Raw genomic sequence first — 115,343 nt, 5'->3', positions numbered from 1 at the left:
TCAAATTAATTAGCATTCTGATAAAAGCGATAAACAATCCAGGCAAAGCCCCAAATAGAAAAGTTCCAATCGTCACAATAACATCTGAAAAATCAAATTTCAAAAAGCTGGCAACCGGCAACGGAAAAGCAATTTCCATTAAAATGAATGCAATTGTACCGATTAGAGCGTATGCAATAATATTGGCTAAATTACTAGTATTTTTCCTTTTCAATATGTTTTCCTCCAAAAAACAACAGGTCTGTTGCTCCTAGCAACAGACCCGCTTAAATGGAATGAACCCATATATCATATATCATTCACAGCTTAAGTTTAGTCTGTCTTCTTTCATCTAGACTTTAACTATCGGTATCATAACTGATTCCACCACTTGCGTGGGTCGTGGACTCTCACCACCGGTCGGGATTTTCACCCTGCCCTGAAGACAACAAACTTATATTCAATTACAAACATATATTAGTTCACATGCTTTAGCCTGTCAACTTCAGCATGAGATAATTCACGATACTTTCCTGAAACAAGAGATTCTAAAGTTAAAAACGAATAGCGCTCACGTGACAGTTTAATAACCTGATGCCCAACTGCTTTAAACATTCGTTTAACTTGATGGTAATGTCCTTCGTGGATAGTAAGCTGCACAATTTGGAATTTTTTCTTTTTATCAGTGCGAACAACTTTAACCTTGGCACGTGAGCTTTTACGATGATCAATTTCTACACCAGAAGATAATTTTTTAATTTCTTCCGGCGTTAATTGACCTTCAATTTTAGCCACATAAACTTTGGCTACCTTGTTACGTGGATGCATCATCAAGTTAGCTAATTCACCATCGTTTGTCATTAATAACAAGCCTGAGGTATCATAGTCCAAACGACCAATTGGATATAACCGATAAGGTACATCTTTAAAGAAGTCAACCACAGTCTTACGTCCCTTATCATCCTTAACGGTTGAAACAACGCCTCGCGGTTTGTAGAAAAGATATGTATGCAGACTCTCACGCTCAATTGGCTCACCATCGACGGTAATATTACTGAAAGTATCAACTTTTGTGCCAAGCTTAGTAACGACATTACCATCAACCGTTACCCTACCTTCTTGAATTATTTTTTCAGCGCCTCGACGTGAAGCAATGCCTGCTTCCGCAATAACTTTTTGTAATCGTTGTAAGACCATTATTTTTCTCCCTTTTGTGCCTTGGCAATATTTTCATCAGCTTTTCCTCTTGCAGAGAATAAATCAATTTCTCCCTCAGAGTTAATGCTCTCATCTTCAAAATCTTCTATTAAAGGTAAATCAGCCAAACTTTGATAGCCAAAATATTGTAAAAAGTACGTTGTAGTTACATATAAATTTGGATGTCCTGGAACATCTTTTTTTCCTTCAGTTTTAATCAAACCGCGCCAAACCAAGGTTTGCAAAGCACCTGAGGAATTAACTCCCCTAATTTCATCTATTTCAACTCTAGTAATTGGCTGTTTATAAGCAACTATCGACAGAATTTCAAGTGCCGATTGACTGAGTGTTTTTGTAACATCTTTTTGGAAAAAGTTCGAGACTAACTCACTTACTTCAGGCCTTGTAGTTAATTTATAGCTGTGATTTATATACAATACCTGGAGGCCAGAATCAGGGTTTTTGCTTAGTTTGTCAGCTAACTGCTTGGCTAGTTCTCGCAATGCAGAATGCTCCACTCGCATCAGATCACACAAGTTATTGGTTGGTATGCCGCTATCTCCTGCCACATATAGTAGAGCCTCTAATTGAGCTATTTTACTTATCATTTTGGTCTATTCTTTCTAGTTCTAAGTCACCGAAGGTATGTGCCTGCTGCACTCTGATTTCCTGCTTTTTACAAAGCTCAAGTAATGCTAAGAACAAGCCGATTACATCAGATAAATTCTTCATTTTATCCGTACAAGAAAAAAAGCTAATTTTTCGTTGTGTAGCCAATTTTTGGTGTAAGTAATCAATCATTTCGGTAATTGGGGTTTCCTTGACGTCAACCGAGACAGCGTCAGGCTGTCTAATTTTTAACCGCTGCAGAACTACAATAAATGTATTTGCCAATTCTGAAGAGGTAATTTGTCCTAATGGTAGCGGCTGAACTTTTTTAGTTTGCGGAACACTTTCTTCTTTAGCAGCAGTAATCGGAACCTCCTCATTTCGTTCTTTAAAATAAGCAGAAATCTTTTTAAAAACTGAGTACTGCACTAATTGTTGAACAAGTTCATCCCTTGGGTCTTCTTCAGGCCCCTCATCTTCCGTAAAATCGTTTTTGGGTAATAAAGACTGTGACTTAATTCGTAACAACATTGAGGACATCACAAAATACTCACCAGCAATTTTTAAATTTAATCTTTGCATTTCATGCAAATAGGATAAATATTGACTAGTGATTTGTGCAATCGGAATATCATAAATATCAATTTTTTGCGATTTGATTAAATGAAGGAGCAAATCTAATGGTCCCTCAAAGTTTGGTAATTCTAAAGTTAAATTACTGTTCATCTTTTAATTATCTTTAGTTAAATATTTTACTAAATAAATGTACTCTGGTACGGCGGTAATCTTTTTGGTCGGATTACTGCTTGCCAATTCTTGCATTATTTTACTCTCTGTTTTGGCTTGACGATAATCTGGCGCCAGTGAGAGATAACGTACAACAATAAACTCATTATCCCATTGAGTTCCCATTACACCAACAAAGTTAGGATCATCATCCCGATACAAAAACAGCCGAAATTCTTCACTATTTTTATTGAGTTCAATTTCGTCTCTTAAATTATCCAAATTTTTAAAATCTGGCAAGTAGGACAATAAGCCCATTGCCACTTTTTCTTTATCTTTTTTGCATTGAATCAGCATTCAATCACCTAGGTTCGTGGATGTGTTTTAGCATACACTTGCAAAATATGCTGCTGCGATAAATTAGTATAAATCTGCGTCGTACTGATATCTGAGTGCCCTAATATTTCTTGCACCACTCTTAAATCAGCACCATTTTCAAGCAAGTGAGTTGCAAAAGTATGGCGTAATGTATGTGGAGTAACATTTTTCTTGATTCCAGCCATTTGACAATAACGCTTAATAATTTGCCAAACAGCCTGTCTAGTCAATGCACCACCACGATTATTCAGGAAAATGGTGTCGGTGTATTTGCCAGATTTTAAAAGAAGCGGATCTCTTACTTTCTCCTGATAACTCTTAATCCAAGAAATTGCCACATCACTAATTGGTATCAGACGTTCTTTTGATCCTTTGCCCAATACTTTCAGCAGCTTTAGTTCTTCGTGCAGATCACTAAATTTCAAATTAATTAGTTCACTCACCCTAATTCCTGTTGCATATAAAGTTTCTAACAGGGCTCGATCTCGTATGCCCAATTTCTTAGTTACATCGGGTTGATCGAGCAACTTTGTTACTTCATCAACACTTAATGCTACAGGTAAACGGTGTTCTTTTTTGGGTGAATCAATTTCAAGCATAGGATTTATTTTTTGAATGTTTTGCCTAACCAGCCATTGATAAAATTTTCTTAGACTTGAAATCATCCTACTAATCGAACTTGTTGCTTTATTTAAATCACGCTGTTCGGCTAAAAAAGCATCTATATCCACCGCTTTTGTTGGCCAAGAATCGAGTCCTTCTTTTTTCAAAAAGGCCAAGAAATCCATTAGATCTTGTCGATAAGCAAAAATTGTATTATCACTTAATCCACGTTCAATTTGACTATAGCGCAGATAATCTTCAACATCTTCTTGCAGCTTATTCATTTTCTTCAGCTTCAGGATCATTAATTAAAGTAATTGATCCTGCTTCCTTATCTTCTGAAATGTATCTGTTTTTAAGTAAATGGCCCAAAGCACGTTTAAAAGCTGACTTAGAAATGCCAAAGTAGTTTTTAATTTCCTGAGCATCTGACTTGTCATAAAAAGGCAAGGTCTTATCTCTTTTACGACGTAAGCTCATCAGAATCATTTGAGCGTCATCATCAATTTCTTCAAAAGCACGAGGTAAGCTACTTAAGTTTAAGCGTCCATATTGACTAATGCCCACTACACGACCTTTAAATTGCTCACCAACACGTAATGGCTGCGCCATTTGTGAAGCATGAACGAAAGCCAAATAATAGTCACTAGTAATGACAAAAGCACCTACATCGCGACTAGAATACACTGTTCCAAAGACATCTTTATTTTTCATATCAGTTGGAAAGTGAGCCGAAAGTTGGTCAAAAATATCTTCATCTGCCAGCTTGGCCCAGATACGGTCTTTATCATCTGTTTCAAGATGAACTAAAAGCTGATCATCTTTTCTTGGCCACACATCTTTGTTAAAAGGTAAATCATCGACTGATAAAACAACATCTTTATCAGGCAACCCGATATCAACAAAGACTCCTAAGTCAAACCTTACGTCTGTCACTTTACTCCAGCCATACTGATCCGCTTGAGCAAAAGGTAAAAACTGGGTCATTTGGCGATTATGCTGCTTATCGTCATACAGAAAGCCTTTTACTTCATCACCAAGTTTAGGTGGTTCTTCTTGGGTTATTTCTTTACGTTTCAGCTCATAAGTAATACCCTCAATTTGAACATAATAGGCATCATCATTTTGATCGATGACCTTTCCTTTTGCAATTGTGCCAAGCATAAAATTCTCCCTTTAATTTTACATATTCTATTCACTAAGTATAACATTTTACCACGTAATATTTTTCTTAAGAAGCAATTTAATTTATTTACAAGGTGATAAGAAAAAAGCAAAACAAAAAAGCCAGCTAACTAAGCTGACTTTTTCGTTTAAAGTTATCAATTAAAGGTTTGAAACTTCACCTTGGTAAATTGCACCACGACGAGCATCAACAGTAACAGTAGTACCACCAGCAATCTTTTCAGTTGCATCAGTTACACCTACAACTACTGGAATACCAAGTGATAAACCAACAACTGCAGCATGTGAAGTTAAGCCTGAAGCTTCAACAACTAAACCTGAAGCCTTCTTGATAGCAGGCATGTAATCAGGATCAGTGTTCTTAGCAACAAGGATGTCACCTTCATTAGTCTTGCTAATTGCTTCTTCAGCACTGTTTACAACAACTGTTTTACCAACAACTGAACCGTTACCAACGCCTAAACCTTGAGCTAATTTGCTACCAATGATTTGAAGCTTCATTAAGTTAGTTGTACCTGAATCACCAACTGGAACACCAGCTACGATGATTACTAAGTCGCCATCCTTAACGTAACCTTGTTCTTTAGCAACTTTAGCAGCTACATCAAACATGTCGTCAGTTGAAGCAGGTTTTTCAGTAAGTAATGGTTGAACACCCCAGCAAATGCCAAGTGAGTGTTGAATCTTTTCGTCAAAAGTCAAAGCTAAGATGTTAGCATTTGGACGGTATTTAGAAATCATTCTTGCAGTGTAACCAGAGTTGGTTGCAGTAATGATAGTCTTAACACCTAATTCTTGAGCAGTACGGACAACTGATTCACCAATAGCTTCAGTAACGTTTGAACCCTTGTATTCTTCAAATCTTTGAAGAGCTAAAGTGTTACGCTTAAGAAGTTCTTGTTCAGTTCTTTCATCAATTTCAGCCATTGCTGAAACAGCTTTAACTGGGTAAAGACCATTTGCTGATTCACCTGAAAGCATAGTTGCGTCAGTACCGTCAAGTACTGCATTAGCTACGTCAGAAACTTCAGCACGGGTTGGACGAGGATTTTCTTGCATTGAGTCAAGCATTTGGGTTGCAGTGATAACTGGCTTACCAAGTGCATTAGCTCTCTTGATTAAGTCCTTTTGAACAAATGGTACATCGATAAATGGAATTTCAACACCCATGTCACCACGAGCAACCATCAAACCATCTGAAACTTGTAAAATTTCGTCTGCGTTATCGATACCTTCTTGTGATTCAATCTTAGGATAGATCTTAACGTAATCACAACCAGCATCTTCACAAAGCTTACGAATATCAAGAATATCTTGAGCTTTACGTGCAAATGAGGCAAAGATAAAGTTAATACCGTGCTCTAAACCAAACTTGATGTCATCAGCGTCTTTATCAGTAATTCCTGGGAGGCGGATTTCAACACCAGGTGCGTTAACACCCTTCTTAGAACCAATAACTCCAGTATTTTGAGCTTCACAAACTAATTCTTTCTTAGCGTCGTCTTTTTCTTTAATTAATAAATCAACTAAACCATCATCAATTAAAACGTGACCACCAACGTGAGTATCACCATATAGACCTTCATAAGTAACATGAATCATGTCCTTGTTACCAGGTTTTGAAGCATCCATTGAAACGCGGATTTCGTCACCAGTATTAATAGTGAACTTGCCACCTTCTTGATCAGTGGTTCTAATTTCAGCACCTTTAGTATCCAAAGCAATACCAAGAAGTATTCCAGTTTCTTTTTCAACTTGGCGAACCATCTTCATACGTGATAAATGCTCAGCATGATCACCATGTGAAAAGTTGAAACGAAATACGTTTACGCCTGACTTAGCCAAAGCTGTAATAGTTTCAATATCGTTTGAAGCTGGCCCTAAAGTACTAACAATTTTAGTTTTCTTCATTATGTAAAATTCTCCCCAAAATCGACTAAATTATTTAGTCATTTCATCATTTATATCTAATAACGTCTCATCACTGCGATGAGTATCATCAAACAGGTCTAAGATATCGTGCGTTTCAAGTTGACCGTTCTCCATACCGACAGCCAAACCGCCTTTACCATCGAGAAGCAACTTAACGGCATAATTACCCATCTTAGTTGCATTAACTCTATCCAGAACTGTTGGTGATCCACCACGTTGCATATGACCTAAGATATTAGCTCTAGCGTCAAAGTCACCGTATTTTAGAAGTTCAGTTCTAAATTCTTCGGCATCCATTACGCCTTCAGCTAATACGATAATACCATGATCCTTGCCTGCTGCAAAGCCTCGCTTAAGTGTCTCAGCAATTTCTTTAACATCGTATGGACGTTCAGGAACAACAATTGCATCGGCACCACTTGCTAAACCAACACGCATAGCAATATCACCACAACCACGGCCCATTACGTTAACAATGAACACACGGTGGTGGCTACTTGCAGTATCACGAATCTTGTCAATTGCTTCTAACGCAGTATTGCAGGCAGTATCTAAACCGATTGTGTAGTCAGTACATGGGATATCATTATCAATTGTACCTGGTAAACCGATTGAGTTAATGCCAAGACGAGTTAAGGCTAAGGCACCATGATAAGAACCATCACCGCCGATTACGATAACAGTGTCAATATCATGCTTCTTTAGTTGTTCAACACCCTTTTTTTGCACCTCTGGTTGTGCAAATTCTGGGAAACGTGCACTATATAAAAATGTGCCACCTAAACTTATCATGTGGTCAACGTTTTCAGCAGTAAGCGTAACAAAGTCACCAGCAACTAACCCGGCAAAGCCATAACGAATACCAACGACACCAAGCCCGTTATGAATTGCAGTCTTAGTAACAGCTCTAATAGCTGCATTCATGCCGGGAGCATCGCCGCCGCTCGTTAAAATACCAATTCGCTTCATGAATTCACCTCATTAATATTTATTGTGTAATTTCTCACATCCACTAAATTCTAACATTCTTTGCCAAAAAAATCTCAAAAAAATGACTTATTTTACCGTTTTATCGGTCTTTTTGCTTGTTAGCGCTAACAGTCATTACTCACCAAAAATTGTTAGAAAAAACGCTTTATCCCTTAAAGTTCACCACTTTTATGTTCAGTAAAACGTATTGTTTTTTACTTGAATCAAAGCGGTCATTTTGAACTTTAACATTCAGAAGGTAAATATCACCTTCCTTTAAAATAGACTGAGCTTTTTCATAAACATTTGGAAAAATAACAATATCTTCTCTACTTGAAGAATCAACAAAATTAGCAAATGCCATCGTTGTATTTTTCTTAGTTTTGACAAGTTTTAATGTCATCAGTTTTCCTACTGCGACACCAACTTCGTTAATTTCAAACTCATTAAGTGCTTTTGCATGAAACTTTTCGGCATATTTTTGTACCGCAACTATTGGTGATGTCATGGTCGAAAAGCCTAGTGCTTCTTGCTCCATATCAGCTTTTTCTGTATTAGTTGGTGCTGCAGCTGGTTTTATTGGTACGCCACCCAAGCTTTCAGATAGAGCCAAATTGTTGCCAGTCAATTCAATATTTTCAATAATCTCTGGGCTATTTTTGAGTAATTCATTCCGATTATTATTTAAACTATCAAAACAACCTGCCTTAATTAACGGCTGAATTAACTTAACTTTTAAAAACTTGGAGTCAATTCGACGCAGAAAATTAGTAAACGAGGTAAAAGGTTTATTTCCACGTGCTTTTAAAATTTCCCTAAGTGCATCAATTCTTATTCCCTTGATTGCGCGAAGACCAACCAGAATTCGACCATCAACCATCTGATAATTCAAATCACTCTTATTGATATCAGGTGGCAAAATTTTCACTCCAGCTCCTTGAGCACGCATAATGTAATCACTAATTTTAAAATGATTACCACTATTAGAATTTAGCATTGCGCCATAAAATTCTGCTGGATAGTGAACCTTTAAGTATGCGAGCCAAAATGCCATTTTGGTATAGGCAACTGCATGGGAACGATTAAAACCATAGTTAGCAAACTGCTCAATATAGCTGTATACACGTTCTCCTACTTCACGAGGGTGTCCATTTTTTACTGTGCCCTCAATAAATTTATCTTTTTCTTGATCAATGACTTGCTGGTTCTTTTTGGACATTGCCCGGCGTAAGATGTCAGCTTCACCTAAAGAAAAGCCAGCTAAAATCTGAGCTGTTTGCATAACTTGTTCCTGGTAAACCAAGATGCCATACGTTGGTGCCAAAATTTCCTTAAGGCTTGGATCCGGATAAGTAACTTTTTCCTTTCCTCTTTTCCGAGCAATAAAAGAATGGATATTTTGCATTGGACCCGGACGATATAAAGCATTAACCGCAACGAGATCTTCAAAGTTATCCGGATGAAGCTCACGAAGAACATTCTTAATCCCACCAGATTCAAATTGAAAGACTAAATCCGTATCCCCTTTCTGGAAAGCTTCCATTGTCTTTTGATCATCAAGCGGTATTTGATTTACATCAATTGTCTTACCTTGACTCTGAATCATATCTACAGTGTCACCCAGAATTGTTAGATTACGGAGTCCTAAAAAATCAATTTTTAATAAGCCCAGGCTTTCAACATACTTTTTAGTTTGTTGTGTAATCGGTATACCGAGCTGACCGGCTTGCAATCCAGAAATCGCTGCAATTGAGTTATCGCTTAAAACCAACCCAGCAGCATGGATTGAGTAATGCCGTGGCAGACCTTCAAGTCCCTTTGCCGTTTCAAAAAGGAGCTTATTCTTCGAACTAGCGTCAACCAATAAGCGCATCTTATTAGAACTTTGATAAGACTCTTCAAGTGAAATTTTTGTTTTAGAAAACGGCACACTTTGCGACCACTTACTCATTTCAGCTTCACTTAAACCAAATGTACGCCCAGTATCACGTAAAACTTGTTTAGCCGCCAAAGTACCAAAGGTTAAAATTTGCGCTGCATGATCCATCCCATACTTTTCAAACATATACTTGATAACATCATCTCGGCGATTGTCAGGAATATCTAGATCAATATCAGGCATTTCGTGTCTTGAAGGATTCAAAAAACGCTCAAACAGAAGATGATATTCAATTGGATCAACTTCGGTAATCCGCAATGAATATGAAACAAGTGATCCACAAGCCGAACCACGTCCCGGACCTGTGACAATTTTAGCACGATGGCAGGAATTAATTACGTCCCAAACGATTAGGAAATAATCGTTAAAGCCCATTTCATCAATTATGCCTAATTCATAATCAAGTTGGTTTTGGTAATTAGCAGGAATTTCTTGATTTTTAAAACGAGACTGCAAACCTGTTTGCGCCAAATAAGTAAGATATTCCTTTGAAGTCGGGAATTTGTTTTGTTTATATTTTGGTAAAACAGGTTCTTGAAAAACAATGTTAGCATTACATTGCTCAGCAATTTTCCAAGTATTCTCTAGTGCTTCATCAAGGTCCAAATCATGGTACCTGATGCTTAATTCTTGCGTACTTGGTAAATAATGCGAGCCTTCTTGCTTAGCTAGTGATTCGATGTCTTCCATGACAAGACCATTTTTTACAGCCTGTAATGTTTTCTTTAAAAATTGATCATGTGGTTTCAGGTAGTTGGTATCTTCCAGGCTAACAATTGGTAGTTTAAACTGTTTAGCCAGTTCTTTAACATATGTAAGATAAACTTCCTGTTTTTTCGAGCCATATACTCCCAAGTATAGAGAGCTTGTTTCTGGCACCAATTTAAGCAGCTTTCGTACAAAATCGTTACCGAGCTGGTCATCCTGCTTTTGTAAATTAAGCAACTCGCTATATGAATTTGCCGGAACAATTAAAACTAGATCACCAAGATCTTTAGCCAATTTGTCTAAAGTTAGTATTTTCTTATTAGCCCCATTCTCAGTTAATAAGTTAATCCTACTAGATAAGCGTAGAATGTTTCGATAGCCCTCATCAGTTTTTGCCAGTGCAATTATGTCATATTGGTGCGAATTATCAATTAGACCGTTTAATCTGAGCTGCATCCCTAAAATAGGTTTAATGCCAACATCTTGAGCCACTTCAAAAAAGTTAACTAGACCATAGGTAACATTTATGTCAGTTAGACTAACTGCCTCATAACCTTCACTTTTAGCGGCAATTAAAAGATCTTTAATTTTAATTGGACTTTCAAGAAGTGTGAAAGAACTTGTATTTTGTAAAGCAGCAATTTTCATTTGGCATCTTCCCTTCTATTAAAATTAGTATACCAAAAACTACTCTTTTAGTTTGAAAACCTGCCCAAACTTTGCTAAAATTCTCCTATGAAAGAGGGCAACACTATGGGACGTTATATTGTAACCATTTGTTGGAGCGTTGTTTATATGTTAATTGTGGGTTTTATTGCAGCTCCTTTAACGCAAAACGTCTTCAACCTAGGTGAAGCTGCTATTATTGGTGTGATTTTTGGTGTTCTATTTGCCGCTATTATCCCAACAATTACAGCTCATTCTGTTAAAGATAAAAGTCAATACACTAAGCTAAAATAGATCTTAAAAAGCCGTTAGCATAGACTGCTAGCGGCTTTTTGTTTTAATAAAATTTATAATTTTTTCTTGGATCAACTGGTATCTTTGCTTGAGTTAAAAATTCTTGAAACATTTGGACATAATCTTTATCAAGTGTTTCCTCAATTTTATCCTGACTATAACATGGATAAAAGCCGCCACCCATTGCCCGATAATTGTTAACTGCTAAGTAGTAGCTCTTTTCTGGCTCAATTGCTCTGCCTTTTAGCTCAAATTTGGTTAAGCGCTGGCCTACTTCTCTACTAAGATCAGCTTCATAGTCAATTGGATAAAAAACGTCAAAGTTAAATAATAAATCTTGATATTCAGGTGCAAAACTAATTTTTCCTAGATCATCTTTTTTTAAAAAAGATAAACTATGTTCAACAATTGCTCGTAGTTCAGAGCCTAAAATTTTTACTTTGCATAACAAATTGGAATACGGATAGTTTAGCAAAATGTCACGCATTGTTACTTCTTGTTTAAAGCCTTTCGCCGTTTCACTCATCACTGCAGTGGCTGAAACATCTGCTCCAGTAAAATAAAGTTGCATTTGCTGTAACAAGTTAACAAACGGTGATCCCTCAATCCGCGCTTTATTTGCATCTTCAATTGGTGCTGACTGGCTTAACTTTGCTATCGGCTGATCCAGCCATTTTTGTGTATTTTTGTTTAAATCCGTAGAAAGATTAATAATTTCTGAATCAGGAGTGGCTTCTGCAGTATCAATCAACATTGCCTTTTTAGAGATGATTTTTTTAGTCTGTTCGTCAATCTCTAATACCACTTTTCCGACGGCTTCACCGCGATATCCTGGCTGTACAATTGCTGTGTTATTAACTACCGCACTCATCTTTTTGTGCTGATGTCCTGTCAGGAAAACATCAATTTCTGGAATTTCAGCCAGCATTTTGTAGCCTTCGTTTTCCCCTGTTGCTGGTTCAGTTTGCATACCACTTTCGGGATCAGCTTCAAAGCCACCATGATAAATTACGGCTAAAACATCTACTTGTGGGCGTAGAATTTGCGCATAATACTTTGTTTGAGCAAATGCAGAGGCAAATCTAAGCCCCGCGACATGTTCCGCAGGTTCCCATGAAGGAACTTTTTTAGTGGTAGCACCAATTAATCCTACCCTTATCCCATTTTTATTGACGATTAAATAGTCTTTTCCAAAAGCAGGTTGACCGGTTTTTTCATCCAAAACATTGTCATTTACAAATGGCGCTCTACTGTTATTAATGCAATCGTTTAAGTAATCAAGTCCGTAATTGAAGTCGTGGTTGCCCAAGCACCGTGCATCATAATCGATTGCATTATACAAAGAAAGAAATTCTTTTACCTGCTCAATATTTTTAGTTGACTGGGCAAATGAGGCTAATGGCGAGCCCTGCAGGAAATCGCCGGAATCAGTGATGACAACATTATCCTTTCCATACGTCTCTTGCTCACGCTTGATGACGCTACTAACCCTACTTAATCCAAAAGGTGCATTGCAATCTTTGGGACTTTGATAGTCTGTCGGTAATATATAACCATGTAAATCACTTGAACTTAAGAAAACTAGTTCCATCTTGTCTAATCCTATCTACGTGAACAAATTTTAGGTAAAAAAAAGACACCCTTAATTGAGGTGTCTTTAAATTAGTTGTTGTCGCTTGCGTTAGTTTCACTAACAACTTGACGACCCTTGTAATAACCTTTAGGTGAAACGCGGTGGCTCAAACGGTATTCACCAGTAGTTGCATCATAATGCATTGCTGGAACAGCTAACTTGATATGGCCACGACGTGAACGTTTCTTTTGCTTAGAAGTATGTCTCTTAGGAACTGCCATTTTATTTGATCTCCTTTATTGTAGAATTACGTTTTTAGGTCACTAATAAAACAGTGCCTAAAACACTTCACGTTTGTTAATGATACTATTGTATCTTAAATAAATCAAGATATATTAGTTATTCTTGTCCCTTTTATGCCCATTTGCTCCAAAAAACCAGCCAATTAAGACACCTATAATAATCATTAGCACCAAAATAATAATCAGTGGTACCTTAACATTAAACAAGCCGAAATTAATTGCAACATTTTTGGTATTAAGTACGACAAAAATCACTGCTAAAAGAGTAAGGATCAAGATTAAGATCAATTTTATTTGTCTTGTCTTATTTTTCATTTATCGCACTACTTTCTTGAGGCAAACTTGAGGGATAATTTATCCCCAATTGATGGAAATAGATTATAAAGCTTAGCTAAAGTGGCCAAACTAAGCGGAATATTTAATTCACGCTTATTGCTACCAAAGAAGTGAACCACTTGCCAAGCAACATCATCAGGATCAAGAATGTATCTTTCAACGTTTTTAACATATTCACCACTTTTATCAGCAATATTAAAGAAATTCGTGTAAACGGGTCCTGGATTGACCGTCATTACTTTAACACCGAATGGCTTTAGTTCTAGACGCAAGACATTTGAAAATTGAATTACTGCAGCTTTTGAGGCACTATAAGCAGCTGATTTTACAGTTGGAACCTTACCAGCCATTGAACCAAAATTAATGATTTGACCGGTCTTTTGGTCCATCATTAGTCTTCCGATTAGTCTAGTAAAGTACATCAAGCCCAAAACGTTAACTTGGAACATTGCAGTAACTTCACGGCGATCCATTTCAACAAAATTTTCAAATTTACCAAAGCCGGCACAGTTAACTAAGTAATCAACATGTTTAGTTACTTTAACAATGTCCTTGAAAGTAGCATCAATTTGCTCACTTTCACTCATGTCAGTAACAAAGCTGTACGTTGGTGCACCAGATAGTTCATGTGCCTCAGCCGCCACCTTTTCCAGCTTTTCCTTGTTTCGTGCTATCAAAATTACGGTCGCACCGCGTCCCGCACTTTCTAAAGCAATTGAATGGCCAATGCCACTGGATGCTCCAGTAACAACCACGACCTTATTTCTTAATGAGTCACTCATTCTGCTCACCCTCCATTGGAATTATTACCCGGTCAAAATCATTCGCTAATTTAGTATTAGGGAAAATTTTTTCGGCTTGGTTTACTAATTTTCTGGCTTTTGCCCCTAAATATCTGGCTGAAATATGATCCAAATATAAGCTTTTTACTCCATTATCGCGCGCAATTTTAGCTGCTTCAACCGCCGTTGAATGAAAATATGAGTGCGCTAAGTCGGCTTCATGACCAGCAAAAGTTGATTCATGGACCAATACATCAGCATCCTTAGCAAGCTTTGCAATTGTCGGCGTAGAACGAGTATCGTAAATAATTGTAATTATTCTACCTGGCTTACTTGGTCCTAAGAAATCATTTCCATCCAATATTGTACCATCGTCTAAGGTCACTTTTTCACCATTTTTAAGTTTACCAAGTAATGGTCCATTAGGAATATTATATTGCGTTAACTTACTCATTAGCAACTCACCTTGATGGTTATCTTCGACTACACGGTACCCAAAGCTTGGAACACGATGCGCAAGTTTTTCTGCATATACTTTAAATCCTTGGCCTTGGAATATTAGACCACCCTCTTCAAGTTGAACAAACTTGATTGGATAGGATATTTTTGTACGCGAAATTTTAAGTGCAGTGCGAACAAACTGTTCTAGTCCTGGAGGACCATAAATAGTTATCGGACCAACATCCCCTTGAAACGATCTGGTTGCAAGCAAGCCAGGTAACCCAAAAATATGATCACCATGATTATGAGAAATAAAAATTTTGGTCACTTTTCGTAATCTAATATTTGTACGTAAAATTTGATGCTGTGTTGCTTCTCCAACATCAAATAACCAAATTTCGTTAATTTCATCTAACATTTTAAGTGCAATACTCGAAACATTGCGCTGCTTAGATGGCTGCCCTGCACCCGTTCCTAAAAATTCTAATTCCATATGTCCCTCGTTCTAATATTTGGCGTTTTTTGTGATCGTTTTGACGATTAAAGCACTGTAGTACTTTGATCCTATTGGTGTTGGATGAGTCAAATCTTCGTAAAACCAGTCGGTTTTATTTTTAGAAAAATCATACCAGTCAATAATTGTAAGATTGTGATAACGTTTCGCCGCATGTGCCAGTAATTTATTTACTTGATTCTGCCATGGTTTATTTGGTACGTGCGTATTTATCCAAAAAACATGTCGCTTTGGACCAACTTCTTTCATCAACTGCTCTAAATCAGACATGGCAAATGGCCCATTTGTACCTAAGCCAATTAGCACATTGTCAGCAAGTGCATGTTGGGCTTTATATTGACTAACCAATCCAAAAGCAACATTTAGCTGACGTGAAATAGCCGCATCAATAATTGCCTTAGGCATTAACTTGGTTAAGTCATTACTCGAACCGGCCATGACCGAATCACCTATTGCAGTAAGGCGCACTTTTTGTCCCAGCTGTAGGTCAACTTGGCTAATCCCATATTTTGTATAGGAGCGATTTACAGGATGTTTTTTAGCGCTTCGCTTCGCTTGAGCTATCAGCTTGCTCTTTTTTTCATCCTTCTTTTTTGCCTTTTTCATTTTTGCAATCAAAGCTTTATTATCTTTGTTTTGTTGCTTTCGATTTGCACTGATTCTTAAGGCAAGTTGGGATTTATTAAAGTCTTCCGCCTTAACCGTTGGCGAAACAAGCATTGCAATACTACCAACGATAAAAACTAAGCCAATTAAAGCTGTTCTTATTCTAAGAAAATTATTTTTGGCATCCAAATCACGTAATCTGGAGAAAAAAGCTTTGCATTTAGCCCAAGTAATCTTCCCCAGTGGCTTTTCAATAATACGATATGAAGCTTCACTGAATACTAAAATTAATAATAGCTCAATTAGTCGGTATAACACCACATGATCGGCCATATTAGTGACCTTATCTTCAAAAAAGATCATAATTGGAAATTGATACAGGTAAATACCATAACTCCTAGAGCCCAACCAATTAAAAATTGGATTAGTCAGCCAGCTATTCCAATGGCTTCCCGGATGAGCAATGACGCCAACCAAAATAACAGTAAAAATAGTGAACAGTAGCATGCCGCCATAATATGGGAAGCCCTTTTCTGGATTCATTGTTGGACCAAAGAAAAGAAAGAGCATCGTAACTAGCGATATCGCACCTACAATATCAAGCAAAGTTGTATCTATTTGCTCAATTTGAGATTTCATCCTATCCATCGGCCAAATAACTGCAAACGCGGCACCTAGACCAAGTGAAAAGAAACGTGTATCAGTTCCATAATATATCCGATTAAGATCAACACCGGTTTTATACATTATTGCCATTTTCAGGGCGGAAAGGATAGAAATGCCAAAAAGAATTTCAAAAATTCTCTTTCTTTTTTTACCGTATTTTACGAGTAAAAAAATCACTAGTGGCCATAAAATATAGAACTGTCCGTTAATTGACATTGTCCATAAATGCGTGAAGGGAGATTCATTTGTTGCAAAACGCTCAAAATAACTCTGCCCGTTAAAAATTTGCCAGAAATTATAGATATTTAATAAGTTAGCAATAACAATTTGATTTAATTTCGCTAATAAATTTCGTTGAAATAAAATAATATAAGCAGCAGCTAGCCATAAAACAGCAATTAAAGATGGATATAGCTTCTTTAACCTACCTAGATAGAATTTCTTAACGTCAAAGTATCCTTCATCATCATAAGATTTAAGTATCTGACATGTAACTAAATAGCCTGTTAAAACGAAAAAAATCGGCACTCCAAGATAGCCTCCAATAAAAGTATTAGGATCCAGGTGATATAAAATCACACCGATAACTGCTAACGCTCTGAGTCCAGAATATCCAGTAATAAACCGATTTTTTGCCATTTTTCTACTTTTCTATTTTTAATTATTGCACAAATTCAAAATTAAATGTGCCAATTATTACATCGTCGCCGTCAACGGCTCCTTTTTCACGTAATGCTTCATCCACACCAAGGTTTTTCAATTTACGAGCTAAACGGACAACACCGTCTTGATAATCAAGATTTGTACGTTTAACTAAATTCTCTAAACTTTCACCCTTAATTTCAAAAACATGATCTTCAAGTTTGATAACTGTAAATTCATTCTTTTTAGGTGAACTATAACGATATTCCTTAACTTTTTGAACAGCTTTTGGTTCTTCTTGGGCTTTTTCTTTTTCAACTTTTTCAACTAATGAAGCTGTATCCTGCATTAGGACATCAACTCCCTGATGCGTAACGCTAGATATTGCATATACCGGCTCCGTAATGCCTGCCTCTTTCAAGTTTTCCTTAAATTCAGCCAGTTTTTCTTCAGAACCAGGAATATCCGATTGTGTTGCTACAATTAGCTCTTTTTTGTTTTTAAGTTCTTCGTCATAGAGCAACAATTCCTTACGGATTTTTCGATAATCTTCAAGTGCATCACGACCATTTTCAGGATCCATTGATACTAAGTGTAAAATAACTTTTGTTCGTTCTATGTGTCGTAAAAACTGAATTCCCAATCCAACACCTTGACTTGCACCTTCAATTAATCCAGGCAAGTCGGCCATTGAAAAGTCTCGACCATCTGGTAAGATGACCATCCCTAAATTAGGAGTTAATGTGGTAAATGAATATGAAGCAATCTTTGGTTTGGCTTTGGTAACAACAGAAAGTAAAGTTGATTTACCAACTGATGGAAAGCCAACTAAGCCAACGTCTGCTAGAACCTTTAGCTCTAATCGCAAGACACGGTCTTCACCAGGCTCACCATTTTCGGCAATCTCAGGTGCAGTGTTGACACTTGTAGCAAAGTGAATATTTCCACGGCCTCCACGGCCTCCACGTGCAACAACTAATTCCTGTTTGTTTTCAGTTAAATCGCCAATTTCTTCATTAGTATCAAAATCATATACTGTTGTTCCAATCGGAACGCGCAAATATAAGTCCTTTGCACCGCGACCGTATTGTGATTTGATACGTCCATTTTCACCGCTTTCGGCTTTAAATTTGCGCCGGTAACGAAAATCCATCAAAGTTCTTAAGCCGCTGTCTGCAACAAAAATAATGCTTCCACCACGGCCACCGTCTCCACCAGCGGGTCCGCCATTAGGAACGTATTTTTCATGGCGGAAAGCAACCATACCATCCCCGCCTTTACCGGCTTGAACTTCTATCTTAGTCTGATCGACAAATGTAGGCATGCTAATTCTCCTTCCGTCTTCTCTAACTTTACTACTATACCACAAAAAAGCAGCTCTTTCGTGGTAATTTAATTGCTATAGCGTTAATTTTACTGTTTGCGCTTGCGGAAGTGTCAAACCTACTTCGCGCAATTCATCAATTGATGCTTCTTTAATTTTCTTAATTGAGCCAAAATGACGCAATAGCTTGTTTCTACTCTTCGGACCAATTCCTTTAATTGAGTCTAATTTACTCGATAAGGCATTTTTCGCATGTGTCCGCCGATGGAATGTAATTGCAAAGCGGTGAACTTCATCCTGAATCCTGGTCATCAAATAAAATCCTTGTGATTTTGGATCTAGTGGAATCAGTTTCATTGGCACGCCGTTAATCGGATCACCATACAATAGATGATTGGTTCTATGCTTATCATCTTTAACCATTCCTGCTACAGGGATATTAAGGTTCAGCTCATTACGTAAAACGTCTTGACAAGCATCTACTTGAATTTGACCACCATCCATTAAAATTAAGTCAGGCATCGCTTTATGCTCACGTAAAAGCCTTCCATATCTTCGACGCACAACTTCTCTGGTATTGCGAACTTCATCGCCACCATTTTGATGTTCAACTTCTCCCTTCAACTTATACTTTCGGTAAGAATTTTTGTCTGGTTCGCCGTCTTTAAAAACGACCAAAGCAGAAACAGGATCTGTTCCTTGAATATGAGAGTGGTCAAAACTTTCAATTACATGGCCATACGGTAAGCCAAGTGCATCAAAAATTTCTTTTTGCGCACCTTTAGTTTTTCTATTTCCTAGTTCCAGCAAACGAAATTTATCATCGAGTTTCAGCTTAGCATTCTCTTTAGCCATCTTTAAGAGTGCTCGTTTTTGCCCTCTTTTTGGTGTTCTTACAGGGACTTTTAATACTTCGCTTAAGGCTTCATTATCAATTCCTTCAGGTACAAGAACTTCCTTAGGAAGAACTCGATTTTTTTGACCATAAAACTGAACAATAACTGATGCAAAAGCGTCTTCAGGATCACCAGTATCCGTCAAAGGATACATTCTTGTTTCTCTTCTAAGCAATTTTGCCTGGCGTAAGAAAAACACTTGAACTGAAATCCATGATTTATCAACGTAAAAATTAAAAATATCGCGTTGAGTATTATCGTTAGAAATGATTTTCTGCTTTTCGACTGTTTCTTCAATATATTTGAGTTGATCACGAATATCAGCTGCTCGCTCAAACTCAAGGTTTTGCGACGCCTCTTCCATTCTTTGATTTAACTCTTGTTTCACTGAAGCAATATCCCCGTTCAAAAAGCTTTTGATTTTTTTGATTTGGGCATCATATTCTGCTTTAGGAACTGTCTTAAAACATGCTCCCAGGCACTGACCCATGTGATAGTACAAGCAAGGTCGCTTTTGCTTACCCTTACATCTTCTTAGAGGAAAAACTTTTTGAATAAATTTTAGAGTTGCCTGAGCAGCATAAACATTGGGATATGGGCCAAAATAATAGCCGCCATCTTTTCTAACGATACTAGTTAGTTTTGTCTGCGGATCCCGTTCATTGGTAATTTCAATGTAGGGATAACCTGTACCCTGCTTCAACTGAACGTTATAGTACGGTTGATACTTTTTAATTAAAGTTACTTCTAGAAGAAAGGCTTCTTTATCAGTTGAAACGGTAATAATATCATAATCCCTAATTTCATTAACCAATTCAGCCCTTCGACCAACTTGGGTGCTCTTAAAATAAGAACGTACTCGATTCTTAAGATTTTTTGACTTACCAACATAAATTACTTTCCCGTTAATATCCTTCATCAAATAGCAACCAGGTTTAGCAGGAAGAAGTTTTAACTTGTTTTCAATTAATTCGGACGCCAAAAAACCACCCCTTCTCTAAATTTGCTTTATCAATTTTAACACAAAATACGAACTAGTGATTCTGTCAGCTTTTATTCTTACTACCTATTTTTACTCTTAAACTTACCCATGCTATTTTTTATACTAGCTTGTCACAGCTTTTTCAATTATAATTATCAAAAATGAAAGGAAAAAAGCCATGGGCCTAACATATAAAAAACAGGATGAACTGGAAAAGTTATTTGATAAATTTGCAACAGTTCCAAAAGACAAAAAGAAAAAGCTTACTAAAGATAAAGACGATAAGAAGAAGAAAAAATGACTCTCAAGATGAGAGTCATTTTTTTAAAGCTTTTCTTCTATCCAGTCCCATACTTCTTTGACATGCGTTTTCTTAACTGAACTATATGTTAGAACAGTAACATTGTCATGTGCCAAATCAAGGTGCTTCTTTAAATTGGATAGTACTTTATTTTCTTGGTTTTTCTTTACCTTATCAATTTTGGTACAAATAACCAAAATTGGCAAATTAAGATAGAGCGAATAATTATACATCGCAATATCATCTTTAGTCGGCTCATGGCGTGAGTCAGTTAATAGGATTAAGCCTTTTAAATTTTCTCTAGTTTCAAGATAATCTTGAATCATTTCACCAAATTGTTGCCGTTTTACTTGAGAAACCTTCGCATAACCATAGCCAGGAACATCGACTAAATAAAATTCTTCATTAATAATATAAAAATTTAATGTCTGCGTCTTACCAGGTTGCGATGAAGTTCTAGCAAGGTTTTTTCTTCCTAATAATGAGTTAATCAAACTTGATTTACCCACATTTGATCTACCTGCCAAAGCTATTTCAGGAAATTGATCCTTAGGATATTGTTCTTCTTTTACAGCACTGATTGCATAGTCGCTCGTTTTAATTATCATTTGCGGCCTTAATTTCTTCACTATCTTCATCAGCATTTCGCCGAATTACATTTGGCTTTGCTTGATCAGTAATAACTTCTTTAGTAACTTCAACCTTTTCAATATCAGGTTCACTTGGTGTTTTGTACATTATGCCCATCATTGCATTTTCAATGATTGTTCTCAAACCACGTGCACCCATGTTACGTTCGATTGCTAAATCTGCAATTGCTTTAAGCGCACTATCAGTGAATTCCAAATCAACTTGATCAAGCGAAAGCAATTTCTTGTATTGTTTTACCAGCGCATTCTTGGGCTCAGTTAAAATTCTTACCAAGTCTTTACTGCTAAGCTTATCAAGCGTTGCAATGATTGGAATACGACCGATAAATTCTGGAATCATACCGAATTTAACCAAATCACCTGTAGTTAAATGCTGTGTCCATGAATCATCTTTTGTTTTGTTCAATTCATTTTCTGCACTAAACCCGATAATTTTCTTACCCATACGGTTTTTAACGATTTGTTCAATTCCATCAAACGCACCACCAACGATAAACAAAATATTGGTGGTATCAATTTGAATCAACTCTTGTTGTGGGTGCTTTCTTCCCCCTTGAGGTGGAACTGAAGCAATGGTACCCTCAAGAATTTTTAGTAATGATTGCTGTACTCCTTCGCCGGAAACATCACGAGTAATTGAGACATTTTCAGATTTTTTGGAAATCTTGTCTATCTCATCGATATAAACAATTCCTCGTTCAGCACGTTCAATGTCGTAATCAGCGTTTTGTAAAAGCTTTAATAAAATATTCTCGACATCTTCTCCGACATAACCAGCTTCAGTTAAAGTTGTTGCATCAGCAATTGCAAATGGAACGTCGAGAATACGAGCTAAAGTTTGTGCCAAATACGTTTTCCCTGACCCAGTTGGTCCAATTAAAGCAATATTTGATTTTTGTAATTCAGTCGAAGAATCAATATTCATTTGACTTATTCGTTTGTAATGGTTATAAACCGCCACTGACAATACCTTTTTTGCCTGATCTTGACCAATAACATATTGATCAAGTTGTTGCTTAATCTCCATTGGCTTAGGTAAATCTTTGGCTTTCTTGAGCGAATCTGATTTTAATTCATCATCAATAATCTTTTTGGATAAATCAACACACTCATTACAGATATAAACTCCATTGCCAGCAATCATTTTCTTAACTTGATCTTGTGTTTTATCACAAAAAGAACATCTAATTTCATCCTGATCAGTAAACTGTGATGCCATTCTATTCCTCCTAATATCTACAAACTTAAGAGTATCATAAATCAAGAAAATTGCATAAAAAATTTGCTTGTAGGAAAAATAAAAAGGCAGTCTTAACAACTACCTTTTTATTTCGAAATTAAATCCGACTATTTTTCAGATTTAGTTTCTTCTTTCTTATTCTTAGAATTAGCAACTTGCTTTGCATTATCAGTTACTAAGTTGATTGCTTTACGAACATCAATATCATGTGAAAGCATGTCATCAGTTAAAGTACTGCGGACTGTCTTTTCATCCATGTTATATTCACCAGCAAGATCTTTGATTTCTTTATCAATTTCTTCCTTGGATGCCTTGATGTCTTCAGCCTTAACAATAGCTTCAAGAACTAAGTTAGTCTTCACTCTTTCAGCAGCGTCCTTACTAAACTGAGCACGTAATTGATCTTCAGTAGTATTAGTCAACTTGTAATAGGTTTCTGGGCTGATGCCTTGACGTTGCATATTACCAAGGTATTGATTCATTTGTGAATTAACGTCTTCTTGAATCATTGCATCTGGAATTTCATCGATTGTGGCGTTCTTAACGGCACCTTCGATAGCTGCTTGCTCAATTGCATCATTTGCAGCTTCTTCTTTCTTAGCCTTTAAGTCCTTCTTGATCTTTTCTTTTAATTCATCAAGAGTTTCAACTGAATCATCAACGTCTTTTGCAAATTCATCATCAAGTTTAGGTAGTTGTTTTGACTTAACTTCGTGTATCTTAGTTGCAAAGTGAGCTTCTTTACCAGCCAAATCTTTAGCACCGTAGTCTTCTGGGAAAGTAACTACAACATCAACTTCGTCACCAGCTTTGTGGCCAATTAATTGATCTTCAAAGCCAGGAATAAAGGTATTTGAGCCTAATTCTAGTGCATAGTCGTCTGCAGAACCGCCATCAAATGCCTTATCATCAACAGTACCCTTGTAATCAATAGTTACTGTATCGCCCTTAGCAGCAGCACTCTTCTTAAGTACAAGTTCTGCGTTCTTTTCACGTTCTGCATCAAGTTGAGCGTCAACATCCTTAGCATAAACACGAGTGTTTTGCTTAGGTACTTCAATGCCTTTGTAATCACCTAATTTAACTTCAGGCTCAACAGTTACAGTGGCTTTCATTGTCCAGTCTTTGCCCTTTTCCATTGAATCTGGAACAACTTGAGGTTGACCTACTGCAGAAATACCAGCTTCTTTAATAGCAGCAGCATATGCATTAGGTAAAACCAGGTTTAATGCTTCTTCATATAAAGCTTCTTCACCATAGTATTGATTAAAGATTACCCGCGAAACGTGACCTTTTCTAAAGCCGGGAACACGCAAATTCTTTTTTATTCTTCTGAATGCTTGATCTAACCCAAGCTTTACTTCAGCTTGAGAAATATCAAAAGTAAGTTCACCGGTAGTTTTACCAGTTTTATTCCATTTTACAGACATTAATTAAATACCTCCAATGTCAAGTTTACTTGCATCTTGCATACTAAATTATCTTACATTAAACGCACGCAAAAAACAAATTTAGGCAAAAAAAGATGCACTTCTATGAAGAAGTACATCTTTTTAAACTGTTTTATTACGAACTAGTCGAGGATATCAGTAACCTGACCAGCACCAACAGTACGACCACCTTCACGGATAGTGAACTTAGTACCCTTTTCAATGGCAGCTGGTTTGATTAACTTAACAGTAAATTCTGTATTATCACCAGGCATAACCATTTCAGTACCCTCTGGCAATTCAATTTCACCAGTAATATCAGTAGTGTGGAAATAGAATTGTGGACGGTAGTCTGAGAAGAATGGAGTGTGACGTCCGCCTTCTTCCTTCTTCAAGACATAAACTTGACCCTTGAATTCGCGGTGAGTTTGAATTGAGCCAGGTGCGGCTAAAACTTGTCCACGAACGATTTGGTCACGGTCGACACCACGAAGCAATACACCAACGTTATCGCCGGCTTCACCTGAGTCCAAAGTCTTGTGGAACATTTCCAAACCAGTAACAACTGATTTAAGAACTTCTTGAACTAAACCAACGATTTCAACTTCGTCGCCGACTTTAACGGTACCACGATCAATACGACCTGAAGCAACAGTACCACGACCAGTGATAGTGAAGACATCTTCAACAGGCATCAAGAAAGGCTTATCAGTTTGACGTTCTGGAGTTGGGATGTATTCATCAACAGTGTCCATTAACTTCATGATAACTTCTTCTTGTTCCTTGTCGCCTTGTAAAGCTTTCAAAGCTGAACCACGGATAACTGGAATATCATCACCAGGGTAATCGTATTCAGTTAACAAGTCACGAACTTCCATTTCAACTAAGTCAACCAATTCTGGATCGTCAACTAAATCAGTCTTGTTTAAGAAAACAACGATGTAGTTAACACCAACTTGACGAGCAAGCAAAATGTGTTCACGAGTTTGAGGCATAGGACCATCAGTTGCAGCAACAACTAAGATGGCACCATCCATTTGTGCGGCACCAGTGATCATGTTCTTGATGTAGTCAGCGTGACCTGGAGCATCCATGTGAGCGTAGTGACGTTTTTCAGTTTCGTACTCTACGTGAGCGGTATTAATAGTAATACCACGTTCTTTTTCTTCTGGAGCTGCATCGATGTCTGAATAGTCTTCAGCCTTTGCTAAGCCCTTTTCTGATAAAACTTTAGTAATAGCCGCTGTCAAAGTGGTCTTACCATGGTCAACGTGACCGATAGTACCAATGTTTACGTGTGGCTTTGTTCTAACGTAATGTTCTTTTTCTGCCATTAAAATGACCCTCCTGTAAATTTGCAAGAAGTCCGTTGAGTAAGTAACGGATAGTTCTCTGTTGAATATTGTACTACTTTCATTGGCAAATGCCTAGTATTTTAATGCATAGAGCCATGCCTAATGAAAACGTCCTTTGATATTATACTAAATAGGAAAAAAATGTAAAGACCTTTTATCTAAATTATTTTGGCAAATTATGGTCAATTTGTCTGAATAAATCATGGTGATTTCGACCATCTTGAAAATCAATGTATGAAGCAATGTCACTCGCAAAACTATCTGGTTCTTCGACGTATTTAGATAGTTTTGGATACAAGCTACCTAAGATCAAATTAACTTCGCCTAAGACAGCTGGAAGCTGACTCGGGCGGTGATAATATCTTGATCCGATTGCCGAAACTACTTCACGATAAATCGGATCCTTCTCTAGCAAATTAATCTGCTTAGGAATAAACTTTTCTCTTTTACCTAGCACCAAAACATCAAAAGATTTATTAATCCCCAAGCGAAAGAGATCTTCACATAATACTAGACGCACAGCAAAACTTAAGCTGGGGTCTAATAAAAGACTCTGTGCAAAATTCGTGAAGTTAATTAAATCCAATGTAAAAAGTTGGTCATATTCATACTTAGTTGGATTTTTACTAAGACGAAATTTCTCCATTGTTGCTTGCTGCTCAGAAATCGAAGCTGGTAAGACTTCAACTTCTTTTTCGCCCTTACTCAAATTTTTAATCTCGAGTGCTTCAATTAAAAAGTGATTGGCTTGCAAAACCCTAGAATAAGCAAAAAAGATCTCATCATCTGAAAAGAGATCTTTTTCCTCTTTGATTAAGCTATACGCAGAATAGGCTTGATCGGCTTTTAAATATAAGTCGCATAAGCGAAGAACAATTTCCTTGTTATTGCCAATTCGCAGAGCTTCTTCAACATTTTGAATTGCTAAATCTAATTTACCGTTTGCTTCATTTTCTTGTGCTAAAGTTAGTAAATTTTTTTGGCTTAAAGTTGTCATACTAGTCTTTCTTAACTATTTTCTTACCAGATTTTTTCACGTCAACGGAATGATGCTCATTATTTTTTCCAGTAGCCGCATCCTTGCTCGAACGCTTTTGCATCGCACGATGTCTATTCTGGTTTACTTCCATGACCACTGGTAACACTACAGGACGACGATTAGTTTTCTTATATAAGAACTTCTCTAAATCGTTTCTAACATCCTGCTTTATTTCAGTCCAATCAAACTTCTTATGTTCAAAGTTATTATTTATAGTCTTTTTAATTAATTCAATACAATCATTCATCAATTGATGATTGGCCTTGATGTAAACGAAGCCACGACTAGTAACTTGTGGTTGGGCAATAATCTTTTTCTTACGACGATCAATTGTAACAACGGCAATAAAAATTCCATCATCTGACAAAATTTCTCGGTCACGCAAGACAATATTGCCGACATCACCGATGCCTGAACCATCAATCATTATATCTTCGCCTGGAACAGGATCAGTTAAATTAAACTTCTTTTGTTTAAAATCGTAGTCCAAGCAATCACCATTTCTGGTAATCAAAACATTTTCTTTCTTAATTCCTGCTCTTATTGCAAGGTCGCGATGAACTTCCAATAAGCGATATTCACCGATTACCGGAATAACAAATTGTGGTTTTAGAATATCAATTAGCATTTGCAAGTCGCGTCCAGTTGCATGACCGCTTGTGTGCTTAGCCCTACCAAGCTCAATTACGGTTCCGCCTGCTCGATAAACAAGATCACTAGTCTGCGCAACTACTGTTTCAACAGAATGAGATGGTGTTGTTGCGATGAAAACTAGGTCATTTTCATGAATCGTAATCATACTGTGACGTTTTTTAGCCATTTTTTGCAAAGAATTTAATGGCTCACCCATTTGCCCAGTTTCAAGAATTACCACTTTGTTATCTGGTGTAGTGCTCAAATCTTTGACACGCATTAACAGATTTTTAGGAACATAAAGATAACCTAAGTCCATTGCTGTACGAACTATTTTTGCTACATCACGTCCAGTTAATAGTACCTTCCGGCCTGTTTCATGCGCAGCATTTAAAACTTCTTGAATTCTGATTAAATTAGAAGCTTTAGCGGCTACAATTACTCGACCAGTGGCATTACGAAAAACATTGGTCACATATTCACCTATTTCTTGTTCAGAAACGTTAGGTAGTGATGCTTCTGCATTAGAAGAATCACTTAAAAGTGCCAAAACTTTCTTCTGTGAAATTTCTGCCAACCGATCTAAATCAGTTCGATATTTTGGCGCTGCAGAAGGATCAAACTTAAAGTCACCAGTATAAACTACTTCTCCAGCTGGAGTGTGCACATCAATTCCGAGCGAGTCAGGAATTGAGTGAGTCGTGTGGAAGAATGAAATATTCGCGTTTTTAAATTCAATTTCAGTTTCAGCGTCTATTACATGGAACAAACTGTTTTTAATTCGCTTATTCTCTCTTTTAACTGTAATTTTAGCCAGTTCAATCGTTAACCGAGAACCAAATACAGGTATATCATATTGACGCAAAATATATGGCAAGGCCCCAATTGAATCAGCGTGTCCATGAGTTAGAAAAATACCAACAACTTGGTCACCATATTTTTCAAAGAAGTCGAGATCTGGAATAACCAAATCAATTCCATATAAAGAACTATCAGGGTATTTCAATCCAGCATCAAGAACAAAAATTTCATCATTAACTTGAACAGCAAACATGTCCTTTCCTTGTTCACGAACACCGCTCAAAATCATTATCTTAACTTGATCAGCCATTTTATTTCCTTTTCTATAATAATTGTTATTAAGTTGTTTATTTATGGATCGTAAGATCACAACGTAAAAAGTATCTTTTTTTATTCTAGCATAAAAAGCACTTATGGCAAAAACAAAAAGCCAGTTCTTTAATAGAACTGACTTTTTTAAATCTAAGTTTAGAAATTAACGACGTAAACCTAACTTCTTGATTAATTCACGGTAACGATTAATGTCGTTATCTTGTAAGTAACGAAGCAAGTTACGACGGTGACCAATCTTCTTAAGTAAACCAACATATGAGTGGTGGTCATGAGAATGTTGTCTCATGTGTTCAGTCAAGTTGTTGATGTCTTTAGTTAAAATAGCAACTTGTACTTCAGTTGAACCTGTGTCACCTTCATGAGTAGCAAATTGCTTAATGATTTCATCTTTTTCTGCTTTTGAAATTGCCATAATTATTCACCTTTCAATAAAAAAATTGCCGTTAACAACGTTAACCGTCAGGTGTGAGCGAGCAAACAGCGTTAACGGTTCACAACAATAGTATAATACAGATTATTTTTTTAAAAAGCAAGTATAAATTGTCTTGCATCTACAACTATTCTTCAGTATAATTTACTAAAGTAAAATTACGATCAATGGAGGTGAATGTTATGCCACAAATCAAATCAGCTATTAAGCGTGTTAAAACTCAAGATGCTGCTAGAAAGCGCAGAGCCGCTCAAATGACAGAATTAAGAACTGCTGTTAAGAAGTTCAAGACTGCCCAAGCTGCTGGTGCTGAAAACGCCTCCGAATTACATGTTGCTGCTGCCCGCGCATTGGACAAGGCCGCTTCTAAGGGTCTTATTCATAAAAACAAGGCTAGCCGTGATAAGAGTCGCTTAGCTAAGTTAGCTAAATAATTTGAATTCAAAAACTAAAAAGCAAGGATTGAATAATCCTTGCTTTTTTCTTTGCTCAATTTATTACCTCATACGCTCAAAACAAATAACTTTAAGAAATTGTTTTCCCGATATTGCCCATTTTTATAGTTATAATCTAGCTTGATTGCCTGCTCTAACAAGCTCGCCAGTTTATTAGTCGAAATTTTATTATTAAGAGCTAGCTTTACTCGATACGGGTGAACCCCTAGTTCTTTAACAATTTCAGTTTCATTTCTGCCGCGCTCGTGCAATGTCTTTGCAACTAAAATTAATTCTAACTGGTTTTCAAAGACTGCAAGTAATTGAATCGTATTACTACCCTCTCTCAATTGGTTATCTAATCTTGCAATCGCTTCTCGATAATTATGCTTTAAAGCTGCTTCTAAAACTGCAAAAACATTTTGGGCAAATGATAAGTCAACGTTTTTACGAACTAGTGTCTCATCAATTTTATTCTCAGTGGCAGCCATCTTTAATTTATTAAAATTGCTCAGTACAGTATCAAGAACCTGATCGCTTCTTTCAAGTAAAAGCTGCAAAGCCATCTCTGTAATCTGATATCCTTCAGCACTAATTAATGCCTTAGTTACCTTTTTAACTTCATAACTTTTAACTTCAGTATCTACGACATTAAACTTCTTCAAAATTGTTTTTGTCAGCTTCTTTCGCCGATCAAGCTTTTCATACGATGCTACTATTACTAGTTTGTTGTCGAGCTGATCAACATGATCAAAAATTTGCTGCAACTGATCAAGTTGCTTTTTTGCTTTTTGCGGAACTTTAGCAGTTAAAAAGAACGGATTTTTGATAGTTATTATCTTTTGCTGGCTAAAAAGACTTGATTCTGTTAATTCAGCAATCAAATCATCTAGACTATCGCTTTCACAATCAACGGATACTTTCTCTAGTTCTTGAAATGATTCTTCATATATGCATGAGCGCGCAATATAATCATTCAAAAAGCTATCTGAACCCAAAATTAAGGTTTGCGCATTGCTATTATTTGAATTTTTAAACAAAGAAAGTAAAGTCATTTTTGATTCACCACTACAAAACGTTTGAATTTTGGCTTAGAAAAATAGCCATATGTCCAAGTAATCATACCACAGTCCTGCGTCGAAGCCCATGGAATGTGTTGATTGCTTAAAGTATCAAGCGTTTCCTTATGTGGGTGCCCAAAACGATTATTTCGACCAGCTGAAATAAAAACCAATTTTGGCCTTAAAGTTTTTAAAAAATCAGGATTTGAAGAAGTGCGACTACCATGGTGTCCTAGTTTGAAATAATCAGCTTGAATATTAAACTTGTTCATTATTTCTTTTTCACCTTCTTGACCTAAATCACCAGTAAAAAGCCATCTTTTGCTCTTCACAACAAATGTCAAAGATAGTGAATCTTCATTTTTACCTAGGCCAGGTTTAAAAGGATAAACAACATTAAATGTAATTTGTGGCTCAGCTACTTTCTGACCAGCTAATAGTTCTACAACTTGATCTCGCTTAATTTGTCCCACTATTCTTTTTATAAAAGACGGATTACGAATTAATCCTGCTGCCGTATACAATTTTTGAACGTGAACTTGTTCGAGCAAGGGTCTTAAATCTCCAACGTGATCAAAATCTTTATGCGTTACAAAAACCCCATTAAGTTTACTGATTCCCAGTGCTTTCAAAAAAGGAATAGTAATTTTATTAACTTGAGGCGTCGTTTTTTGGCCACTAAAATTTAATTTCCCGCCAACATCAATTAAATAAACACGCCTTGGAAAAGGTGTAGAAATCAAAATACTATCGCCCTGACCTACATCAATCAATGTAACCTGACCTGTTAAGGGAAAGTGAATCGAGGAAAAGATCATCACGTACAAAACCGCAATGCCAACAATTGCTTTTAACCTGCTTTTTTTCGTCAATTTTTGCTCATTTACAAAAACCAGCAAAATAGCCGTAAATATAGTTAACATCACACATTGCCACCAGTTGATCTTACCAAATGTTAATAGTCCCAATTTAGAAGCGGATACTTGAGCTATTAACTTTTCACATGTCTTTAAAACATTCTCAAAGCACCAAGAAATTTCCGGACACAATTTAAAAGTAATCAAGTTCAAAAAGACAATTGGCATAACTAGCCAATTAAAATATGGTACTACTACCAAATTGAAAAAAACGGTCAACAAATTAAATTGAAAAAAATGAAAAAGTAGTAATGGCGTTAGTAAACAATTTAAGGCAAATGACTGTTTAAATGAGGTTAATTTAGTTGTTAATTCTAAACCTAGAGCCAAGACATAACTTAAAATGGCTCCCACATTAAGCATCAAACACGGATTAATTATTAAGTGAATAATATAAGTGAGACCTAATAAATCAAAATGAGTAATTTTTTGCTTCTGGAATTTAAAAATCTGATCAAGTATATAAGTTAGACTGGCTCGAATAAAGCCAGCTTGACCATTACTTAAGAAAATACCAATTAATAGAATGAATAAACAAATTGCAAATGTTTCTTGTTCGGTTAATTTCAGATAATAACAAATTGTACTAATTACTAAGGTATAGATGCCAACGTGAAGACCGGAAATACTTAACAAGTGAATTACGCCAAGGTCACGGTAATTAGATAAAATCGATTGGTCCGCTTGGCTTGGACTTTCGCCAAGAACTAATTCGCTACTGAAAAAAGACAAAATCGGTGGCATTTGTGCAAAATACTTTTGCAAGCAAAAACGAATATGATGTGCAACATCCCTAAAATGTTGCTTTTTTTTTGTGATTATACAATTCTCCAGTTCAATCTTTTGTTTAATGTTTTTGCTCAGATAATATTTTTTTGCATCAAATTGTCCATAATTTGTAGCAGGCTCGATTTCTTTAACCTCTCCTTGTAAATGCGAAAGATAAAGTGAGTACCCAGAAAGGATCTCTTTTTTCTGCATTTGACTAATTTTTGTTGAAACTAGTACTGACTTTCCATCTGCTTTTCCTTGGCCAAACATTCGGTTTCCAGACACTTTGATTTGATCTGGGTATATGGTAACCACAGAACTATTTTTGAGCGAAAAATTTTGTTGGTTCTGATTAATAGCAAAACTGATAAGTGCAACAAATAGCACTAAAAAAACTAAACAACTTGTTTGTCGGTGTTTATGAAACAAAAGAAATACCAAATAAATCGCAATTACCAAGCAAAATAGCCATTGAAGAGGCGTAATAGACTGTGAAAGACCAAAATTTATGTCTGCTAATAATAAAGAAACTAGCAATAAAAAACCTGGTGTCAGAATTTTAGACTTCCAGTTGACTTCGAAGTGCCTCAAAAGTCTTATCTCCTATCCCAGAAACTTGTTTCAAATCCTCAATGCTTTTAAAATTTCCATTTTTTTGCCGGTACGCAATAATCTGTTCAGCTTTTTTAGCGCCTATTCCAGATAACTTTTGCAAATCTGCAGTGTTTGCCGTATTGATATTTACTTTTATTCCTGAAGCTTGGTTGGCACTTTCACTCTGGGAAGAATTATCTAGTTCTCCTGAATTAGTACTACCATTAACAGAAGAAACAATTTCGTTTTCCTTTAACTTTTCTCCATGATATGGAATATGAACTTTGTCCTGGTCACGAAGAATTAATGCACGGTTAACTTTTTCAATTTGAGCCTTACTTGTCAGTCCACCTGCTGCCGCAATCAATTCATTTAAGCGAGCACCATACTTCAATGTATAAACACCTGGATTTTCAATTGCACCAGAAATATCACAAGTAACTTCTTTAGGCTCTTTTACTTTCTTCTCTACCTCTTTATTAGCAATTTGTGTTTCTTCTTTTATTTCAGTTCCTTCTTGCTCATCAGTCTCTGTTTGCTTTATGGCAAAATCAGAATCATTAGATTGTTCATTTCCAGAATGACCAATTAACCAAAGCAGGACAAGCAAAATCCCTATTCCTATAACAAAATACTGTTTATTCTCAATTATGAATTCCTTAACTTTTGCCCAATCCATATTTTCACCTCCTAATTTTAAGTACGAAAAAAGTTCAGAATTTCTTCTGAACTTTTTATTTTTTATTAGTAGTGTTTTTGCAAGTAATGTAAAGCATCTTCAAAGGTACCTACTGGGACAATTTTCATCTTCGTTTTTATTTGCTTCGCCGTTCTTTTAGCAACTTGATAGTTACTATCAGCTTTTTTCAATTGAGACGTATCTGTCGGCGCAAAGAAAACTTCTGCTCCGGCTCTGTCGGCTGCGACTACTTTTTTGTCAACACCACCGATTGCCCCAACTTTGCCTCTAGGAGAGATAGTGCCCGTTCCGGCAATTTTATGTCCCTTAGCCAAATCATGTTGCATGAAAGTTTCATAACTCGTTAGTGTAAACATTAATCCTGCTGAAGGCCCCCCAATTGCACCAGCATCTATTTTTAGCTCTGGTTTTGTCGTAACCTTAACATGTTCTACTAACTGAATTCCAATTCCAGGTTTATTGGTGCCCTTAACTTTAACAATTTTTCCTGAAAAAGTTAGTGGTTTATTATTCCTTAAAACGTTAATTTTAACTTTAGCGCCAATTTTCTTTTTCTGAAAATATGAAAGCATTTCTTCTGTTGATTTGAAACGATGGCCGTTTGCGCCAAGAACAGTATCACCGATTTGCAGTTTTTTCTTAAAACTCGAGTGTTTCTGAACCTGCATGACATAAACGCCTTCGTAATTCAGCTTTGGCTTTAAGCCTGCCTTCTTTGCTGCATAATAGATAGCATTTTGCTGACTGGTTTCCATGTACCAATTCTGCAATTCCTCATACTGACTACTTGTTGCATCCCCCAGCAGTTCTTCTCTTGAAATTCTCGTTTCGTATTTTCTAGTATAACTTAACAAATACCGCAGCACTGAAGCTGGTCGCTGGGTTTCACTAACTGTCACTAAATAATAATTATTAGGTGCTTTTTTACCACTTCTAATAAATTGACTAACTTGGAATGCCTCGCCTGGCATTTCAAGATAATAATTAGTTGGCCAGCTTAAACCTACTACAATTGCGACGACAGCTATGAAAAAGAAGAGCCATTTATGACTTTTTTTCTTACCTTTATCTTTGGTTTCATTGTTCATTAATTTTTACCAATTTTTTCTTTAAAGCATTTGCAGCTTCTATTGGCATAAATGAACTAATATCACCGCCAAATTGAGCTACCTCTTTGATAATACTAGACGCCACAAAACTGTTTTGCGGCGAAGTAAACAATAATACAGTTTCAAGATCATTCGCTAACTGCTTATTCATTGCTGCAATTTGTTGCTCGTAAGTGAAATCCTCGCTGTTCCGCACTCCGCGAACAATAGCCGTTGCACCAATGTCGTGTGCCACATCGACAGTTAATGATAGTGGTCTTTTTTGAACCTCAACATTAGCAATGTTCTTAACTGCACTTTTAATAAATTTTACCCGTTCATCTGCACTAAATAAATAGTGCTTAGAGGTATTGTCCATTACTACTACAAAAACCTGGTCAAAGATTCTAGCAGTCTGCTGAATTACATCAATGTGTCCGTTAGTAATTGGGTCAAAACTACCTGGAAAAAGTGCAATACTCATCTGTTTTCCTTTCGATAAAAACGAACGATTGTTTTACCTAAATGGTGAGTTTTCGTTAGCTCAAAACCTTCTATTTCGCCAAGATTAGTTTCATCGTCTGTCTCTGCTACGATAACTGCATTATCTGTTAACAAATTTAAACTATCCATTTTCTTCATATCAGAAGCAATTTTTTGTTTGGCATATGGCGGATCTAAGAAAACTAAATCAAATTTCTTTTCATCTTTGGCAAGTTTGGTTAATGCAACATTGCTTGACATTTTATAAACAGAAAAACAATTTTCTTCTTTAGTTAAAGCAACATTCTTTCGGATAATTTCCACAGCTTGGTAATTAATATCAATAATTGTTGCATGATTACAGCCTCTTGAAACAGCCTCGATTGCAAGGGCACCACTTCCGCCATACAAGTCTAATACTTCTCCACCTTCAAAAAATTGTCCTAGGCTATTAAACAAAGATTCTTTAACCTTATCACTGGTTGGCCTAGTTTTTTGGCTTTTTAGTGTATACAAGTTGCGCTTAGCATACTTTCCAGAAATAATTCTCATAATAAGTAGTCCGTATTCTGTTCCTGCTCATCAAGTAACTTTTTTTCTGCTTCAGCAGCAAGTTCAGTAATTTGTTCTTCAATATGCTTACTTGACAAGTCAATTTCATCATCACTAGATTTTTGTGCATCCTTGACAAAATCCAATTGTTTAATAGCGTTTATCATTTTGTCAGCTTCTTTCTGGTCAACGTATAAGACACAATATGCATTTTTCTTAGAAAAATACACGATGTCCCCGTAACGCCTAAGCTTAAACTGACTGTTAATAGAATTAAGATAAACAATTAGTCCTTGTCTCTTAGTTAAGGAAGTATTTGCCAAATCATGATTGATACTCATCAGCCAACTCCTCTTCTTTCTTAATACGTTCATTTGCAGCAATATTTAAAACTAATCCAATTGAAGCCGATAGTACAATTAGTGAAGACCCACCGTATGAAATAAAGGGCAAAGTAACACCTGTAATTGGCAATAGACCCAAAACGGCACCAACATTAAACAGAGTTTCAGTAAAGATAATTGTTGTTACACCAAAACAAACCAAGGCATTAAATTGCGTGCTAGCGTGAAGACCCACTTCCATAATGCTCCACATCAAATAGAAAAGTAGTCCTAAAACTAGTAATGCACCAATTACCCCAATTTCTTCAGCAGCAATCGCTAAGATAAAGTCCGTGTATGGTTCTGGTAAATAGCCTCTTTTTTGCATACTATTACCTAAGCCAACACCAAACAAACCACCATTATGAATCGCATAATATGAATTAACTAACTGGGCACCACCTTTTTGCTCTAGCTCAAAGGGATGCAAAAATGACATAAGTCGTTGATATTGATAACTGGACTGTAAAAAGTCAGGATTCCATTTAACAATTAAGAAAACTAAGAAGAAAACAACAATTCCTATTCCTATTAAACAGAGCAATGCATTCTTAGCTGGCACACCTGATAAAGAAAACATAATGATCACAATTGTGGCTAAAATGGCAGTACCACCTAAATCTGGTTCAACAATTACCAATAGCATCATTACCCCAGATAAAACCGCTGGTCTAATCAAATTATTAACAATATTCCCTTGACGGAAAGAACCATCATGACGGTCTAAATAGTATGCTAAATATATTACCAATGCTAATTTAGCAATTTCCAGCGGCTGAATACGGATGACTTTTAAATCAATCCAGCCAACCGCACCATTAACTGCAGCGTCAGAGCCTTTAAATACCTTTAAAACAATTAGGTAAAACAGCAAAAACATACTAATTCCGAGAAACCAAGCAACAAACTTAGTTCGCTTAAAAAGGTCTAACCGCAAAAAGAACGCAAATGTAGCAAAACCAAAGAAAGCTACCACAGCATATATTGCTTGCCTAATCCCATATGTCGCTGGCTTAAAACCATTCACGAGCAAAATATCTGAACTAGCTGAATAAACCATAATTATGCCAAAGAAAACCAGCAATAAATATGGCAATAGAATTTTGTAGTCCAAATGTTGAAGTTTCCGTCGCAAAAGTAGCCCTCCTCTTACGAAAAAAATATACTTTTATTATAAAACAAAAATGACACTACTTCATTAAGTGAGTGCCATTTTTAATTACTTGATTTAGTTTTTATTACGCTTCTTATCTGCCTTTTGACGTTCAGAAGTGTTTAAAATCTTCTTACGAAGACGAATTGATTCAGGTGTTACTTCACAATATTCATCATCGTTTAAGAACTCAATTGCTTCTTCTAGTGTCAATGTCTTTGGCGTTCTGATTGCAGCCGCATGGTCTTTACCGGCAGCACGGGTGTTAGTCAAGTTCTTTCCCTTAATTACGTTAACTGCAATATCACGATCACGTGATGATTGACCAACAATCATACCCTCGTAGACTTCAACACCTGCGCCGATGAATAATTCACCACGTTGTTCAACAGTTTGAAGTGAGTATGTAGTTGACTTACCTTGGCTGATAGCAACAAGAGCACCATTTTTACGTCCTGGTTCCCAGTTCTTAACTACTGGTTTGTATGAATCGAAGCTGTGATTTAAAATTCCATATCCACCGGTTTGAGACATAAATTCATTGTTATAACCAATTAAGCCACGTGATGGAACTAAGAAGTCCAAACGAGTTTGATTATTTCCAGTCGATTCCATGTTCTTCATTTCACCTTTACGTTGTGAAAGTGAATCAATTACTGAACCAACATATTCATCTGGTGTATCAACTTGAACTGCCTCATATGGCTCACACATTTGGCCATCAATTTCACGATAGATAACTTTTGGACGTGAAAGTTGTAATTCAAATCCTTCACGACGTAATTCTTCAACAAGAATTGAAAGGTGTAATTCACCACGTCCAGAAACAGTCCAGGCATTGATTTGATCAGTAGGTTCAACCTTCAAAGAAACATCAGTACGAGTTTGTTTGATTAAACGATCCTCTAACTTTTTAGGAGTTACCTTGTCACCTTCACGGCCAGCAAATGGTGAATCACTTGCAACAAAGTCCATTTGCAAAGTTGGTGGGTCAATCTTAAGGAATGGCAATGCTTCTGGATCTTCTGCAGATGCAATTGTTTCACCAACAAAAATATCGTTAATACCACTAATGGCAATAATATCTCCAGCTTTAGCTTCTGTAATTTCATTACGCTTCAAACCAAAGAAACCAAATAGTTTAGTTACACGGAAGTTTTGCTTTGAACCATCACGTTTCATAACTGTGATGTTGTCGCCAACTTTTACACTACCGCGGTAGATACGGCCTACTCCAATACGACCAACATAGTCATCCCAATCAAGCATAGTGATTTGGAATTGTAAAGGCTCATCAGCATTATCAATTGGTGCTGGGATAGCTTTAATAATAGTGTCAAAAATTGGATCCATTGTTTCTTTTTGAGTGGATGGATCAGCTTCATAAGAAGAAGTTCCGTTCAATGCTGATGCATAAACAACGGGGAAATCAAGTTGTTCATCATTGGCACCTAATTCAATGAATAATTCAAGAACTTCATCAAGAACTTCTTTAGGACGAGCACCTGGACGGTCGATTTTGTTAATAACAACGATTGGCTTAACGCCTGCTTCTAATGCCTTCTTAAGAACAAAACGAGTTTGTGGCATTGTTCCTTCATATGCATCAACTAAAAGTAGGGCTCCGTCAACCATATGCATGATACGTTCAACTTCACCACCAAAATCGGCGTGTCCTGGTGTATCTAAAATATTAATTGTGGTATCGCCATATTTAACCGCAGTATTTTTAGATAAAATAGTAATACCACGTTCACGTTCAATATCATTTGAGTCCATTGCACGATCTTCCAAAGCCATGTGCTCAGGGAGAGTGTCGGATTGCTTCAATAATTGGTTAACCAAAGTTGTCTTACCATGGTCAACGTGCGCTATGATAGCTATATTTCTAATATCGTCTCTTCTTTTTTCTGACAAAAGTATTCCTCCTCCACTCCTCAATAAAAAAACTGTGACAATGTCACAGTTTCGCCGGCACGTTCAAGAACATGCTAATCGAAGTGTTTCATATCTGTATATTTACGCTCATTGATTTTAACACCTAACTGTTATACTGGTCAACGTTTATCACTCTTTTTCAATTTTTAAATTTAGGATAGAATAAAAAGCAGACAAAATGTTCTTATTTATGGTAAAAATATAGAGATAACTTTTTTATGAAAGAGTGAATTTAATTGATTTTAATGAAAGATATTGTTCGTGATGGTGACCCCGTATTACGTAAAGTTGCTGAAAAGTTAACTTTTCCTTTGAGCGACCATTACCAAAAATTGGCCGAAGACATGATGGAATACCTAATCAATTCACAGGATCCAGAAATTGCTAAAAAGCATCAGTTACGTGCTGGTGTTGGTTTAGCAGCACCTCAAGTGGGTGAAAGTGTGCAAATGGCATCACTTCTTGTTCCAAATGATCAAAACGAAATTGTTTTTAAAGAAACGATTGTTAACCCTGAGATTTTGTCCGAATCCGTTCGTCAGGCATGTCTCAGTGAAGGTGAAGGATGTCTAAGCGTTGATAAAGTTATTGATGGTTATGTTCCCCGTCCGGATAAGTTAAAGATTCATTACTATACCGTTGATGGTGAGGAAAAAACGATTAACTTAAAGGACTATCCTGCTATTGTTGCATCCCATGAAATTGAACACTTAAGAGGCCACCTATTTTATGACCGGATTGATAAGCAAAACCCATTTAAATTGGATGATGATACAGTCCTAATTTACTAGTATTGCTACTACATGACAGATTAACCGCCAATTTACTTTGACGGTTTTTTTATGAGTCAAACAAGTAGTGTTTCTATACTTAAAATTATAATTATGGTAAACTGAAATAAGCTATTGGGTACTTTTAGTTATCCAAAATTAAGAACATTTTTATAACTGAATAAGGAGAATACAAATATGATCTACAAAGTTTTGTATCAAAAGGACAAAGTTGTTAATCCTAGACGTGAAACAACTCAAACCCTTTACCTAGAGGCTGATAATTTGGTCAGCGCTAGAACCTTGGTTGAGGACAATACCCCCTACAACATTGAACTCATCCAAGAATTAGCAGGAAATTCACTACAATATGAAAAAGAACACGCCGATTTTAAATTGACGACTTTTGATAGTAAGAAGTAGTTTCTGTGCGAATTAAAAATAATGAAGTAGCCGTCTTTGCAATCGGGGGGTTGCATGAAATCGGCAAAAATATGTATTGCGTTCAATATCAAGATGAAATTATTATCATGGACTGTGGTATTAAGTTCCCAGAAGATGATCTTCTTGGTATTAACTACGTTATTTCTGACTATTCATATTTAGTCAAGAATCGTAAAAAAATCAAAGCACTAGTTGTTAGCCACGGTCACGAAGATCACATTGGCGGTATACCTTTCTTACTTGAAAAAATACCCGAAATTCCAGTTTATGCTACACCCTTTGCCTTGGCATTAATCAAGGGTAAGCTTGAAGAACACGGAATTCTTCGCACTACCGAACTGCATGAGGAACATGAAAATACAGTTCTAAAATTTAAAAAACTTTCTGTTTCTTTCTTTAGAACTACCCACTCAATTCCTGATACGTTAGGAATTGCTGTTCACACTCCTCTTGGCGCTGTTGTCTTTACTGGTGACTTTAAATTTGATTTAACTCCAGTAATGAACCAACCTGCTCCTGATTTTCAAAAGATGGCTCAAATTGGTAACGAAGGCGTCTTAGCTCTTCTATCAGATTCAACTAATGCGGAAGTTTCGCAATTTACCAAGTCAGAGCGCTTTGTTGCACATTCGTTGCACGATATTATTACTGGTATCCATGGTCGAATTATTTTCGCTACGTTTGCCTCTAACCTTTATCGTGTTTCAACGGCAATTGAAGCAGCAATTGATACTGGTAGAAAAGTTGCAATTTTTGGTCGAAGCATGGAAAACGGTGTGCAAAATGGAATCGATCTAGGATACTTAAATGTACCTGAAGGTTTAATTGTTGATTCAAATGAAATCAATCACACTCCTGCCGATGAGGCAATGATATTATGTACCGGATCACAAGGTGAGCCATTAGCTGCTCTTTCTCGAATTGCAAACGGAACACACCGTCAAATTAGTCTTCAACCTGGTGATACAGTCATTTTTTCTTCTAACCCTATTCCTGGTAATACACTTAGTGTAAATCATTTGATTAACAAATTGATGGAAGGTGGCGCTAACGTCATTCACGGACGTGTTAATAATGTTCATACTTCTGGTCACGGTGGTCAAGAAGAATTAAAGATGATGGTTAGATTGACTAAACCTAAGTATATGATTCCCGTGCACGGCGAATATCGCATGCAAGTAGTTCATACAGAACTTGCACAAGCTGCTGGCGTCCCCGAAGATCATACTTTTGTTTTGGAAAACGGTGAGGTTGTCTGCTTTGGACCTGAGGGTGCTAGAATTGCTGGACACGTTCCTGCAGGCGATGTGTATGTTGATACTTCTGGAACTGCTGACGTTGGCAATGTTGTTGTCCATGATCGTCAGGTTTTATCAGAAGATGGCTTAGTTGTTGTAGTTGCTACCGTTGATTACAAACACAAGCGTGTTCTAGCAGGACCTGATGTTTTAAGTCGTGGATTTGTTTATATGCGTGAATCAACTGAATTGATTAGCCAAGCTCAAAAACATATTTACCATATTATAAAAAGTGAAATGGATAAAACAGATAATCCTAAAGATGCTGTTGTCCGTAAGGCAATTGTTGAAAATCTTTCTGATTTCTTATATTCCAAGACAAAAAGACGGCCAATGATTTTACCCATGATTGTTGAGAAAAAGTAAAAAAGCCCATTTGGGCTTTTTTTAATAAATAAAATATGAAAAATAAACTTAAAATCCATCTTCTAGTTAATGAAACTGCTGGAAATGGACATGCGAAAAAGATATTAGACCAAACTACCCTCTTACTTGTTAATGAAAATATTGCTTTTGATGTTTACAAAAGCTCTTTTGCAGGTGAAGCAATTAAAATTGCACAAGGATATGGCAATAGAAACCATCTCTCCAATGAAGTTCTATTAGTAATTGGTGGAGATGGATCTTTGAATGAAGTTCTTAATGGAATAAAAAGATCAAGTCATCCTTCCACGCCGCTAGCGTATTTACCTGCGGGCACTGGAAATGACTTCGGCAAGGCCGCTAATCTTTCCGGAAACCCTGAAGAACTTATTAACCACTTAAAAAATGGTATTGAGCCTGAAAGAATTGATTGTGGTTCTTTCCACTTCCCTCATTCGAGTAATGATGTTTATTATTTTGCCAATAGTCTAGGGGTTGGTTTTGATGCTTATGTTAATCATCTTAGTAACATTTCAGAATTAAAGAAACTCTTAAACAAAATCAATGAAGGCAAAATGATTTATGGACTTCATATTTTGTCAGCACTGAGAAAGCAAGATACATTTACTGTTGATATTAAGTGCGATAATAAAAGATATCATTACGATGATGCTTTTCTAACAACTACCACCAATCATCCCTATTTGGGTGGAGGCATTCCATTATTACCAAGTGCGAGTATCCAAAGTAGTGTGCTTGACACCGTTGTTGTTGAACGCTTCAGTTTAGGTAAACTAATCAAACTCTTTATTAATTTGTTAAAAGACGGCTCACATGTTCATGATCCTCAATTTCATTATTTTGAGGGTAAACAAATATCTATTCAAACAACTAAAAAAGAGTTTGCCCAAGTTGATGGTGAGCAAATCAAACCAGATTCATTCAAAATAGATTTTAAAGTTAGCCATTTTTATTTATTAAGATAATCACTAAAAAAGGAAAAACGTACACGCTTTTCCTTTTATTTTATCTCAAATTTATACAAACCAAAGCTCAGCCATTTCAATAAATGACTGAATTTTTTTACATTAAATTTGCTTCTCGAAGTTAAGATTGAGAAGGCCCCTCCATCATCAACTAGATAATTAGGAGTCTGCCTAAACCCATTTTTTTCATAAAAAGATAATCTCTTTAAGCGTTGTCTATAATTGACCGCTTTTTCATTCACTGGTTCAATGTCAATAATGATAGTTTTGGGTGCAAAACGCTTTTTTAATTGAGTTAAAATTTTTGAGCCATACCCTTGATTTCTTTTGTTCGAAACTGTTGCCAAAAACATCAAGTAAACTGCTTCACTGCTCTCTGCAAGAAATACTAAGCCAATAAAGTCGTGCTTGTCATAAACCGCTTCGAAATGAACTTGGCGGTGAAGTGCCATTAAAACTAATTGCCATATTGAAAAGCGCTCATTTTTTGGAAAAGCGGTTAAATATAATTTTCTTACAGCAAAATAATTCTTTGTCCCCAAAACAACATTCTTAAATTCTAAAATAATATTTTAACTTCCTTTAATGCATGAACTACTCTATTAAGCATAATAAAAGCAGTTAACATCTTTTCATGAATATCAAACTGCTCTATTTTATATTAAGTTTTATTTTAAAAAGCGTCAAATGAACCATTTTTTCGTTCATACTTAATGCTATAGGAAAAAACAATTATTCCAGCAATTAACCAAGCTGCATTGACCAATAAAAAGATTAAAAACTGATGCATAACAAACCCCTGACCCAATACTATGTTTCTTACAAGCTCAACGCCGCACACATAAGGGATAATTTCTTGAATACCAAGAAAAGCTGGAGAAAAAACATTAGAAAACATCATTAAAAGTGATGATATAATTACTGACCACTGCCCCATTTTCTTAAATCGAATAGAACCTGACGCTAAGAACATCCCCATGCCAAACATTCCTAAGTTTGAAATTTGCGAAAAAACAAAAGTAAGAAGCAAAGAAGAAATTAAGTCATTGAAAGTAAAGTGCGACAAAAAACATGTGACTATACTTATGACTAATAACTCAAGCCAAACAATAATGTTTTCTCCAAGAATTTGAAATAGGTAAATTAACCACAAAGGGTATGCAGATTGCATTTCACTTTCTAAGGTTCCTTCCCGCTCATCTATTTCAACTGCATTACTGCACGATTGAAAAGAAGAAATTCCGATACTCCAAAACAAATAGCCGATCATTGCAACTAGTACCCCTGCCTTAGAATTATAATATCGAGCCATTTTGGAAGTATCTGTTACAAATAAAACAATTAAGAAAGCACCCGCATACAAAAATATTTGGCTAACTGTAGAATTTAAGTATCTTATATTTAACTTTATGACAGATTCCAATTGAACAATAAACAACATCCAAAGCTGCTTTATTTTCTTCATTTTTTCCACCCACTTTAGCGATATACATTTTGGTAAGTTCTAATTAGTTCTTCTTCACTAAAATGGTGATTTACTTGTTTTACAATCTGGCCATTTTTAAAAAACAGATAGCAGTTAACCACACCAGACAGCATTTGTGTATCATGTGAAGAAACAAAAATCATCTTGTGATATAGATCTTTCAGCTTCACAATGAACCTAGCTAAATCATCCTGAGCATTAATGTCTAAGCCATTCGATGGCTCATCAAGTAGCAAAACACTGGTTTCCAGTGAGGCACCTACTAAAATTGCTGCTTTCTTCTTTTGTCCTGTCGATAATTCTTGAAATTTTTTATCCAATAATTCCGAAAAGTCTAATGATTCAGCCAAAGATCTCAGTACCTTTTCTGCTTTGTGTAGATTAATTCCTTTAAAAGATGCAAAATATCGCAAGTTTTCAATTGTAGTTAAACGATATATCAAGCCTCTTTCACCTGAGGGGACAAAAGTGCTGTGGACACATGCCCACTTGTAATATGTTTCTTTAACTTTGTCATTTAAAATCTCACCATCAGTTGGAATCAGCACTCCCGCCAATAATCTAAGCATGGTCGACTTTCCTACTCCATTGGGGCCAATCAGACCAACAATAGTAGGCTGCTCAGGAATTTCGAAACTGATATCATGTAGAACCTGTTTTTTACCATAGTTTTTAGAAAGATTTTTTGCTATGATTGCCATGCTATACCGCCTATATCTACATATAATTCAATCGAGTTTTAATCATTTAAGCATAATCTCAGCGCGATGACAAGAAGAATTACTTACTGTATTAACCTAAATAAGATACGGCAACTACTAATTGGGTTAGCTTCATAATCGTTGCAATGACATTAGCTCGACTTACTTCTTTCCAAATTTCTCCAGTATTGTAATCAAAATCAAAGCCTGCAGACTTAGCAACTTCCTCCGTCATAGCATACAATTCTTCATCACTTGCACTTGGGTCAATTTTAAATAATGTTCTACTGTCATCACCTATCCGATACACATCATTACTTTTCTGGATAAAGCAGTATATTGTTTCTCCCAAAGAGTCTTTTTCACTAGTTGCAATTTCAAGTGTATCATCACTAATAAAGCAAACCTGAGTGTGATTAACTACCCAGTTTCCAATTTGATCTTTTATGATTTGCTCAATTTCTTTACTCATTATTTTTCTCCAAGCTATTTTGCTTATTGTTGAACACCTAATTTAATTCCTTGCATGCCAATCATTGGATCTATTTGACCTGAATAAATTAATTCTGAAGTTAAAACGTAATCTTCATCTTTTGGCAAGTCAGTGGTGCTACTTGCAAGATTACTATCTTCTTTTTCATCAACCACTTCTGTATTAACTTTCTTACCTAGCTGTTCACACAGTTTGGCACTTAAGCCAGTTTTACGGTCATTTCCTGGTGTATTAAAAGCCATTGCGTATGCACGCGGGTCTCCAATTAACACAAGATTTTTCTCCGCTCGGGTAACGGCTGTATATAAAAGATTTCGTTTCAACATGACATAGTTTTGCATGGTCAAGCTTAAAATAACCAAGGGAAATTCAGAACCTTGTGCTTTGTGAATCGTAATCGCATAAGCTCTAGTAAGGTCAAACAGATCTTTCTTACTAAAGTTAATTTCACGTCCATCAAAATCAGCTGTCATACACTTTTGCGGATTTTTTTCATCGATGGAGATTATTTTTCCTATTTGTCCATTGTAAATATCTTTTTCAGGGTTATTTTGCAGTTGTAGCACCCTGTCGCCAATTCGAAAAATTTCATCATGAGCTTCGAGAATTTTACTATTAGGTTTGGCTGGATTCATAATTTCCTGAATCACATTATTTAGATTAGTTACGCCACCAGAACCTTGATACATTGCACCCAATACTTGAATATCATCCTGATCAAAACCACGTTTAAGAGCACGCTCAACAATTTGACTAACTACGTGATCAACTTCATGTGGCGGACAGGAAATGAAAGAATAGTTCTTAGTTTTATTAAATAATGCGTCTTGATCCTGTCCCTCATTTATATCGTGGGCAAGCGTAATAATACTTGAATCGTCACCCTGACGGTGAATTTGTTTTAGAACAGTTGTTGGAAAAACATCTGCACTAATTAAGTCACTAAAAACATTTCCTGCACCAACTGATGGCAGCTGATCCTTGTCTCCAACAAATACAACGTGTCGTGTTTCAGCTATGCAAGAAACTAGTTCTTTAAAAAGGAACATATCAACCATCGACATTTCATCAATGATTAGAATTTCGCCATTAAGTTCGTTGAGATCAAGAGCATCACTATCGCCAATTCCTAAGCCTAGCATGCGGTGAATTGTTTTTGCCGTAATACCAGTTATTTCTTCCATGCGCTTTGCTGCTCGGCCAGTTGGAGCTGCCAGTAAGAATGGCGGATCACTACTATAAAGTGCTGATGCAGGAATATCAGCAAGTTCACGTAAAGCTAACAAGATACCATTAATGATAGTTGTTTTACCTGTTCCGGGTCCACCCGTTAAAATCGATATTGGATTAGTTAGAGCATTTTTTATTGCAAGCTTTTGCGTTTGGTCATATTTAATTTTTAGCTTTTTCTCAGCATTTTTTATTGCTTTGTCGATTGCCTTATCTTCAAAATGCTCACTTTCATCTTTACGATCAACTAAGTTTTTCATCATTAAAGCAATGTCGTTTTCTGTTGCATAAATGTTTTGTAGTGCAGCATTCTCACCAGAAACCACAACTTTGCCTTCATGCTGCAATTCATTGACTGCATTGGCAATTGGATCAAAATGCTTAAATTGCAATAATTCGCTAGCTGACGTTAGAAGCTGTTCTAACTTGATATAGGTATTTCCAGCTTGGCTAAGCTCATCCATTAGAACCTGAAAAACTGCACCCTTAATTCTGCGGGGATCATCAACCTCTATCCCCAACTTATTTCCTATTTGATCCGAACTTTTAAAAGCATAACCTGTCACTTCTGAAATTGCAGCATAGGGGTCATTTTCTATTTTAGTTAAAGTATCGCCATGATATAGTTGGTAAAGCCGGCCAGCAACCTTTTTATTTAATCCAAATTGGGCAAGCTTAAGAACAATCTCTGAATATGAATCCATTGACTGAACTCCATTTAATAGACTATCCTTTTGCTTCTTAGTTAACGGTAAAACAGAAACTTTTTCAGGTTTTTCTTTTAAAACTGATAATGCATCAACACCTAAAACCGAAATAATAGAGTCTGCTGCCTTTTTACCAATTCCGGGGAATTTATTTGAACTCAAATAGCGCGTTAAACTACCCTTTTCGTGTGGGACTGATTGCTTATAGCTATCGCATCGAAATTGTAAACCAAACTTATTGTGAACAACGAGCTTCCCTTCAAAGCTATAAGTAGTATTTTCTTGAATTTCGCCAAAACTACCAGTTACTTTAATTTCCTCGCGATCATAGTCTTCCAATTTGCCAATGATTGTTACATCAAGGATTTTATATAAATCTTGATCGTTTTCGAAAACGATTCTGTTCACTTTTCCAACAAACTTAGTCATTTTTCTTTTCCGCTTCGTTAACCATTTTTAAAATTGCACCATATTGTTCCTTGGCTTGCTTAAAATATTTAGGATCTTTTTCTTTTGCATTTTTAAGATAACTAGTTGCTTTTTTACGGTCACTATCCAAAATACTAATCCCAAGCATAAAATAAACTTTTGCCGTCCTTTTGTTAGGAGAAATCTTTTCATAACAGGTACGAGCTTCGCTTAATTCACCAAGACTTAGCCAGATATCACCTAATAATTCTAGAACCTTATCATCAACTTGCTTAATCGTTAACGCATGAGCTAATGCCTTTTGTCCTTGACCAAGTTTTAAAAAAACTAGTGCTTTCTGGTATAAAACTAAATCATCATTAGGAATTTGATTAAGTAAGGTAAGAGACTTATCAAAATCACCTTGCATGTAGTAGCAAACTGCTAAATTATAGTCTAAGTCCTGTGGGTGCTTAACAAGATGTTTAGCTTGCTCAAGAAGTTGAGTTGCTTGAGCAAAACTTCCCTGCTCAATTAATTCTGTCGCTAGTTTTAGATAATTTTCTGTTTTTTGTGGATTCTGATCTATTTTCTCGATTAACTTGTGTATACGCTGATTAACTTCAGCGTCCTCTTTCATACTTTTACTTTGTTTATCTGTCATAATGCATCAGTTCCTGAAGTATCCCTTTCTAAAAAGCTTGTATCATTCCACACAATTAACTTAAAGGTTGCACCTTGATCAAGTGTTTCCAAAATCGTTAAACTAGTATTACTTAATGGGCCATTACACCTAACATCTTTTAATGGGTATCCTAGTAATCCCCCCATAATAGCACCCATAGCAGCACCATGACTAACGGCAAGCACTTTATCGTCAACACCAGTAAATTGGCTGGCTTTTTCAGTAGCAAAGCTCTTTCCACGCGAAATTACATCTGGATAGTTTTCACCTTGAATGCTTTTACCATCATATTTATCAGGTCTATTCCAGATATCGTCAACCTGTTTAGGAAATTTTGCGCTCGCTTCATCAAACTTTAAGCCTTCCATTAGCCCCATGTCAAATTCACGTAGACGCTCATCTTTTTTGACACTTAAATCAGAAGATATAGCTTTTTTCACGCCATTAGCTGTATCAAAAGCACGTTTTAATGGACTAGAATAGATTCCATTGAAATTAGTTCCTTTTAAGTGATTCCCAAGTTTTTCTATATCATTTAAGCTTTCTGCTAACAATGGAGAATCACCATGTGCGCCCTGGAAACGACGCTTCAAATTCCACTCGGTTTTTCCATGTCTTACAAAATAAATCTGCATCTATTACTAGTCCTATTCTTTATTAGCATTACTTTTCTAGTTTATCATTTAATTAATATAAATGAAAAAGCAGAATCAACGGCCTGTAAATATATTTCAGAGTATAAAAAAAGAAAGAACTAAGTCTTTCTTTATAGCTATTCTAAACTAATTGTAATTTCCGCTCTTCCTGGTATGCACAGTCAATGTTGCCACCACCTAGACATTCTTCACCGTTATATAAAACTAGAGCCTGTCCAGGTGTTACTGCACGAGCTGGCTCATCGAAGTAAACAGTAGCTGAATTATTAGCAGCATGATATTCAACAGTAACTGCAACATCAGGCTGGCGATATCGGAACTTTGCACTACAACGAATCTTGAAGTCACGGTCAGGCTGACCAGTGAAAAATGACATGCCGCTTGCTTCAAGCTTAGTAGCGTAAAGCAATTCACTATCATATCCTTGCTCAACAATTAATTCGTTCTTTTTCAAGTCCTTACCAACAACAAACCATGGAGCAGTCGATTGCTTAGTAGAGCCTAAACCCAAACCAGAACGCTGGCCAATAGTATAGTACATTAATCCGGCATGCTCACCGACAACTTTTCCATCAGGTGTGACCATTTTGCCAGACTTTGCCGGTAAGAACTCACTTAGAAACTTGCGGAAGTTTCTCTCTCCAATAAAGCAAATTCCAGTGGAGTCCTTCTTTTTTGCGTTAACTAAATTATTTTCAATTGCAATTTCACGTACCTGTGGCTTAGTCAAATTAGCCAATGGAAAAATCACCTTATTGATTTGTTTTTGGCTCAGTTGACTCAAAAAGTAAGTTTGATCTTTATTGCCATCTTTTGGCCGCATCATATGCGTAATGCCATTTTCATCAGTAATCGTTTTTGCATAATGTCCCATTGCAATATAATCTGCATCTAAGTCCATTGCGAAATCCAAAAATGATTTAAATTTAATTTGGCTATTACACATTACGTCGGGATTAGGTGTACGCCCCTTTTTGTATTCACTTAAAAAATATTCAAAAACACGGTGCCAATATTCTTTTTCAAAATTGATTGAATAATATGGAATACCAATTTGATCAGCTACCTTTTTGACGTCTTCATAGTCTTCTGTGGCGGTACAAACACCCGCATCATCAGTGTCATCCCAGTTTTTCATAAAAACGCCAATTACATCATAGCCTTGCTTCTTAAGTAGTAATGCAGAAACAGAGGAATCAACCCCACCACTCATACCTACTACTACTCGACCCTTTTTTGCCAATTAACTCAGTCCTTTACAGCAACAATAATATTTCGCTCTTCTAAGTCTTTTAGAATATAATCTAACAGCTCCACCGTAGGTGCTAATTGTTGGTTTTTAAAAATATTAACCTTCTTAAGACCATTGCGGTCAGTCACAACCATTGTTAAATGACTCATTTCTTTGTCAATCGTCATTTTCAATTTGGTAGGAGCATTATATGGTGAATCATTATAAAGTGGATGTTCGTAATTAAAATTACCTTTGGCCGTTTTAACAAAGCCAGCGTCAATAAGCGCGTACAGCTTCAAGTCAGGACTAAGTGTAAACTTACGCGTATCACCATTAATTTCTACAGTATTTGCCATAATTATACCTCACGCTTACTAATAATAAGTTAAATTGAATTGAAAAGCAACTATTTTTCTTTTTTCTGGACTTTTTGAGCAATTTTCACTAGTTGTTGAGCAAAGCTAGTAATTTCTTCATCAGTCGTATATCTACCAAATGAAATTCTAATTGACTCTAGAACACGCGGAGACTTTTTACCAAAGCATGCACATAAAACATGTGACGGTTCGAGTGAACCTGCTGTACAAGCTGAGCCACCTGAAACAGCAAAACCAGCTAAATCTAGATTTGCTTGTAAAAGTGTTGTAGATATACCATCAATGCGCAGGTTCAAAATATGATGCGAGACATTTTCACCTAAACCGCCATTAACCTGGTAAGCAATTTTTGCTTGATCGAGTTCAGTCAAAATTATTTTTTGGAAGTGATGATACTTTTCTTGCAATTTTTGCTTATCAACTTCAATAATTTCGCTTACAGCTTCGCCCAAGCCAGCAATTCCAGGAACATTCTCTGTACCTGCCCGTCGCTTCGTTTCTTGCTCTCCACCATAGACTAATGGTGGTAATTTCACATCAGCTTTTTCATACAAAAAGCCAAGAAACTTTGGCCCATTTATTTTATGAGCAGATGAAGATAGTAAATCGATTTTCATTTTAGCAACATCGATGTCAATGTTCCCTAATCCCTGAACCGCGTCAACATGGAAATATGCGTTACTCTTTGCGACAATTTCACCTATTTCAGCAATTGGATTAATTGTCCCTATTTCATTATTGACTGCCATAATCGAAACTAAAATTGTTTCAGGAGTTAAGTTCTTTTTCAACTCTTCAAGTGAAATATGGCCTGTTTCATCAACATTAAGATAAACTACATCGAAGCCCTCACGTTCAAGTTGCATCATTGGCTGTAAAACAGATGGATGCTCAATCTTAGTAGTTATAATGCGCTTGCCTATATCAGACCTACTATGAGCGGTGCCAAAAATTGCCGTATTGTTACTTTCCGAACCACCAGAAGTGAAAATTATCTCGTTATCCTTAGCATTAATTGCTTTAGCAACCTTTGAACGCGCTTGGTCAACTACATGACGCGCTTTTCTTCCTAGCTCATAAGTACTAGAAGCATTACCAAAATCGTTCTTCATTTCTTCAGTAACCACATCAATTACTTTTGGAGACATTGGAGTAGTCGCTGCATTGTCTAAATAAATTTCTTCCATAAGCTATTTCACTTTGTCTAGATAGGCACAAATTAACTTTGCAGCTTTAGCGCCAACTTTTTTGGCAAACTGATCAAAATCTTCGTTTGCATTATCATTTCCATTATCCGAAATCGCACGTAATGCAATAAGAGGTTTAGCAAAATGATAAGCTACTTGAGCAAAAGCCGCACCTTCCATTTCAACACCAAGAGCATTAGCAAAATTAAGTTTAATTTCGTCCTTCTGCTTATCAGAACCGATGAAGGAATCACCAGTGACTACTAATCCTTCTTGATACGATACTCCCTCTTTATTTAAGAAGCTAATAAATTCATTTCTAGCAGATGAATCTAGTTCAAACACTGCTGGTTCACCGGGAATTTGTCCCTCTACGTAGTCCCCAGCAAGCGTATTATGAGCATCATGGTAAGCAAAAGAACTAGCTAAAACTAAATCACCTTTATGAACAGTTTGCTGTAAAGAACCTGCCGTTCCCGTCATAAAAATCAAATCAATATCTACACTACTCAATAAGCTTGCTAAGTTCATTGCAGCTTGTACTTTACCTATTCCACTCAATCCAATGTAAATTTCATTGCCGTTAACGCAAAAATGCTCGAACTGTGTAGATCCGAACATTTCTGTGCTACCAGAGTGAAAATACTTACGATAATATTCTGCCTCAATTTCCATTGGGACAATAATTGCTATCTTCATTTTCCCCTCGATTATTTATAAATGAAATAACGCTAATAATACCAAAACAATCAATACAATCACAATTAATATTGCAATGTTTAAACGCCTTTTTAGTCTTAAGCCCTTCTCTACCCAAGTCTTAGGCTGAGCTTTCTGCTTATTTTGATACTTGGAAGTATTTTCATCACTAGAAGTTTGCGTTTCTCTTTGAGGTTCTCTTCTAGTTTTTGAGCTTTGCTCATCATTAAAAGGACGCTCAGTTGAGTCACGTGTAAATTCTGGATTTACATCTACTTCTTCCTCGTTATCAAAAGCCGATTTAATTGTCTTAAAAAAGCTGTTCTTCTTTTTTCGTTGATTCTTTTTTCGGTAATCAGATCGCTTTTCAGTCATTTTATTCCTTTGCGCTTGCGCCAGTTAACAACATGTTTTCCCAAACACTCATTGCGTACAACGTTTTTGCGTCAACAAGTTTACCTTGAGCAAAAAGACGCTTTAGTTCTTCCAAATTATACCAGTGACTAGTCAAAAATTCATCTGAATCTAATGGTCTTTTATCATCAAGCTTTGTCAAAGTGTCACAATAAAATAAATGTAGTTTCTCATCAGTAAAGCCAGGTGAAGAATAAAATTCGGTAATTTTTTCCCAATAATCGGCATGATAACCGCCTTCTTCATTCAGCTCGCGTTTCATTGCATCCAATGGACTCGCATCGGTCTCATCAATTAAACCAGCTGGAATTTCCAAGGTTAATTCTTTAATTGGTTCGCGCCATTGTTCAACTAGCAGCATTTCTTGTTTATCATTTACTGCAATCGCTGCAGCAGCAGGTTGATGTTTAACTACTTCTCTTGTTGCAGTTTCACCATTAGGCAATTTAATTGTTCTAACAGAGAGATCAACAATTCGCCCCGAAAAAATCTGTTTTGAAGAAATTTCAGTTTCTGTTAAATCCATTTATTCACTTTCCTATTAATTAGCTAGATATACATTCACACATTGCAAGCCATTTTTTCCTTGAGCAAGTTGGTATTTGACTTTTTGACCAACTTGAAGGCGACGATATCCTTCTTCTTTAATTGCAGTGTAAAAAACAAAATAAGATTTGTGGTTTTCGTCATCTTCAATGAATCCAAAACTACTTTTTGGATCAAATTGCTTTACTGTACCTAAACGCATTATTCTTCTAGTCCTTCTTGAGCTGTTTCAGGATAATCAGCCTTGACTATCTCAGCACAGCGTCCACAAAGCATTGGAAGGTCGTTATCCTGACCAATGTCATTTCTAATCATTCGGCATCGTGGACAAACTTCACCTTCAGCTCGTTCAACAATGAAAGCACCATTTTGTAGTTTCTCAGCATTTTCAGGAGCCGGACCATCAGCGATCGTTAATTTAGAGACAATTAAAATCTGTCTGAAATTGGCATCTAGTGAATCTAAAACCGACTTCATTTCTTCAGTAGGATAAATCGTCACAGCTGCCTCAAATGATTTACCAATTAGCTTCTTGTCACGTGCTTCTTCTAGGACCTTTAAGACATCATCTCTTAATGACATGAACTTTTGCCATTTAGCAAGTAGTTCTTCACTATTTTCATATTCTTCAACTTCAGGCATATTCGTCAGTTGGATGTAGTCCTCTTTTTCTTTTAAGAATGACCAGATTTCTTCCATTGTGTGCGGAAGGATAGGTGTCAAAACCTTGGCTAATTTAACCGCAGCATCATAAATGACCGTTTGCATTGAACGTCTTGCATGACTATTCTTACCTTCAATGTATAAAACATCTTTTGCAAAGTCCAAGTAAAATGCTGATAAATCGTTAGAAATAAACGAAAAGATCTTTTTATAGACATTATTGAAATCATATTTTTCATAACTTTCCAAACAGCTCTTAACAAGTTCATTCAAACGAACTTCAAGATATTGATCAATCGAATTAAGATCTTCATATGCAATACGGTCTTTTTCTGGATCAAAATCTGAAGTATTAGCCAACATATAACGGAAAGTGTTTCTGATTTTACGATAGCTTTCAGAAGTTTGCTGCAAAATGTCTTGGGAAACTGCTACATCTGAAGTTGCATCAACTGAAGCAACCCATAAACGAATTATCTCAGCACCCATCTTTTTAATTATATCGTTTGGTGCAATGATATTACCAAGCGATTTCGACATTTTATGACCTTTATCATCTAAAACGAATCCTTGAGATAGGATGTTGCGATATGGTGCCTGACCAGTTGTTGCAACTGAAGTAATCAAACTAGAATTGAACCAACCACGATATTGATCACTACCCTCAAGGTACATGTCTGCTGGAAAACGTAAATCTTCTCTTGCAGCCATTACTGCTCGATGTGAAGACCCAGAATCAAACCAAACATCTAAAATATCTGTTTCTTTTCTGAATTCTCCATTAGGAGAATGTGGAGAAGTAAATCCATCTGGTAAAAGTTCTTTAGCAGTGCGTTTATACCAAGCATTTGAACCTTCCTTGGCAAAAATTTGCGCAATGTGTTCAATTGTTTCTGGAGTAACAATTGGAGTATCATCTTCTGCATAAAAAATTGGTAGAGGAACACCCCAAGCACGTTGACGTGAAATTACCCAGTCGCCACGATCTTTGATCATGTTGTGCAAACGAACTTTACCCCATTCTGGCATAAAGTTAACCTGATCAATTTGTTCAAGAATTTGTTTACGGCATTTTTCAATTGATGCAAACCATTGAGTTGTTGCACGATAGATAACTGGCTTCTTAGTTCTCCAGTCATGTGGATATGAGTGTGTGAAAAAGCTTAGTTTCAATAAGTTACCAGACTGCTTTAATTTTTCGCTGACAACTTTATTAGCATCGTCATAAAACATGCCAACTAATTCAGGGTCAGGAACTTCATCGGTATAGCAACCCTTATTATCCAAGGGACTAAAGACAGGTAAGTCATAGCGTTGAGCAACATTATAGTCGTCTTCACCAAAGCCAGAAGCAGTGTGAACTAAACCAGTACCGTCAGCAGCAGTAACATGCATCGCATTCATTACCAAAACATCTTGTCCGTATAGTGGATGCGAAGCAAGCATGCGATCCATCTCAGAGCCTTTTATGTGTTGTACAACTTCATAATTTTCCCAATCAAGTGCTTCTGCTACTGCTTCAAGTCGATCAGTACCTACTACATATCTTTTATCGCCAACTTTGACTACTGAATAGTCAAAGCCTGGATTAACTGTGATTCCTTGGTTAGCAGGTATAGTCCAAGGTGTTGTAGTCCAGATTACGAAATAAGTATCCTTTGGGTCAATGGTGCCCTTACCATCCTTAACAGGAAAAGCAACATAAATTGAAGGAGACTTTACATCATGATATTCAACCTCGGCTTCAGCCAACGTTGACTCACTAGAAGGTGACCAGTAGACTGGCTTCTTACCCTTGTAAATGTATCCTTGTTCATACATTTTACCAAACACACGAATTTCTTCTGCTTCGTATTCAGGCTGTAAAGTAATGTATGGATGATCCCAGTCACCCATCACTCCTAAACGCTTAAAATCAGCTTTTTGTTTACTGATTTCTTTTTTAGCATAGTCTTCACACAATTGACGGTATTCCGCACGATTCATTTTTTTACGGTCAACGCCTTGTTTTGCTAATTGTTGCTCAATTGGCAAACCGTGTGTATCCCATCCGGGAACGTAAGGTGCGTAATAACCATCCATATTTTTAAAGCGAACAATAATATCTTTAGAAATCTTGTTTAACGCATGTCCCATGTGAATATTACCATTGGCAAATGGAGGACCATCATGCAAGTCAAAACGAGGTTTACCCTCATTTAGTTTTAGTCTTTGTTCATATAATTTATTTTCATCCCATTCTTTTTGCCATTCTGCTTCTCTAACGGGAAGATTTCCACGCATTTTAAATTTAGTTTTCCCTAAATTTAGCGTATCCTTTACTCTCATTATTTATTCCTTTCTGCAAAAAAACCTCGTCCTGATTAGGGCGAGGTTTAATATCGTGGTACCACCTAAATTGAGCCAATTAAGCTCCACTTAAAGATTGCGTAACGTGCAATTGCCGAAATAAACTATATCGCGATAGCTGATCAACCATCAAGCACTTAATACTAGTCTCACACCACCACTAGATCGCTGAATTGTCTTTCGGTTTTACTATCCGTTTATTAATCTCTTTTTTTATAATCCTCTGGAAAAACGATTGAAGTTCCCGAAACTTGTACTTCAGGTCCTTCTTCATTATTCAGATCAATTGTTTCAGAATTTGAACTGTCACCAGCCATTGGCTGTGGATCATCTTCTTCATCAAAGTTTACTTCATAGTCATCATCTTTGTCAACTATTCCCGTATCCTCCTCATCGTCATCTTCATCAACGATTTCTTCTTCGTCGGTTAAAGTAATTGGCTCTGCACCGTCTGGTGGATAAAAACGCTCTGTGCCAAAGTACTTATCAAGCGCCTTTTGCCAATCATCGTCATTGAGATTTTCAATTGCCTTTTGAAGCAAATCTTGAATATATGTACGATAACCAGCGACCTCTTTCTTAACTCGCTCGTAATCGTCTTTGATCGTATCCAATTGCTGCTTTTGGTAGTCAACATCTACTCTTGCTTGGGCAGTTTCGTTATGCGCTTGCTCTGTTGCCGTATTGATAATCTCTTGTGCACGAACATGTGCATCAGCAAGTTGATGCTTAGCTGCTTCTTCGTTATGCTCATATTTCGTAACTTTAGCTTGTAAGTCATTAACTTGCGTTTTTAGCCGAGCTACTTCATTTTTTAAATCAATTGTTTCATCAAGTGCATCACCATAGTCATCCACAACACGATCTAAAAAAGAATCAACTTCGCGACGATCATAGCCACTAAGTCCACGTTTTTTAAATTCCTCATTATGAATATCCATTGGCGTTAATTTCTTTGTTTGTGTTTTTTTGTCTGCCAAAGTCTCAGCACCACCTTATATTTGCCTTTTCTCGTTGTTCTAATATCCTCAACTTTGCATCGACCAAAATGCCTTAAGCTGAGAACATCATCTACTTTTACTATTATATTAGAATCTTTGATACCATGCCAATTTAATTTAACCAAATTTGTCGAAATACTATCTTGAATTTGGCTACGGCTTTGGTTACTAATTCCTGATAAAATTGCATCAACCCGAAGTGAAGTCACAACAATCGAAGTTTCACTACTATCATCTTCTGGGACTATGACATTTCTAAAGTCTATAGGTTCAACTTTAACTTTGACTCGCCCTATTCTAGTAATTTCTTTTTGAAAAAAATCAGTTAGTTCACTTTTCCCAAAAAACTGCCATTGCCCATTTCCGTCAGTAATGATATCACCAAATGTTTCAGTCTCAATTCCTGAATTAGCTAAGCTACCCAGAATGGCACTATGAGTTAATTTTTCAAACTTATTCGGATAGTTAATTGAAAATGCAGTTACACCATAATCCGATAAATCAAAATTAGTCCAGTCTACGGTTAGATAAACTCTTTTCTTCTCAGCAGTTTGGTAACCACCAAAATCCTGCATAAAAAGATCATTTCCTGCAATTGTGCGTAAAATATCTCTTTGAGCAGGATCCAAGAACTCAGTAAGCAATGGTTGCTGCTTAAAAACCACACTATTGAAAAAACCGGTCATTTTATCAATGACCGATTTTTCTTCAACGTCAAAATACGGATAAAACTTACTTGCTTGTCTCTTTTCCATTACGCAAAGATCCTAAACAAAATATTGTATAGCCATCCTATAGCATATTCTTGCACAAAATACAGCAATAACAAGGCTAAAAGAAATGAAAAATCTATGCCAGTAGAATTTGATAGCTGTTCGATAGGTCCTTTACGAAAAATACTCACATATGGATCAATTATGCGATTAATTATTTGTCCAATAGCTGAATCATGTAAAAAAGGTATCCAACTCATAATCGCATCGATAACCATCACAATACTGTATAACCAAATAATCCAATTTAGAATATTTATTATATAACGAATTGCTTCAAACATTAACTCAAGTTATCTTTCTTATCGACTAAATCGCTGATTTTTCCATCAGTGACAAATTTAGGTGGCGTAGCGAGAAAAATCTTGTCACCTATACGTTGTATTTCACCATTTAATGCATAAACCGTACCGGTAATAAAATCAACAATTCTTCTCGAAGAAGCATCTTCCATTCGACTAAAATTAATAATTACTGCTTTATTATTTAGTAAATTCTGAGCAACATCTTTTGCATCCGAATATACACGAGGTTCATATAAAACAATATTGCTTTTAGCAGAACTGCTTCCTGATTTAATTGACACTATTTTATCATGGTCAATTGAACCACTGGGAATACTGTTTTCAAGTTCGTCTTGAGATTCAAGATATTCTTCGTTATCTAACATCTCATTTTCTTCATCTGAGATACCGAAAAATTTACCTATTTTACTAAAAGCCATTTTCTTTACCTCCTGCTACTTTTCGCCACGATGTCTAAAAAACGGAATATCGTCAGTGTCGTCATCATCAAAGGCGCTAGTTTCAATTTGTGAAATACTACCTTGATCATCAAAGGCACTCTGCTGTTCATCACGTTCAACCTCATTTTCAGTGGAACGTCTACTTGCTTGATCGTCATTATCTAAGCCCCAAACACTGGTTGGATCTACCATAGTTCTATGCTTAGGAGCCTGTTCAGAATCAGTAGTTTGATCAAAAACTTGTTCTCTTTCGACTGACTCAGTCTCATCTAGTTTAGTATCTAAATTAATAGAACTTTTTTCAGTTTCAGCTTTAACTTGATGTCCTTGTCCTGGTAGCTGCTTAGAAGCTTCTTCTTCAACTAGAGAACTAATTCCTGTTGCAATCACAGTAACTACTACTTCATCACCTAAATTAGGATTGATAGACGTACCAAAGATAATATTTACATCATCACCAGCAGCTTTTGAAACAATTTCAGAAGCATCTTGAGCTTCAAACAAAGTTAAATCTGGTCCACCAGTGATATTTAGTAGGACTTGTCTAGCACCATCTATTGAAACTTCAAGCAAAGGTGACGAAATTGCTAATTTAGTGGCTTCAACTGTTCTATTCTCACCACTAGCGCGACCAATTCCCATCAAAGCAGCACCCTGGTTAGCCATTACAGTTTTAACATCCGCAAAGTCTAAGTTTACGTAATCGGTAGAAGTAATTAAATCAGAAATACCTTGAACACCTTGTTTTAAGACATTGTCAGCCTCTTTAAAAGCATCCATCATTGGGGTCTTCTTATCAACCATCTCTAGCAAGCGGTTGTTAGCAATAATAACTAATGTATCAACATATTGCTTTAATTGTGAAATACCTTCTGTAGCGTTTTTGGAGCGTTTGGGGCCTTCAAATGTAAATGGTCTAGTAACGACACCAACTGTTAAAGCACCTGTTTCACGAGCAATTTTAGCAACAACAGGAGCTGCACCAGTACCCGTACCACCACCCATTCCAGCAGTGATAAAAATCATGTCAGCACCTTTAAGTGCATCTTCGATTGTTTGTTCACTTTCTTCAGCAGCCTTTTGACCGACTTCAGGATGAGAACCTGCTCCTAACCCTCTCGTTAGTTTTGGCCCAAGCTGAATTTTAGTTTCTGCTTTATTACTATTCAAGGCTTGAACATCCGTGTTAGCAGCTACAAAAGATACTCCTTGTACGCCATCATCGATCATCCTATTAACAGCATTACCACCGGCACCACCGACACCTATCACTTTGATGACAGCATTTTTATTGTCATCTGAATCGAATGTGAAATCCATCTAATTAACCACCTTTAATCAAAGAACTTTTTAAAGAAATTCTTTATACCCTTATCTTTATTTTTTTTATTATTAATTGAATTACTTTGCGCTCTTCTCTCTCGCTTCAGCAACTCAGGTTTATTATATTCTTCTTTTCCCTTGGTTTCATTACTAATAACGGGTCTTTTTGAATTTTTATTACTTTTTTCAGTTGAGTCGTTACTTTCACCTAGGGTATTCTTGCCATAAATTGCACTTATTGCTAAAAAGTCTATATCTGACATCTTATATGCATAGTTAACAATGCCATATGCAGCTGAATATACAGGATTTCGCATTCCAATTTGATCAGGCTGGTAGACACGCGTTTTGACATTTAACTTTGTTGCAATAATGTCATCAATACCTTGAAGAAGGCTACTACCACCAGTAATGATAATTCCCCCAGGGAGCTTCAAGGCATCATGTTTAATTAGTCCTTTTTCAATACGCTCAACTATCTGCATTATACGTGCATTGATAATTTGACTAAGATAAACTTCGTCCACCATCTGCTGACCATTTGATCCCGCACTATTGATAGCAAACTTATTCTTCTTTGAAGCTAGTAAATAGTCCGCGTAGCCATAATCAAGCTTAATTTGTTCAGCATCCTTTTTTGAAGTACTTAAAACAGAAGAGATATCATTTGTGATGTCGCTTCCACCTTCAAAGTCTATATTAGCATATTTTATCTGACCATTGTGGATTACCGTTGCAGTGGTTACGCCTCCACCTAAATCCAAAATGACAGAGCCAAAGGTTCGTTCGCTTTCATTCAAAGCTACACTTGCAATTGCGAGTGGTGTCGGAATAAAGAAGTTATTTTGGTAACCTGCCCTTTCAATCGCTTTCTTAATATTGTGCAATGGGCTTGCAGGAGCAGTCAATACAATCCCTTGAACAGCTAATGAATGGGCAATCATCTTTCGAGGATCATCTACCTCTGTTTTTCCATCAATTAAAAAACGACTCGTCAAAAAAGCAATAGGTTCTCTCTCACTTTTTATAGCGGATTTAATTGCAGCCCTCACGACACGTCTAACATCACTATTACCAACTTCTTGACCATTATCGCTAACATTGATTAAATCGCTTGCTGCTTCCAATTGTAACATTCCAACAGGAATGCCAGTTACTACACGATATATATTTGCATTTGTTTTTTTACTAATTTCTTTTAAAGCGTATCCAATCGCATTCGCGGTTTCATCAATATCAACGATATTTCCATGTCGCATGCCTTTATTAGGAACTGCAACTGCTCCTATTACTTTCCCCGCATCAGCAACGACTGCCTTAACGCTAGTGGTTCCTATATCTAATCCCACTAATAGATTTGTATTGTCCAAAAATTAACCCCCCGTCACTGCTCTTTCTAAAAATTTTAACATAAATTGTTTATAAATACAGCTTATATTAACCCATAAGCCCGCTTTTCACTTGGTGTTAAGGGACGACTATATGCACCAACTTCTAGGTCAATCAAACTGTTTTTATTTACTTTATTCTTAATTTCGTCGTAATACTTTAATTTACTTTTGATTGTTGTAATATTTCCAATAATCACATTCCCATCCTTCATTACGAAGATTACCTGTGATTTTCTACGTGTATTCCCACTTAAAAGCTTAATTTGCTCTTTAAACTCATCAGGTAAGCTATTGAATAAATGCAAATTATTATTTAATGAAACTTCACGATTATAACCAATAAAAACAGGTTTGTCTTGATCTATTTTACTCCAAGAAAGTAGCTGCGTACCTAGTTTACCATTTGAAAGAATTTTACAATAGCCATTTTCTTTTTTTATATAACCTATTGGTTGAAATTCATTTATTTTTAAACTTAATTGATTAAAATGATTCACTTCTACACTAACATTTTTTATTTCAGTATACTCACTAGTTAATTTACTGTTTACATTATTCCAATTTAGCAAATAGTCAATTACATGGTCACTTGCTTTGATTTTAGCAACTTTTACAACATTTTTAGCCGGTAAATCATCCGCTCCCTCAACCCTAACACTGCGAACATTTGCTAAGGGTGAAATGTAGTAGCCAAGGCAAATTAAGCAAATTATTGAGATAGTTATGATTAAGCCAAGCCGTTTAACCAATGCAGACTTACGCTCACTATGCAAATTAGAAAGTGTAGCAGAAATTTTGTTTTGGCTTTTTCTTTTTTTCTGATTAGATTGATGGTCTAAGTAGTGCGATAATTTTTCTTCTGGATCAATCTTAGTTATGCGTTTCTTAGTCAACTACCTCACCTGCTTTTATTTTTTGGCTATTTCTTCCATCACTTTAATAACCTGATCTGATGCATCTGGTACACCTAACTTTTTAGACGCTGCACTCATTTCATCAGCATATTTCTGATCTAGTAAAATGTGATCAATTGAAGAAATAAAATTGTTAGGATTTAAATCATCTTCAGCAATAACTGTTGCTGCCCCAGCCTTTTCAAGATCAAGAGCGTTTTTCATTTGATGATTATGGGTAACATTGGGACTAGGAATCAAAATTGCTGGTACGCCTAAGGCAGTAAATTCTGCAATACTCGTTGCTCCTGATCTTGAAACAACGCAAGTCATCTTGGGTAAAAGTGCCGGCATGTCCTCAACATAAGCTAGAATTTTGATACTTGAACCACAATTAAAGTCAGCTAACTTCTTTTGAATTTCATCATAGTAGTATGTACCTGTCACCCAGATCACTTGATACGGTTTTTTCATTAACTTGGTCAGTGATTTTAGCATAATCCGATTCAGAGCTAGTGCGCCCCTAGAGCCACCGAAAACCAGTACTGTCGGTGTATCTGGATTAAGTGCCAATTTGCTTTGCAAGTCAACTTTTGTCGAAGCAAGGCCTAATACCTGCTGTGAACGAGGATTGCCAGTTTTTATCAGTTTTTTCTTTTCGGTAAATTGTGCAGCTGCATCATCAAAGGTATAACAAATTTTATCAACATAATGACCCAAAAACTTATTTGCGACACCAACAACTGAATTAGATTCATGAATCATCGTAGGAATATTCATTTTAGCAGCAGCGTAGACCATTGCTCCGCTTACATAGCCACCCGTACCTACAACAACATCTGGCTTAAAATCAGAAATTATTGTTCTGGCCTTTTTGGTTGCCTTAATAAATAGGTTAACCGTTGTAAAGTTACTTAGTAAGTGCTTTCTAGTAAACCCCTGCAATTCAAGTGTTTTAAAGTTTACTCCAGCAGCAGGAACGATTTTTGCTTCGAGCCCTTTTTGCGTTCCGACAAACAGAATTTCGTCATCGGTTGCTAAATTACGCTCTTTAAGTCGTTCTATCAATGCCATTATCGGATAAATGTGGCCACCCGTGCCACCACCTGTAAAAATAATTCTCATTTTATTTAGTTTTCAGTTCCTTAACAAAATTTATAAAATAGTCGCCACGTTCTTCAAAAGTACGGAATTGATCCCACGAGGCACAAGCTGGTGAAAATAGTAAAACATCGCCTGGTTGGGTTAACTCATAGGCTTTGGGCACCGCCTCTTGTAAGCTGTTTTCAATCACAATATCAGTGATACCAGCCTTACGAGCAGCGTCTGCTAACAAGAATCTTGTTTCACCATAAAGAACAACTGCTCTTACGTGCTTTTTTAGCAATGGTACTAAGTCATCAAATGTAAATCCACGATCTAAGCCTCCTGCAATCAAAACTTCTGGTTCTTGAAAGGATGGGATAGCAACTGATGCAGCCTCTATATTAGTGGATTTAGAATCATTATAAATCTTTCGACCATCAAGTGTCATGACATACTGTAAGCGATGTTTAGCACCGGTAAAAGTTGCCAAGACTGCTTGAATATCATCATTTTCCGCGCCCATGATTTTAGCGATTGCAATTGCCACTAAGGCATTTTGTTGGTTATGGATTCCTGGTAGCTTCATTTGCTTAGTTGCCATAATCTTTTCGTTTTGATCCTGCAAATATCCGTCAGCAATAAAGTAATTTGCTGTTTGATCTTTTTCTGAGAAAGTTTGTATTTTGGCCTTGGTAATTGCCTTTTCCTTTTCTAAGATGTCTTTTTGATCAAAATTGGCTAAAAAATAGTTGTCTGCTGATTGTGTTTTCGTAACATTTAACTTAGCAGCCACGTAATTCGCAAAGGTTTTGTGATAATCAAGGTGAACATTATCATAAATGTCAATAATTGCTGCTACGCGTGGATTTATATCAGTCACGCCCATCAATTGGAAGCTTGACATTTCAACAACCAGAACATCATCCTTCGTAGCCTCAGTAACAACCTCTGCAATTGGTCGTCCAATATTGCCTACCGCGTATGCATGATGTCCACTTTTTACTAAATGATGCTCCAAAATTTGTTGAGTCAACATTACCGTTGTTGTTTTACCATTAGAACCGGTAACACAGACATAAGGAGCTTCACTGACATTTAACGCAACCTCCGGCTCGGTGATAATTGGTAAGTCTAGTTTGGTTGCTTCCTTTACCATTGGGTTGTCATATGGAATACCTGGGTTTTTAACCAAATAATCAAAGTGCTCTTTTGAAAGCAAATCAACTGGATGTTGGCCACCAATAACCCTTACACCAAGCTTCTTTAATTCTTGTGCATGAGGATTTTGATCGAGATCAGCCTTATCGTTTAAAGTTAATTTTGCACCAAGTTTAAGCAACAATTCACTTACAGCAAAGCCACTTTTTCCTAATCCTAAGACTAAAATATTTTTATTTTTATATGTCTCAATCTGCCTCATTTTGTTTTATCCCCAAATAACTAAATATAAAATACTGCCAATTAAACCAGTTAGCCAGAAAATAATATCAACTTTCCATTCGGAATAACCTAACATTTCAAAATGATGATGAATAGGTGTCATTTTGAAAATTCTCTTACCCGTTGTTTGGAAAGAAATCACTTGTAAGATTACACTAGCTGTTTCACAAACAAACACGATTCCAACTAGTAACAATGACCATGGTCTATTTAAAAAGATACTTACGGCAGCTAAGCCACCACCCAGTGCGAGTGAACCAGCGTCACCCATAAAAATCTTGGCTGGTTTGTGGTTGAAAATGAAGAAAGAAATAAGTCCACCAATTACACTCATACAAAAAATTAGTACTGCAAAGTTTTTTTGCTTTAATGCTAAATATGCGTACGTACCGTATGCAATGATTGATAAACCAGTAGCTAAACCGTCTAACCCATCAGACAGGTTAACTGCGTTTGAAAAGCCAACCAACCAGAAAATAACAAAGATTGTAAACAAAACTGCGCTTGTCACAATGCCGATAAATGGAATATAAAGACCAAATTTGAAGTTATCAGTTGCTGCAATTAGCACAATTAAAGCTGCAATTAGGATCTGCAATGTGAACTTTTGCCAAGCCTTTAAACCTAAGTTTCGCTTATAAAACAGTTTAATTCCATCATCTAGGAAGCCAATAATGCCATAACCTAATAAACTAATTATCAAAATCCAAATTAATTTATTCAAGTGGTTTTGCCAAGCAGCTACCCATATTGTTGAAATAACAGCGGAAAGCACAAAGATGACACCCCCCATTGTAGGCGTTCCCGATTTTTTCTCATGCCATTTAGGGCCTTCATCACGAATTTCTTGTCCTTCATGGTGGCTTCTCATGAAAATAATCATCCACGGAAGAAAAATTCCTGTTAATGCTAACGAACTAACTAATGCAATAATGCTAATGATAAGCATAAAAATGCTACTCCTTTAACTTGATTTTTATTTTAGTACCTGACTTAATAGTGATACCAGGTTTCACGCTTTGTCGACTAACTCTACCTGTGCCTTGAATATCCAACTTTACATCGGTAAGATTTTCAAATTGACGCAATTCTTCAATTGTCCAGCTATTCATTTTCGGGCATTTTATTTTACCGGAAGTTAAAACAAAAATTTTGTTGCCTGCTTCTAGTTTTTGTCCTTTGGCAATCGACTGCCCGCCTATTTTATCACCACTGCCTACCTTAGCAAGCCGTAGCCCTAATTGCCGTGCTTTCTTCTCTGCTTCTAAATAGGACATTCCTTTAAAATCAGGTGTTTTAATGATTGTTGTGTCATTTACTTCGTTTTTTGACATTAAAATGACGCGTTTCATCATCGGCTTAAAAATTGAAGCTAAGATAACTTCCGCAGGCTTGCTCATCCGTCGAGGCTGTTTCACAGTAATATAAATGCAATAGCGTGGGTGTTTGGCTGGGGTGACGCCAACAACAGAAAATGTATAATTATTATCGCCCTTAAGGTAGCCTCCACCCTTAGTATTTGCAATTTGAGCAGTTCCAGTCTTGACCGCAATACTTTCGCCCTTAATGCGGTAAACAGATCCTGTTCCAATTTTCTTATTCAATACACGTTGCATATTTTCAAGAACAACTTGTGCAGTTTCTTTTGAATAAATTGGTTCACCAACATTTTTGATTTGATAATTGGTAATTATCCTACCTTCTGAATCTGTCACTTTTTCGACAAATTGTGGCTTTACCATTTGACCTTCATTAGCCAAACTACTAAAGGCTTGCATCATCTGCATAACATTAACATTTACGCCTTGACCAAAACTTGTAACTGCTTGATCAATTGGTGATTTAAAAGCAATCAGCCCTGGTTGTTCTCCTGGCAAAGTTACACCAGTGTTTTGGCCAATGTGAAATTCATTCAAATATTTACGCCAAGTTTTGGCACCCATTTGTTGTTCAAGATGAACAAAACCAGTATTACTTGAGCGAGGAAAAGCTTGAGAAAATGGGATGCTTCCCCATCCATGAGTTTCCCAGTCATGAATTACTGAACCGCTAACTGTTACCGAACCAGAATTGTAGTATTGATTTGGGTGATAATTTCCACTATTAACGGCCGCAGACAAAGTTAGTACTTTAAATACAGAGCCTGGTTCATACGTATCTTGTACCAAAATGTTCCGGTATGATTTTTCCATTCCCTTTTTTGTTTGCGGGTTAAAAGTCGGTCTCTGCGAAGCAGCCAGGACTTTACCAGTTTTCATATCTTCTACAACGGCAGTAATTGAAACTGGATTAAAATTACTTTGAACGTAAGACAGGCGATTTTCAAGGTATTCTTGCAATTGTGAATCAATGGTTAAATAGACATTATTACCATCTTTGGGCGCCTGATAGTTCTGAACACTATTAGGCGTTTGAAAGTTTGAAGCATCGACTGACGAAATTTGGTAGCCGTCTTTACCTGATAAAACATCATTATACCAAGCTTCAAGTCCCATTGTTCCAATCAAATCTTGGGTCTTAGTTTTTTTGTTATACTCTGGCGTGGCTAAACCAACAATATGTGATGCAAAATTACCATTAGGATAAAGTCTTGATTGAGTTTCAAAAAACTTAATTCCTGGTAACTTCATCTTTTCAATTCGTTCTTTTTCTTTACGCGTTAACCCAATACCAGCAGTTCCAAATTGAACTTGAAAAGCCGGGTGACTTGGATTTAAATACTGCAAAATCTTGTCAGCAGAAAGCGGTAGGACCTTCGCCAATTTTTCAGCAGTTTCTGCTTTATTTACAACGTATTCGGGCTTATTTTTATAATTGATCGAGGATTTATCCAAAATTGCATAAATTGTATACAGATGAGAGTCCTGAGCAACCGCAAGACCATTACGATCATAAATTGTCCCACGAGTTGCTTTTAAAACCTGGTTTCTCATGTATAACTGCTCAGTTTTTTTGGTCAAGTCTTGACCGCTAACTGTTTTAGATATTCCTATATATAAAAATCTGCCCATAAATACAAGAAAAACCAAAGCTACAGCCACCTGAAGGAATCTTCCTACAGTAAAACGGTATTTGTGAGCTTTGGATTTCTGTAAATTTAAATTACTAATGTGTTTTTTCATTAGTGAATAGTCCTAATATTTTTTTCAATCAAAGTTAGCCCCTTATCTTTAGCAATCTTGTTAAGTCTTGCACTTGAGGTTAACTCACCTAATTCCTGATGTAAATCACTTACTTGACTTTGCTTTTTAGCAACTTCACGTTGCACACTAGTAAGTTCATGTTGAGCTGAAGTAGCAGAAATGCTTGAAGATACTAACATTGTCATCAAGCCAATTGTGATTAAAGTGCCCACGGCAAGTAAAGTCCGCTCTAGCCCATTCCAAGCAACATGCCGATGGTCAAGAACTTGTCTTTTTCTCTTTTGGGGTTCTTCTTGATTATTAGGATTAAACTCTATTTTTCTTGCTAAACTATCAGCCATTGCTATTTCCTCTTCACAATTTTTCCGCAACTCGCAACTTTGCACTGTGTGAGCGGTTATTGTTTTCCAACTCTTCTTTTGAAGCAACAATTGGTTTCCGATTGACCAGGCGAAGTGTTGGCTTCATGTTATCTGGTATCATTGGCATTCCTCTTGGTACTTCAACTTCAGAGTACTTTTTAAAAATATTCTTTACGATTTTGTCTTCATCAGACTGGAAGGTAATTACACTAATTCTGCTACCGGGCTTTAAGAGCTCAATAGCCTCCTCAAGTGACTCCTGCAAAACATCAAGCTCATGGTTAACAGCCACGCGTAATGCTTGAAATGTCTTTTTAGCAGGATGTCCCCCTGTTCGACGTGCAAACGCAGGAATTGCTTCCTTAATAACCTCTACCAATTCAAAAGTTGTTTCTATTGGTCTGTTTTGTCTTCTTTCAACGATTTTACGAGCAATTTGGCGAGAATATTTTTCATCGCCAAACTTGTACAAAATATCTGCTAGTTCTTTTTGGCTGTAGTTATTTACTAACTGATATGCATCAAAACTCTGACTCTGATCCATGCGCATATCTAATCTAGCATCAAAGCGATAAGAAAAACCACGTCCTGCTTGATCAAATTGCGGGGATGAAACACCTAAATCATAGTATATACCGTCAATGCCATTTTGATAACCTAGCTCAACCAGATTCTTCTTTAAATGACTAAAATTGTCATGTACTAACACTAGTCTAGGGTCACTATTAGGATTCAATAAACTAGCAAAGTTTAACTGTGCTGATTTTATTGCATACTCGTCTTGATCAAAGCCTATGAGAGTTCCATTCTTAAGCTTACTTAGTAAGTATTTTGCATGTCCGCCACCGCCAAAAGTTGCGTCTACGTATAGACCACCGTTTTGGGGATTTAAATTTTCAATTGTTTCATGTAAGAGTACACTGGTGTGTTTGAATTCCATAGTCATTTTTATAGTTCAATATCATCCAAATCTTCTGCGATGTCATCATAGTTTTCGTTAGCGTCTTCACTAAATTCTTCCCAGCGTTCCTTTGACCAAATTTCAATTCTGTCAGAAACACCAACGATGACACATTCTTTAACCAAGGAAGCGTGTTCCTTTAAAGTTGTGGTCAGATTGACACGTCCTTGCTTATCAAATTCGCATTCCATTGCACCAGAGTAAAACAATCGCGTAAAACTACGCGCATTTCTCTTAGTTAATGGAAGTTTTGCTAACTTAGCTTCAATTTTTTGCCACTCATCAAGTGTGTAGCCAAAAATACAGCCTTCCATTCCGCGAGTGAATACCATCTTATCACCAATTTGAGTACGCAAACGAGCGGGAATAATTAAACGCCCTTTGCTGTCAAGATTGTGATGAAATTCACCCATGAACATGGTCTAGCCCCCTTCCAAATAATAATTTACCACATTCCACCACTTTCTACCACTTTTTATTACATTTTTTTGATTTTTTATTTTTTCATATTTAAAAACAAAAAAAGATTGAAATCTTTCGCAAGATTTCAACCTTTTAAGCTTATTTAGTTAGTGGGGAACTATTCCCACTTAAATCATCATAAATAGTAACCCAACATACCAGAAAATGGTATTCATTGTTAAAAAGTCCCAAATTTCTCTTATTGTTCTTCCCAATGAAATATTTTTATTTTTTACTGCCTCACTAACTGCAATAATTATTACTAAAATAAAAAACATGAAAAAACCATATGGCAAAAACTCTGGTCTCTTTTCTTGAACAACAATCAAATGACAAGCTGCAATTAAAAAAAATGGCAAAATATCATAACCTCTAAATTTTGCTTTCGGGAAAAACCAATTTAGCAAGGCAGCTATTAATATTCCAATAACGGGTAACATAAAAATTAAAAGCATATTTATTCTTCCTCTATTTACTTTGTTTCCATTTTATCCTATTAGCCGTTTGAAAAAAATATTTAAGTAGAATAAAATATTGTTCAAACAGGAGGTCAACAAATGACGCGAAGACGTAAAAAGAAAAAATCAGGTTTTGAAAAGCTAACTATATTTATGGCATGGATAATGGCTATTATTACTTTAGCTGCCGTTGTCGTTCAGGCATTAAGTCAAATCGGCTTTTTTGAATAAAAAACGTGAGAAAATAATCTCACGTTTTTTATTTACGGAGAATTAAGAGCGATAATTCTCTTGTTTTACCATAAACGGAAACTCTATAGCTAACCAGTTCCAAATCCAATACGTTAGTATAATGAAAGCAGCTGACCACAAGAAAGTTGGTAACAGCCCTTTTAGCAACATTCCTAGTGACACTTTAGCAATACCAGTTAAGTTAAAGAATAGCCAGTTATAGGTGTTTAAGAACACCGTTCCAATTAATGTAAAGACAGCTCTAGCCCAGAATAACTCTGGTAAAAAACGAGCCACTTTTTGTAAAAACCAACAAACACAAGGTAAACTAACTGTATATATACCAATGATGCCAAAGAAAAAAACATCACTTACAATGCCAGTACCAAATGCTAGCCATAATTCCTTTTGATTAGTATCATCAATTAATGCAACTAGCATCATCCCAATTGGTAATAATAAATTGGCACCACTGCTAAAACCATACAGTGGATGTAAATATAACGAAAGGCTGCCATTTAAAGCTAATGTGATAAACAAAGCGAATGCCAGTGTATATTTTTTCAACGAACTCATTAGTCTACCGCCCTCTTAATTACGGTTACTGTTGTTGGGTCATTCAATTCACCAGCAGGATTTACTTTTATTAAATCTGATAAACCAAAAGAATCATGTGTTGTAGCAGCAACTGTTCCAACTAATAAGCCCTTAGGAGAATTCCCCCCCATTCCGCTAGTATATATTCTAGTACCTTGTTTTAACTTTTTACTATCAACTGCCTGTGTAAACGCAAGTGTTTTATCTCCAATAACAGTGATAATTCCATGAACCTTTTTACCATTAGTTGCTTGGGCTTCTACCGCAAAACGGTTAGCAGACTTATCAGTAGTTGTAATTAATTCAACCTTAGCAGAAGCAGCATCTGCTTCTACAATACGGCCAATAATTCCTCTACCAGACATTACAGCCATATTTTTACGTATGCCAGAAGTTGTCCCTTTATTGATAACCAAAATATCTGTCCAGCTATCAGGAGAACGAGAAATTACTGATGCATTAACTTGGTCGAAATCAGTAAGAGTTTTCTTAAGTTTTAAAGCTGACTTCAACTGTTTATTTTCAGCTTCAAGGCTAGAATTGCGCGCTTTAGTTTGTTCTAATTCAGATACACGACTTTTTAAGTAATTATTCTCATTTTGTGTATTTAGCAGCTCATTAACATTGTTGAAGCCACCAGAAATTATACCGATTGGAAAATCAACAACTCTGGCACCAACTGCAACAATATCATTGCCTAAACTTTGAATTACAAGTGGAGTATTTCTTTTGTTACGTAAACTAACAGAGCCACCAATCACTGTAAAAAGAGCAATAACAACAATGCAAACTGATAATAATTTTTTATTTTGTAGAAATTTCTTCATCTGGAATGATCCCTAAAGAAAAGCCGGCAAAAATAGCCGGCTTTTAAAATTTTATCTGCGACTTCTACGCATTATTTCAATGTTTTTGAGAGATTCACCTGTTCCAACTGCAACACAGTCCAATGGATCTTGAGCAATGAATACAGGAACTTTTGTAGCCTCGGAAATAACATCAGGTAAATTCTTAAGTAAGGCGCCACCACCGGTTAACACAATACCGTGGTCGATAACATCAGCGGCAATTTCTGGTGACGTTTGTTCGAGCGTTTCTTTAATAGCAACAATAATGTCTTGAACAACGTCTTGAATGGCAAGTGACACATCTTCTGCTTTGATATCAACAGATTTTGGCAAACCGGTAACTAAGTCTCTACCACGAATATTTACTGACTCAATTTCCTTTGCCTTTTCAACCGATGCAGATCCAATTTGAATCTTAATATCTTCAGCAGTACGTTCACCAATTAGCAAATTAAAGTTGGAATGAACATAATTTACAATAGCGGCATTGAACTTATCGCCTGCTTGACGAATTGAAGTTGAAGATACAATTCCACCGAGTGAAATGGTTGCAACATCTGTTGTTCCACCACCAATATCAACTACCATTGAACCGGTAGGATCCATTACTGGTAACCCAGCACCAATTGCGGCAGCAAATGGTTCTTCAATCACATAAGCTTCACGCGCACCAGCTACTCGAGCAGCATCAATTACTGCACGTTTTTCTACTTCAGTTACACCAGATGGAACACAAATCATTACTGAAGGCTTAGAATTACCAACGGTCTTCTCAATAAAATACTTTAGCATTGAAGCAGTTGTATCGTAATCGGCAATAACACCATCTTTCATCGGTCTAATTGCAACGATGCTTGATGGGGTTCTACCAATCATTTCTCTGGCTTCTGAACCAACAGCGATTACTTTATTAGTATGAGTATTTTTAGCAACAACAGAAGGTTCTCTTAAAACTATCCCTTTACCTTCTATATAGACAAGTGTATTTGCTGTACCCAAGTCGATACCAATATTTTTTGCTCCTAATCCAAACACGAAAATCTCTCCTTATTACTGCAGTCTCTAAATCTTGAATCATTATAGCATAAACTCAGACTTAAAAAAGAAGCGCAGTATAAACTTTAAGATGAACTTAAAACAATTGATGCTCGCGCATGCTTAAATAATGCCCTTTTCCAACGATAAAATGATCCAAAAAGTCGATGTGTAGCATGTCACTTGCGCTGTGCAACAACTTGGTTAATTCTAAATCACTTTTTGAGGGCACTAATTTACCGCTTGGATGATTATGAACAACAAAGACACCCGCACACGCATATATCAATGCCCAACGAAAAATTTCACGCGGATGAGCCACAGATTTATCTAATGTGCCTCTGAACAAACATTTTTCAGCAATTATGTGGTTGCTATTATCTATATAAATAGCCCACAATTCCTCTTGCTTACGATTAGCCAGCTTGTCTGTTAAATACATTCCGACTTCATTACTAGAAGTCAGCACTGCATCACGATCATAGACAGCCATCCGTAAACGCTCAAGCACCATTTCGCCCATCACTGCAACTTTATCATCACATTTAAAATCAGACAAATATTCAAGTAAATCGTCAAAGCTAACAATATCTAACTGATTTAGTCTCTTAATTAACTGATCGTAATCAGTTATTCCAACTTTCTTCAGCTGGTCAAACAGCTTAGTCAAAATCACAATATCAGTGTCTATCAAATAGTGTCTGGACTTAATAAATTTCATTAAATCATTCCTTTCACTATTTAATACGCAAAAAGACGTTAAACTTTTTTCAAGAAAGCGAAAAAGTCACTGCAAACTTCTACCGCAATTTTTTTATCACTCTCGCCTGCTGGAATTAAATCAGGCACCATGACGCACTTGATTCCTGCAGCAACAGCAGATTGCAAACCGGCTGATGAATCTTCAAATGCCAAAATATTATTTTGCGGTATTCCTAATTTTTTAGCAGCCAACAGATAAATATCGGGTGCTGGTTTAGGCTTTACGTGATTTTTCTTTACATCATCATAATTCAAGTGAAATTGGAAATAATTCCTAATTCCCGTCATCCATAAATTATGCTCTACCACATCCTCGGTATTACTTGTAACAACCGCCATTGGTATCTGCTTTTTCTGAAATAAATCAAGTGCTTGTTGGACACCAGGACGTAATTTTAACTTTCCTTCATTCGTCCACTGCCATACCAGTTCATCGGTCCGCTTAATAAAACAATCACGTTGCTCATCACCAGAGAAGTACTTTTGGTAAAAATCCTGCATATCATTATTGGTTGAGCCAACAAGTTTGAGATATGTGTCATCTGGAATGCCCAAATTTGCTTCTTTAGCAGCTTGAATGTTAGCCTTCCAATACAAATTTTCAGAATTAACGAGCAAGCCATCCATATCGAAAAGGATACCGTTAATTTCTGCATCAATACCATTAATTTTCATTTTTGGCGTTCTCCTCTAAATGTAAAATTTCTCCCACCAAATAAAACGATCCTGTTACTAATAGTATATCATTTGCTTGACTTTCAAGTTTTAATTGCTTATAGACTGATTGCCAATTTTCGTGATATGGATACTTCTGCACAACCCAATTTGGAAAGTCTTTTTTCTTAGCGGCACGAGGATAATCAATCGTTGTCAATTCTATTTGATCTGTTGGCTGGAATAATGAGAAAACCTCGTCTAAATCTTTATCACGCATCATCATCATTAAAGTGCGAACCGTGCCCTGACGAAGGCGTGCTTGCTCATGAATAAAATTAAGTAAGTTCTGCATTGCTTGAATATTGTGGGCTCCATCTAATATGATTAATGGCTCAGATTGTAATACTTGATAACGGCCAGGAATAATAGTTTGATTAATCGCATCTTCAATTTCATCAGGCGCTAAAGGAAGATGTAAAAGCGAAAATGCTTGAATCGCAACAGCAATGTCAAAGCCCTCAACTTCTGGCCTAGTATTGAAAGATAGGTTTTTCTGGGCATCCCTATAATGGATTTTTTGGTCACCCGAAACGAAAAAGTCCTCACCCAATTTTCTTATTGAAGCACTTTTTTCGCGAGCACTCTCCTCAATAATTGGCATTACTTCTCTAGGTAGATTACCTAGAACAACTGGCCGCTTGGTTTTGATAACTCCACTTTTTTCACGAGCAATATCAAGTAGTGTGGGACCAATTATATCTTCGTGATCAAGTCCAACAGTTGTAATGATGCTAACTTCCGGGGTAATAACATTGGTTTTATCATGTTCACCACCTATTCCAACTTCAATCACGGCATAGTCACATTTAACTTGTTCAAAGTAAACAAAGGCAGCGACAACTTCATATTCAAACGTCACTAAAGCAAAATTAGGATCTTCGATTCTAATTTGGTCGAGTGCGCTTTCAACTAGATTAGCAATTCTAACCAATTCAGAATCACTAATATTTTGGCCGTTTAACTGTATTCGCTCATTAAACTCAAAAATGTACGGTGAAACAAAAAGGCCAGTCTTTTGACCGGCCTTTTGCAACAAATTACTCAAATAATAAGAAGTAGATCCTTTACCATTTGTGCCCGTAACATGAATCGTTTTCACCTGATCTTGTGGATCACCCAATAGTTTTAAGACACGCTTAATATAGGTTAGGTCAGCTTTTTCATGTAGTTTAGGAAGTGAATATAAGTGCTTAATCACATCTTGAGCGTTGGTAAAAAACAATTTTATTCACCCTTCTTTAATTCTTCAATTCGTTGACGTACACTTTCGAGTTGACTTTCATAGTCAGCTTTCTTAGCTTTTTCTTTAGCGATTACTTCTTCAGGTGCATGAGCAACGAAGCCTTGATTGCCTAATTTCTTAGTTGAACGATCAACTTCAGCTTGAAGATTCTTTTCTTCTTTTTCCATCCGCTTAATTTCGTCATCAACATTCACTAAATCAGCCAATGGAATAAAGACTTGTGCACCTGAAATAACAGCAGTTTTAGCAAGTTTCGGTGCAGCAATTTGGGTCGAAATAGTCAATTCCTTTGGATGTAAGAAGTTCTTAACGTAATCTTCATTATCAGTTAAAATTCTTTCATTCTTAGCGTCTTCTAGTTGAATCATAATGTCAATTGAAGATGATAATGGCGCATTTACTTCGGTACGAATATTTCTAACTGCCTTGATAATTTCAATCAAGAAAGCCATATCATGACGCGCTTGCTCATTTTCAAACTCAGCATGTGCCTCAGGATACTTAGCCACCATAATTGACTCACCATCGTGTGGCAGCGAGAGCCAAAGCTTTTCAGTTACAAATGGCATAATTGGGTGTAGTAAACGCAAGATTTGGTCAAGAATCCAAATTAAATTATCTTGTTTTCTTGCTTTTAATTCTTCATCACTACCATTCAAAGCCACTTTTGCCATTTCGATGTACCAGTCACAGAAGTCGTTCCAAATGAAGTTGTATAATTCACGACCAGCTTCACCAAATTGATAGTCATCAAATAATCGAATAACTTCACTAACAGTATGATTTAGGCGATCAAAAATCCAACCATCTGCTAAATCAAATTTAGCTGTATCTGGCATATGAGCAGGTTGTGCATCTTCTGGTAAATTCATAATTACGAATCTAGCAGCATTCCAAATCTTATTGATAAAGTTCCAAGCAGATGCAAGTTGCTTTGGATTGTAACGCGTGTCTTGGCCAGGAGCTGTACCATTAAGTAAGAACCAGCGTAAAGCATCAGCACCGTATTCATCAATTACATCCATTGGGTCAACACCGTTACCCAATGATTTACTCATCTTGCGCCCTTGCTCATCCCTGATTAATCCATGAAAGACAGCATCTTTAAATGGACGTTGATGAGTGAAGTGTAAGCCTTGGAATATCATTCTGGCTACCCAAAACGGTAAAATGTCATAGCCTGTAACCAAAGCATTAGTTGGGAAATAACGTTTATAATCGGCTGAGTCTTCATCTGGCCAGCCCATCGTTGAAAATGGCCATAATGCACTTGAGAACCAGGTATCTAATACATCTGGATCTTGATTCCAGTTTTCAATGTCCTTTGGCGCTTCTTCACCAACGTACATTTCACCAGTCTTCTTGTTATACCAAGCTGGAATTTGGTGACCCCACCATAACTGACGAGAAATAACCCAATCGTGGATGTTTTCCATCCACTGCTTAAAAGTACGCTCAAATCTTTCAGGAACAAAAGTAATCTTATTTTCAGTTTCCTGATTTTTTAATGCGGCTTCAGCTAATGGCTTCATCTTAACAAACCATTGGGTTGATAAGCGAGGTTCTACTTGAACACCAGAACGCTCAGAGTGTCCAACCGAGTGAACGATTGGCTTAACTTTAATTAGGTAACCTTGCTTCTTTAAATCCTCGACTACTGCTTTACGGCATTCGAAACGATCCATGCCTTCGTATTTACCAGCATTCTCATTCATTGTACCGTCATCGTTCATTACGTTGATTCGTTCTAAATTATGACGATTACCTACAGCAAAGTCATTAGGATCATGAGCTGGTGTGATTTTTACCAAACCAGTTCCAAATTCAGGGTCAACGTGTTGATCCTCAATAATAGGAATGTGACGTCCCACTAACGGCAAAACTAATTCTTTACCAACGATGTCTTTGTAGCGTTCATCACCATGAGCAACTGCAACAGCAGTATCACCAAACATTGTTTCAGGACGAGTAGTTGCAATTTCAACAAAACCAGAGCCGTCAGCAAATGGATATTTAATATGATAGAACGCACCTTGATCTTCCTGGTGGATAACTTCAATATCACTTAAAGCCGTTTGTAATTCTGGGTCCCAGTTAATGATATATTCGCCACGGTAAATTAAACCTTCATTATATAATTGGACAAAAACGCGACGAACAGCTTTTGACAAACCTTCATCAAGCGTAAAACGCTCACGGGAATAATCAAGTGACAAGCCTAACTTAGCCCATTGGCTCTTAATTATTCCAGCATATTCATCTTTCCAGTCCCAAACTTGCTTAACAAAAGCTTCACGTCCCATTTCATGACGATCTTGGCCTTGTTTACGCAACTTAGCTTCAACCTTAGCTTGTGTAGCAATACCAGCATGATCCATCCCTGGCAAATACAAAGTGTCATAACCTTGCATTCTCTTATAACGAATCAAAGTATCTTGAATTGCAGTATCCCAAGCGTGACCCAAATGCAGTTTTCCAGTTACATTTGGAGGTGGGATAACAATTGAATACGGATGTGCCTTTTTGTCACCTGATGGCTTAAACAAATCTTGATCTAGCCATTTTTGATATCTGCCCTCTTCAACCTCACGAGGGTCATATTTAGGTGCTAAATCTTTCATATTTTTCCTCCCAATAAAAAAGTCCTAAACAATTTAAAAATTGTTTAGGACGATCTAATTAACCGCGGTACCACCTAAGTTAGGTAAGACTAGGTCCTACCTCTCTTAAAACATGATAACGGCAAATCACCGGACTAGCTTACTACCAGTTCAGCTAATCAGTTTTCAATCAAGCTACCAACTAATCTTCCTTCGGTCTTTCACCAACAATGGACCTTTCTCTATTTATAAGATTAATACCTCTTGATTATTACTTTGTTGCCATTATAGCATGTTTTTTACAGTAATGCAGTATCTTCCTCAGCTTTATTAGCCAGGAATTTCTCATCTGGATAGATTGGTGTAACTTCAATACCATCAAGTGCACGTTCTATTAAACCATCGACATCCAGTCTAGCTTCATATTCACGTGCTTTATCCATTTTCGGTTTTGTCTTTGGACGTGGTGGTGCAAAAATAGTACAGCAATCTTCAAACGGTTGAATTGACAAATCAAAAGTGCCAATTTTTTCAGCTAAACTGATAATTTCTGTCTTATCCATTGTTGCAACAGGACGAAGGACAGGTGTAGTCGTCACATCATTAATTGCAGCCATTGATTCCAATGTTTGTGAGGCAACCTGACCAACTGATTCTCCGTTAAAAATCGCTAAATCCTTGCGCTTCTCGCGAATCAAATCAGCAAGCCTTAGCATGAAACGACGTTGAACTGTCATCAAGTAGCCTTCGGGAATTTTTTCCTTAATAGTTTCTTGAATCTCAGCAAATGGAACAGCGATGAAGTTAATTCGACCAGCATAATTTGCCAAAATTCCAGTCAGCTCTTTTGCCTTATTCAAAGCCTTCTCAGTAGTGTATGGTGGACTATAAAAATGAACCATCTCAATGTCAACACCACGCTTTAATGCCAAATATGAAGCAACTGGAGAGTCAATTCCACCGGAAAGCATCATCACTGCTCTTCCACCCGTTCCAACCGGCATTCCGCCAGCACCATGGAGCAACTCATCAGAAATGTAAACTGCATCTTGACGAACTTCAATTCTCAAAACAATGTCGGGATGCTTCATTTCAACTTTTAGGTTGGACATGTGATCAAACAAATAGTCACCAACCATTAAATTCAATTCGTTGGTATCATAAGTGAAATGGTGATCGCTACGCTTAGTATTAACCTTAAAAGTCATTCCTTCATGATAGGTTTTCTTCATTAAGGCTAAGGCCGTTTCCTCAATATCCTTTAAAGTCTTCTCAGTCTTAATCGTTGGGGAATAGGTTTGAATACCAAAAACCTTTTTTAAGTGTTGATCAACTTGTTTAAATGGTGCACCATTTAAAACAATATGCATGCGATCATGCTTGGGATGAATTTCGACTTGCGGAAAGTCACGCAGAACTTTAGTTACATTTCCTGCTAAGCGGCCAATGAAGTCCTTCCTATTCTTTCCCTTGGTTGAAAGCTCGCCGTAGCGAATCATAATTTCCGTATATTCCATTAAAAACTACTCTCCTAAATGATTTATCTGAGCGAAGTGACGATAAATTTGATCAAAAACTTTAATAAATTCATCTGCTTCATCCAGTGTATTAGTTTCATCAAAACTCATGCGGATTGCACTTGTAGCTATTTTGTCATCAACATTCATTGCAATCAAAGTACTTGCTTCATCTACTTTAGTTGAAGCACAAGCAGACGTTGTTGAAGTATAGATATCATGATCTTCGAGCGTGTGGACAAGAGTCTCACCTCGAATGCCTTCAAGCGAAAAACAAAGAACATGTGGCGCAAAGCCTGTTGAAACTGGTGAAAAAATTGTAATACCAGGTTTATCTTGTAAGTAATTAACAATTTTCGCCTTAATTGCCTCTTCACGTGCCGCCTTTTCAGGTTCGTCAGCCAAAATCAGACGCATTGCTTTCGCCATTGCAGCAATTGCAGGCAAGTTTTCTGTACCTGAACGAAGACTCTTTTCTTGTCCCCCACCATCATGGAGCGGAGCAATCATTTTGCCTTCTTTTTTATAAAAAACACCAGTACCACGAGGGCCATGAAACTTATGTGCAGATAGACTTGAAAAATCAACACGTGGCGTAAAAACACGTGACCAAATATTTTTACCTAATGCCTGCACATTATCAACATGAAACATGATATTTGGATAATTAGATAGTAAATCACTAATCTCTTCAATTGGTTGAATGGTGCCAATTTCGTTGTTAACACCCATAATCGAAACTAAAGTCGTATCAGAATCAATTGCATTACGCAGATCATTGACATTAACTCTACCTTCTTTATCCACTGGTAACCTCGTAACATTAAAGCCCAAGTACTCTAAAGTATTAAACGCATTGGTAACAGAAGCATGTTCAACACTAGAAGTAATTAAATGCTTACCAAATTTACGTTTTTGAAAAGCTGTTCCTTTAATAGCCCAATTATTTGATTCAGTTCCACCAGAAGTAAAGAAAATTTCATCTGCTTGCGTACCCAATAGGTTAGCAGTTTGTTTTCGCGAACTCTCCAATAATTGAAAGGCCCGATCACCTAATTTGTGCAAACTTGATGGATTACCCCAGATTGTTTGCGCAACCTGATCATAAGTCGCTAAAACTGAAGGGTCAATTTTAGTGGTGGCACTGTTGTCAAAATATATCACAAGCTTTTGCTCCCTTCTAAGCCCAATTGACTTGAATGTCCATTAACTAATAAATTTTAGCTTAAATCAAAACTAGCTTCAATGCAATAATTTAAATACAAGTCGCTCATCCCTAATTCTTCCGTTTAAATTACCAAAAGAGCCTCGCTATAAAACCATTTACAAGTAAAAAGCCGTATTTTAGATAAATACAGCTTTTTATTTATATCAGATTGTCTAATTGTTCTTCTTATCAGAATAATAAAGATTCTCAAGTCGTTGATATGATCCAGGCTCGACCTTTTCAATTGCTGTTGCAATCGTATCAAGTGCATCCTTATAGTTATAATCCATACTGTAAAGTTGCATTGTTTTCTTTTGTGCCTGTTTAATTGAATCCTGATTAGAGTACTTGTTGGAATATTGCAAGGTTAGCTCAACTAAATCGACACAATTAATAATTTCATCGGCTTCTCTTTTTAGTCGCTCGACATCGTCTGAAATCTGAATTAACTCGTTAGAAATTTCTTCCATATTAATTCTAACCTCACTCAGTTCCTTTGCAACATGACCAATTTCATTAACTACTAACGTGTACATTTGAATGAATGTATCAGGATTACCAGGTAACTTCTTACGCTCCAAACGGCGATAGACTAACGAAACTTCTTGCTTAAAGCGATTGATTGAGTCATTAGCTACGTTTTCAGCATCGTAAAGCCCATCAACGTCTTGTGACATTCTCTTCTGTTCATCACTAATTTCACGTAATCGCTCTATCATGCTGAGCCAAGAAGTCTTGATTTCAGAATAAACGCCCTTTCCATCAGCAATATTCTGAGTATCTACAGTATATTGTCGATTCATATCGTTTACTTCTTGTTCCAGTTTTCGACTTTCAGCTAGTTCGCCATGAGTTAGCTCATAGCTTTCATCGATATGACGCAATTTTTCAACTAGATTTTTGGATTCAACTTGTGCATGAGCAAGTAAGCGTTGAATTTTATCTTGATTCTTTTCAACAAACGGACGAGCTTTGTATTCTAGCGTTAAAACATCATATAGGCCATCTATTTCAGCCTTAATTTGCTTAAGCCCCTTCTTGAGATCTGCCATTTTTAATTCAGCTAATAGCTTTTCAGCATCATCAATTTGAACACGAATTTGTTTAATTTCTTCTAAAACATTTACCTTAGTAATGCAATATTTTGAAGAAGCCATTTTTTTGTAAGTATCAGTTAGTTCACTTAACTGTTCACGAAAAACCGTGTCAAGCTCATGCTGGGCCTCGCGAACTTCAGGTAATTTTGTACCAATCGAATTAATTGCTGCTTTTATTTTGGATAAAACGCGCTTAGCTTCAACCTGATCCCCCTGCGCAGTTAAGCTTTTAGCCTCAGTAAAATCAGTTTCAATTGCACCAAGTTCAGTTTCAATTTGATCGAGCGCAACACCATATTTAAAGGAATCTGCTAAAACCTCTTTACGCATCTCCTGGTAGCTCTTGTTCAAATCATCATATTCCATTTGATTTTCTCGATTTGACTCAAGCAATTCTGTAAAAACGTCTTTTGTGTTTTTGGCATCATCATAAGTTGGCTTCATAATTTCTTGAGCCTGCTTAATATTTTTGTTTGCCTTAAAAAGCTGATAATGTGCGTTTTGTTCTGCAGCTTGCTCTAGTAATTCCTGAACTTCCGGAATTTTCTTACTAGTTGCTTGTTCATAGTTCTTACGCCATGTTGTTAAAGTTGTTAGACTTTCACCCGCAAGATCAATCTTATCAAGCTTAGCAATATCATTGCCCAAGTCCATTTTGTCAATCTTGGTAATCATATCGTCAAGCTCAATAATTTCTCGCAATTGCCTCCGATTAATGATGAGCATAAATGCTACAATAAGAATGATAATTAAAATTGCAATTATTACAATTATGGACTGAGTTGATGTCATATTTTTCCTCCAAAACTACCCTCAATTATACCAAACTTCTTTAACGGAGTGCGGATTGATTTGAAAGAAGTTAACTATCTTAATTGAATGCTAAAATCTACCATTAATATGACCTTTTCCTGACGTTTTTAATTTATCAATATAATAATTACCAAATTGGCCTAAATTTAACTTGTTTTTTTAAAAACAGCTTAGAAACATCCGGTTTTCCTTGCTTAAATAGCCCAAGGTAGCTATAATAGACTTCGTGTAAAATATTTGCAGCTATAAGTGGCAAGAACGTCAACATCTTAATACGTTTTAGTGAACGAGTAACCGGCGCTGCAAGAGGCGAAAATGAAAATTAAGATGCACGAATGCTAAACTTATACGTAACTATTTTACTCCAAAAACTGTTATCAGATTTTATTGGAGGATTTTATGTCAAGATATACAGGTCCAAGCTGGAAACGTTCCAGAAGATTAGGAATTTCACTTTCAGGTACTGGTAAAGAACTTAGTCGTCGTAACTATGCACCAGGTCAACACGGTCCCAATTCACGTGGTCGTTTGTCAGAATATGGTGAACAATTACACGAAAAGCAAAAGCTACGTTGGATGTACGGTTTAAACGAACGCCAATTTAGAACTTTGTTCAAACGTGCTGGTAAGATCCGTGAAGGTGAACACGGTACTAACTTCATGATTTTACTTGAATGCCGCTTAGACAGTCTTGTTTACCGCCTAGGTTTAGCTACTACTAGAGAACAAGCTAGACAATTAGTTAACCATGGTCACATTACTGTTGATGGTAAACGTGTTGATATTCCTTCATACGACGTTAAGGTTGGCCAAGTAATCGGTCTTAGAGAAAAGTCAAAGAACTTACAACAAGTTAAAGATGCACTTGAAGCAGTTGTTTCTCGTCCATCATTTGTTACATTTGATGACAATAAGCTTGAAGGTTCTCTTGTACGTCTTCCAGAGCGTGATGAAATGGAACCAGAAATTAACGAAGCTTTGGTTGTTGAATACTACAACAAGTTACTTTAATTTCTTTTATTCGCAAAAGCCCTTTCCCACTTGGGAAGGGTTTTTTGTTACTTGAAAGGAAAAAATAATAACTATGTCAGACGATTTAAATACACGAGTTGCGAATGCAGCCCAGGGAATCACCCCACAAACAAAGCCTGATGAACGTAGAAGATATCTTGGCTCACTGCGAGAACGCGTCTTTGTCAGAATGAATAACACTGAAGTTAAAGACCCTACCCTGACCCGATTATTTTTAACACACTTCAACGATTACACTGGATTTTCAATCCTGATTAACGGTAATTTAAATGATGAGTTTTTAAATCAGGTTGAAGCACAATGTGGAAAAACAAACATTCCTTTTACGATTGTTACCAATGAAACAGCTAAAACTGGTCCTGAAGATACGGCAATTTTAGTAGTTTCGAACACGGCAATTAACAAAATGCGAATAGAGATAGCTCAAGTCTACCCTCCCGAAATCCCTAAAACTGAGTTAACTCATGATGCTAAAAAAGATAAAAATGGTTTTTGGCATCGTTTATTCCATGGAGATAAACAATGAAACCATTAGCTTATCGCATGCGTCCGCATACGCTAGATGAGGTTGTGGGGCAACAGCACTTAATTGGCCCTGGAAAAATCATTAGACGAATGGTTGAAGCCAAGCTGCTGTCATCCATGATTTTATATGGCCCACCAGGCATTGGAAAAACTAGTATCGCGAGTGCAATCGCTGGTTCAACTAAATATGCTTTTCGCATGCTTAATGCTGCTACCGATAGTAAAAAGCAATTGGAGCAAGTAGCTGCAGAAGGCAAATTAAGTGGAACTGTTATCCTTTTACTAGATGAAATTCATCGTTTGGATAAAACTAAACAAGATTTTCTTTTGCCTTTACTTGAGTCTGGCGAAATTATTCTGATTGGTGCGACAACCGAAAATCCCTATATTGCTATTTCTCCAGCGATAAGATCACGTTGCCAAATTTTTGAATTAAAACCTTTAGCTGAAGAAGATGTTAATCAAGCAATTAGCCGCGCACTTAGGGATTCAGAAAATGGCTTGGGCTCATACCATGTTGAGCTTACAGATGATGCAAGAAAATTATTAATTCAAAAAGGAAATGGTGACTTACGAACCACCTTAAACGGTTTAGAGTTGGCCGTTCGCTCAACTAAGCAAGAAAAAATTGCTGCGGGAAAAAGTGAAGATGATGAACTAGTAATTGACCAAGAAGAAATGGCAAATTCAATTCAGATGCGAAGCCAGAACTTTGATGCCAAAGGCGATGGACATTATGACTTAGTCTCTGCCTTCCAAAAATCAATTCGCGGTTCCGATACTGATGCTGCTCTGCATTATTTGGCTCGCTTGATTGAATCTGGTGACCTTATTTCAATTTGTCGCAGACTAAGTGTAATTGCATATGAAGATATTGGCCTAGCAAATCCAGCAGCTGTGCAACACGCACAGCTTGCAATACAGGTAGCACAAAGTCTAGGCTTTCCTGAAGCGAGGATTCCCCTGGCAAACGCTGTGATTGAACTTGCACTTTCACCAAAAAGCAATAGTGCAATCAGTGCAATTGATCAAGCACTAGACGATGTGAAAAATAAAAACTACGGTCCAATTCCTAGTGACCTTAGGGACACCCACTATAAAGGTGCTAAGAAACTAGGTCACGGTAAAGGATATGCATACCCTCATTCATTTGCTAATGACTGGATTGCGCAACAATATCTGCCGGACAATTTAGTTGGTACGCAGTATTTCAATCCTAAAGGCAATTCTAAAATCGAGAGTGGTCTTAAGAAGCAGTATGAAATTCTACATGAAATGCAAGAAAAAGGATTGAAAAAATAAAAAGTGGCACAACTGTTATTTGTAACAATTGTGCCACTTTTATTTTGGTCTAAAAGTTAACTTTCTAATTTAAAAGTTAGCCTTTTTAACGTATTTATTTTGCGCAACGATATAATACTTTTTATTCTTAATAGAAACAGGATCACCATAGGTCGAAATTGAATGGTTCTTTCTCAATACCTTTTTACCTAGACGATTACCATATTGGCTATAAAGATAAGCATTATGTCTCAGCTTTAAGTTCTTACCATCGACGTTACCTGCATTAATTAGTAAACCATTTGGCAGAATATAGTAGTTAGTTCCTTTAATTGCTTTTTGCCCGGTTACGCTAATTATAGAGCCAGCTAGATAAATTAATTGGTTAGCACGATGACCACTTTCATCATAAAGATACGCATTGTGCATCAACATTTTTTCAAAGGTTGTCTCAGATTCTTCTTTAGACTCATTAGCAGACATTGCTTCAACCTTTGCAGATTGATTAGAAACAATCACTGCGACATTTGAAGCTTTAACATAACGATTTTTATCAATGATAAAGTACTTCTCGCCACGAAGTTTAACACTATCACCATAAGTTTTAATAATACTACCCTTCTTTAGAACACCAGCTTTCTTTACACGCTGTCCGAATTTGTTATAAACATAAGCATTATGCTTTAACTTTTGCTCAATTGCCAATCCGTTGCCAACGGCAACATAGTATTTCTTATTGTTATCATGTGTGTCAATTAGTACATAGTATTCATGACCTGCAATAGTGACTGTACCATAAGTTGAAAGAATTGAGCCGGCACCAAGTGTAACTTTGTTAGCACGTTTTCCTGAATCATCATATAGATAAGCATTATGCATTAAGGTTACATTAGTACTTTCGCCTAAATCACTTGCTGCACCATTTTCTTTATCAGTAGTTGGTTTCTTAGCTGGATTTGCAGGGTTAGAAGTCGTATCACCATTACTATTAGAAGTAGAATTACCTCCACCGTTGTTAGTGTTGCCGTTATTTCCGTTATTTCCGTTGTAATTGTTGTTGGCACTGTCTTTAATAATTTTATCAATAACAGTTGAATCTGAAGAGGCTTTATTAATCGCTTCAATACCATCGTCACGCTTACCGTCAACATCAGTAAGAGTATTATTTTGATTAATCTTTTTCTGAGCATCTGCTAGAAGGCGGTCGATTTCAGTCTTAATCGCAGCTTTTTCATCATCAGTATAGTTATCACCATTTTCATGTTTTACCTTGTTATTATCAATTTTCTTCTTAGCATTAGTAGCAGCATCAGAAACAGCAGCTTTGGCAATTTCTCGTATTCCAGTTATTCTATTATTCGAAACTTCATCGTAAGAATTACCAGATATATATTTATATTTGTCATGCTCACTGTTAGTTGAATAAATCCATGCAGAATCACCAAAGTATTTTTGGTTCTGAGCAACTGCACCTTTGTATTCAGCCTCAATATCCCTATTGGCAGAACTCTTAACTGTGTACAATGCTTGTTGCATTAATTGATCAATTGCTTGCCTTGTCATGTCAATATCATGGTTCATCTGATTGGCAATACTTTCATAAGATGCATCAGCTTGAGCATCCTGGGTAAGCACATTATCTACACTTCCATGTATGCCATCAAGTCTATTTTTGAAATGATCTCTATCTGGAGGAAGAAGGCTATCTATATCATTAAGCTTATCCTTTGCCTTATTGAACATATCCTTAACTTGTTCTTTAGCCATTAGCTCATTATAAGCATTGATTCCGTTGCTATACGATTGGGTTGTAGAGCCAATGTTTGTTGAATGCTTAATTGAATCAATTGCTTCACGTATAGCTTGAATATTCCTTTGATAATCAGGATTTGCTTTTTGTTCTTCAGTTAACCCATTGTATCCAGCTTCTAGACCTGTTACTTCATTTCCAGCACCCTTTAAGGCATTAGTTTGATTATAATCAAACCATTCAGAAGTATTTTGATAAGTATCAGTTAGCTTAGTACCAATTTGATTTTCGTCAGTCGGAATTTTGTTGATATCAGTTTGCTGCTCTATGCTTGCTTTTTCATTTGCATATAGGTCATCAACTATCTTGTTTAATGCTTTCTTTTGATCGGCAGTTAGTTGAGATAACCCAATAATGTTGTGAGTTGTTGCATATTTTCTTTGTAAAATATCCTCTGCCTTTGCTTTTGCAGCAGCAAGATCAGTATCTTTTTCAACATCAGCAAATCCAGGAATGTGACTACCGGAATCACTATCAGAATATCCTTGAGTTGCGTTGCTGACAATCTGATCAACATCCTTTTGGATGTCATCAGTAGAGCGATCATTTCCGTTCTTATCTGTAGTTGGAACTGCGTTAATCTTTGCTTTACTTTGATCGTAAATGTCTTGGAGCTTCTGCTTTTGCTTTTGTAAATCAGAGTTTACCAAACCAGAGCTTTCAAGCTTTTTATCAGCTTCAGCTTTTTGCTCAAGAAGATTATTAATAGCATTTTGCTTAATTTGATAGATTTCTTCTTTATTTTGAGCTGTTTGATAAAGTTGATTAATTCCAGTTTCACCTAAATTGATTGAGTGTCCGTCGCTATCCAGTCCCTTTTCAATAGACTGCAATTTCTGTTTAACATTTTCGAAATCAGTTGTTGTTGGATTGCTTGGTAAAGCAACTTTACTAATTTCATCCTTAGTCTTTTGAACCAGCTGATTAAGTTGATCCTGCAAGTCAGCCTTTTGTTGATCAGTTAAATGACTTGCAACCTGACCAATACTGCCCTTATCTTTGACATATTTATCAATAGCGGCAATTTGCTTGTTCTTTTCGCTAAGTAAATTAGCTGGAATACCGGCTTGATCTATCGCAGCTTCACCAGCTTTTTCAACTTGATCTAATTTTGCATTATCATCAGCACCATATAAGTCACTAACACCTTTTTGCATCGCGTCATTTATTGCAGCTTCATTTTTGCTTATCTCAGTTGGATCAAGACCTAAACTTGGTAATTTTGCCTTAGCAGCTTCAGCATATTCTTTCAGAGTATTAATTTGTTTGTTCTTTTCCTCGAATCTCTGAGTTAAACCAGTAATTGCATCATTACCAGCTTGTGCTGCTTGATTCATTGCACTATTTGCATCTGTTGAATTGTTTTGAGCAGCTTGAATATTTTGGGCAGCTTTGTCACGCTCTGACTTAATTCGGTCTCTCATCTGATCTGCAAGACTAGGATTATCTTTGGCAATCTTATCGGCAGACTCGTTTGCCTTATTAACTGCATCTTGCAACTTAGTCAATGCATTATTAACAGATTCTGCCTTGATAATTTCATTATTAACTTTATCCAAATCCGCATTATTCTGATCTTTAGCGTCAGCTAGTTGATCCTTATTTACAGTGGAGTTAATTCTAGACTCGCCAGATTGCCGAGCTTGATCAAGTTTATTCTTCAAATCATTATATTGATCTTGACCTAACTTTTTATTAGCTAAATCTTGATCAATTTGTTGTTGTAATTTACCAATTGAGTCAGCCAAATCATTCTTAGCAGAGTCTTTAGCAGCGTTCATGTTCTTATCGTTGACGGTGTCAATGATTCCTTTCATAATGTCGTGGCCCTCATCTTGGGCTTTTTGAACATCATCTTGGTTTTTAGCCTTGTCTACCTTTGCCTTTGCCTTATCCCGCTCGCTATTAATCATGTCCGCATCTCTAGGGTCGTTTTGAATGGCTCCTTTAGCATACTCATCCAAAAATGAATTTGCCTTATTTTTAACTGATTGCAGTTTAGCATCGGCTAAAGCCTGATAAATATTGTTTAGGCCAGCATTTTTCTCTGTGTCAATATTTTCTGCAATAGCACCATTAACGCTTGCAACGGCATGATTATAAGCATCTTGTGCTTGCTGCTTAAACTTAGCTAACTGATCTGAAGTTAAACTTGGTAATCCATTAATTTCTGGTAGAACACCGGTATCTGTTGAGCCCTTTCCAAGAGCTTTATCAAGTTCTTTAATTGCTTGATCTCTTTGGTTACGGATATCATCTGCATCACTCTTACTTGCATTTGTGATAACATTACTAATTCCCTGTAAAGTATTATTTTTAATCTTTTCAACTGTATCACTATCATTTGCAGCGTCAATATCTTTAAGGCCTAAATCAGCTACTTCAAAAACTGCATTTTGGTCTCGTGAATCATGTAGTTTATCGCGAGCTTCAAGTGCCGTCTTTTGAATCAAATCTTTAGCAATAACTTTATCACTAGCCAACTTTGCAGCTGATTCGACATCATTAATTTTATTTAATGTATCTTGATAAATCCCAGTTAATTGATCTTTATTCGTTGTAGCATCAATTTTACTGTTTGCATCTGTTGGGATTTTATCAAGTTGACTAATTGCATCATTAAATTTATCTTTTACTTCATTTCTTTGGTCTGTCGATAATTTGCTATAAATGTCACTTAAACGACTCTTGGCACTGGTAGCAGCATTAGCAATACTATTCTTAATGTCGGTTTTAGATGCGTTGAAACCATTACCTGTAGCTTCTGCAGCATCAATAGCTGATTCACCTTTTTTCTCAGCTGTGTTAGCGTCGGAAATGGCATCTGTAGAATCAATTATTGATTTAGCATTATCACGTGCAGCTGTAATGTTATTAATAGTGGTTGTCTTGGTATCATTAGTAATATCCGAAGAATTATTGATTCGCTCAACCGCCTTTTGAGCATAATCATCAAGCTTTTGCTTATTAAGAATCTTATTAACATTTACATCACTAATCACATTGTCAATTAATGACTTACCATTTTGAACGATTTCATTAAGCTGCCCATTAGTAGTGGTGTTTTTATTATTAATTCCATTAACACCGATATCATATGTAGCATCCACTTTTGCACGTAAGTCTGCTTTGTTGGCACTTGTAATCTGATCCATATTGCCAATTTGCTCTTTAACTTTATTTCGCTCAGCCATTAAAGTTGCTAAAGCTTGGTCTTTTGCAGACTGCAAGTTAGCAGAAGTTTGAATGCTTGCTAAATCATTTTTACCTTTAGCTAGTGCTGCATCTATATCGTCTTTATTTGCACCTTGAATAGCAGTTTGAGCTTGATTAAAGACACTTGTAATCTGATTATAGTAGTCGTTCTTTTCTGTTACTCCTAAATTAGGATCATTAGTAATTTGACTATTTGCGGAATCGCGCGCATTTTTTAATTTCTCGATTGCGGAATTACGTTGCTTTTCTAGAGCTTGGGCGTTGATATCTGATGAAAGAGAATTAATAACAGAATTAATGGCATCAATTCCTGTTTGAGCATCATCATTAATATCAGTTACTGTATGGTCATTAGTAATAGCTTGAATTGCTTGATCATATCCTGCATCAATTTGATCCCGTTTAGCTTGAACTGTTGCAGGATCAAGTTGTTCATTCTGCTGAGCACTTGTGAGAGCCTCTTTAGCTTTAGTTTTGGCCTGTTGTAATCTACTAATTGCCTGAGCTCTAGTGGCTGTGATCTGAGCAGCACCTAAATCTTTTAGAATATTATTTTGACCTTCTTGTTTAGCCGAATTAATATCAGAGATACTTTGAGCCGAAGTGATTTTTGTCTTTGCAGCCTGTGCATCTTGATCAATTTGATCTTCATAATATTTCTTATTTGAGGGACTGAGTTGACTATCATCAATGTTTTCAATTTTGGTTTTTGCATCATTAACTGCTGTATCAATGTCTTGAGCTGCCTTTGTTCTAGCTTCTTCTATCTCCTTATCTGCAGTGCCTCGAGCATCGCTTACAATATTCTCAATACTACTTTTAGCATTAGTTACTGTCTCAGCAATTTTTGAACTATCAACTTTGTTTAAGGTATCTATACTATCTTCAGCTACCTTACTGATTTGGTCATGATATGCTTTCTTTTGTTCATCAGTCAGATTGCTTGTTTGATCAATTCTTGAATTAGCGTTAGTTTGCTCTTGTCTAATTTGCTTAATAGCAGCATCTAAGGAATTGTTACGCTCACCCTTAGCTTTAGCCGAAAGCAGTAGGTTATTCAAAGCAGTAATACCATCATTTCGTGCTGAGTCGATTGCGGTTAAACTATCTGCTTGGTCAATGCGTTGGTTATACCCAAGAGGAGTTGTTAAATTATTGAGTAACTTCTGTGCAGCTGCTACGCTATCGTCAATATCATTTGCAGATAAACCAGGCAAACTACGCAATTGGGTTTCAATATCGCTTTCAGTTTTAGCAAGTTTAATCTTAGAAAGCTGTCTCAAAATTGACCTCTTAACTGCCTCCTCAGTCGTTGAAACAGTTGCGGAATCGCTTGCTTTACTAATATTAGCCAGTCCATCATTTACTGTTTTCTCTATATCAGAGTTTGAAGCAATCCCTAACGAATTTTCATTAGCGCTTGCATAGCCCAAAATTTCAGCCTTTGCAGCATTTTGATCAAAAATAGTTTGTGCAGCTGCTTCTCTTTGGCTGATTACAGTATTATCAGTAGTTCCGTATATCGACTTTTGCTCATCATACATAGAACTTCCAGGTTTAGCAGTTGCAACTTGTGCAGCCTGATCAATTGCGTCTAATAGAGGAACCTGCTGATCCGAACTAATGCCTGAGTTCTGTACTCGCTTTTTGGCAGCTTCAGCTGCAGCATTAATTTTACTTGCTTCTTGATCAGCATTTATATCCTTAATAGCCTCCTTACCCTTAGAACCATCAGGATCATCACCAGTGATAATGTTGTGAACTGCTTGATTATAAGAATCTTTTATTTCTGCAGTTTTATCGGCATGGTTTTTAATTTCATCTTGAGCAACAGCCTGTAAGTCCTTTAGGGCCTGAATTGTTTTGTTAACTTGATCAATTATACCTTGAGCTTCTTTTTGGTGCCCATCCACTGATACTTGATCAAGGTCTTTTTCAATGTCACCTTCCGGTTGAGCAATAGCCTGTGCGCGAGACAGACGACCAGTTAGCTTTAATACTTCGTCCTTTTCTTCTTTACTCAAGTTAGGATCGTTTGCAAGTTTGTAAGTATCGACATAGACCTGATCAATTTTTTGCTTAAGATCGGTTTCAATATTCTTTTTATAGCCATAAGCTGCTTGATCAATCGCATTAATACCATTCTTCTCTGCTTCTGTAATATCTTTATCAGTTTGAAAAGCTTTCACAGTATTAATTGCTTTGTCACGAGCAGAATTAATTGCATCTACCATTGTAGGAAATCTCTTTGACTGCAATATGGCTTCATTATTTAAATTCGTTATTGCACTATCGCGAGATGTTTCAATCGTTGAAGAACTTTGTGCTTGGCTTACGATGTTCTTAATCGCATCAAGGGCAGCATTCTTACGATTGTTAACTTCTGTTAGCGTGTTTGAGCTTGAGGCATAAACTGAAGTTTTTTCATTATTAGTATCAATTGTTTTGGATGCAGCGGCCGCAACTTTATCTAATTGCTCATTAAAGTCTTTAACTTGAGCTTCAGATAGGTTGTTAGGTCTATGAATTTTCGCATCACTAATTGCGTCAGTAATTGCCTTAGCAGCTTGATCTTGTGCATCAGACAAAGTTAAAATATCTAAGTTTTTAATAATTGGGCGACGTCCCATAGCTACGCTTGATGGATCGTAGCTAACAAAGTTAGCATTTGGCGCTAGTTCTACAGAGTAACCCTTATCAAACTTAATCGTTTGGTCAGCGGGAATAGTAAAACTAAAGGATCCGTCATCATTTACAATTGCCGCATATTGTGTTGGTAAAGGATTCAAAGAACTGTTGCTTGAGTCTCTTATAGTGTCTTTTGTTTGCGCATATGGATTATCAATTATGTTCTTACCATTTTGATCCTTTGGAGTCCACGCTGTCTTGCTACCCATACTATCAATCAAATTAGCCATAATATATGCTTTAGTTGCAACAGGTAGAATTAAACTAAATGGGTTTTTCAAATTTTGTGGATCTGAATCAGGACCATCAACAGCAGAATTGTAATTAATTACACTACCTGGATCACCAGAAATTGTTTGTGAACCATCAGCATTTCTAGTTATTTGAACCTTACCGGGATCAATATCCAAAAAACCGCTTGGATTGGCTGGAACGAAACTAATGTTGTTATAGCCAAAATTGTTACTATTATTAAATGCCTTTTGAATAATATCCGAAAAAATCTGATCGTAAGTCCAACCGTTTTTGATACCATCAGCCAATGAGGTTTGAACGTCTTCAGGCAATTTATCGAATGAAATATTAGCTTTAGCCGCTTGCGCCTTAATTTCTGCCAATCTATCTGCAGTTAACTTCTCTTGGCCATTAAGCAATTCGATATTATCCACCGCAATCGTGCTATCAGTTTTCCTAACAGTTAAAACGTGAAATGGAGGCAAAGTTACTTTACCTAGCCCACTTTGCGTCGAACTCAAATCAAACTGTTGTCGAACATTTGTTAAGGTAATTGGCATTGTACCGATAATACTGGTATTAGGATTGGTATTACCTTGGGCATTTAAAATTAATGAAGTAGGATTATTAACAACTAGTTTTCCACCTTGAACGTCTACCAATAGTATTTGACCAGTACCGCCGTTTACATATTTGCCACTTGGATCTGGCTGACCAAGAACGATATTGAAACCACCGTTTTCTATATTAGCCGTACCCTTAATAAGAACTAACGTACCAGAATAGTCACCCATATTTGAACCGTTAATGTTTAATGAGCCTCGCGGTAAAATGTTAAAGTTACCGCCATCATAAATCAGGTTTCTGTTCCACCAGTTATTGGCTATATCGCCGTTAGTGGTAATATTGACTTTCGCATCGCTATTAATATTGAAGACAGAATTACCATCATTGATAAGAATCGCACTAGACTGATCATTGTCATTTGTACCATTATAGTGATCACTACCAACTATGATGTTTAATTCACCATCAACATTCACGGTTTCATTATTACCTAACATGGCAATAGCTAAAGGAAGTCCGGTGTGTTCAGCAGCGTTAGAGCCTAAACTATTATTAGGAAAATAGATTCGCGGCGAAAGTGTAACCTTAGCGTTCTTAGCAATATTAACAACATTGTTGCTACCTTGCATTTCGAGCACGTTACCACCGACAGTTTTACCGGTAAAAGTTCCGCTAAAATCGATTGAGTTATTTGAACCAGTGAATTCAAATAGTTGTTGAACATCACCACTTGTAATTGTAATCCCTGGATACGGTGTATGAGTTACTTCACCATAGTTAGTTCCGGTAAAGTAGATTTTTGTATTATTACCACAGTGAACCATTTGTGATCCATGGAAATTAACATTATTAAAGGTAATTTTGGAAAAATGCCCGTCCTTGTTGTAATCATCAGTCATGATGACACCCCAAATATCTGCACTCCATAAATCAAGATTATCGTACGTAATATCCAAGTCTTTCGTACTTCCACTATTTAATTGGAGGTGATTACCTTTCAAATCAACTTTAAATCTGGTATTACCGTTGCCACCGGATTTAATCAACATTTTTCTTCCGTAAAAGTAGAAGGCTTGTGATCCATTCTCTGGTCCGTCTGTAATATCGTTCATGACGTCAATTTCTGAAATAGACTCATTCTGAAAAGCAGCTATAAGTTCAGTAAAGCTATGGACCTGCGCTACACTAGCATCCTTGGTTTTAATTTCTGTCGTTTTAGCAGTATCTGGAACTTTAGCCGCTGGATCAGTTGGATCAATGGGTTTAGTCGTCGTACCTCCTTTATCTGAGGTGTCAGTGGTTTCTCCAGTTTGATTGGTATCAGAATTACCTGTACTAGTTTGATCCTTAGAATCAGCTGTGTCAGAACCAGGTTTTTGATTAGCACTATTTTGCTGATCAGAGCCATTTGTTGCATTGGTCTTTCCTGTCTGACTAGTTGAAGAACTTGAATTAGTGGTTGGAGGTACACTGCCATCTCTTAAAAATGAGCTTAAACCTGAGTAGGTACTTACATCAACCAAGTGATTAGCATTTTGAGTGTTATCATCTTGGGAGTTAGCCTTTTGACTATCAGAAGTACTCAAACTATCTGTCTTCTTGCTAACTTCTTGAGAAGCATCTACCGTATCTGCTTTAGCAGTTTGGGTATTTAGGCCAAAAAAGGTAAAGCCCAATAGCACAGAAGCAGTACCAATTGTCAATTTTCGAATTGAAAAGTGGTCCTGCTTATCTTGCATTTCCATTTTCTTTAATCTTTCATTGTTATTATTTTTCCCTAGCATGATATTCCTTTCTCAAAATCTATGTTACAACTACATTGTATGACCACTATTAATAATTTGCTAATATAGTGCTTACACTTGATATGCATTTTATAAATAATGAGTTAAGTGCTTTTTCAAAAGGAAAACTGCGCTGTGCTTTCTGCTAGCAATTACTATTATATAAGGACTTGTTACTATACTTCAGGATTGATGCCTAATACTTCAAATATAAAAAAGTGCATTTTATTTGACAATTATCCGTTTGCTTAAATTTTATTTTAACAGCCTGATTATGTATAAATATTAAGATATAAATAAAAGCAACAGTTTAATTCATAACATTGTGATTTTTTTGCAATACTATCTGCCTACTGTTTGAATCTTGACAAATACTGTAATGGTAGGTAGTATAATAATTGATCTGAGTTGATCGACTAGCTTAATTGTATATAGTTGACCGGTCAAACATAAGACATGCGAGATTGTAAATAACTTTTGAATCGGAATACTATTACTTAGTTAATAGGATCCATATTCATTGCGATACATCTCATTTTTTTGAACACTGCGGGTTCAACAAGCATTCTTTTGCTATATTCGGTCGACTCGGATTTCTTTAGAAATTCAGGAAGCGGTCTATTGACCGCTTTTTTATTTGGAGACTTTTATGATCTTAAAAATTGTTATTATTCTGTATTTAGCCGTGCTTCTTCTAGCCGCCTCCTATCTTTGGCATAACCGAGATAGACACTTTTTGGTTTTTAGTAGTAAAAGTAATACGAATTTCCGCCCTATTATGTCTTGGACAGCAATTATCTTATTGTTGGAATGCATTATTGGGATCATCATCTTATTCCAAAGTAATAAGTATTTGAATTTGGTTACCCTACTTCTTAGTTCAATTACTATTCTAATTTTTAGCTTATTAATTAATCACGAAAATGATTAATTCGCCAAAAATTTGGTAAAATGAATATATAAGAGAGGTGTTTTAAATGATGAAACAATATCACCGCATACAAGTCGCCGTTGATGGATCAAAAGAAGCAGATTTAGCTTTTAAAAAAGCAATTTTACTAGCTAAGGGTAATAATGCAGGCTTAGAAATTTTACATGTCATTGATACTAGATCCTTCCAAAATGTTTCAAGCTTTGACTCCGAAATGGTTGAGCAAGTTTCAAATGATGCTAAGGAAAAGCTGCAAAAATATTACAATGATGCAAAAGAAGCGGGAATTGACGATGTTCACTTTTCAATTGAATTCGGTTCTCCTAAGGCAATCATTGCACATGACTTTCCTAAAAAGCATCAAATTGATTTAATCGTAGTTGGTGCAACTGGCTTAAATGCAGTAGAACGAATTTTAGTCGGTAGCGTAACCGAGTATGTCACCAGAACAGCAGATTGCGATGTACTAGTTTGTCGTACCGCCGAAAATCAAAATTAAAATAAACTGGGCATACAAAAAAGCACTTCTTTTAAAAGAAGTGCTTTTTATTTTTAATTAAAAGTCGCCTGCCTGGCTAAACATATAATCTTTATTATGAAACTTCATCGATAAAATCATACCAATACCAATCATATTCCCAATTAAGGCTGAACCACCTTGGGAAATAAATGGTAATGGTATACCTGTCAACGGCAAGAGATCAATACTCATTCCTATATTTTCAAAAACATGGAACAAGATCATCATAATGACCCCTGTCGATACATATGAGTAAAATGCATTTTTGGTATCAAATGTAATACGTACCATCTGGACAATCAGGTATAAGTAAAGCAAGATAACTGCTACACTACCAACAAAACCAAATGATTCACCAATTACTGAATAAACCATATCCGAACCACGAACTGGTACATAAACACTTAGATTTCCAAACCCATTACCAAAAATCTGTCCAGATCCAATCGCTTGCATACTCTGCCACAACTGATATGCTGCTTTAGATGTATCTGTAGATGGATTCAGCCAAGACATGATACGAGCAAATTGGTACGGTTGAAAAGAATGGCTTAGAATAACTTGGCCGCCTGGTGTAGTGACCATAAAAATCACTACCACACCTATAATTGCAACTATGATAAACATTGGTGTTATTATCTTCCAAGATATTCCTGAAACAATAATTACTCCACCAACTATAGCAAAGAAGACAAGCATCGTACCGAAGTCATTTTGTAATTTCAGTAGAACTGCAATTGGCAGCATCCAACCAACTATTTTACCAATTAAAACCCAGTCATTTCGAATTGTATGTGCGAACTTCTGATTGTGCTCTCTAACTACTCTAGCTAACATTAGAATAAATGCTGGTTTCATTACCTCGGATGGCTGAAAGGAAATTGGCCCTAGCTTAAACCAACTTTTGGCACTAACATCAGCAGCTATACTTCGATTATAAAAGAATAAAACTGCAATCAAAAGGACAATTCCTAGACCGTAGGCATATGGTGCAATTCGAAATAACTGTTCTGCATCAAATTGAATTACAAAAACAACTATTACTAAAGAAATCAAATACCAAAGCCCTTGCATTAAAACTGCTTTTACTGGGCTTCCCATATGACTTGGATCATCTATTGCAGCAAAGTAAATCGAGTATAAACCAACAGCTGCCAGAATCAGCACAGGAACAACAATGTTCCAGGCTATTTGATCATACAAATCAGTTTTATTTTGTACTTTTACCATTAATCATCACTGTCCACTATTTTTCATGTAAAGCAAAGTACGATAGCAAGTCATTGATACTACTTTCTAACGTCTTTGCATATAGAACACTATTAGTTTTATTAGTAGTTGCACGATAACGTCCATCAATTTTTTCAATTAAACCAATAGCTTTTTTCTTCTGTGGAATGACTACTTCCCAAGTCGGATTATCTTTCCCGTTGATTTCATTAATTTCAATATTAATATTCTCTGGTTTCTTTGACATAAATACTCCTATTTCACATCAGGATGAAATTTTTTAGCAATAATTTCATCTTCATATCTCTCTGGGTGGGGGTTACGGAAAACAGTAAACTTATCAGGTACCGGGTCAACCCCTCCGCGAACAAAGGGATTGCAACGCAAAATCCTGCTAATACCCATAATTAATCCTAAAAAGGGACCAAATTTGGTCAAAGCATCAATCATGTAAGTTGAACAAGTAGGATAATAACGGCAAGACTTAGGTAAAGCCGGCGAAATAAATTTCTGATAAATTCTAACTAGATAAATTAAAATCTTACGCAAACCACACCTCCAGTTGAATTAATGACGTTGATGCTTTTCGATATTTTTAAGCAAAATGCCTGTTCCCAATGCAACAGCTTCAAGAGGATGATCAGCAGTCAAAACTGGAACCTTAAGATAGTACGAAATTAGTTTATCCAAGTTCTTTAACATCGCACCACCACCAGTTAGCATAATACCACGATCAATAATGTCGGCAGATAACTCAGGTGGAGTCTTCTCTAAAACATCTTTAGTAGCTGCAATAATTGTCATCAAACCATCATGCAAAGCCTCTTGAATTTCAGGAGCAGAAACAGTTGCCTGTTTAGGAAGGCCATCCACTACATCACGTCCACGGACAGTAATCGTCTGATCCTTATCCGGCTCAAAGGCACTACCAATTTCAATTTTAATTTGTTCAGCTGTTCTTGAACCAATAAGCAAGTTATGCTTGTTTTTAATGTAAGAAACAACAGCTTGGTTCATATGATCTCCAGCATAGCGAAGAGATTGGCTAGTAACAATTTCACCCATTGATAAAACAGCAATATCAGTAGTACCACCACCAATATCGATAACAATATTACCTTGTGGCTTAAAAATATCTAGCCCTGCACCAACAGCTGCAACCTTAGGTTCAAAATCAAGGTAAACCTTACCACCACCTGATTTTTCAGCTGCTTGAATAATTGCCTTTTGTTCAATTGAAGTTACTCCAGTTGGAGCACAAATCAAAATGTTAGGTTTTGACATAAAGCCCTTAACATTTAATTTTTCAATGAAGTAAGATAGCATCGCTTCTGTAATGTCAAAATCGGCAATTACCCCATTCTTTAATGGGCGAATCACACGAATATTACCAGGCGTTCTACCTACCATTTTGTATGCTTCAGTTCCAACAGCTACTACTTTATTTGTACTTGTATTGACAGCAACTACTGATGGTTCATTCAAAACGATTCCCTTACCAGAAACGTTAATGAGCACGTTGGCTGTCCCTAAATCAATTCCTATATCTCGTGCCACAATAATCCTCCATAAATATTCATTGTACATTTTACCATAAAGAAAGCTAGTTTGCTGCACTCTTCAGGCGTTTTAACAAGTCTTAAAAGAAATTACTTAATTGTAAAGAAGTATCTATCAGCGTAATGAAAAAATTCCCTACTAAAAAGCCTAACGCAATTGCCGCAAAAATCAGTAGCAATTGCGCTTCAAAAACCTTATTAGTTCTAATAATTTTTTCGATTCTAACACTCTTCATAATTTGAAATGATAGCCCTATTGTTATCAGGTAAATAATAATACTGATCAGAGCATGAACACCAAGTTGAAACATTTAATTTCCCACTTTTCTTTAGTCAAATAAAAAACGGATACACGCTTTTGTGTATCCGTTAAACTTTAATACTATTTACCTGAATTGTAAACACTAATCCGGTTGACAGCCCTTCTCAATGCAACTTGTGCTCTTTCGAGCGATCTTTGATCATGCGCTGCTTTTGCTTCCTTCAAAGCATCTTGAGCACGCTTTCGAGCTGCTTCAGCACGAGACACATCAATTTTATTTGAACGTTCCGCACTATCAGCAATAATCGTTGCTACATTATCAGAAAACTCAAAGTAGCCACCGCTTACTGCTATGTGATTAACAACTTCATTCATCTCACGACTTCTTTTAACCCTAATTTCACCAATTGAAAGTGGAGTTAAAATAGGCAAGTGATTATACATGATTGAGCGTTGTCCATCGATTGCACGCATCTCAACAATACTACAATGATGAGAAAAAACTACGCCATCAGGTGTTACAACATTTACCATGAAAAGTTTTTCTGGATCTGCCATTTGACATCACCCTACTTTTCTAATAATGCTTTTGCTTCAGGATCACTGGCGGTTACACCCATATCTTGAGCTTTTTTCAAAACATCTTCGATAGGACCCACGCTACGGAAAGCATCTTCTGGTAAATCATCTAAATGACCATCCAAAATCATCTTAAAGCCCTTAATTGTCTCTTTGATTGGAACATATGAACCAGGTACACCAGTAAACTGTTCAGCAACAAAGAAGTTTTGGGATAAGAAGAACTGAATCTTACGAGCACGACTAACAATTACCTTCTCTTCATCAGATAATTCATCCATACCCAACACTGAGATAATGTCTTGTAATTCGTGGTATCGTTGCAAAATGTGCTGTACACGTGTAGCAACTTCGTAATGTTCTTGACCAACTACTTCAGGATCCAACGCACTAGAAGTTGATTCCAATGGATCAACGGCTGGATAAATACCCTGCTCAACTAAGCTACGTTCCAAGTTGGTTGTAGCATCAAGGTGAGCAAAAGTTGTCGCTGGGGCTGGGTCGGTATAGTCATCGGCAGGAACATAAACGGCTTGAATTGAAGTAATTGAACCCTTCTTAGTTGAAGTGATTCTTTCCTGCAATTGACCCATTTCAGTTGCAAGTGTTGGTTGATAACCAACGGCACTAGGCATTCTTCCTAACAAAGCTGAAACCTCAGAACCGGCTTGAGTAAACCGGAAAATGTTGTCGATAAAGAGCAAAACGTCTTGGCCTTCAACATCTCTAAAGTACTCAGCTAGGGTTAATCCAGTTAAAGCTACACGCATTCTGGCACCAGGCGGCTCATTCATTTGACCAAAGACCATCGCTGTTTTGCTTAAAACACCAGATGCCTTCATTTCAAAGTAAAGGTCATTACCTTCACGTGTTCTTTCACCAACACCAGTAAAGACCGAAATACCACCATGCTCTTGAGCAATATTGTGAATTAACTCTTGGATAATAGTAGTCTTACCAACTCCGGCACCACCAAACAAACCAACTTTACCACCACGAACATAAGGTTCAAGTAAATCAATAACCTTAATCCCTGTTTCCAGAATTTCTTGGCTGGTAGTTAATTCATCATATTTTGGTGCATTTCGATGGATACTGTTACGAGGATGATCTTTATCGAATTTTGGACCATTATCGATTGGTTCACCTAAAACGTTAAAAACACGTCCTAAGGTATCAGAACCAACAGGTACTGAAATAGGACCTCCAGTATCTTGGACCTTCATTCCGCGCCGGAGTCCGTTGGTAGATTCCATCGCGATTGTTCTTAATACACCGTCACCGAGTTCAAGTGTAACTTCAAGAACAATTGATTCATCATCCGACTTAACGACGCGCAAAGCATTGTTAATATCAGGTAGGTTTTTGTCAAGTGGAAATTTCACATCGACTACAGGGCCGATTACTTGAACAACTTCACCTTCACTCAAAACATCTACCTCCTTTTCTCTTAATTATTTCAAAGCATTTGCACCACTGACAATTTCAGTAATTTCAGTAGTGATCTCAGCTTGTCTTGCACGGTTTAATTTTGTAGTTAAACTTGAAACCAAGTCATTTACGTTATCGGTTGCACTCTGCATTGCTGTCATTGAACTAGCATGTTCTGCAGTTTTTGCATCCAAAATTGCCCCATAAATAGTTGAACGGGCATATTGAGGAATTAGTGTAGTCAACACCGTATTAATGTCTGGCTCAATATCATATTCTAGATCTCGGTGTTCTTTTGCTTCTTTAAGGCCGATATCGATATCAACAATAGGAAGCATTTTTTCAACACGAAATGCTGATGATAAAGAGTTTATGTGGTGCGTATAACAAACGTATAGCTCATCATAAACTCCGTTTAAGTACATTTTGATTGCAGTTGAAACAATTGGTAAAACTTCATCAAAAGTTGGTACATCAGAAATTGCAGTATTTTCATAAACAACATTCAAGTTGTTTTTCTTGAAAAATTCAGCTCCAACTGAGCCAACAGCAAGAATTTTAATGTCTTTATTTTCTGCTTTTGCATCTTCAGCTAAGCCCATCATGTTTTTAATGACGGCACTATTATATGATCCAACAAGTCCTCGATCACCCGTAATTACAAGATAACCAGTAGACTTTACTTCTTTACGAGCTTGAACCATGTCTGAAATGACACCTAAGCCAAAAACACTCTCATAATCAATCTTACTGATGCTGTCTTCATCAATTGCAACATTTTCTTTGTGCAAATGACTAACCACTTGTGCACTCATCAAACGCGAAAGAGTTTGTCGAACATGGTCATTATAAACCGTATATCCTTCATCTCTTTTTTCTGTTTGATTTAGTTTTGACGCAGAAACCATTCTCATTGCTTCTGTGATTTTACCAGTTTGCTTAACTGAAGCAATTTTCTTCTTCAACTCAAGTAAAGATGCAGGCATAAGCTACCTCCTATTTATTACTTGGTGAAAAACTATCTGCAAATTTAGAAATTGCAGTCTTTAACTCACTTTCATCCGGCAGTTCACCTGTCTCACGGATGTGATCCAATAAGTCTGAATGTTGACTATCAAAGTTATCATACAATTCTTTTTCAAATCGGCCGATATCTTCAACAGGAACAGAATCCAAATAGCCATGAGTTAGTGAGTATAGTAAGACTACTTGCTTTTCAACTGGAATTGGGTCATGTAATGGTTGTTTTAAAACTTCAACAACTCTGCGACCACGGTTTAATTTAGCCTGGGTTGCCTGATCCAAATCACTGCCAAATTGAGCGAAACTCTCTAATTCATGATAAGCTGCTAAATCAGTACGTAAAGTACCAGCAACTTTTTTCATTGCCTTTATCTGAGCGCTACCACCAACACGGGAAACAGAATTACCAGCGTCAATAGCTGGACGAGTTCCTGCAAAGAACAAATCACTTTGTAAGAAAATCTGACCATCCGTAATCGAGATTACGTTGGTAGGAATATACGCTGAAATATCTCCCGCTTCAGTTTGGATAAACGGAATGGCAGTCATTGAACCTCCACCAAGTTCATCACTCAACTTCGCACTACGCTCCAACAGACGGGAATGCAGGTAGAAAACGTCACCAGGATAAGCTTCACGACCAGGCGGACGACGAAGGAGCAAAGAGAGTTCACGATAAGCAACGGCTTGTTTGGATAGGTCATCAAAAATGACTAAAACATCCTTGCCGTTGTACATAAATTCTTCACCCATTGCCGTACCAGCATATGGTGCTATATAAAGCATTGGGGCCGGTTCACTTGGTCCAGCTTCGACAACAATTGTATAATCCATTGCGCCAAAGCGTTTCAAAGTTTCTACTTGCGTTCTAACAGTTGACTCCTTCTGACCAATAAAGACGTAAATACAAATTACATCTTGTCCTTTTTGATTCAAAATAGTGTCAACAGCCAAGCTTGTTTTACCAGTTTTACGGTCACCAATGATTAATTCACGCTGACCTCGACCAATTGGAACCAATGCATCAATTGCTTTAATACCAGTTTGAAGTGGTTGATTAACTGATTGTCGTTGCATAACTCCAGGTGCAGCATCTTCAATTGGACGAGTCTTAGTGGTTTTAATTTCACCAAGTCCGTCAACTGGCTGACCCAGAGGATTAACTACACGACCAATCAGTTCTTCGCCAACTGGCACACGCATGATTTCACCGGTTCTTTTTACTTGGTCACCTTCGCGAATATCATCAAAGTTACCCAAGATAATGATACCAACATCATTTGACTCAAGGTTTTGAGCAATACCATACGAACCGTTGTCAAATTCCAACAATTCATTAGATAGAACATTGTCCAATCCGTGAGCCCGGGCGATACCATCACCTATGTAAGTTACAACCCCAACCTCATTAATGTCGAGTTTGTCATCATAGTGTTCAAGCTGTTGCTTGATTAAAGAGCTAATTTCTTCTGCTTTAATGCTCAATGGTTTCACCTCTTTTAATTTTTACTAATTAACTGCGCACGAATCTTTTTCAGTTTGTTCTTTACTGAACCGTCGATAACGCAATCGCCAACTTTTAGAATTACACCGCCGATTATCTCTGAATCTACTTTGTTTTCTAGGGTAACACTAGCTAAACCAAATTTTTTAGCATAACTATCTCCTAGAGCACTTAATTGATCTTCATCGAGTTTAACCGCAGTTATTGCAGTTCCAACCATTATTTTTTTGCTGTCATTATACAATTTATTAAAGAAATCGATAATATCAACAAGTTCAAGAAAATGATTATAATCTAGCAGCAAATTTAAAAAAGTTTGAACTTCTGTACTGAAGCCCTGTTCAATTGCTGACAACGATTTTTTCTTTTCATCACTGTTTAAAATTGGATCACTAAAAACACTAAGGATCTGTGGATTTGTACAAACGGCTTTTCTTAATTCACATAATTCTTCTTTAACAGTATCCAAAGCGTTCATGTCTTGCGCATAATTAAATAGCGCAGTTCCATAACGTGCAACAATTTCTTCTCTACTTAAGGCCATTATTTATTCAGCCCCTTAATAAACTGATCAACCAAATCTTTTTGATCATCAGCAGATAAGTTTTTAGCAATTACCTTTTCAGCAATTGTAACTGATATATCAGCTACCTGCGCACGTGCTTCATCTAATGCATCTGCTTTAGCTTGTGCAGCATCTGCTTTCGCCTTTTCATGAATCGAAGCAGCGTCATCGTTAGCCTCAGCTACGATTTGACTACTTGTCTTCTGCGCATTAGCTTTTGCATCAGAGAGAATTTGTGTTGCTTCTTGTCTTGAATTTTTCAAGGCAGCTTCACGTTCATTAGCCAAAACTTCGGCTTTTTTGCGGTTGTCTGCAGCTGAATCTAAATCGCTAATTACTTTTTGCCGTCTTTTTTCCATCATTTCGGAAACTGGTCCCCAAGCATAGTGCTTAACCAAGACAAGCAAAATTGCAAAAACAATCAAATACCAAATGGTATTACCAATGTAAATATGACCTGATGAGGCTGCAAATAAAGTTTGAAATGTCATTTACTGCCCTTCTCTCTTTTCAACTTAATTACTTTTAAAAATTAAAGGAAGAGAATCAGAAAAGCAACAACAATTGCCAAAATTGGAACGGCTTCAATCAAACCAACACCGATGAACATTGTTGATCTCAAGTTACCTGCACTTTCAGGTTGACGAGCCATACTTTCGACAGTCTTAGTAATAACTTTACCGTTACCCCAAGAAGCAGCTAATGCTGCAATACCAGCGACCAAAGCTGCAGAAATATATTTAAATGCTTGTGACATATTTAAACCTCCGAAAAATTATTCTTTTGTAACTTTCTTACCAATATAAACCATTGATAAGGTTACGAAAACATATGCCTGGATAGAGCCAATGAAGACAGAGAAACCTTGCCAAACCATCGCAAGTGGGGCAGCTAAAACCATAGTTGTAATACCAAAGCTAGGAGCTAAACTATTTCCAATCAATGTCAATAGCACTTCCCCAGCATAAATATTGCCGTATAAACGTAAAGACAAAGTCAAAAAGTTAGTTATTTCCTCAATCATATTGATTGGGAACAAAAAGCTAACTGGCTCTGCATAATTGCGCCAATAGCCACCTACGCCAAATTTTTGCATTCCAAATGTGAATGATAGAAGCAAGGTCATCATTGCAAACGACATCGTCGTTACTGGATCAGCTGTTGGTGACTTAACAAACATATTGTCACCAACTTTGACTTCTAAGAAGAGTCCCAATTGATTCATGCAAAAGATAAATAGGAACAAAACAAAAGCATAAAGTGATAGATGCTTACGCGCATCAGGATCACTGACATTATCTTTAACAATGCCATCAGTGAAATCCAATAAATATTCAATCACATTTTGCTTCTTGTTCGGTCTCAATTCAACTTTGCGCGAGAGCCAAATGCAGACGAATAAAACCACTGCAGCCATTAAAGTTGAGCCAATCATCCCAGCGAGATCAAAGTTTAAACCCAAAAATTTAAAAACAAATGATTTCTCCATTACTTCGTGACCTCCCTTCTTGTGCCCAGTTTATCGAACACTCCTACAATATTAACACCAAACAAACCTTTTGTGAAAAATTGTAAGCGAATTCCGTATACTATTTGTAAAAATATCGCTATTTAGTGCCAAACAAGCGGTCACCGGCATCACCAAGACCTGGGGCGATGTAGCCATTTGGTAATAACTTCTCATCTTCTGCTGCGGCATAAATGTCTACATCAGGATTTTCTTCCTGAATAGCTTTTACGCCTTCGGGTGCAGCAACTAAAACGGCAAGTTTAATGTCCTTGACACCACGTTTTTTCAAGGCGCCAATAGCCATATTAGCCGAGCCACCAGTGGCAAGCATTGGGTCAACTACTAAACACTCACGATCTGCTACATCCTTAGGCATCTTACAGAAGTACTCGTGTGGTTCTAATGTTTCTTCATCACGGTACATCCCAATGACACCAACTTTAGCTGAAGGAATCATTTCCATCACACCATTGAGCATACCAATACCTGCACGCAAAATAGGAACAATTGTCATCTTTTTACCGGCTATTTCCTTTTGCGTTGTTTTGCCCATTGGTGTTTCAATTTCAACATCCTTTAATGGTAAATCCCTAGTAATTTCATATGTCATCAATCCGCCAATCTCACCAACAATTTGACGAAACTCATTGGAGCTTGTCTCCTTACGTCTAATGATTGTTAACTTGTGTTGAATCAACGGATGATCTAACACTGTAAATTTACCCATTCTTTTCCTCCTATAAAACAAATATACTTTCTCGCTTATTTTAATCAAAAAAGCAGAGGGTTTAAAGCCCTTTGCTTTATTTTTTTACTTTACATGAAAATGGTTCTCAGCCGCAGCTTTATTTAAACGATTCATATATGCCAAGGTGGCCTCGCTGCCACTGAAACCTTGGACATAAATTTGATCAATTGACTGCTTATCATCAAAATAGCGCAATGCACCAAATAAGTTATGATCGGCATCTACCAGATTTTTACCCAAACTATACTTATTTTGCTCTGGTACATTCAACCCAACTAAAACAGAATCTAAAGCTGCTACGCCAGTATGCTCATTAAACTCAATTTTTGCAAAATCACTCGTGTCATCAACAATTATTACTGGTTCACTTGGAGCATAATGACGATACTTCATCCCCGGAGCCTTTGGTACATCTTGATCTTTCACTTGTCCACTGTTAATCAAGACCTTTTCACCAAGTACTTCGCTTAGCTCTTGTGGCGTAATTTCACCTGGTCGTAAGACAACCGGCGTTTCGACGGACAAATCAATAATAGTTGATTCCAAACCTACTCTTGTTGGCCCACCATCGATTATGCCCGCAATTTTACCATTTAAATCATGATAAACGTGCTGTGCAGTGGTTGGACTTGGTTTAGTAGAAGTATTCGCAGAAGGCCCAACTATTGGATAGCCCAGTTTAGAAATCAAATCGTGTGTCAACTTATCATCTGGGCAGCGAAAAGCCACAGTATCTAGCCCACCAGTAACAGCTTTTGGCAAAGCATTAGGCTTAACAAAAAGCAAAATAGTCAGCGGACCCGGCCAAAAATGCTTCATTAATTTTTGCGCACGTTCAGGAATTTCTTTTGCATAATCCGAAACCATCGCTTCATCTGAAACAGTTACAATTAACGGATTATCACTAGGTCTTCCCTTAGCAGCATAAACACCCTTCACAGCTTTTTCATTAGTTGCGATAGCGCCAAGACCATAAACTGTTTCGGTCGGAAAAGCCACTAATTCACCAGCTCTTAAAAGTTTAACGGCTTCATCAATTTGGTCCTGCTGAAAAATTTTCGTTTCCATTACTTATTCCACTTCCCAGTTACCATTCGCGGTTTACTTGCCATATCATCCTTAAATTCAATTGTAAAATCAGGTAATTCTTTAGCAAATAGTTCTTGTAATTGCTGTTTTTCGCTAAAGCCAAATTCTAAAAAGAACTCTCCACCAGGATTCAAGTGTTCACGTACCTGCTTGGCAAATTTTTGATAAAATGTAATACCACTTTTACCACCAAATAATGCTTCTTTAGGTTCATTTTGTAAAACATTCTGATCCATCACATCTTTTTCAGATTCTTTGATATATGGTGGATTAGAAATTATCTTATCGAACTTTTCTAATCCAATTAAAACGTTAGCTTTGCGCACAGTGACGTCTAAATCATAGACTAAGAAGTTTTCTTCCGCTGTTCTTAAAGCAGCATCTGTCACATCAGAAGCGAACAAATTTAAATCTGTAATTCCTTTTTTAGCTGCTTCTTTTGCTAAAGCAACAGTAATACAACCTGAACCAGTACCTAAATCAAGTACGGTCTCACCGCTTTTTAATTCTTCAAGCGTCCAAGTAACTAGTTCTTCAGTTTCAAAACGCGGAATTAAAACACTTTGTTCAACTAATATCTTGTAACCATAAAACCATGAATAACCCAAAATGTATTGAGGTGAAATTCCTTTAGCAAGTTTTTTGACATCTTTTTGGGCTTGCTTAATTTGAGCGTCGGTTAGCGCCATTTCTTGTTTTAACTCAAATTCGCTTGGACTTAATCCAAGTCTTTCAGCTAAAAGAAAATTAACATCTTCTTGACGCTGATCAGCAGCCGTTTCGGTTGCCCAAATACTTAAGTCCTTCAAAGTAGCAATTTTAGCCATTTTGATCAGCCAACTCCTCTAATTGCTTAGTTTGGTTATATAAAATCAATGCATCAATGACTTCGTCCAACTCACCATTCATAATTCGATCTAACTTGTTGAGTGTTAAACCAATTCGGTGGTCAGTTACACGGTTTTGCGGATAGTTATAGGTTCTAATTCTTTCAGAACGATCCCCCGTACCAACCGCATTTTTCCTCTTTTCGTCATATTGATCACGATTTTCACTTTCATAGTAATCATAAACACGTGAGGTTAAAATTTGCATTGCTTTTTCACGGTTTTGTTGCTGACTACGTTGATCCTGCATTGCCACCACAATTCCAGTAGGTAAGTGAGTCATTCTAACAGCACTAGAGGTCTTGTTAATGTGCTGACCACCTGCACCACTAGAACGGTAAACATCAACTCTGATGTCCTTTGGATCAAGCTCAAAATCAACTTGCTCATATTCTGGCATTACAGCAACAGTTGCAGTTGAAGTATGTACTCGTCCTTGAGATTCAGTTACAGGGATACGTTGTACACGGTGAGCACCATTTTCATACTTTAATTTAGAGTAAACTTTGTCACCTGTAATCATGATTGCAACACGCTTATAGCCACCAACTTCAGTAGGTTCACTATCAACAATGGAGACTTGCCAATTTTGTCGTTCAGCATATTTTTCATACATTCTGAGTAAGTCACCAGCAAAAAGTGAGGCTTCGTCACCACCAGCTGCACCTCTGATTTCCATAATGATATCTTTATCATCATTAGGATCTTTAGGAAGCATTAAAATTTTGATTTCGTCTTCCAAATCAACTATTTCCTGCTCTAGGCTACTATTTTCTTCTTTAGCCATTTCAACTAAATCAGAGTCACTTTCACTTGAAATAATTTCGTTATTATCTTTTATTTCTTTTTTATCTGCTTTGTATTTTTGATATTTTTCTACAACATCATGTAAGTCAGATGCTTCTTTGGAAATTTCCATATACCGTTTGGTATCGTTGATAACCTCTGGATCGGCCATCATTTCTTGCAATTCATCATAATGAGCCACAAGTCCTTCAAGCTGTGCCATAATTTTATCCATATTTTATCAGTCCCTCTCTATCTTTGTTCATTTGGGTGAAAATAATGAAAACGACAAACCGGATAGTAACTTTCATCACCACCAATTTGGACCTGCTCACCTTCATAAACTGGTTTCCCTTCGTGAATACGCAAGTTCATTGTAGCCTTACGTCCACAATAGTGGCAAATGGTTTTTATTTCGTTGATTTTATCAGCAACAATCAACAGGTTTTTTGAACCTTCAAATAGGTTATTCTGAAAATCATTTTTTAGTCCAAAAGCCATTACTGGTATGCCTAATTCGTCAACAATTCTAGCACACTCAAAAACATGGTGCCGCTCCAAAAACTGTGCTTCATCAACAAAAACGCAAGCAATTGGACCATCACCAAGCTTTTTTTCCTGATCATTGATTTTTTCGATATAAGCAAAAATATCCATGTCATGCTCAATTGGAATAGCCTTGCGATGAAGACCTATTCGGGAAGCAACAGTTCCTACCCCACTCCGATTATCTACGCCACTTGTCATCAGCACAATTTTTCGACCCTGAGCCTCATAGTTATGTGCGTCTTTCAGAATTTCAAGCGTTTTGCCACTACTCATTGTGCCGTAGTGAAAAAATAATTGTGCCATTTTTGCTCCTTTGTATAATTATATCCACCTGACTTTATCTAGTATAGATGAAAATCAAAATAAGTGCAGTTAAAATAGTAGTTAAAAACTCGTTTTCGTTTGCGTGCTATGCTATAGTTGTTACAGATTTTAAAGCGAGGGATAAACATGAATCTAAAATCTGATGTTGCCAAATTTGCCGGAAAATCAAGTTACTGGTTTCTTCACAATGTACTAAAAGGTGGAACTAGCTTCCCAGGAAAAATTGCAATGAAACTTGATCCAGATATTTTGAACACACTTGCTCAAAATTACGAAACAGTTATTGTAACCGGGACAAATGGTAAAACTATGACCACTGCATTGATAGTTGAAGCCTTACGAGAAAAATACGGCGAGGTTTTGACCAATCCGTCTGGTTCTAACATGCAACAAGGAATTGTTACTGCTTTTTTAGCTAATAAAAAGAGCAAAGCTAAGCGCCCCATTGCTGTTTTAGAAGTTGATGAAGCCAATGTCAAAATGGTTACTAAACTAGTTAAGCCGAGTGTTTTTGTTTTAACTAATATCTTTCGTGATCAAATGGATCGCTACGGCGAAATTTATACTACCTATAATAAAATTATTGAAGGTATTAAGTTAGCTCCTGATGCAACCGTCATTGCTAACGGTGATGCTAGTATTTTTTCATCAGTTGATCTGCCAAATCCAAAAATTTTTTACGGCTTCAAACTTCCAAGTGACCATTCACAAAATGATGTTAAAGCTCCGGTTAATACTGATGGTGTCCTTTGCCCTGAATGCGACCATATATTGCACTACCATGACCGAATTTATGCTAACTTAGGCGACTTTTTCTGCCCCAACTGTGGCTATCGCCGTCCGGAGTTAACTTATTCAGTCAGCGAAATTATTGATCAGGATCCAAACCACCTTAGCTTTCGAATGGGAACCAAAGATTATCACATCAATATTGGTGGAACATATAACATTTACAATGCTTTAGCAGCTTATTCTGTCGCACGTCATTTTGATCTTGACGATGAAGAAATTGCTAGTGCCTTTGCCAAAAACAAACGCGTTTTTGGTCGCCAAGAGTTAATTCAATACGCTGATAAGGACATTGATCTCATTTTGGTTAAAAATCCAGTTGGTCTAGACGAAGTTTTACATATGCTTAACACCGAAAAGGATGACTATTCTCTAGTTGCCCTACTTAATGCTAATCATGCTGATGGAATTGATACTTCATGGATTTGGGATGGTCAGTTTGAAGATTTGAATCGCGAACAAATTAAACAAATTCTAGTTGGTGGACAGCGTTGGCATGACATGGGATTTCGCTTAGAAGTTGCTGGCTTTTCACCAGAACAAATGACTATCTGTCCGGATAACGAAGCAGTAATTGAAGAAATTGCCAAGCTTCCAACTAAAAAGGTATACATTTTATCTACCTACACTGCCCTTCTTTCACTCCGCAAGACAATGGCAGAGAAAAAGATAATTAAGGCTGGCATGTAATTGACATAATTAACAGCTAAAAACTATTTTTGTAAAGTTTTTAAAGATAGCGCTTGCAAAAAGATAATTTTTTTGTTAACTTTAAAAGAGTTAATGATAGCGCATGTTACTGGTAATGCAGGCAAGACTACATTGATAACTAACATTTTGCTTTTTTAAGTATTAGTTATTTTTGTCGTCCTGTCTGCATTTTTTGATGGGTACAAGAATGAATAAAATTAAAAAGATACTAAATGTTAATGTTGTAATTATTGATCACGATGGAAATGAATATATTGCTTTTGGTAAAGGGATTGGCTACCATGCAAAAGTTGGTAGTGAAGTGCCTGAAGAAAAAATTAGTCGGAAGTACATTCCGGTTGATGATAACAAACAAAACGAGCTCGTTCAGTCACTACAAAAAATTCCAGCCAAGATCATTGAAACAACAACTGAAATAGTTGAATATGCAGAGCGAAGTCTGCGCGAAAAGCTCGATGCAAGTATTTATTATGCTTTGTCTGACCATTTATATTTTGCAATTCAACGTTTGCAAAATAACTTATCGTTAGGCAACCGTATATATCTAGAAATGAAAACTTATTATCAGCCTGAGTTCAAAGTAGGATTACATGCACTTGATATTATCGAAGACAATTTAGGCGTAAAGTTACCTCAAGAAGAAGCTGCTAACATTGCTTTTCACATTATTAATGCTTCCAGTAATCAGGAAAGCAGCAATGTGCTTGAAGTTTCTCGCCTAATTGATAATATCTTGCAAACTCTGCGTGTTCTTTGCCACGGTAACCTCGCAACAGAAGGCTTAAATTACGAGCGCTTCGTTACTCATATTAAGTTTTTTGCTGAAAGATATATCAGTGATCAGATGCTTTCAAATGATCCAGAATTACTAGAACAAGTGATGAATCTTTATCCTGAGGCTAGTAAAATTGCCATGAAGCTTAAGCAAACAATTGAAATTATTTATAGTAAGCCTATTACTAAGGAAGAGCTTGCTTATTTAATTATTCATATTCACCGTGTGACCATGTATTGAAAGGAAAAAACAAATGAGAAGTAACAAAGAAGTTACCGATATGATCGTTAAAAATGTTGGCGGTCCCGATAACATTTCTAGCTTTTATCATTGTGCGACACGAATTCGCTTTACGTTAAAGGATAAAAGTAAATTTAATGCTGAATTTTTGAAGCAGCAACCGGAAATCTTGGGGGCGGTTCAAGCTGGTGAAGAATCGCAAGTTATCATCGGCGCAAAAGTTGGTGAGTACTTTAAACAGATTCAAAACGATTATCATATTTCTAGTGATAATTCATCTGAGCCATCTCCAGATAAAGAAAAGGTTGGCTTTTTCAGAAACCTGGTTAATATTCTAGTTACAATTATGGCACCAATCATTACGCCATTAATTGCCGGCGGTATGTTTAAAGTGGTTATTTCACTTTTAACTACTTTTAATCTAATCTCAGTCAAGTCCCAGAACTACGCTATTTTGAGCTTTATGGCTGATGCTGTCTTTTACTTCCTGCCAATGATGCTGGCAGTTAGTGCTGCAGAACACTTTAAGACAAATAAATTTTTGTCAATTGCTATTGCTGGTGTGCTTTTACATCCCAATTGGGCAGCGTTAGTCGCTGCAGGCAAACCAGTAACTCTGTTTGGAGCACCAATAACTTTAGCTACATACAGCAGCACTGTTATTCCAATCATTTTATGTGTTTGGATTCAATCCTACGTTGAAAAATTTGCTGAAAAAGTCTCCCCTAACGTCATTAAAACAATGCTTAAACCACTTTTGATTTTTATCATCATGGCTCCCCTTGCTTTAATTGTTATTGGACCAATTGGCTCATGGTTAGGTGACTTATTAGCATTACTAATCAATAGTTTAAACAAATACGCGCCTTGGCTAGTTCCAACTTTAATGGGTGCTTTCTCACCTCTTCTAGTTATGGTAGGTATGCACGTAGCACTAGTGCCAATAGCATCTTTAGGTATTGCTAGTCCTGCAAGAAGTGAGAATATTCTTGGACCTGGTATGCTAGCCTCGAATATCGCTCAAGCTGGCTGTTCATTTGCCATTGCCCTAAAAGATAAACGTTCACAAAATCGCCAATTAGCACTTTCTGCTGGTGTAACTGCCCTATCAGGAATTACTGAGCCTGCTCTTTACGGTGTTACCTTAAAGTACCAACGAGCAATTTACGCAGTTATGGCTGCCGGTGGATTGGCTGGCTTTTACGCTGGTATCACTCAAGTTGTTAGATATTCATTCGGTTCACCTGGTATCTTCACT

General features: G+C 36.7%; 108 protein-coding genes and 1 riboswitch (2 of these 109 running past the window's edge). Of the genes, 15 read left to right on the top strand and 93 right to left on the bottom strand.

Annotated features, from left to right (window positions below; genetic code table 11):
* The 10 genes from DKL56_RS03690 to DKL56_RS03645 all read right to left on the bottom strand — a co-directional run.
* Nucleotides 1–214 carry the 5' end (the start) of an ECF transporter S component gene (locus DKL56_RS03690; protein WP_420812398.1) on the bottom strand. It extends 470 nt beyond the left edge of the window, so the window shows 214 of its 684 coding nt (coding positions 1–214); the start codon lies at nucleotides 212–214; its stop codon lies beyond the left edge, outside the window.
* A gap of 101 nt (nucleotides 215–315) precedes the next feature.
* Nucleotides 316–430, bottom strand: a riboswitch (FMN riboswitch).
* A gap of 26 nt (nucleotides 431–456) precedes the next feature.
* Entirely contained in the window at nucleotides 457–1,176 is a 720-nt protein-coding gene (locus DKL56_RS03685) for a pseudouridine synthase (protein WP_109715452.1), read from the bottom strand.
* Nucleotides 1,176–1,784, bottom strand: coding sequence for an SMC-Scp complex subunit ScpB (gene scpB, locus DKL56_RS03680; RefSeq protein ID WP_109715451.1), 609 nt, complete (start codon nucleotides 1,782–1,784; stop codon nucleotides 1,176–1,178). The genes DKL56_RS03685 and scpB overlap by 1 nt, the downstream gene beginning before the upstream one ends.
* Complete coding sequence (locus tag DKL56_RS03675) at nucleotides 1,774–2,511, bottom strand: segregation and condensation protein A (protein ID WP_074425401.1); 738 nt, start codon at nucleotides 2,509–2,511, stop codon at nucleotides 1,774–1,776. Before DKL56_RS03675 ends, scpB begins: the two co-directional genes overlap by 11 nt.
* Nucleotides 2,512–2,514: 3 nt before the next feature.
* Nucleotides 2,515–2,868 (bottom strand): reductase, encoded by a 354-nt coding sequence (locus DKL56_RS03670; protein WP_074425402.1) that lies wholly within the window; start codon nucleotides 2,866–2,868, stop codon nucleotides 2,515–2,517.
* 8 nt (nucleotides 2,869–2,876) lie between these two features.
* Nucleotides 2,877–3,776: a site-specific tyrosine recombinase XerD gene (gene xerD / locus DKL56_RS03665; RefSeq protein ID WP_109715450.1), complete on the bottom strand. Its 900-nt coding sequence runs from the start codon at nucleotides 3,774–3,776 to the stop codon at nucleotides 2,877–2,879.
* Nucleotides 3,769–4,656: a CvfB family protein gene (locus DKL56_RS03660; RefSeq protein WP_109715449.1), complete on the bottom strand. Its 888-nt coding sequence runs from the start codon at nucleotides 4,654–4,656 to the stop codon at nucleotides 3,769–3,771. The genes xerD and DKL56_RS03660 overlap by 8 nt, the downstream gene beginning before the upstream one ends.
* A gap of 162 nt (nucleotides 4,657–4,818) precedes the next feature.
* Nucleotides 4,819–6,588 (bottom strand): pyruvate kinase, encoded by a 1,770-nt coding sequence (gene pyk, locus DKL56_RS03655; protein ID WP_074425407.1) that lies wholly within the window; start codon nucleotides 6,586–6,588, stop codon nucleotides 4,819–4,821.
* A gap of 30 nt (nucleotides 6,589–6,618) precedes the next feature.
* A complete protein-coding gene (gene pfkA / locus DKL56_RS03650; RefSeq protein ID WP_109715448.1) occupies nucleotides 6,619–7,578 on the bottom strand; it encodes a 6-phosphofructokinase in 960 nt (319 codons plus the stop codon).
* A 166-nt stretch (nucleotides 7,579–7,744) separates the two neighbouring features.
* The gene (locus DKL56_RS03645) at nucleotides 7,745–10,873 is read right to left on the bottom strand and encodes a DNA polymerase III subunit alpha (RefSeq protein WP_109715447.1); all 3,129 of its coding nucleotides are present in this window, start codon (nucleotides 10,871–10,873) and stop codon (nucleotides 7,745–7,747) included.
* Between the two features lie 105 nt (nucleotides 10,874–10,978).
* Here DKL56_RS03645 and DKL56_RS03640 point away from each other — a divergent pair, with 105 nt between their 5' ends.
* On the top strand, nucleotides 10,979–11,185 hold the full coding sequence (locus tag DKL56_RS03640; protein WP_109715446.1) for a YjzD family protein: 207 nt from the start codon (nucleotides 10,979–10,981) through the stop codon (nucleotides 11,183–11,185).
* Between the two features lie 43 nt (nucleotides 11,186–11,228).
* Here the strand turns inward: DKL56_RS03640 and DKL56_RS03635 are convergent, their stop codons facing one another.
* The 8 genes from DKL56_RS03635 to uvrC form a co-directional block, all read right to left on the bottom strand.
* The gene (locus DKL56_RS03635) at nucleotides 11,229–12,776 is read right to left on the bottom strand and encodes a bifunctional metallophosphatase/5'-nucleotidase (RefSeq protein WP_109715445.1); all 1,548 of its coding nucleotides are present in this window, start codon (nucleotides 12,774–12,776) and stop codon (nucleotides 11,229–11,231) included.
* A gap of 71 nt (nucleotides 12,777–12,847) precedes the next feature.
* Entirely contained in the window at nucleotides 12,848–13,039 is a 192-nt protein-coding gene (gene rpmF / locus DKL56_RS03630; protein WP_046306801.1) for a 50S ribosomal protein L32, read from the bottom strand.
* 114 nt (nucleotides 13,040–13,153) lie between these two features.
* Nucleotides 13,154–13,375 carry a lipopolysaccharide assembly protein LapA domain-containing protein gene (locus tag DKL56_RS03625; RefSeq protein WP_046306800.1) on the bottom strand — a complete coding sequence of 74 codons (222 nt, stop codon included), beginning with the start codon at nucleotides 13,373–13,375 and terminating at the stop codon, nucleotides 13,154–13,156.
* 8 nt (nucleotides 13,376–13,383) lie between these two features.
* Nucleotides 13,384–14,178: an SDR family NAD(P)-dependent oxidoreductase gene (locus DKL56_RS03620; RefSeq protein WP_109715444.1), complete on the bottom strand. Its 795-nt coding sequence runs from the start codon at nucleotides 14,176–14,178 to the stop codon at nucleotides 13,384–13,386.
* Nucleotides 14,171–15,112 (bottom strand): ribonuclease Z, encoded by a 942-nt coding sequence (gene rnz, locus DKL56_RS03615; RefSeq protein ID WP_046306797.1) that lies wholly within the window; start codon nucleotides 15,110–15,112, stop codon nucleotides 14,171–14,173. Before rnz ends, DKL56_RS03620 begins: the two co-directional genes overlap by 8 nt.
* A 12-nt stretch (nucleotides 15,113–15,124) precedes the next feature.
* Nucleotides 15,125–17,044: an acyltransferase family protein gene (locus tag DKL56_RS03610; protein WP_109715443.1), complete on the bottom strand. Its 1,920-nt coding sequence runs from the start codon at nucleotides 17,042–17,044 to the stop codon at nucleotides 15,125–15,127.
* A 22-nt stretch (nucleotides 17,045–17,066) separates the two neighbouring features.
* Nucleotides 17,067–18,371 (bottom strand): GTPase ObgE, encoded by a 1,305-nt coding sequence (gene obgE, locus DKL56_RS03605; RefSeq protein WP_109715442.1) that lies wholly within the window; start codon nucleotides 18,369–18,371, stop codon nucleotides 17,067–17,069.
* Between the two features lie 75 nt (nucleotides 18,372–18,446).
* Nucleotides 18,447–20,249, bottom strand: coding sequence for an excinuclease ABC subunit UvrC (gene uvrC, locus DKL56_RS03600; protein WP_109715441.1), 1,803 nt, complete (start codon nucleotides 20,247–20,249; stop codon nucleotides 18,447–18,449).
* A gap of 178 nt (nucleotides 20,250–20,427) precedes the next feature.
* Here uvrC and DKL56_RS07930 point away from each other — a divergent pair, with 178 nt between their 5' ends.
* On the top strand, nucleotides 20,428–20,550 hold the full coding sequence (locus tag DKL56_RS07930; protein ID WP_255409602.1) for an SPJ_0845 family protein: 123 nt from the start codon (nucleotides 20,428–20,430) through the stop codon (nucleotides 20,548–20,550).
* 23 nt (nucleotides 20,551–20,573) lie between these two features.
* On the opposite strand, the gene yihA is transcribed toward DKL56_RS07930, so the two are convergent.
* The 7 genes from yihA to rpsO all read right to left on the bottom strand — a co-directional run bounded on the left by yihA (nucleotide 20,574) and on the right by rpsO (nucleotide 28,443).
* Entirely contained in the window at nucleotides 20,574–21,158 is a 585-nt protein-coding gene (gene yihA / locus DKL56_RS03595) for a ribosome biogenesis GTP-binding protein YihA/YsxC (RefSeq protein ID WP_109715440.1), read from the bottom strand.
* On the bottom strand, nucleotides 21,148–22,419 hold the full coding sequence (clpX, locus tag DKL56_RS03590) for an ATP-dependent Clp protease ATP-binding subunit ClpX (protein WP_074425422.1): 1,272 nt from the start codon (nucleotides 22,417–22,419) through the stop codon (nucleotides 21,148–21,150). Before clpX ends, yihA begins: the two co-directional genes overlap by 11 nt.
* Nucleotides 22,420–22,547: 128 nt before the next feature.
* Complete coding sequence (gene tig / locus DKL56_RS03585) at nucleotides 22,548–23,870, bottom strand: trigger factor (protein WP_074425424.1); 1,323 nt, start codon at nucleotides 23,868–23,870, stop codon at nucleotides 22,548–22,550.
* Between the two features lie 143 nt (nucleotides 23,871–24,013).
* Nucleotides 24,014–25,204, bottom strand: a complete 1,191-nt coding sequence (gene tuf, locus DKL56_RS03580; RefSeq protein ID WP_046306787.1) for an elongation factor Tu — start codon at nucleotides 25,202–25,204, stop codon at nucleotides 24,014–24,016.
* 184 nt (nucleotides 25,205–25,388) lie between these two features.
* Nucleotides 25,389–26,222, bottom strand: coding sequence for a hypothetical protein (locus DKL56_RS03575; protein WP_109715439.1), 834 nt, complete (start codon nucleotides 26,220–26,222; stop codon nucleotides 25,389–25,391).
* A gap of 1 nt (nucleotide 26,223) precedes the next feature.
* Nucleotides 26,224–28,008: a ribonuclease J gene (locus DKL56_RS03570; protein WP_109715438.1), complete on the bottom strand. Its 1,785-nt coding sequence runs from the start codon at nucleotides 28,006–28,008 to the stop codon at nucleotides 26,224–26,226.
* Between the two features lie 165 nt (nucleotides 28,009–28,173).
* Nucleotides 28,174–28,443 carry a 30S ribosomal protein S15 gene (gene rpsO, locus DKL56_RS03565; protein WP_046306781.1) on the bottom strand — a complete coding sequence of 90 codons (270 nt, stop codon included), beginning with the start codon at nucleotides 28,441–28,443 and terminating at the stop codon, nucleotides 28,174–28,176.
* Nucleotides 28,444–28,643: 200 nt separating this feature from the next.
* Between rpsO and rpsT the strand changes: the two genes are divergently transcribed.
* Nucleotides 28,644–28,895, top strand: coding sequence for a 30S ribosomal protein S20 (gene rpsT, locus DKL56_RS03560; protein WP_046306779.1), 252 nt, complete (start codon nucleotides 28,644–28,646; stop codon nucleotides 28,893–28,895).
* 68 nt (nucleotides 28,896–28,963) lie between these two features.
* Here the strand turns inward: rpsT and holA are convergent, their stop codons facing one another.
* From holA to typA, 9 genes are all read right to left on the bottom strand, one after another.
* Nucleotides 28,964–29,950 carry a DNA polymerase III subunit delta gene (gene holA / locus DKL56_RS03555; RefSeq protein ID WP_109715437.1) on the bottom strand — a complete coding sequence of 329 codons (987 nt, stop codon included), beginning with the start codon at nucleotides 29,948–29,950 and terminating at the stop codon, nucleotides 28,964–28,966.
* Nucleotides 29,947–32,235 carry a DNA internalization-related competence protein ComEC/Rec2 gene (locus DKL56_RS03550; protein ID WP_109715436.1) on the bottom strand — a complete coding sequence of 763 codons (2,289 nt, stop codon included), beginning with the start codon at nucleotides 32,233–32,235 and terminating at the stop codon, nucleotides 29,947–29,949. The genes holA and DKL56_RS03550 overlap by 4 nt, the downstream gene beginning before the upstream one ends.
* Complete coding sequence (locus DKL56_RS03545) at nucleotides 32,204–32,917, bottom strand: ComEA family DNA-binding protein (protein WP_109715435.1); 714 nt, start codon at nucleotides 32,915–32,917, stop codon at nucleotides 32,204–32,206. Before DKL56_RS03545 ends, DKL56_RS03550 begins: the two co-directional genes overlap by 32 nt.
* 65 nt (nucleotides 32,918–32,982) lie before the next feature.
* Nucleotides 32,983–34,026, bottom strand: coding sequence for a SepM family pheromone-processing serine protease (locus tag DKL56_RS03540; RefSeq protein ID WP_109715434.1), 1,044 nt, complete (start codon nucleotides 34,024–34,026; stop codon nucleotides 32,983–32,985).
* Nucleotides 34,016–34,510, bottom strand: a complete 495-nt coding sequence (gene coaD, locus DKL56_RS03535; RefSeq protein ID WP_109715433.1) for a pantetheine-phosphate adenylyltransferase — start codon at nucleotides 34,508–34,510, stop codon at nucleotides 34,016–34,018. Before coaD ends, DKL56_RS03540 begins: the two co-directional genes overlap by 11 nt.
* Nucleotides 34,507–35,061, bottom strand: a complete 555-nt coding sequence (rsmD, locus tag DKL56_RS03530) for a 16S rRNA (guanine(966)-N(2))-methyltransferase RsmD (protein ID WP_109715432.1) — start codon at nucleotides 35,059–35,061, stop codon at nucleotides 34,507–34,509. Before rsmD ends, coaD begins: the two co-directional genes overlap by 4 nt.
* Nucleotides 35,058–35,402 carry a DUF2129 domain-containing protein gene (locus DKL56_RS03525; RefSeq protein WP_109715431.1) on the bottom strand — a complete coding sequence of 115 codons (345 nt, stop codon included), beginning with the start codon at nucleotides 35,400–35,402 and terminating at the stop codon, nucleotides 35,058–35,060. The genes rsmD and DKL56_RS03525 overlap by 4 nt, the downstream gene beginning before the upstream one ends.
* On the bottom strand, nucleotides 35,386–36,579 hold the full coding sequence (locus DKL56_RS03520; RefSeq protein WP_109715430.1) for an FtsW/RodA/SpoVE family cell cycle protein: 1,194 nt from the start codon (nucleotides 36,577–36,579) through the stop codon (nucleotides 35,386–35,388). Before DKL56_RS03520 ends, DKL56_RS03525 begins: the two co-directional genes overlap by 17 nt.
* 93 nt (nucleotides 36,580–36,672) lie before the next feature.
* On the bottom strand, nucleotides 36,673–38,514 hold the full coding sequence (gene typA / locus DKL56_RS03515; protein WP_109715429.1) for a translational GTPase TypA: 1,842 nt from the start codon (nucleotides 38,512–38,514) through the stop codon (nucleotides 36,673–36,675).
* A gap of 257 nt (nucleotides 38,515–38,771) precedes the next feature.
* On the opposite strand from typA, the gene def reads away from it, so the two are divergent.
* The 4 genes from def to DKL56_RS03495 all read left to right on the top strand — a co-directional run bounded on the left by def (nucleotide 38,772) and on the right by DKL56_RS03495 (nucleotide 42,396).
* Complete coding sequence (gene def, locus DKL56_RS03510; RefSeq protein WP_046306753.1) at nucleotides 38,772–39,326, top strand: peptide deformylase; 555 nt, start codon at nucleotides 38,772–38,774, stop codon at nucleotides 39,324–39,326.
* Between the two features lie 177 nt (nucleotides 39,327–39,503).
* The gene (locus DKL56_RS03505) at nucleotides 39,504–39,728 is read left to right on the top strand and encodes a DNA-dependent RNA polymerase subunit epsilon (RefSeq protein WP_046306751.1); all 225 of its coding nucleotides are present in this window, start codon (nucleotides 39,504–39,506) and stop codon (nucleotides 39,726–39,728) included.
* A gap of 5 nt (nucleotides 39,729–39,733) precedes the next feature.
* The gene (gene rnjA, locus DKL56_RS03500; protein ID WP_109715428.1) at nucleotides 39,734–41,413 is read left to right on the top strand and encodes a ribonuclease J1; all 1,680 of its coding nucleotides are present in this window, start codon (nucleotides 39,734–39,736) and stop codon (nucleotides 41,411–41,413) included.
* A 35-nt stretch (nucleotides 41,414–41,448) separates the two neighbouring features.
* The gene (locus DKL56_RS03495; protein WP_109715427.1) at nucleotides 41,449–42,396 is read left to right on the top strand and encodes a diacylglycerol/lipid kinase family protein; all 948 of its coding nucleotides are present in this window, start codon (nucleotides 41,449–41,451) and stop codon (nucleotides 42,394–42,396) included.
* A gap of 35 nt (nucleotides 42,397–42,431) precedes the next feature.
* Here DKL56_RS03495 and DKL56_RS03490 read toward each other — a convergent pair whose 3' ends face one another.
* The 30 genes from DKL56_RS03490 to DKL56_RS03345 form a co-directional block, all read right to left on the bottom strand.
* Nucleotides 42,432–42,938 carry a GNAT family N-acetyltransferase gene (locus tag DKL56_RS03490; protein ID WP_239440606.1) on the bottom strand — a complete coding sequence of 169 codons (507 nt, stop codon included), beginning with the start codon at nucleotides 42,936–42,938 and terminating at the stop codon, nucleotides 42,432–42,434.
* A gap of 131 nt (nucleotides 42,939–43,069) precedes the next feature.
* Complete coding sequence (locus tag DKL56_RS03485) at nucleotides 43,070–43,861, bottom strand: ABC transporter permease (RefSeq protein WP_074425440.1); 792 nt, start codon at nucleotides 43,859–43,861, stop codon at nucleotides 43,070–43,072.
* A 14-nt stretch (nucleotides 43,862–43,875) separates the two neighbouring features.
* Complete coding sequence (locus tag DKL56_RS03480; protein ID WP_074425441.1) at nucleotides 43,876–44,583, bottom strand: ABC transporter ATP-binding protein; 708 nt, start codon at nucleotides 44,581–44,583, stop codon at nucleotides 43,876–43,878.
* 91 nt (nucleotides 44,584–44,674) lie between these two features.
* Nucleotides 44,675–45,055, bottom strand: coding sequence for a DUF1828 domain-containing protein (locus DKL56_RS03475; protein WP_232349888.1), 381 nt, complete (start codon nucleotides 45,053–45,055; stop codon nucleotides 44,675–44,677).
* Nucleotides 45,056–45,078: 23 nt separating this feature from the next.
* Nucleotides 45,079–47,442, bottom strand: coding sequence for an SF1B family DNA helicase RecD2 (gene recD2 / locus DKL56_RS03470; protein ID WP_109715426.1), 2,364 nt, complete (start codon nucleotides 47,440–47,442; stop codon nucleotides 45,079–45,081).
* Complete coding sequence (locus tag DKL56_RS03465) at nucleotides 47,435–48,085, bottom strand: tetratricopeptide repeat protein (RefSeq protein ID WP_109715425.1); 651 nt, start codon at nucleotides 48,083–48,085, stop codon at nucleotides 47,435–47,437. Before DKL56_RS03465 ends, recD2 begins: the two co-directional genes overlap by 8 nt.
* The gene (locus tag DKL56_RS03460; RefSeq protein ID WP_109715424.1) at nucleotides 48,082–48,741 is read right to left on the bottom strand and encodes a histidine phosphatase family protein; all 660 of its coding nucleotides are present in this window, start codon (nucleotides 48,739–48,741) and stop codon (nucleotides 48,082–48,084) included. The genes DKL56_RS03465 and DKL56_RS03460 overlap by 4 nt, the downstream gene beginning before the upstream one ends.
* A gap of 142 nt (nucleotides 48,742–48,883) precedes the next feature.
* Nucleotides 48,884–50,005 (bottom strand): tRNA 2-thiouridine(34) synthase MnmA, encoded by a 1,122-nt coding sequence (gene mnmA, locus DKL56_RS03455; protein WP_275425099.1) that lies wholly within the window; start codon nucleotides 50,003–50,005, stop codon nucleotides 48,884–48,886.
* A gap of 5 nt (nucleotides 50,006–50,010) precedes the next feature.
* Entirely contained in the window at nucleotides 50,011–50,352 is a 342-nt protein-coding gene (locus DKL56_RS03450) for a DUF1831 domain-containing protein (protein WP_046306739.1), read from the bottom strand.
* Nucleotides 50,353–50,402: 50 nt separating this feature from the next.
* Nucleotides 50,403–51,560, bottom strand: coding sequence for a cysteine desulfurase family protein (locus DKL56_RS03445; RefSeq protein ID WP_109715423.1), 1,158 nt, complete (start codon nucleotides 51,558–51,560; stop codon nucleotides 50,403–50,405).
* A 3-nt stretch (nucleotides 51,561–51,563) separates the two neighbouring features.
* Complete coding sequence (locus DKL56_RS03440) at nucleotides 51,564–52,259, bottom strand: 5'-methylthioadenosine/adenosylhomocysteine nucleosidase (RefSeq protein WP_109715422.1); 696 nt, start codon at nucleotides 52,257–52,259, stop codon at nucleotides 51,564–51,566.
* Between the two features lie 15 nt (nucleotides 52,260–52,274).
* On the bottom strand, nucleotides 52,275–52,634 hold the full coding sequence (locus DKL56_RS03435; RefSeq protein WP_109715421.1) for a hypothetical protein: 360 nt from the start codon (nucleotides 52,632–52,634) through the stop codon (nucleotides 52,275–52,277).
* A gap of 1 nt (nucleotide 52,635) precedes the next feature.
* Nucleotides 52,636–53,199 (bottom strand): NUDIX hydrolase, encoded by a 564-nt coding sequence (locus tag DKL56_RS03430; protein ID WP_046306730.1) that lies wholly within the window; start codon nucleotides 53,197–53,199, stop codon nucleotides 52,636–52,638.
* Between the two features lie 15 nt (nucleotides 53,200–53,214).
* Nucleotides 53,215–53,421 (bottom strand): cold-shock protein, encoded by a 207-nt coding sequence (locus DKL56_RS03425; protein ID WP_046306729.1) that lies wholly within the window; start codon nucleotides 53,419–53,421, stop codon nucleotides 53,215–53,217.
* Nucleotides 53,421–56,210, bottom strand: a complete 2,790-nt coding sequence (gene ileS, locus DKL56_RS03420; protein ID WP_109715420.1) for an isoleucine--tRNA ligase — start codon at nucleotides 56,208–56,210, stop codon at nucleotides 53,421–53,423. Before ileS ends, DKL56_RS03425 begins: the two co-directional genes overlap by 1 nt.
* 221 nt (nucleotides 56,211–56,431) lie before the next feature.
* Nucleotides 56,432–57,211, bottom strand: coding sequence for a DivIVA domain-containing protein (locus DKL56_RS03415; protein WP_109715419.1), 780 nt, complete (start codon nucleotides 57,209–57,211; stop codon nucleotides 56,432–56,434).
* Entirely contained in the window at nucleotides 57,178–57,987 is an 810-nt protein-coding gene (locus DKL56_RS03410) for a YlmH family RNA-binding protein (RefSeq protein ID WP_109715418.1), read from the bottom strand. The genes DKL56_RS03415 and DKL56_RS03410 overlap by 34 nt, the downstream gene beginning before the upstream one ends.
* Nucleotides 57,987–58,289, bottom strand: coding sequence for a YggT family protein (locus tag DKL56_RS03405; RefSeq protein WP_109715417.1), 303 nt, complete (start codon nucleotides 58,287–58,289; stop codon nucleotides 57,987–57,989). Before DKL56_RS03405 ends, DKL56_RS03410 begins: the two co-directional genes overlap by 1 nt.
* A complete protein-coding gene (locus DKL56_RS03400; RefSeq protein WP_228150048.1) occupies nucleotides 58,289–58,675 on the bottom strand; it encodes a cell division protein SepF in 387 nt (128 codons plus the stop codon). The genes DKL56_RS03405 and DKL56_RS03400 overlap by 1 nt, the downstream gene beginning before the upstream one ends.
* A gap of 69 nt (nucleotides 58,676–58,744) precedes the next feature.
* Entirely contained in the window at nucleotides 58,745–60,070 is a 1,326-nt protein-coding gene (gene ftsZ, locus DKL56_RS03395) for a cell division protein FtsZ (RefSeq protein ID WP_074425454.1), read from the bottom strand.
* Between the two features lie 14 nt (nucleotides 60,071–60,084).
* Nucleotides 60,085–61,443, bottom strand: a complete 1,359-nt coding sequence (gene ftsA / locus DKL56_RS03390; RefSeq protein WP_109715416.1) for a cell division protein FtsA — start codon at nucleotides 61,441–61,443, stop codon at nucleotides 60,085–60,087.
* Nucleotides 61,444–61,505: 62 nt separating this feature from the next.
* Nucleotides 61,506–62,357 (bottom strand): cell division protein FtsQ/DivIB, encoded by an 852-nt coding sequence (locus tag DKL56_RS03385; RefSeq protein ID WP_109715415.1) that lies wholly within the window; start codon nucleotides 62,355–62,357, stop codon nucleotides 61,506–61,508.
* 15 nt (nucleotides 62,358–62,372) lie between these two features.
* Nucleotides 62,373–63,482 carry an undecaprenyldiphospho-muramoylpentapeptide beta-N-acetylglucosaminyltransferase gene (gene murG, locus DKL56_RS03380; RefSeq protein ID WP_109715414.1) on the bottom strand — a complete coding sequence of 370 codons (1,110 nt, stop codon included), beginning with the start codon at nucleotides 63,480–63,482 and terminating at the stop codon, nucleotides 62,373–62,375.
* Between the two features lies 1 nt (nucleotide 63,483).
* A complete protein-coding gene (gene murD, locus DKL56_RS03375; protein ID WP_109715413.1) occupies nucleotides 63,484–64,863 on the bottom strand; it encodes a UDP-N-acetylmuramoyl-L-alanine--D-glutamate ligase in 1,380 nt (459 codons plus the stop codon).
* A gap of 6 nt (nucleotides 64,864–64,869) precedes the next feature.
* Nucleotides 64,870–65,832 (bottom strand): phospho-N-acetylmuramoyl-pentapeptide-transferase, encoded by a 963-nt coding sequence (gene mraY, locus DKL56_RS03370; protein WP_420812397.1) that lies wholly within the window; start codon nucleotides 65,830–65,832, stop codon nucleotides 64,870–64,872.
* A gap of 7 nt (nucleotides 65,833–65,839) precedes the next feature.
* The gene (locus tag DKL56_RS03365; RefSeq protein WP_109715411.1) at nucleotides 65,840–68,005 is read right to left on the bottom strand and encodes a penicillin-binding protein; all 2,166 of its coding nucleotides are present in this window, start codon (nucleotides 68,003–68,005) and stop codon (nucleotides 65,840–65,842) included.
* A complete protein-coding gene (ftsL, locus tag DKL56_RS03360) occupies nucleotides 68,005–68,367 on the bottom strand; it encodes a cell division protein FtsL (protein WP_074425461.1) in 363 nt (120 codons plus the stop codon). The genes DKL56_RS03365 and ftsL overlap by 1 nt, the downstream gene beginning before the upstream one ends.
* 13 nt (nucleotides 68,368–68,380) lie before the next feature.
* Complete coding sequence (gene rsmH / locus DKL56_RS03355; protein WP_109716029.1) at nucleotides 68,381–69,328, bottom strand: 16S rRNA (cytosine(1402)-N(4))-methyltransferase RsmH; 948 nt, start codon at nucleotides 69,326–69,328, stop codon at nucleotides 68,381–68,383.
* Between the two features lie 8 nt (nucleotides 69,329–69,336).
* The gene (gene mraZ / locus DKL56_RS03350; protein WP_074425462.1) at nucleotides 69,337–69,768 is read right to left on the bottom strand and encodes a division/cell wall cluster transcriptional repressor MraZ; all 432 of its coding nucleotides are present in this window, start codon (nucleotides 69,766–69,768) and stop codon (nucleotides 69,337–69,339) included.
* Between the two features lie 171 nt (nucleotides 69,769–69,939).
* On the bottom strand, nucleotides 69,940–70,266 hold the full coding sequence (locus DKL56_RS03345; RefSeq protein WP_074425463.1) for a DUF3397 domain-containing protein: 327 nt from the start codon (nucleotides 70,264–70,266) through the stop codon (nucleotides 69,940–69,942).
* Between the two features lie 102 nt (nucleotides 70,267–70,368).
* On the opposite strand from DKL56_RS03345, the gene DKL56_RS03340 reads away from it, so the two are divergent.
* Nucleotides 70,369–70,500, top strand: coding sequence for a DUF4044 domain-containing protein (locus tag DKL56_RS03340; RefSeq protein ID WP_074425464.1), 132 nt, complete (start codon nucleotides 70,369–70,371; stop codon nucleotides 70,498–70,500).
* Nucleotides 70,501–70,542: 42 nt separating this feature from the next.
* Here the strand turns inward: DKL56_RS03340 and mreD are convergent, their stop codons facing one another.
* The 10 genes from mreD to ezrA all read right to left on the bottom strand — a co-directional run bounded on the left by mreD (nucleotide 70,543) and on the right by ezrA (nucleotide 82,915).
* A complete protein-coding gene (gene mreD, locus DKL56_RS03335; RefSeq protein WP_109715410.1) occupies nucleotides 70,543–71,076 on the bottom strand; it encodes a rod shape-determining protein MreD in 534 nt (177 codons plus the stop codon).
* Nucleotides 71,076–71,924 carry a rod shape-determining protein MreC gene (gene mreC, locus DKL56_RS03330; protein ID WP_109715409.1) on the bottom strand — a complete coding sequence of 283 codons (849 nt, stop codon included), beginning with the start codon at nucleotides 71,922–71,924 and terminating at the stop codon, nucleotides 71,076–71,078. The genes mreD and mreC overlap by 1 nt, the downstream gene beginning before the upstream one ends.
* 51 nt (nucleotides 71,925–71,975) lie before the next feature.
* Complete coding sequence (locus tag DKL56_RS03325) at nucleotides 71,976–72,980, bottom strand: rod shape-determining protein (protein WP_109715408.1); 1,005 nt, start codon at nucleotides 72,978–72,980, stop codon at nucleotides 71,976–71,978.
* Between the two features lie 97 nt (nucleotides 72,981–73,077).
* Nucleotides 73,078–73,701, bottom strand: a complete 624-nt coding sequence (locus DKL56_RS03320) for a JAB domain-containing protein (RefSeq protein WP_109715407.1) — start codon at nucleotides 73,699–73,701, stop codon at nucleotides 73,078–73,080.
* 38 nt (nucleotides 73,702–73,739) lie between these two features.
* A complete protein-coding gene (locus tag DKL56_RS03315; protein ID WP_109715406.1) occupies nucleotides 73,740–74,417 on the bottom strand; it encodes an HAD family hydrolase in 678 nt (225 codons plus the stop codon).
* Nucleotides 74,407–75,681 carry a bifunctional folylpolyglutamate synthase/dihydrofolate synthase gene (locus DKL56_RS03310; RefSeq protein WP_109715405.1) on the bottom strand — a complete coding sequence of 425 codons (1,275 nt, stop codon included), beginning with the start codon at nucleotides 75,679–75,681 and terminating at the stop codon, nucleotides 74,407–74,409. Before DKL56_RS03310 ends, DKL56_RS03315 begins: the two co-directional genes overlap by 11 nt.
* A 2-nt stretch (nucleotides 75,682–75,683) precedes the next feature.
* Complete coding sequence (locus tag DKL56_RS03305; protein WP_109715404.1) at nucleotides 75,684–78,323, bottom strand: valine--tRNA ligase; 2,640 nt, start codon at nucleotides 78,321–78,323, stop codon at nucleotides 75,684–75,686.
* A 278-nt stretch (nucleotides 78,324–78,601) separates the two neighbouring features.
* Complete coding sequence (thiI, locus tag DKL56_RS03300) at nucleotides 78,602–79,819, bottom strand: tRNA uracil 4-sulfurtransferase ThiI (RefSeq protein WP_109715403.1); 1,218 nt, start codon at nucleotides 79,817–79,819, stop codon at nucleotides 78,602–78,604.
* A gap of 6 nt (nucleotides 79,820–79,825) precedes the next feature.
* Nucleotides 79,826–80,983: a cysteine desulfurase family protein gene (locus tag DKL56_RS03295; protein ID WP_109715402.1), complete on the bottom strand. Its 1,158-nt coding sequence runs from the start codon at nucleotides 80,981–80,983 to the stop codon at nucleotides 79,826–79,828.
* 216 nt (nucleotides 80,984–81,199) lie between these two features.
* Entirely contained in the window at nucleotides 81,200–82,915 is a 1,716-nt protein-coding gene (gene ezrA, locus DKL56_RS03290) for a septation ring formation regulator EzrA (RefSeq protein WP_109715401.1), read from the bottom strand.
* Between the two features lie 420 nt (nucleotides 82,916–83,335).
* On the opposite strand from ezrA, the gene rpsD reads away from it, so the two are divergent.
* The 3 genes from rpsD to DKL56_RS03275 all read left to right on the top strand — a co-directional run bounded on the left by rpsD (nucleotide 83,336) and on the right by DKL56_RS03275 (nucleotide 85,795).
* Nucleotides 83,336–83,947, top strand: a complete 612-nt coding sequence (rpsD, locus tag DKL56_RS03285; RefSeq protein WP_046306681.1) for a 30S ribosomal protein S4 — start codon at nucleotides 83,336–83,338, stop codon at nucleotides 83,945–83,947.
* A 73-nt stretch (nucleotides 83,948–84,020) separates the two neighbouring features.
* Entirely contained in the window at nucleotides 84,021–84,494 is a 474-nt protein-coding gene (locus DKL56_RS03280) for a YueI family protein (protein ID WP_109715400.1), read from the top strand.
* A complete protein-coding gene (locus DKL56_RS03275) occupies nucleotides 84,491–85,795 on the top strand; it encodes a replication-associated recombination protein A (RefSeq protein WP_109715399.1) in 1,305 nt (434 codons plus the stop codon). Before DKL56_RS03280 ends, DKL56_RS03275 begins: the two co-directional genes overlap by 4 nt.
* A gap of 69 nt (nucleotides 85,796–85,864) precedes the next feature.
* Here DKL56_RS03275 and DKL56_RS03270 read toward each other — a convergent pair whose 3' ends face one another.
* Entirely contained in the window at nucleotides 85,865–96,073 is a 10,209-nt protein-coding gene (locus tag DKL56_RS03270) for an SLAP domain-containing protein (RefSeq protein WP_109715398.1), read from the bottom strand.
* 977 nt (nucleotides 96,074–97,050) lie between these two features.
* Between DKL56_RS03270 and DKL56_RS03260 the strand changes: the two genes are divergently transcribed.
* Entirely contained in the window at nucleotides 97,051–97,503 is a 453-nt protein-coding gene (locus tag DKL56_RS03260; RefSeq protein ID WP_109715396.1) for a universal stress protein, read from the top strand.
* Nucleotides 97,504–97,560: 57 nt separating this feature from the next.
* Here DKL56_RS03260 and DKL56_RS03255 read toward each other — a convergent pair whose 3' ends face one another.
* From DKL56_RS03255 to DKL56_RS03170, 18 genes are all read right to left on the bottom strand, one after another.
* The gene (locus DKL56_RS03255; protein ID WP_109715395.1) at nucleotides 97,561–98,754 is read right to left on the bottom strand and encodes an FtsW/RodA/SpoVE family cell cycle protein; all 1,194 of its coding nucleotides are present in this window, start codon (nucleotides 98,752–98,754) and stop codon (nucleotides 97,561–97,563) included.
* A gap of 16 nt (nucleotides 98,755–98,770) precedes the next feature.
* The gene (locus DKL56_RS03250; protein WP_046306667.1) at nucleotides 98,771–99,001 is read right to left on the bottom strand and encodes a DUF2969 family protein; all 231 of its coding nucleotides are present in this window, start codon (nucleotides 98,999–99,001) and stop codon (nucleotides 98,771–98,773) included.
* 8 nt (nucleotides 99,002–99,009) lie between these two features.
* Nucleotides 99,010–99,303 (bottom strand): membrane protein insertion efficiency factor YidD, encoded by a 294-nt coding sequence (gene yidD / locus DKL56_RS03245; RefSeq protein ID WP_109715394.1) that lies wholly within the window; start codon nucleotides 99,301–99,303, stop codon nucleotides 99,010–99,012.
* Nucleotides 99,304–99,321: 18 nt separating this feature from the next.
* On the bottom strand, nucleotides 99,322–100,311 hold the full coding sequence (mreB, locus tag DKL56_RS03240; protein ID WP_046306663.1) for a rod shape-determining protein: 990 nt from the start codon (nucleotides 100,309–100,311) through the stop codon (nucleotides 99,322–99,324).
* An 82-nt stretch (nucleotides 100,312–100,393) separates the two neighbouring features.
* Entirely contained in the window at nucleotides 100,394–100,624 is a 231-nt protein-coding gene (locus DKL56_RS03235; protein WP_046306660.1) for a DUF1146 family protein, read from the bottom strand.
* Between the two features lie 71 nt (nucleotides 100,625–100,695).
* The gene (locus tag DKL56_RS03230; protein WP_109715393.1) at nucleotides 100,696–101,133 is read right to left on the bottom strand and encodes a F0F1 ATP synthase subunit epsilon; all 438 of its coding nucleotides are present in this window, start codon (nucleotides 101,131–101,133) and stop codon (nucleotides 100,696–100,698) included.
* 11 nt (nucleotides 101,134–101,144) lie between these two features.
* Nucleotides 101,145–102,584 (bottom strand): F0F1 ATP synthase subunit beta, encoded by a 1,440-nt coding sequence (gene atpD, locus DKL56_RS03225; protein WP_109715392.1) that lies wholly within the window; start codon nucleotides 102,582–102,584, stop codon nucleotides 101,145–101,147.
* Nucleotides 102,585–102,608: 24 nt separating this feature from the next.
* Nucleotides 102,609–103,571 (bottom strand): F0F1 ATP synthase subunit gamma, encoded by a 963-nt coding sequence (locus DKL56_RS03220; RefSeq protein WP_109715391.1) that lies wholly within the window; start codon nucleotides 103,569–103,571, stop codon nucleotides 102,609–102,611.
* A gap of 10 nt (nucleotides 103,572–103,581) precedes the next feature.
* Nucleotides 103,582–105,093: a F0F1 ATP synthase subunit alpha gene (gene atpA, locus DKL56_RS03215; protein ID WP_046306652.1), complete on the bottom strand. Its 1,512-nt coding sequence runs from the start codon at nucleotides 105,091–105,093 to the stop codon at nucleotides 103,582–103,584.
* A gap of 14 nt (nucleotides 105,094–105,107) precedes the next feature.
* Entirely contained in the window at nucleotides 105,108–105,656 is a 549-nt protein-coding gene (atpH, locus tag DKL56_RS03210) for an ATP synthase F1 subunit delta (protein WP_109715390.1), read from the bottom strand.
* On the bottom strand, nucleotides 105,656–106,168 hold the full coding sequence (atpF, locus tag DKL56_RS03205; protein WP_046306647.1) for a F0F1 ATP synthase subunit B: 513 nt from the start codon (nucleotides 106,166–106,168) through the stop codon (nucleotides 105,656–105,658). Before atpF ends, atpH begins: the two co-directional genes overlap by 1 nt.
* A 41-nt stretch (nucleotides 106,169–106,209) precedes the next feature.
* Entirely contained in the window at nucleotides 106,210–106,434 is a 225-nt protein-coding gene (atpE, locus tag DKL56_RS03200; protein WP_074425482.1) for a F0F1 ATP synthase subunit C, read from the bottom strand.
* 18 nt (nucleotides 106,435–106,452) lie between these two features.
* Nucleotides 106,453–107,166, bottom strand: a complete 714-nt coding sequence (gene atpB / locus DKL56_RS03195; RefSeq protein ID WP_109715389.1) for a F0F1 ATP synthase subunit A — start codon at nucleotides 107,164–107,166, stop codon at nucleotides 106,453–106,455.
* A 118-nt stretch (nucleotides 107,167–107,284) separates the two neighbouring features.
* The gene (gene upp, locus DKL56_RS03190) at nucleotides 107,285–107,914 is read right to left on the bottom strand and encodes a uracil phosphoribosyltransferase (protein WP_109715388.1); all 630 of its coding nucleotides are present in this window, start codon (nucleotides 107,912–107,914) and stop codon (nucleotides 107,285–107,287) included.
* 84 nt (nucleotides 107,915–107,998) lie between these two features.
* The gene (locus tag DKL56_RS03185; RefSeq protein ID WP_109715387.1) at nucleotides 107,999–109,003 is read right to left on the bottom strand and encodes an L-threonylcarbamoyladenylate synthase; all 1,005 of its coding nucleotides are present in this window, start codon (nucleotides 109,001–109,003) and stop codon (nucleotides 107,999–108,001) included.
* Entirely contained in the window at nucleotides 109,003–109,851 is an 849-nt protein-coding gene (gene prmC / locus DKL56_RS03180) for a peptide chain release factor N(5)-glutamine methyltransferase (protein ID WP_109715386.1), read from the bottom strand. Before prmC ends, DKL56_RS03185 begins: the two co-directional genes overlap by 1 nt.
* Nucleotides 109,844–110,932, bottom strand: a complete 1,089-nt coding sequence (prfA, locus tag DKL56_RS03175) for a peptide chain release factor 1 (protein ID WP_109715385.1) — start codon at nucleotides 110,930–110,932, stop codon at nucleotides 109,844–109,846. The genes prmC and prfA overlap by 8 nt, the downstream gene beginning before the upstream one ends.
* A 17-nt stretch (nucleotides 110,933–110,949) precedes the next feature.
* Entirely contained in the window at nucleotides 110,950–111,549 is a 600-nt protein-coding gene (locus DKL56_RS03170; protein ID WP_109715384.1) for a thymidine kinase, read from the bottom strand.
* A 147-nt stretch (nucleotides 111,550–111,696) separates the two neighbouring features.
* Between DKL56_RS03170 and DKL56_RS03165 the strand changes: the two genes are divergently transcribed.
* From DKL56_RS03165 to DKL56_RS03155, 3 genes are all read left to right on the top strand, one after another.
* Complete coding sequence (locus tag DKL56_RS03165) at nucleotides 111,697–113,049, top strand: Mur ligase family protein (RefSeq protein WP_109715383.1); 1,353 nt, start codon at nucleotides 111,697–111,699, stop codon at nucleotides 113,047–113,049.
* Between the two features lie 208 nt (nucleotides 113,050–113,257).
* On the top strand, nucleotides 113,258–114,085 hold the full coding sequence (locus DKL56_RS03160; RefSeq protein WP_109715382.1) for a PRD domain-containing protein: 828 nt from the start codon (nucleotides 113,258–113,260) through the stop codon (nucleotides 114,083–114,085).
* 13 nt (nucleotides 114,086–114,098) lie between these two features.
* Nucleotides 114,099–115,343, top strand: the 5' portion of a protein-coding gene (locus DKL56_RS03155) for a beta-glucoside-specific PTS transporter subunit IIABC (RefSeq protein ID WP_109715381.1). It continues 648 nt past the right edge of the window; only the first 1,245 of its 1,893 coding nucleotides appear in the window; the start codon lies at nucleotides 114,099–114,101; the stop codon falls past the right edge of the window.

It is taken from the genome of Lactobacillus apis, from assembly GCF_003150935.1.
GTDB lineage: Bacteria > Bacillota > Bacilli > Lactobacillales > Lactobacillaceae > Lactobacillus > Lactobacillus apis.
This window is presented reverse-complemented; position numbering and strand designations above follow the sequence as displayed.

Bases quoted from the DNA above. Each gene is read 5' to 3' on its own strand.
- ezrA (WP_109715401.1), bottom strand. From the start codon at position 82,915: ATGACATCAACTCAGTCCATAATTGTAATAATTGCAATTTTAATTATC.
- DKL56_RS03400 (WP_228150048.1), bottom strand. From the start codon at position 58,675: ATGTTAGATAACGAAGAATATCTTGAATCTCAAGACGAACTTGAAAAC.
- DKL56_RS03625 (WP_046306800.1), bottom strand. From the start codon at position 13,375: ATGAAAAATAAGACAAGACAAATAAAATTGATCTTAATCTTGATCCTT.
- DKL56_RS03340 (WP_074425464.1), top strand. From the start codon at position 70,369: ATGACGCGAAGACGTAAAAAGAAAAAATCAGGTTTTGAAAAGCTAACT.
- DKL56_RS03485 (WP_074425440.1), bottom strand. From the start codon at position 43,861: ATGAAGAAAATAAAGCAGCTTTGGATGTTGTTTATTGTTCAATTGGAA.
- DKL56_RS03525 (WP_109715431.1), bottom strand. From the start codon at position 35,402: ATGAGTATCAATCATGATTTGGCAAATACTTCCTTAACTAAGAGACAA.
- DKL56_RS03545 (WP_109715435.1), bottom strand. From the start codon at position 32,917: ATGGATTGGGCAAAAGTTAAGGAATTCATAATTGAGAATAAACAGTAT.
- mraY (WP_420812397.1), bottom strand. From the start codon at position 65,832: ATGCTTATCATTAGCATTATTGCATTAGTTAGTTCGTTAGCATTAACA.
- DKL56_RS03305 (WP_109715404.1), bottom strand. From the start codon at position 78,323: ATGAAAGATTTAGCACCTAAATATGACCCTCGTGAGGTTGAAGAGGGC.
- DKL56_RS03425 (WP_046306729.1), bottom strand. From the start codon at position 53,421: ATGCGTTTAGGTACAGTAAAGCAATTTGATCCAAAAAGTAGTTTTGGA.
- DKL56_RS03275 (WP_109715399.1), top strand. From the start codon at position 84,491: ATGAAACCATTAGCTTATCGCATGCGTCCGCATACGCTAGATGAGGTT.
- DKL56_RS03670 (WP_074425402.1), bottom strand. From the start codon at position 2,868: ATGCTGATTCAATGCAAAAAAGATAAAGAAAAAGTGGCAATGGGCTTA.
- DKL56_RS03450 (WP_046306739.1), bottom strand. From the start codon at position 50,352: ATGGCAAATACTGTAGAAATTAATGGTGATACGCGTAAGTTTACACTT.
- atpF (WP_046306647.1), bottom strand. From the start codon at position 106,168: ATGACATTTCAAACTTTATTTGCAGCCTCATCAGGTCATATTTACATT.
- ftsZ (WP_074425454.1), bottom strand. From the start codon at position 60,070: ATGGATTTCACATTCGATTCAGATGACAATAAAAATGCTGTCATCAAA.
- pyk (WP_074425407.1), bottom strand. From the start codon at position 6,588: ATGAAGAAAACTAAAATTGTTAGTACTTTAGGGCCAGCTTCAAACGAT.
- DKL56_RS03440 (WP_109715422.1), bottom strand. From the start codon at position 52,259: ATGAAGATAGCAATTATTGTCCCAATGGAAATTGAGGCAGAATATTAT.
- DKL56_RS03260 (WP_109715396.1), top strand. From the start codon at position 97,051: ATGATGAAACAATATCACCGCATACAAGTCGCCGTTGATGGATCAAAA.
- atpB (WP_109715389.1), bottom strand. From the start codon at position 107,166: ATGGAGAAATCATTTGTTTTTAAATTTTTGGGTTTAAACTTTGATCTC.
- ftsL (WP_074425461.1), bottom strand. From the start codon at position 68,367: ATGGCTGATAGTTTAGCAAGAAAAATAGAGTTTAATCCTAATAATCAA.
- atpH (WP_109715390.1), bottom strand. From the start codon at position 105,656: ATGGCCTTAAGTAGAGAAGAAATTGTTGCACGTTATGGAACTGCGCTA.
- atpE (WP_074425482.1), bottom strand. From the start codon at position 106,434: ATGTCACAAGCATTTAAATATATTTCTGCAGCTTTGGTCGCTGGTATT.
- tig (WP_074425424.1), bottom strand. From the start codon at position 23,870: ATGTCTGTAAAATGGAATAAAACTGGTAAAACTACCGGTGAACTTACT.
- DKL56_RS03660 (WP_109715449.1), bottom strand. From the start codon at position 4,656: ATGCTTGGCACAATTGCAAAAGGAAAGGTCATCGATCAAAATGATGAT.
- DKL56_RS03405 (WP_109715417.1), bottom strand. From the start codon at position 58,289: ATGTTTGAAGCAATTCGTTATATAATAAATATTCTAAATTGGATTATT.
- DKL56_RS03620 (WP_109715444.1), bottom strand. From the start codon at position 14,178: ATGAGTGACTCATTAAGAAATAAGGTCGTGGTTGTTACTGGAGCATCC.
- DKL56_RS03495 (WP_109715427.1), top strand. From the start codon at position 41,449: ATGAAAAATAAACTTAAAATCCATCTTCTAGTTAATGAAACTGCTGGA.
- rpsT (WP_046306779.1), top strand. From the start codon at position 28,644: ATGCCACAAATCAAATCAGCTATTAAGCGTGTTAAAACTCAAGATGCT.
- DKL56_RS03320 (WP_109715407.1), bottom strand. From the start codon at position 73,701: ATGAAATTTATTAAGTCCAGACACTATTTGATAGACACTGATATTGTG.
- DKL56_RS03505 (WP_046306751.1), top strand. From the start codon at position 39,504: ATGATCTACAAAGTTTTGTATCAAAAGGACAAAGTTGTTAATCCTAGA.
- DKL56_RS03235 (WP_046306660.1), bottom strand. From the start codon at position 100,624: ATGTTTCAACTTGGTGTTCATGCTCTGATCAGTATTATTATTTACCTG.
- ileS (WP_109715420.1), bottom strand. From the start codon at position 56,210: ATGAGAGTAAAGGATACGCTAAATTTAGGGAAAACTAAATTTAAAATG.
- DKL56_RS03185 (WP_109715387.1), bottom strand. From the start codon at position 109,003: ATGGAAACGAAAATTTTTCAGCAGGACCAAATTGATGAAGCCGTTAAA.
- DKL56_RS03685 (WP_109715452.1), bottom strand. From the start codon at position 1,176: ATGGTCTTACAACGATTACAAAAAGTTATTGCGGAAGCAGGCATTGCT.
- DKL56_RS03570 (WP_109715438.1), bottom strand. From the start codon at position 28,008: ATGGCTGATCAAGTTAAGATAATGATTTTGAGCGGTGTTCGTGAACAA.
- pfkA (WP_109715448.1), bottom strand. From the start codon at position 7,578: ATGAAGCGAATTGGTATTTTAACGAGCGGCGGCGATGCTCCCGGCATG.
- recD2 (WP_109715426.1), bottom strand. From the start codon at position 47,442: ATGACTAAGTTTGTTGGAAAAGTGAACAGAATCGTTTTCGAAAACGAT.
- rsmD (WP_109715432.1), bottom strand. From the start codon at position 35,061: ATGAGAATTATTTCTGGAAAGTATGCTAAGCGCAACTTGTATACACTA.
- DKL56_RS03480 (WP_074425441.1), bottom strand. From the start codon at position 44,583: ATGGCAATCATAGCAAAAAATCTTTCTAAAAACTATGGTAAAAAACAG.
- DKL56_RS03280 (WP_109715400.1), top strand. From the start codon at position 84,021: ATGTCAGACGATTTAAATACACGAGTTGCGAATGCAGCCCAGGGAATC.
- DKL56_RS03430 (WP_046306730.1), bottom strand. From the start codon at position 53,199: ATGGATTTAACAGAAACTGAAATTTCTTCAAAACAGATTTTTTCGGGG.
- DKL56_RS03675 (WP_074425401.1), bottom strand. From the start codon at position 2,511: ATGAACAGTAATTTAACTTTAGAATTACCAAACTTTGAGGGACCATTA.
- DKL56_RS03250 (WP_046306667.1), bottom strand. From the start codon at position 99,001: ATGTCAAAGAAACCAGAGAATATTAATATTGAAATTAATGAAATCAAC.
- mraZ (WP_074425462.1), bottom strand. From the start codon at position 69,768: ATGTTCATGGGTGAATTTCATCACAATCTTGACAGCAAAGGGCGTTTA.
- DKL56_RS03270 (WP_109715398.1), bottom strand. From the start codon at position 96,073: ATGCTAGGGAAAAATAATAACAATGAAAGATTAAAGAAAATGGAAATG.
- thiI (WP_109715403.1), bottom strand. From the start codon at position 79,819: ATGGAATATACGGAAATTATGATTCGCTACGGCGAGCTTTCAACCAAG.
- DKL56_RS03645 (WP_109715447.1), bottom strand. From the start codon at position 10,873: ATGAAAATTGCTGCTTTACAAAATACAAGTTCTTTCACACTTCTTGAA.
- DKL56_RS03465 (WP_109715425.1), bottom strand. From the start codon at position 48,085: ATGACAGATAAACAAAGTAAAAGTATGAAAGAGGACGCTGAAGTTAAT.
- prmC (WP_109715386.1), bottom strand. From the start codon at position 109,851: ATGGCTAAAATTGCTACTTTGAAGGACTTAAGTATTTGGGCAACCGAA.
- DKL56_RS03460 (WP_109715424.1), bottom strand. From the start codon at position 48,741: ATGCAGATTTATTTTGTAAGACATGGAAAAACCGAGTGGAATTTGAAG.
- DKL56_RS03575 (WP_109715439.1), bottom strand. From the start codon at position 26,222: ATGACAACTTTAAGCCAAAAAAATTTACTAACTTTAGCACAAGAAAAT.
- holA (WP_109715437.1), bottom strand. From the start codon at position 29,950: ATGACTTTACTTTCTTTGTTTAAAAATTCAAATAATAGCAATGCGCAA.
- DKL56_RS03345 (WP_074425463.1), bottom strand. From the start codon at position 70,266: ATGCTTTTAATTTTTATGTTACCCGTTATTGGAATATTAATAGCTGCC.
- coaD (WP_109715433.1), bottom strand. From the start codon at position 34,510: ATGAGTATTGCACTTTTTCCAGGTAGTTTTGACCCAATTACTAACGGA.
- DKL56_RS03170 (WP_109715384.1), bottom strand. From the start codon at position 111,549: ATGGCACAATTATTTTTTCACTACGGCACAATGAGTAGTGGCAAAACG.
- yihA (WP_109715440.1), bottom strand. From the start codon at position 21,158: ATGATAATTAAAACGAGCGACTATGCAATCAGTGCTGTAAAAGAAGAA.
- murG (WP_109715414.1), bottom strand. From the start codon at position 63,482: ATGAGAATTATTTTTACAGGTGGTGGCACGGGTGGCCACATTTATCCG.
- prfA (WP_109715385.1), bottom strand. From the start codon at position 110,932: ATGGATAAAATTATGGCACAGCTTGAAGGACTTGTGGCTCATTATGAT.
- rnz (WP_046306797.1), bottom strand. From the start codon at position 15,112: ATGGAATTAGAATTTTTAGGAACGGGTGCAGGGCAGCCATCTAAGCAG.
- DKL56_RS03315 (WP_109715406.1), bottom strand. From the start codon at position 74,417: ATGAAAATTAATGGTATTGATGCAGAAATTAACGGTATCCTTTTCGAT.
- upp (WP_109715388.1), bottom strand. From the start codon at position 107,914: ATGGGTAAATTTACAGTGTTAGATCATCCGTTGATTCAACACAAGTTA.
- DKL56_RS03255 (WP_109715395.1), bottom strand. From the start codon at position 98,754: ATGGTAAAAGTACAAAATAAAACTGATTTGTATGATCAAATAGCCTGG.
- DKL56_RS03220 (WP_109715391.1), bottom strand. From the start codon at position 103,571: ATGCCTGCATCTTTACTTGAGTTGAAGAAGAAAATTGCTTCAGTTAAG.
- DKL56_RS03230 (WP_109715393.1), bottom strand. From the start codon at position 101,133: ATGGCAGATCCAGAAAAACTTTTCATGGTAAATGTTGTAACACCTGAT.
- rpsD (WP_046306681.1), top strand. From the start codon at position 83,336: ATGTCAAGATATACAGGTCCAAGCTGGAAACGTTCCAGAAGATTAGGA.
- scpB (WP_109715451.1), bottom strand. From the start codon at position 1,784: ATGATAAGTAAAATAGCTCAATTAGAGGCTCTACTATATGTGGCAGGA.
- DKL56_RS07930 (WP_255409602.1), top strand. From the start codon at position 20,428: ATGGGCCTAACATATAAAAAACAGGATGAACTGGAAAAGTTATTTGAT.
- DKL56_RS03160 (WP_109715382.1), top strand. From the start codon at position 113,258: ATGAATAAAATTAAAAAGATACTAAATGTTAATGTTGTAATTATTGAT.
- rpmF (WP_046306801.1), bottom strand. From the start codon at position 13,039: ATGGCAGTTCCTAAGAGACATACTTCTAAGCAAAAGAAACGTTCACGT.
- DKL56_RS03410 (WP_109715418.1), bottom strand. From the start codon at position 57,987: ATGGAAAAGAGACAAGCAAGTAAGTTTTATCCGTATTTTGACGTTGAA.
- DKL56_RS03475 (WP_232349888.1), bottom strand. From the start codon at position 45,055: ATGAGTAAAGAAATTGAGCAAATCATAAAAGATCAAATTGGAAACTGG.
- rpsO (WP_046306781.1), bottom strand. From the start codon at position 28,443: ATGGCAATTTCAAAAGCAGAAAAAGATGAAATCATTAAGCAATTTGCT.
- obgE (WP_109715442.1), bottom strand. From the start codon at position 18,371: ATGCCTACATTTGTCGATCAGACTAAGATAGAAGTTCAAGCCGGTAAA.
- DKL56_RS03165 (WP_109715383.1), top strand. From the start codon at position 111,697: ATGAATCTAAAATCTGATGTTGCCAAATTTGCCGGAAAATCAAGTTAC.
- murD (WP_109715413.1), bottom strand. From the start codon at position 64,863: ATGAGGCAGATTGAGACATATAAAAATAAAAATATTTTAGTCTTAGGA.
- DKL56_RS03640 (WP_109715446.1), top strand. From the start codon at position 10,979: ATGGGACGTTATATTGTAACCATTTGTTGGAGCGTTGTTTATATGTTA.
- DKL56_RS03435 (WP_109715421.1), bottom strand. From the start codon at position 52,634: ATGACTGAAAAGCGATCTGATTACCGAAAAAAGAATCAACGAAAAAAG.
- DKL56_RS03610 (WP_109715443.1), bottom strand. From the start codon at position 17,044: ATGGCAAAAAATCGGTTTATTACTGGATATTCTGGACTCAGAGCGTTA.
- DKL56_RS03445 (WP_109715423.1), bottom strand. From the start codon at position 51,560: ATGGAAGAAATTTATTTAGACAATGCAGCGACTACTCCAATGTCTCCA.
- DKL56_RS03365 (WP_109715411.1), bottom strand. From the start codon at position 68,005: ATGAAAAAACACATTAGTAATTTAAATTTACAGAAATCCAAAGCTCAC.
- mreD (WP_109715410.1), bottom strand. From the start codon at position 71,076: ATGAGTTCGTTGAAAAAATATACACTGGCATTCGCTTTGTTTATCACA.
- tuf (WP_046306787.1), bottom strand. From the start codon at position 25,204: ATGGCAGAAAAAGAACATTACGTTAGAACAAAGCCACACGTAAACATT.
- rsmH (WP_109716029.1), bottom strand. From the start codon at position 69,328: ATGGAATTCAAACACACCAGTGTACTCTTACATGAAACAATTGAAAAT.
- mreC (WP_109715409.1), bottom strand. From the start codon at position 71,924: ATGAAGAAATTTCTACAAAATAAAAAATTATTATCAGTTTGCATTGTT.
- clpX (WP_074425422.1), bottom strand. From the start codon at position 22,419: ATGGCATCACAGTTTACTGATCAGGATGAAATTAGATGTTCTTTTTGT.
- DKL56_RS03540 (WP_109715434.1), bottom strand. From the start codon at position 34,026: ATGAACAATGAAACCAAAGATAAAGGTAAGAAAAAAAGTCATAAATGG.
- DKL56_RS03635 (WP_109715445.1), bottom strand. From the start codon at position 12,776: ATGGAACTAGTTTTCTTAAGTTCAAGTGATTTACATGGTTATATATTA.
- xerD (WP_109715450.1), bottom strand. From the start codon at position 3,776: ATGAATAAGCTGCAAGAAGATGTTGAAGATTATCTGCGCTATAGTCAA.